This is a genomic window from bacterium, from assembly GCA_017744355.1.
Lineage (GTDB): Bacteria > Cyanobacteriota > Sericytochromatia > S15B-MN24 > UBA4093 > JAGIBK01.
In genome coordinates, this window is record JAGIBK010000002.1 from 214,914 (window position 1) to 330,256 (window position 115,343).

General features: G+C 66.8%; 87 protein-coding genes and 1 tRNA gene (2 of these 88 cut by a window edge). 25 read left to right on the top strand and 63 right to left on the bottom strand.

Annotated features, from left to right (window positions below):
* On the bottom strand, window positions 1-320 hold the start of the coding sequence (locus J7643_06560) for a hypothetical protein (GenBank protein MBO9540236.1). It extends 925 nt beyond the left edge of the window; the window shows 320 of its 1,245 coding nt (coding positions 1-320); its start codon is at window positions 318-320; the stop codon falls past the left edge of the window.
* A 107-nt stretch (window positions 321-427) separates the two neighbouring features.
* On the opposite strand from J7643_06560, the gene J7643_06565 reads away from it, so the two are divergent.
* The 3 genes from J7643_06565 (at window position 428) to J7643_06575 (ending at window position 4,322) form a co-directional block, all read left to right on the top strand.
* Window positions 428-790 carry a hypothetical protein gene (locus tag J7643_06565; protein ID MBO9540237.1) on the top strand — a complete coding sequence of 121 codons (363 nt, stop codon included), beginning with the start codon at window positions 428-430 and terminating at the stop codon, window positions 788-790.
* 74 nt (window positions 791-864) lie between these two features.
* On the top strand, window positions 865-3,114 hold the full coding sequence (locus J7643_06570; GenBank protein MBO9540238.1) for an NADP-dependent malic enzyme: 2,250 nt from the start codon (window positions 865-867) through the stop codon (window positions 3,112-3,114).
* Window positions 3,115-3,170: 56 nt separating this feature from the next.
* A complete protein-coding gene (locus J7643_06575) occupies window positions 3,171-4,322 on the top strand; it encodes an FAD-binding oxidoreductase (protein MBO9540239.1) in 1,152 nt (383 codons plus the stop codon).
* A 293-nt stretch (window positions 4,323-4,615) separates the two neighbouring features.
* Here J7643_06575 and rocD read toward each other — a convergent pair whose 3' ends face one another.
* The 12 genes from rocD to J7643_06635 form a co-directional block, all read right to left on the bottom strand.
* Window positions 4,616-5,830: an ornithine--oxo-acid transaminase gene (gene rocD / locus J7643_06580; protein MBO9540240.1), complete on the bottom strand. Its 1,215-nt coding sequence runs from the start codon at window positions 5,828-5,830 to the stop codon at window positions 4,616-4,618.
* Window positions 5,831-5,912: 82 nt separating this feature from the next.
* Complete coding sequence (locus J7643_06585; GenBank protein MBO9540241.1) at window positions 5,913-6,179, bottom strand: hypothetical protein; 267 nt, start codon at window positions 6,177-6,179, stop codon at window positions 5,913-5,915.
* Between the two features lie 15 nt (window positions 6,180-6,194).
* The gene (locus tag J7643_06590; protein MBO9540242.1) at window positions 6,195-7,886 is read right to left on the bottom strand and encodes a PAS domain S-box protein; all 1,692 of its coding nucleotides are present in this window, start codon (window positions 7,884-7,886) and stop codon (window positions 6,195-6,197) included.
* 138 nt (window positions 7,887-8,024) lie between these two features.
* Window positions 8,025-9,791, bottom strand: coding sequence for an aldehyde dehydrogenase family protein (locus J7643_06595; protein MBO9540243.1), 1,767 nt, complete (start codon window positions 9,789-9,791; stop codon window positions 8,025-8,027).
* Between the two features lie 103 nt (window positions 9,792-9,894).
* Window positions 9,895-10,761 carry a glycosyltransferase family 2 protein gene (locus J7643_06600; GenBank protein MBO9540244.1) on the bottom strand — a complete coding sequence of 289 codons (867 nt, stop codon included), beginning with the start codon at window positions 10,759-10,761 and terminating at the stop codon, window positions 9,895-9,897.
* Window positions 10,758-11,999 carry a glycosyltransferase gene (locus tag J7643_06605; protein MBO9540245.1) on the bottom strand — a complete coding sequence of 414 codons (1,242 nt, stop codon included), beginning with the start codon at window positions 11,997-11,999 and terminating at the stop codon, window positions 10,758-10,760. The genes J7643_06600 and J7643_06605 overlap by 4 nt, the downstream gene beginning before the upstream one ends.
* Window positions 11,993-13,156 (bottom strand): glycosyltransferase, encoded by a 1,164-nt coding sequence (locus J7643_06610; protein MBO9540246.1) that lies wholly within the window; start codon window positions 13,154-13,156, stop codon window positions 11,993-11,995. Before J7643_06610 ends, J7643_06605 begins: the two co-directional genes overlap by 7 nt.
* Window positions 13,153-14,616, bottom strand: coding sequence for an O-antigen ligase family protein (locus tag J7643_06615; protein ID MBO9540247.1), 1,464 nt, complete (start codon window positions 14,614-14,616; stop codon window positions 13,153-13,155). Before J7643_06615 ends, J7643_06610 begins: the two co-directional genes overlap by 4 nt.
* Complete coding sequence (locus tag J7643_06620) at window positions 14,613-16,367, bottom strand: hypothetical protein (protein MBO9540248.1); 1,755 nt, start codon at window positions 16,365-16,367, stop codon at window positions 14,613-14,615. Before J7643_06620 ends, J7643_06615 begins: the two co-directional genes overlap by 4 nt.
* A gap of 27 nt (window positions 16,368-16,394) precedes the next feature.
* Window positions 16,395-17,084, bottom strand: a complete 690-nt coding sequence (locus J7643_06625) for a TolC family protein (GenBank protein ID MBO9540249.1) — start codon at window positions 17,082-17,084, stop codon at window positions 16,395-16,397.
* A 25-nt stretch (window positions 17,085-17,109) separates the two neighbouring features.
* Window positions 17,110-18,741: a sugar transferase gene (locus tag J7643_06630; protein MBO9540250.1), complete on the bottom strand. Its 1,632-nt coding sequence runs from the start codon at window positions 18,739-18,741 to the stop codon at window positions 17,110-17,112.
* 44 nt (window positions 18,742-18,785) lie between these two features.
* Window positions 18,786-19,184, bottom strand: a complete 399-nt coding sequence (locus tag J7643_06635) for an STAS domain-containing protein (protein ID MBO9540251.1) — start codon at window positions 19,182-19,184, stop codon at window positions 18,786-18,788.
* Window positions 19,185-19,485: 301 nt separating this feature from the next.
* Here J7643_06635 and J7643_06640 point away from each other — a divergent pair, with 301 nt between their 5' ends.
* Complete coding sequence (locus J7643_06640) at window positions 19,486-20,709, top strand: tetratricopeptide repeat protein (protein MBO9540252.1); 1,224 nt, start codon at window positions 19,486-19,488, stop codon at window positions 20,707-20,709.
* A gap of 67 nt (window positions 20,710-20,776) precedes the next feature.
* Window positions 20,777-24,271, top strand: a complete 3,495-nt coding sequence (gene mfd / locus J7643_06645; GenBank protein MBO9540253.1) for a transcription-repair coupling factor — start codon at window positions 20,777-20,779, stop codon at window positions 24,269-24,271.
* A 54-nt stretch (window positions 24,272-24,325) separates the two neighbouring features.
* Here mfd and J7643_06650 read toward each other — a convergent pair whose 3' ends face one another.
* On the bottom strand, window positions 24,326-25,678 hold the full coding sequence (locus tag J7643_06650; GenBank protein ID MBO9540254.1) for a BamA/TamA family outer membrane protein: 1,353 nt from the start codon (window positions 25,676-25,678) through the stop codon (window positions 24,326-24,328).
* Between the two features lie 88 nt (window positions 25,679-25,766).
* Between J7643_06650 and J7643_06655 the strand changes: the two genes are divergently transcribed.
* Window positions 25,767-27,899 (top strand): adenylate/guanylate cyclase domain-containing protein, encoded by a 2,133-nt coding sequence (locus tag J7643_06655; protein MBO9540255.1) that lies wholly within the window; start codon window positions 25,767-25,769, stop codon window positions 27,897-27,899.
* Window positions 27,900-27,957: 58 nt separating this feature from the next.
* Here the strand turns inward: J7643_06655 and J7643_06660 are convergent, their stop codons facing one another.
* A complete protein-coding gene (locus J7643_06660; protein MBO9540256.1) occupies window positions 27,958-28,962 on the bottom strand; it encodes a hypothetical protein in 1,005 nt (334 codons plus the stop codon).
* Window positions 28,963-29,154: 192 nt separating this feature from the next.
* On the opposite strand from J7643_06660, the gene J7643_06665 reads away from it, so the two are divergent.
* The 3 genes from J7643_06665 to J7643_06675 are packed head-to-tail and all read left to right on the top strand — an operon-like array spanning window position 29,155 to window position 32,741.
* Window positions 29,155-30,216: a peptidylprolyl isomerase gene (locus J7643_06665; GenBank protein ID MBO9540257.1), complete on the top strand. Its 1,062-nt coding sequence runs from the start codon at window positions 29,155-29,157 to the stop codon at window positions 30,214-30,216.
* A gap of 6 nt (window positions 30,217-30,222) precedes the next feature.
* Window positions 30,223-31,659 carry a nucleoside triphosphate pyrophosphohydrolase gene (mazG, locus tag J7643_06670; GenBank protein ID MBO9540258.1) on the top strand — a complete coding sequence of 479 codons (1,437 nt, stop codon included), beginning with the start codon at window positions 30,223-30,225 and terminating at the stop codon, window positions 31,657-31,659.
* Window positions 31,656-32,741 carry a GIY-YIG nuclease family protein gene (locus J7643_06675; GenBank protein ID MBO9540259.1) on the top strand — a complete coding sequence of 362 codons (1,086 nt, stop codon included), beginning with the start codon at window positions 31,656-31,658 and terminating at the stop codon, window positions 32,739-32,741. The genes mazG and J7643_06675 overlap by 4 nt, the downstream gene beginning before the upstream one ends.
* A 62-nt stretch (window positions 32,742-32,803) precedes the next feature.
* On the opposite strand, the gene J7643_06680 is transcribed toward J7643_06675, so the two are convergent.
* From J7643_06680 to J7643_06700, 5 genes are all read right to left on the bottom strand, one after another.
* Complete coding sequence (locus tag J7643_06680) at window positions 32,804-33,118, bottom strand: hypothetical protein (GenBank protein MBO9540260.1); 315 nt, start codon at window positions 33,116-33,118, stop codon at window positions 32,804-32,806.
* Between the two features lie 83 nt (window positions 33,119-33,201).
* Window positions 33,202-34,392 (bottom strand): phosphopentomutase, encoded by a 1,191-nt coding sequence (locus tag J7643_06685; GenBank protein MBO9540261.1) that lies wholly within the window; start codon window positions 34,390-34,392, stop codon window positions 33,202-33,204.
* A gap of 113 nt (window positions 34,393-34,505) precedes the next feature.
* The gene (gene tadA / locus J7643_06690) at window positions 34,506-36,179 is read right to left on the bottom strand and encodes a Flp pilus assembly complex ATPase component TadA (GenBank protein MBO9540262.1); all 1,674 of its coding nucleotides are present in this window, start codon (window positions 36,177-36,179) and stop codon (window positions 34,506-34,508) included.
* Window positions 36,180-36,195: 16 nt separating this feature from the next.
* A complete protein-coding gene (locus J7643_06695; protein ID MBO9540263.1) occupies window positions 36,196-37,515 on the bottom strand; it encodes a thymidine phosphorylase in 1,320 nt (439 codons plus the stop codon).
* A 4-nt stretch (window positions 37,516-37,519) separates the two neighbouring features.
* On the bottom strand, window positions 37,520-38,389 hold the full coding sequence (locus J7643_06700; protein MBO9540264.1) for a hypothetical protein: 870 nt from the start codon (window positions 38,387-38,389) through the stop codon (window positions 37,520-37,522).
* Between the two features lie 322 nt (window positions 38,390-38,711).
* Here J7643_06700 and J7643_06705 point away from each other — a divergent pair, with 322 nt between their 5' ends.
* Window positions 38,712-39,668: a hypothetical protein gene (locus J7643_06705; GenBank protein MBO9540265.1), complete on the top strand. Its 957-nt coding sequence runs from the start codon at window positions 38,712-38,714 to the stop codon at window positions 39,666-39,668.
* Here J7643_06705 and J7643_06710 read toward each other — a convergent pair.
* Window positions 39,665-39,901 (bottom strand): hypothetical protein, encoded by a 237-nt coding sequence (locus J7643_06710; GenBank protein ID MBO9540266.1) that lies wholly within the window; start codon window positions 39,899-39,901, stop codon window positions 39,665-39,667. The two genes, J7643_06705 and J7643_06710, sit on opposite strands and share 4 nt — an antisense overlap.
* A 177-nt stretch (window positions 39,902-40,078) precedes the next feature.
* Between J7643_06710 and mutS the strand changes: the two genes are divergently transcribed.
* Window positions 40,079-42,643, top strand: coding sequence for a DNA mismatch repair protein MutS (mutS, locus tag J7643_06715; GenBank protein ID MBO9540267.1), 2,565 nt, complete (start codon window positions 40,079-40,081; stop codon window positions 42,641-42,643).
* A 55-nt stretch (window positions 42,644-42,698) separates the two neighbouring features.
* On the opposite strand, the gene J7643_06720 is transcribed toward mutS, so the two are convergent.
* The 4 genes from J7643_06720 to J7643_06735 all read right to left on the bottom strand — a co-directional run bounded on the left by J7643_06720 (window position 42,699) and on the right by J7643_06735 (window position 48,875).
* On the bottom strand, window positions 42,699-44,954 hold the full coding sequence (locus J7643_06720) for a hypothetical protein (GenBank protein MBO9540268.1): 2,256 nt from the start codon (window positions 44,952-44,954) through the stop codon (window positions 42,699-42,701).
* A gap of 9 nt (window positions 44,955-44,963) precedes the next feature.
* Entirely contained in the window at window positions 44,964-46,523 is a 1,560-nt protein-coding gene (locus J7643_06725; protein ID MBO9540269.1) for an Ig-like domain-containing protein, read from the bottom strand.
* A gap of 113 nt (window positions 46,524-46,636) precedes the next feature.
* The gene (locus tag J7643_06730; protein ID MBO9540270.1) at window positions 46,637-47,599 is read right to left on the bottom strand and encodes an HD domain-containing protein; all 963 of its coding nucleotides are present in this window, start codon (window positions 47,597-47,599) and stop codon (window positions 46,637-46,639) included.
* Window positions 47,600-47,660: 61 nt separating this feature from the next.
* A complete protein-coding gene (locus J7643_06735; protein MBO9540271.1) occupies window positions 47,661-48,875 on the bottom strand; it encodes a bifunctional folylpolyglutamate synthase/dihydrofolate synthase in 1,215 nt (404 codons plus the stop codon).
* An 87-nt stretch (window positions 48,876-48,962) separates the two neighbouring features.
* Between J7643_06735 and J7643_06740 the strand changes: the two genes are divergently transcribed.
* The gene (locus J7643_06740) at window positions 48,963-50,405 is read left to right on the top strand and encodes a hypothetical protein (protein ID MBO9540272.1); all 1,443 of its coding nucleotides are present in this window, start codon (window positions 48,963-48,965) and stop codon (window positions 50,403-50,405) included.
* Here the strand turns inward: J7643_06740 and J7643_06745 are convergent.
* The 5 genes from J7643_06745 to J7643_06765 are packed head-to-tail and all read right to left on the bottom strand — an operon-like array spanning window position 50,363 to window position 58,801.
* Window positions 50,363-52,402: an ATP-dependent DNA helicase RecQ gene (locus J7643_06745; protein MBO9540273.1), complete on the bottom strand. Its 2,040-nt coding sequence runs from the start codon at window positions 52,400-52,402 to the stop codon at window positions 50,363-50,365. The two genes, J7643_06740 and J7643_06745, sit on opposite strands and share 43 nt — an antisense overlap.
* A 39-nt stretch (window positions 52,403-52,441) precedes the next feature.
* Entirely contained in the window at window positions 52,442-54,076 is a 1,635-nt protein-coding gene (locus tag J7643_06750; protein MBO9540274.1) for an AMP-binding protein, read from the bottom strand.
* The gene (locus J7643_06755) at window positions 54,077-55,102 is read right to left on the bottom strand and encodes a hypothetical protein (protein MBO9540275.1); all 1,026 of its coding nucleotides are present in this window, start codon (window positions 55,100-55,102) and stop codon (window positions 54,077-54,079) included.
* 57 nt (window positions 55,103-55,159) lie between these two features.
* Window positions 55,160-57,841: a phosphoenolpyruvate synthase gene (locus tag J7643_06760; protein MBO9540276.1), complete on the bottom strand. Its 2,682-nt coding sequence runs from the start codon at window positions 57,839-57,841 to the stop codon at window positions 55,160-55,162.
* 12 nt (window positions 57,842-57,853) lie between these two features.
* Entirely contained in the window at window positions 57,854-58,801 is a 948-nt protein-coding gene (locus tag J7643_06765; protein MBO9540277.1) for a hypothetical protein, read from the bottom strand.
* Window positions 58,802-59,049: 248 nt separating this feature from the next.
* Between J7643_06765 and J7643_06770 the strand changes: the two genes are divergently transcribed.
* On the top strand, window positions 59,050-60,225 hold the full coding sequence (locus J7643_06770) for a BtaA family protein (protein MBO9540278.1): 1,176 nt from the start codon (window positions 59,050-59,052) through the stop codon (window positions 60,223-60,225).
* A gap of 10 nt (window positions 60,226-60,235) precedes the next feature.
* On the opposite strand, the gene J7643_06775 is transcribed toward J7643_06770, so the two are convergent.
* The 7 genes from J7643_06775 to J7643_06805 all read right to left on the bottom strand — a co-directional run bounded on the left by J7643_06775 (window position 60,236) and on the right by J7643_06805 (window position 71,573).
* Window positions 60,236-60,415 (bottom strand): hypothetical protein, encoded by a 180-nt coding sequence (locus J7643_06775; GenBank protein ID MBO9540279.1) that lies wholly within the window; start codon window positions 60,413-60,415, stop codon window positions 60,236-60,238.
* Complete coding sequence (locus tag J7643_06780; GenBank protein ID MBO9540280.1) at window positions 60,412-60,738, bottom strand: hypothetical protein; 327 nt, start codon at window positions 60,736-60,738, stop codon at window positions 60,412-60,414. Before J7643_06780 ends, J7643_06775 begins: the two co-directional genes overlap by 4 nt.
* Window positions 60,738-64,025 (bottom strand): IPT/TIG domain-containing protein, encoded by a 3,288-nt coding sequence (locus J7643_06785; GenBank protein ID MBO9540281.1) that lies wholly within the window; start codon window positions 64,023-64,025, stop codon window positions 60,738-60,740. Before J7643_06785 ends, J7643_06780 begins: the two co-directional genes overlap by 1 nt.
* A gap of 10 nt (window positions 64,026-64,035) precedes the next feature.
* Window positions 64,036-67,452 carry a hypothetical protein gene (locus tag J7643_06790; GenBank protein ID MBO9540282.1) on the bottom strand — a complete coding sequence of 1,139 codons (3,417 nt, stop codon included), beginning with the start codon at window positions 67,450-67,452 and terminating at the stop codon, window positions 64,036-64,038.
* Window positions 67,453-67,624: 172 nt separating this feature from the next.
* Window positions 67,625-69,688, bottom strand: a complete 2,064-nt coding sequence (locus tag J7643_06795; protein MBO9540283.1) for a (Fe-S)-binding protein — start codon at window positions 69,686-69,688, stop codon at window positions 67,625-67,627.
* Window positions 69,689-69,799: 111 nt separating this feature from the next.
* Complete coding sequence (locus tag J7643_06800; protein ID MBO9540284.1) at window positions 69,800-70,777, bottom strand: electron transfer flavoprotein subunit alpha/FixB family protein; 978 nt, start codon at window positions 70,775-70,777, stop codon at window positions 69,800-69,802.
* Between the two features lie 10 nt (window positions 70,778-70,787).
* Window positions 70,788-71,573, bottom strand: a complete 786-nt coding sequence (locus tag J7643_06805; GenBank protein ID MBO9540285.1) for an electron transfer flavoprotein subunit beta/FixA family protein — start codon at window positions 71,571-71,573, stop codon at window positions 70,788-70,790.
* Between the two features lie 333 nt (window positions 71,574-71,906).
* Here J7643_06805 and J7643_06810 point away from each other — a divergent pair, with 333 nt between their 5' ends.
* Window positions 71,907-72,665: a sigma-70 family RNA polymerase sigma factor gene (locus tag J7643_06810; GenBank protein MBO9540286.1), complete on the top strand. Its 759-nt coding sequence runs from the start codon at window positions 71,907-71,909 to the stop codon at window positions 72,663-72,665.
* On the opposite strand, the gene J7643_06815 is transcribed toward J7643_06810, so the two are convergent.
* Entirely contained in the window at window positions 72,642-73,373 is a 732-nt protein-coding gene (locus J7643_06815; protein ID MBO9540287.1) for a TrmJ/YjtD family RNA methyltransferase, read from the bottom strand. The two genes, J7643_06810 and J7643_06815, sit on opposite strands and share 24 nt — an antisense overlap.
* A gap of 9 nt (window positions 73,374-73,382) precedes the next feature.
* Window positions 73,383-74,294, bottom strand: a complete 912-nt coding sequence (locus tag J7643_06820; protein ID MBO9540288.1) for a YegS/Rv2252/BmrU family lipid kinase — start codon at window positions 74,292-74,294, stop codon at window positions 73,383-73,385.
* Window positions 74,295-74,417: 123 nt separating this feature from the next.
* Here J7643_06820 and J7643_06825 point away from each other — a divergent pair, with 123 nt between their 5' ends.
* Complete coding sequence (locus tag J7643_06825; protein MBO9540289.1) at window positions 74,418-75,704, top strand: hydroxymethylglutaryl-CoA reductase; 1,287 nt, start codon at window positions 74,418-74,420, stop codon at window positions 75,702-75,704.
* Between the two features lie 11 nt (window positions 75,705-75,715).
* Entirely contained in the window at window positions 75,716-76,036 is a 321-nt protein-coding gene (locus J7643_06830) for a hypothetical protein (protein MBO9540290.1), read from the top strand.
* A 43-nt stretch (window positions 76,037-76,079) separates the two neighbouring features.
* Here the strand turns inward: J7643_06830 and J7643_06835 are convergent, their stop codons facing one another.
* Complete coding sequence (locus tag J7643_06835; protein ID MBO9540291.1) at window positions 76,080-78,329, bottom strand: MMPL family transporter; 2,250 nt, start codon at window positions 78,327-78,329, stop codon at window positions 76,080-76,082.
* Window positions 78,330-78,592: 263 nt separating this feature from the next.
* Here J7643_06835 and J7643_06840 point away from each other — a divergent pair, with 263 nt between their 5' ends.
* The 3 genes from J7643_06840 (at window position 78,593) to J7643_06850 (ending at window position 83,493) form a co-directional block, all read left to right on the top strand.
* Window positions 78,593-79,846, top strand: a complete 1,254-nt coding sequence (locus J7643_06840) for a hypothetical protein (protein MBO9540292.1) — start codon at window positions 78,593-78,595, stop codon at window positions 79,844-79,846.
* A gap of 82 nt (window positions 79,847-79,928) precedes the next feature.
* The gene (locus J7643_06845; protein ID MBO9540293.1) at window positions 79,929-80,738 is read left to right on the top strand and encodes a zinc ribbon domain-containing protein; all 810 of its coding nucleotides are present in this window, start codon (window positions 79,929-79,931) and stop codon (window positions 80,736-80,738) included.
* Window positions 80,739-80,823: 85 nt separating this feature from the next.
* A complete protein-coding gene (locus J7643_06850; protein ID MBO9540294.1) occupies window positions 80,824-83,493 on the top strand; it encodes an AAA family ATPase in 2,670 nt (889 codons plus the stop codon).
* 44 nt (window positions 83,494-83,537) lie between these two features.
* Here the strand turns inward: J7643_06850 and J7643_06855 are convergent, their stop codons facing one another.
* From J7643_06855 to J7643_06865, 3 genes are all read right to left on the bottom strand, one after another.
* Window positions 83,538-83,957, bottom strand: a complete 420-nt coding sequence (locus tag J7643_06855; GenBank protein MBO9540295.1) for a hypothetical protein — start codon at window positions 83,955-83,957, stop codon at window positions 83,538-83,540.
* A gap of 15 nt (window positions 83,958-83,972) precedes the next feature.
* Entirely contained in the window at window positions 83,973-86,024 is a 2,052-nt protein-coding gene (locus J7643_06860; protein MBO9540296.1) for a hypothetical protein, read from the bottom strand.
* Window positions 86,025-86,117: 93 nt separating this feature from the next.
* Window positions 86,118-87,119, bottom strand: coding sequence for a threonylcarbamoyl-AMP synthase (locus J7643_06865; protein MBO9540297.1), 1,002 nt, complete (start codon window positions 87,117-87,119; stop codon window positions 86,118-86,120).
* 160 nt (window positions 87,120-87,279) lie between these two features.
* Between J7643_06865 and J7643_06870 the strand changes: the two genes are divergently transcribed.
* Window positions 87,280-88,059 carry a hypothetical protein gene (locus J7643_06870; protein MBO9540298.1) on the top strand — a complete coding sequence of 260 codons (780 nt, stop codon included), beginning with the start codon at window positions 87,280-87,282 and terminating at the stop codon, window positions 88,057-88,059.
* 90 nt (window positions 88,060-88,149) lie between these two features.
* Here J7643_06870 and J7643_06875 read toward each other — a convergent pair whose 3' ends face one another.
* The 11 genes from J7643_06875 to rpmG form a co-directional block, all read right to left on the bottom strand.
* On the bottom strand, window positions 88,150-89,322 hold the full coding sequence (locus tag J7643_06875) for an alpha/beta hydrolase (GenBank protein ID MBO9540299.1): 1,173 nt from the start codon (window positions 89,320-89,322) through the stop codon (window positions 88,150-88,152).
* Between the two features lie 84 nt (window positions 89,323-89,406).
* Complete coding sequence (locus J7643_06880; GenBank protein ID MBO9540300.1) at window positions 89,407-89,856, bottom strand: DUF523 domain-containing protein; 450 nt, start codon at window positions 89,854-89,856, stop codon at window positions 89,407-89,409.
* Window positions 89,853-90,878, bottom strand: a complete 1,026-nt coding sequence (gene rlmN / locus J7643_06885) for a 23S rRNA (adenine(2503)-C(2))-methyltransferase RlmN (GenBank protein ID MBO9540301.1) — start codon at window positions 90,876-90,878, stop codon at window positions 89,853-89,855. Before rlmN ends, J7643_06880 begins: the two co-directional genes overlap by 4 nt.
* A gap of 81 nt (window positions 90,879-90,959) precedes the next feature.
* Entirely contained in the window at window positions 90,960-91,346 is a 387-nt protein-coding gene (gene rplL / locus J7643_06890) for a 50S ribosomal protein L7/L12 (protein ID MBO9540302.1), read from the bottom strand.
* A gap of 63 nt (window positions 91,347-91,409) precedes the next feature.
* Window positions 91,410-91,943, bottom strand: coding sequence for a 50S ribosomal protein L10 (gene rplJ, locus J7643_06895; GenBank protein ID MBO9540303.1), 534 nt, complete (start codon window positions 91,941-91,943; stop codon window positions 91,410-91,412).
* Between the two features lie 290 nt (window positions 91,944-92,233).
* Entirely contained in the window at window positions 92,234-92,944 is a 711-nt protein-coding gene (rplA, locus tag J7643_06900; GenBank protein ID MBO9540304.1) for a 50S ribosomal protein L1, read from the bottom strand.
* A 60-nt stretch (window positions 92,945-93,004) separates the two neighbouring features.
* Window positions 93,005-93,430: a 50S ribosomal protein L11 gene (rplK, locus tag J7643_06905; GenBank protein MBO9540305.1), complete on the bottom strand. Its 426-nt coding sequence runs from the start codon at window positions 93,428-93,430 to the stop codon at window positions 93,005-93,007.
* Window positions 93,431-93,481: 51 nt separating this feature from the next.
* A complete protein-coding gene (gene nusG, locus J7643_06910) occupies window positions 93,482-94,003 on the bottom strand; it encodes a transcription termination/antitermination protein NusG (protein ID MBO9540306.1) in 522 nt (173 codons plus the stop codon).
* 123 nt (window positions 94,004-94,126) lie between these two features.
* On the bottom strand, window positions 94,127-94,432 hold the full coding sequence (gene secE / locus J7643_06915; protein ID MBO9540307.1) for a preprotein translocase subunit SecE: 306 nt from the start codon (window positions 94,430-94,432) through the stop codon (window positions 94,127-94,129).
* A gap of 126 nt (window positions 94,433-94,558) precedes the next feature.
* Window positions 94,559-94,631 (bottom strand) — tRNA-Trp (locus J7643_06920).
* Window positions 94,632-94,643: 12 nt separating this feature from the next.
* On the bottom strand, window positions 94,644-94,793 hold the full coding sequence (rpmG, locus tag J7643_06925; protein ID MBO9540308.1) for a 50S ribosomal protein L33: 150 nt from the start codon (window positions 94,791-94,793) through the stop codon (window positions 94,644-94,646).
* A 260-nt stretch (window positions 94,794-95,053) separates the two neighbouring features.
* On the opposite strand from rpmG, the gene J7643_06930 reads away from it, so the two are divergent.
* From J7643_06930 to J7643_06950, 5 genes are all read left to right on the top strand, one after another.
* The gene (locus J7643_06930; protein ID MBO9540309.1) at window positions 95,054-95,980 is read left to right on the top strand and encodes a glycosyltransferase; all 927 of its coding nucleotides are present in this window, start codon (window positions 95,054-95,056) and stop codon (window positions 95,978-95,980) included.
* 495 nt (window positions 95,981-96,475) lie between these two features.
* Window positions 96,476-96,934, top strand: a complete 459-nt coding sequence (locus J7643_06935) for an S-adenosylmethionine decarboxylase (GenBank protein MBO9540310.1) — start codon at window positions 96,476-96,478, stop codon at window positions 96,932-96,934.
* Window positions 96,935-97,129: 195 nt separating this feature from the next.
* Window positions 97,130-97,888, top strand: coding sequence for a hypothetical protein (locus J7643_06940; GenBank protein ID MBO9540311.1), 759 nt, complete (start codon window positions 97,130-97,132; stop codon window positions 97,886-97,888).
* A gap of 10 nt (window positions 97,889-97,898) precedes the next feature.
* Entirely contained in the window at window positions 97,899-98,834 is a 936-nt protein-coding gene (locus J7643_06945; GenBank protein ID MBO9540312.1) for a hypothetical protein, read from the top strand.
* A gap of 115 nt (window positions 98,835-98,949) precedes the next feature.
* Window positions 98,950-99,996, top strand: a complete 1,047-nt coding sequence (locus J7643_06950; GenBank protein ID MBO9540313.1) for a UTP--glucose-1-phosphate uridylyltransferase — start codon at window positions 98,950-98,952, stop codon at window positions 99,994-99,996.
* 52 nt (window positions 99,997-100,048) lie between these two features.
* Here J7643_06950 and miaB read toward each other — a convergent pair whose 3' ends face one another.
* The 9 genes from miaB to J7643_06995 form a co-directional block, all read right to left on the bottom strand.
* Entirely contained in the window at window positions 100,049-101,422 is a 1,374-nt protein-coding gene (miaB, locus tag J7643_06955) for a tRNA (N6-isopentenyl adenosine(37)-C2)-methylthiotransferase MiaB (GenBank protein ID MBO9540314.1), read from the bottom strand.
* Between the two features lie 78 nt (window positions 101,423-101,500).
* Window positions 101,501-102,553: an S-methyl-5-thioribose-1-phosphate isomerase gene (gene mtnA / locus J7643_06960; protein MBO9540315.1), complete on the bottom strand. Its 1,053-nt coding sequence runs from the start codon at window positions 102,551-102,553 to the stop codon at window positions 101,501-101,503.
* Window positions 102,554-102,644: 91 nt separating this feature from the next.
* On the bottom strand, window positions 102,645-103,907 hold the full coding sequence (locus J7643_06965; GenBank protein ID MBO9540316.1) for a Glu/Leu/Phe/Val dehydrogenase: 1,263 nt from the start codon (window positions 103,905-103,907) through the stop codon (window positions 102,645-102,647).
* Between the two features lie 113 nt (window positions 103,908-104,020).
* On the bottom strand, window positions 104,021-104,869 hold the full coding sequence (panB, locus tag J7643_06970) for a 3-methyl-2-oxobutanoate hydroxymethyltransferase (GenBank protein ID MBO9540317.1): 849 nt from the start codon (window positions 104,867-104,869) through the stop codon (window positions 104,021-104,023).
* Between the two features lie 69 nt (window positions 104,870-104,938).
* On the bottom strand, window positions 104,939-105,889 hold the full coding sequence (locus J7643_06975; protein MBO9540318.1) for a hypothetical protein: 951 nt from the start codon (window positions 105,887-105,889) through the stop codon (window positions 104,939-104,941).
* The gene (locus J7643_06980) at window positions 105,886-106,428 is read right to left on the bottom strand and encodes a hypothetical protein (GenBank protein MBO9540319.1); all 543 of its coding nucleotides are present in this window, start codon (window positions 106,426-106,428) and stop codon (window positions 105,886-105,888) included. The genes J7643_06975 and J7643_06980 overlap by 4 nt, the downstream gene beginning before the upstream one ends.
* A complete protein-coding gene (locus tag J7643_06985; protein ID MBO9540320.1) occupies window positions 106,425-110,087 on the bottom strand; it encodes an IPT/TIG domain-containing protein in 3,663 nt (1,220 codons plus the stop codon). The genes J7643_06980 and J7643_06985 overlap by 4 nt, the downstream gene beginning before the upstream one ends.
* A 41-nt stretch (window positions 110,088-110,128) precedes the next feature.
* Window positions 110,129-113,842 carry an IPT/TIG domain-containing protein gene (locus J7643_06990; GenBank protein MBO9540321.1) on the bottom strand — a complete coding sequence of 1,238 codons (3,714 nt, stop codon included), beginning with the start codon at window positions 113,840-113,842 and terminating at the stop codon, window positions 110,129-110,131.
* Window positions 113,843-114,199: 357 nt separating this feature from the next.
* A protein-coding gene (locus tag J7643_06995) for a protein kinase (protein ID MBO9540322.1) crosses the window boundary here: on the bottom strand, window positions 114,200-115,343 show its 3' portion. 935 nt of this gene lie beyond the right edge of the window; 1,144 of the gene's 2,079 nt are visible here — the last part of the coding sequence; the start codon falls outside the window, past its right edge; its stop codon occupies window positions 114,200-114,202.

Here is a 115,343-nt window from a genome sequence, read left to right on the forward strand (position 1 = left end):
TGCTGCTTGGCGAGGGGGGCGTTGCCGGGGCTGTTTGCGTCACGACCGTCGCGCAGGGTGGTCCTGAAGCCATCGGTGGGTTGGACGGGCTTTGCGATGAGCCAGAGCGTCTCCGCGTCGCGGCGCACGTCGGAGGCCGTCCGGCCCCCTGGGGGATTCGAGGCCGATGCGGGGGGCGTGGTGCCGATGAACAGCTCGTCGACGTCCATCCGAACAGGAGCGGGGCTCGGAGCCGCTGCGGCACGCGGCGCAGCCGCAGCTTGAGGCTTGCCGGCCGGGGCGGTTGGGGGGATGGAGGGGCTCGACGGGGTTCGGATCATGGGGGCTCTTTTCTGCGAAGCTTCCTTGCTTGGTATATACCCCGGATCAATCCGGCGCTTGCTGGGTATGGGCCTTGTAGGCCATCCCCACCGCATAGGAGCCGCCAATGCCATCGGAGATTCCCGACACCATCGAAACGTCGCGCTCGCTCTATCAAGCCCTCACCGCTCGCCCTGTGAGGCTCGGCATCTCGTCCGAAGAGGTCTTGAGGGCCCTTGCCCAGGGAGCGAAGGGCATCCTGGTGGAGCTGCCCTGGGGCGAAGGGCGGCATCAGATCGTCGTGACGCAGGTCGATGCGCGCCGGATCCGCTTCTTCAACGCGCAGCGCACGGACGCGCCCGCAGGTACGGTGCTCGGAGCGCCGGGTCCCGAACGCCGCGTCGAGGCGAACGGCGAGGAGAGCATGGACCTGGTACGCTTCGTCGCCCTCTTCGCCCAAGGGGGCAAGGCCATGCTTCAGGGCGCCTAGAGGAATACAGCCCTCTCTTTCGCTGGGATCCGCGCTACAATAGAGATCCCGCCATCTAGAAAGAGAGCCCTTACTTGAAACGCGACGCCCTGGAGTATCACTCGCGCGGTCGCAAGGGCAAGATCGAGGTCGTCCCGACCAAGCCTTGCCTGACCCAGCGCGATCTGTCCCTCGCCTATTCCCCCGGTGTGGCCGAGCCCTGCCGCGCCATCGCCCAGGATCCCGAGGCGGCCTACGAGTACACGGTTCGCGGCAACCTGGTCGGCGTCATCACCAACGGCACGGCGGTGCTGGGCCTGGGAGACATCGGGCCGCTCGCGAGCAAACCCGTGATGGAGGGGAAGGGGATCCTCTTCAAGCGCTTCGCGGACCTGGACGTCTTCGACATCGAGGTGGACGAGAAGGACCCCGAGCGCTTCATCCAGACGGTCAAGTCGCTCGGCCCCACCTTCGGGGGGATCAACCTCGAGGACATCAAGAGCCCCGAGTGCTTCATCATCGAAGAGCGCCTCAAGGCCGAGATGGACATCCCGGTCTTCCACGACGACCAGCACGGCACGGCGATCATCGCCTCGGCGGCGCTCCTCAATGCCCTCGAGATCACCAAGCGTAAGATCGAGGAGGCCAAGGTGGTCTTCTGCGGCGCCGGTGCGGCCGCCATCTCCTGCGCGCGCCTCTTCCTCAAGCTGGGGGTGCGACGCGAGAACCTCGTGATGGCCGACAAGGACGGGGTGGTCTACCAGGGCCGGACGGTGGGGATGAATCCCTACATGGCCGAGCTTGCGGCCGATACGCCGCACCGCACCCTGGCCGAGGCCATGGTGGGGGCGGACGTGTTCGTGGGGCTCTCGACCCGCGGCGTCGTGACTCCCGAGATGGTCAAGACCCTCGCCCCGCACGCCATCCTCTTCGCGCTCGCGAACCCCGAGCCCGAGATCACTTACGAGGAGGCCAAGGCGGTCCGGCCGGACATCCTGATGGGCACCGGTCGCTCCGACTATCCCAACCAGATCAACAACGTCCTGGGCTTCCCCTACATCTTCCGCGGGGCCATGGACGTGCGGGCGCGCTCGATCAACGACGAGATGAAGCTCGCCGCCGCCTATGCCCTGGCCGATCTGGCCAAGCAGGACGTGCCGGACCAGGTGCTCGCGGCCTACTCGTCGAAGCACCTGGAGTTCGGGCCGAACTATATCATCCCCAAGCCCTTCGACCCGCGCGCGCTGCTCTGGGTCGCGCCAGCGGTCGCCAAGGCGGCGATGGAGAGCGGCGTGGCGCGTATGCCCATCGAGGACTTCGACGCCTACCGCGAGAGCCTGGAGAAGCGCTTCGGCCAGCGCCGCGCGCTCATGCGCTTCATCACCAACCGCGCGAAGCGCGACCCCAAGCGCATCGTCTTCCCGGAAGGGGACCAGGAGAAGATCCTGCGCGCCGCCCAGATCCTGCTCGACGACGGCATCGCGCAGCCGGTGCTGCTCGGCGATCCCCTCAAGATCCGGATCATGGCCGAACGCCTGAATCTGCCCCTGCGCGGCGCCGAGCTGGTCGATCTGCACCACGAGCCCTCGCGCCACCGCTACGCGCAGATGCTCTTCGAGCAACGGGGACGCAAAGGCGTGACCTTCCACGACGCCTCGCGCCTCATGCACCAGTCCAACTACTTCGGCACCATGATGCTTAAGTGCGGCGAGGTGGATGGCCTGGTCTCGGGCCTGAGCTACGACTACTCGGAGACCATCCGCCCGGCGTTGCAGATCATCGGGCCGCGCAGCGATCGCACCGTCGTCGCCGGCATCTACGTGCTGGTCTTCAAGGATCGTTTGCTGTTCCTGTCCGACGCGACGGTCAACTACGATCCCACCGCTGAGCAACTCTGCGAGATCGCGGTGGGCAGCGCCGCGACGGCGGGCTTCTTCGGGGTCGAGCCGCGCATCGCCTTCCTGTCGTTCTCGAACTTCGGCAGCTCCAAGCACCCCTCGGCCCTCAAGATGCAGCGTGCCACCGAGCTGACCAAGGACATGCTCCCCACCGTGGTGGTGGACGGCGAGATGCAGGCGGACACCGCCGTGCATCCCCCTTCGGCGGATCCCTTCAGCTTCTCGGCCATCCAGGGGGATGCCAACGTGCTGATCTTCCCCGACCTTCAAAGCTGCAACATCGCCTACAAGCTGTTGCACCGGGTGGGCGGCGCGGAGGCCGCCGTCGGTCCCATCCTGATGGGGATGGCGAAGCCCGTGAACGTCTTGCAGCACGGGGCTGACGTGGATGAGATCGTCAACGTCACGGCCATCACCGTGAGCGAGGCGCAGCGCTTCCCGCTCTAAGCGGCGGGCTGTTACAATCGAGACGCAACGCGGCACGTGAAGGAGCGAAGAGAAGGATGGAACGCGCGCAAGCCGTCATCATCGGCGGTGGGATCATCGGAGCGTCGATTGCCTACCACTTGGCCCGTAAGGGCATGAAGGACGTGGTCTTGCTGGAGAAGGAGCTCTTCTTCGGCAAGGAGTCCACGGCCAAGTGCGCGGGCGGTATCCGGGCCCAGTTCTCCACCGAGGTCAACATCAAGCTCTCGCTTGAGTCCATCAAGCACTTCGAGCGCTTCGCCGAGGAGATGGGCGCCGACGTCGAGTTCCGACAGGTCGGTTACGTCTTCATGTCCACGACCCCCGAGGCCTGGGACCGCTCCCAGAAGGCAGCCGCCTTCCAGCGCTCGCACGGGGTGCCCGTCGAGCTGCTTTCTCCCGATCGCATCAAGGACCTCTGCCCCGAGCTCGAGGTCTCGGACGTGCTGGGGGGCAACTTCTGCGCGCTCGACGGCCTTGCCGATCCCCACGGCTTCCACCAGGCCTACCTCAAGGCGGCTCGCTCGCTGGGCGTCACCATCCACGTGGAGCGGCCGGTCACCGGCTTCGAGACGGCGGGCGATCGCGTCGTCGCGGTCAAGACGAGCAAGGGCGATATCGCCTGCGACACGGTGATCATGGCCTCGGGCGCCTGGACCGGCGAGCTCGGGCGATCGCTCGGCATCGACATCCCTATCGTGCCGGTGCGCCGACAGATCGTGACCACCGCGCCGCTGTCCTGGATCGATTCGCGCTGGCCCATGATGGTGGACAACGGCACCGGGCTCTACATGCACCCCGAGTCGGGCGGCTTGCTCTTGGGCATGGCCAACAAGGCCGAGCCCGCGGCCTTCAACACCAACGTGGACGAGGCCTTCACCATGGAGATCGTGGAAGCGGCCTTCACGCGCTTGCCCCGTCTCGAAGAGGCCTCGATCAACGCGGCCTGGGCCGGCCTCTACGAGGTTACCCCGGACCATCACCCGATCCTCGGCCACTTGCCCAGCTTCCGTAACGCCATCGTGGCGGCGGGCTTCAGCGGCCACGGCTTCATGCATGCGCCGGCCTGCGGCGAGGTCATCGCGGAGCTTGCGCTCGGCGAATCCTTGAGCATCGACATCTCGCCGCTCGGCATCGAGCGCTTTGCCGCCGCCGAGGGGCAGGGCCAAGAAGAGGTCATGGTCATCTAGTTGATGGGTTGACTTCGGTCACTAAAACGCAGACAGCCCGCCGAAGATTCGCCGGGCTGTCTGCGTTTTGTTGTTGATGATGCCGTGTGATTGTGGGTGTTGTGCTAATCCTGCTAAGGCTGTGACGTGTTATGGTTTTTATGATGTCTTGTGCTCAAAGCGGTTTTGTTGAAATGAGGATTTAGGGTGATTGTTGTCATGTTGTTCGTCGGATAACTTATGTTCTGTGTTGAGATAAAAACGTCATGGGCGCCCCGGAGAAGCTCCGAAGCGCCCATGTTAGCGGGAGTTCGTTAGGCCGAGAGGACCTTATTGAGGCGCTCGAAGGCCCAGTCGATCTCTTCCTGGCTCACGATGAGCGGAGGCGCCAGGCGGATGACCGTGTCGTGGGTCTCCTTGCACAGGAGGCCTTCGGCCATCAGCTGCTCGCAGAAGACGCGGGCAGGCTTGTTGAGCTCGATGCCGATCAAAAGGCCGCGGCCGCGGACTTCCTTGATGTGCGGGCTCTTGATCGCGCGCAGCTTGTCCATGAGGTAGTTGCCGAGCTTGGCCGAGTTCTCGACGAGCCCTTCGTCGGTCAGCACCGAGAGGGCGGCGCGGGCCACCGCGCAGGCCAGCGGGTTGCCGCCGAAGGTGCTGCCGTGCTGGCCGGGCTGGAACACGCCCATGACCTCGTCGCTCGCGAGCATGGCCGAGACCGGGTAGAAGCCGCCCGAGAGGGCCTTGCCGAGCACCAGCACGTCGGGGCGGATGCCCTCGTGCTCGAAGGCGAACAGCTTGCCCGTGCGGCCGAGGCCCGTCTGGATCTCGTCGGCCATGAACAGGACGTTGTGCTGCTTGAGAAGCGCCGCGACGCCGGTCATGTAGCCCGCGGGCGGAACGTAGATCCCGGCCTCGGCCTGGATCGGCTCGACGAGGAAGGCGCAGGTGTTGGGGGTGATGGCCGCTTCGAGGGCCGCGAGGTCACCGAAGGGGACGACCTTGAAGCCGGGGGTGAAGGGGCCGAAGCCGTCCTTGTAGCTCTCCTCGGTCGAGAAGCCGACGATGGTGGTGGTGCGGCCGTGGAAGTTGTTGGCGCAGACCACGATCTCGGCCTGGTTTTCGGGGATGCCCTTGACCTTGTAGCCCCACTTGCGGGCGGCCTTGATGGCGGTCTCGATAGCCTCGGCGCCCGTGTTCATGGGCAGCACGCGGTCGAAGCCCGTGAGCTGGACGAGCTGCTCGTAGAGCAGGGGCAGCTGGTCGTTGCGGAAGGCGCGCGAGGTGATGGTGACGCGCTCGGCCTGGCCCTTGAGGGCTTCCAGGATGCGGGGGTGGCAGTGGCCCTGGTTGACCGACGAGTAGGCGCTCAGGAAGTCCATGTAGCGCTGGCCCTCGACGTCGTAGAGCCAGACCCCCTGGCCCGATTCGATGACCAGATCCAGCGGGTGGTAGTTGTGGGCGCCGAAGCGCTCTTCTTTTTCGATGTAGTCGCGCGTATGGAGGGCGCCAGGGACCAACTCGTTCATGCGATTCCTTTCACGGGGGACGTTTCAGGGATGCCTTCCTCCCTACCATAGCGCGATCGCGGCCCCAGCGCCACCCCGCCCCCTATTCCTCGTCATCCGCCTCCTCGAAGACCTGGAGGGTGTCGATGAGGGCCGCCTCCAGCTCCATCATCGCCAGGAAGTCCTCGGCGTCCTCCTCGGTGCCGACGGCGGCGACCAGCTGCTCGAAGGTGACCTCTGAGCCTTCCGGGAAGGGTTGGCCGAAGCGCTCCTTGCGCCGCTCCATCAAGGCGTCCACGATGAGCAGCGCCTCGTGCAGGTCCAGGGTCACCGAGATGGCCGGCTCGTTGTGCGGAATCAGGTAAGCCATGCCCTCTTCTCCCCTCTAGTGCTCGGGTGGCGAGGCGGGCAAGGTGAACCAGAAGCGGCTCCCCTTCCCGGGCGCGCTCGTCACGCCGATTTGCCCCCCGTGCGCTTCGACCAGGTCCTTGCTGATGCTGAGGCCGAGCCCCGAGCCGCCACGCTTGGCACCCGAGGCGAGCTGGCTGAAGCGCTTGAACAGCTTGGGCAGATCCTCCTCGGCGATGCCCTCGCCCGTGTCCACCACCTCGCACCGGATTCCCCCGGCCTCTTGTCGCGCCTCGATCCGGATGAGGCCCCCCGGCGGCGTGAACTTGATGGCGTTGGTCAACAGGTTGATGAGCACCCGCCCGATCCGCTCGGCGTCCATGCGAATCGGCATGGTCTCTGGGGCCAGCGCGAGGGAGAGCTTGAGCTTGCCACGTTCCACCTGGGGGCGGAGGCTGCGGGCGACCTCGCGCACCAAGTCCGCGAAGTCGCTCGTCTCCAGCTTGAGGGCGAATCGCTTCGCCTCGATCCGGGCGAAGTCGAGCAGGTTGTCCACTAGATAGGTCAGGCGCTCGGAACTTTTCAGGATCTCGGTGACGAACTCGCGCTGCTGGGGGCCCAACGGCCCACCCAGCTCGTCTTCGAGGAACTCGGCATAGCCCACGATCGAGGTCAGAGGGATCCGCAGGTCGTGGCTGATGGCGTCGAGGAAGCTGCTCTTGAGCCGGTCCTGCTCTTGTAGCGCGGCGTTCTTGGCCTTGAGCTCCGCTTCGAAGCGCTTGCGCTCGCCGATGTCCCGGTAGATGCCCGAGTAGCCCATCAGCCTGCCGAGGCTGTCTCGAATGGGCGAGAAGGCGATCGCCACGTCGAGGCGCGTGCCGTCCTTGCGTAGGCGCTCGGCCTCAAGGTGGGCGAGGTGTTCGCCCTTCTCGAGCCGCTCCAGGATGGCCTCGCTCGAGTATTGGCCGTCGGGCGGGACGACCAGCGAAATCGCCTGGCCGAGCGCCTCTTCGGCGGTGTACCCAAAGAGGCGTTCGGCGCCTCGGTTCCAGGCGATGAACTTCCCGTTTCGTCCGATCCCTACGATCGCATCCTCGCTGTCCTCGACGATGGCGGCCAGGTTGCGGTACGCCTCCTCGGCGTGCCGACGAAGGATGAAGAGGCCGATCTGGGTGCCGACGCTGGCCATGAGCTTCATGACCTCGGGCTCAGGGGGACGCGCCCGATCGCTGAAGAACTCCATGGTGCCGAGAAATTCGCCGCCGCCGAGGATGGGGAAGCCGAACGCGCCGCGGAAGTGCTGCCCGGCTGAGGCTTGGCGCCTCAAGAAGCGCGGATCGTCGTCCATGTCCTCGAACCAGACGGGGGCCCGCGATTGCCAGATGAGCCCCGGCAGCTCGCGCCCCTCCTCGTATTGCGCCGTCCGGCTAAGCGCGGCGAACGCGCCGTCCTCCAGCGAAGGCTGGTGCCAGCTCACCTGCCATTGCAGGAGATGGGCGCCGGGCTCGACGAGCCACAGGTTTCCCAATTGCCAGTCCAGGTACTCGGCGATGGTTTGGAGGATTCGGGGGGCGACCTCTGCGAGGCTCTTAGCCTCTGCCAGCATGCGGGTGAGGTCGTACTGGAGCGCCAGGTGTTGCTTGCTCAGCGCGGCGCACGCCGCCAGCGAGGCGCTGCGCTGCTGAGGCGCCGCGTCGAGGAAGGTGGTTTTGGCCTGCTTCTTGCCCATCCGCCGCCCGTTTCCTCTCTGCCCGTACCGGGGATCTTCGTGCATGCCGCCCGTCGCGACAAGCCCTGCCAGCGCGCTGTGCCCACAAGAAAGCGGCCCGGGCATCTGCCCGGGCCGCGCGCCTTCAAACGGCGTAATTTAGAAGACGACGTGGCGCCCCTTCTGCCGGCGGCAGAACATGGCGATGGTCGCCGCGGCGTCGCCGACCCCGGTGTTGCCCGAGCCGCCGATGCCCGACGCGCCGAACTCTTCCCACTCGAGGGCCGAGTCGGTGCCGTCGTTCTCCTTGAGCATGCCGGCGATGACCTTGCGGGCCTTCTGGAGCTTGCGATCGTCGCGGCTCCAGATCGAGCAGGCCAGGTCGTGCGAGTTGATGAGCAGCGAGAACTTGAGGAAGGCCTCGAAGCCGTCGAGCTCCATCGCGCACAGGATCGGCATGAAGAACTCGGTGGTCGCGATCTGGAACTCGATCTCGCCCTTGCCGTCCCAGTCGGCCTTGACCATGGAGTCGGGCTTGACCTTGACGATCAACGGCGCGATGACCTCGGCGTTGTCGGCGTAGTCGTTACCGCTGACCTTGCCGCCCTCGCGCAGGATCTCGAGGCCGGCGGCCTTGGCGCCCTCGCGGATGTTGGTGACGGTCTGGGCCTTGTGAACCATGTTGGGGCCGATCACCTTGGTCTTGTCGGTGAAGGCGGGGTTCAGGATCTCCCAGGTGTCCATCTCGGCGTTGACGTAGGCGATCACCTTCTTGAGGGTCTCGGGCGAAGCCGCGATGCCGTGCAGGGTGGTGCACTTGTGCGAGCTGAAGCCGAGTTTGGAGTAGGTGAGGCGGATGGCGATCTTCTGGAGCTCCTCATCCGAGTAGCCGTCGTCGATCCAGCTCCAGTTGCAGCCGCCGCCCTCGAACTTGAGGGTACGGATGCCGCGGCCGGCCTGGATGTTCTTGGCGGTCTGCTCGGAGCCCGTCAGCGACGCGACGGCGATGCGCGGATCGGTCGCGAGGCTCGAGATGCCCGAGCCGAAGCCTTCGAGCTTCTGGACGGCGCGGGGATCGGCGCCGGCGGCGAGCAGCATGCGGATCATGACCGTGCTCGACACCGCCCCGTAGGGGTGGCCCTTGAAGATCAGGGGGGCGTTGGCCATGTAGGCGCCGATCAGCTGGATGACCGGGATGCCGTAGATGAAGTTCATGGGGGTGATGAGGGCCACCACGCCCGCGGGCAGGTACGGGTTCTTCCAGTACGAGTGGCCGTCCACCATCTGGGGGATGACCTCGCCCATCATGGCCTTGTCGGCGTTGCCGCCGATGTGGTCCGCGGCGCGCTTGGCTTCCCAGTAGTCCTTGTCGCCTTCGAGGCGGGTCTTGGGGATCTCGTGGCGGATCTCGCGCATGACCTCTTCGTAGTAGTACTCGAGCAGGCGCGAGAAGTTGTTGACGACGAACTTGCGGTAGGTGACGACCTCATCCGACCACTTGAGCGAGCTCCAGAAGTCGTAGGCGTAGGAGACGGCGAGCTCCACGTCCTCGGGCTGCGAGTCGGGCACCTCGGCGAAGGGGACCCGCTTGTCCCACAGGGTGGGAAGGGTCACCATCTTGCCATTCTTGGGCAGGCGCCACTCGCCCGCGATGAAGTTGCGGGTGGGGATGGGCTTGGCGTCCGGAGTGCTGGGCAGCTCGCTGTAGGGGAAGAGGTACGAACGCAGCGCTTCGAGCTCGGCGTCGCGCAGGCCGCACGAGAAGAGCGACCAGTCGGCGCGGCGCTTCTCGTACATGGCGGCGATGGGATCGACGCCGATCTGGCCGTTCTGGTTGAAAGCCTGGATCGAGGCTGCGAGGGCCTCCAGGTTGAACGTCACGCCGGGGTTGGCGTGCTGGGTGGGTTTGTTCATCGTCTGAGTCAAGGTGACGCTCTCCTCGTCGAGGGGCTCGCTTTGCGAGCCGGTGCGAACAGGTCCGGTTCCTGATTCTACACCGAAAGCCGCCCCCGCGCTCGTCCCCCGACCATCACCCCCACGAAACCTTGCGCCCCCTCAGGGCGTTCACCGCCCGCCAGAAGCCGATGCCCAGCGCGGTCTTGGCGTGGAAGGTCAGGCGAGTGATGCGGCCGTAGTGCTTGTCGATCAAGAGGGCGCGGCTATGGTACTCCTGCCGGCGCATGCGGTCGGGGACCCGCGCGGAGCTGGCGCCGCCCAGGTGGATGATGGCGGCCTCCGAGAGGAAGTAGACCCGGTGCCCGACCTTGGCCATCCGCATCTGCCAGTCGATCTCTTCGCCGTACATGAAGAAGCGCTCGTCCAGGAGCCCCACCGTTTCGACCACGTCCCGGCGCACCAAGAGGCAGGCGCCCGTCACCCAATCGACCTGCCGGGTGCTCTCGTGGTCCCAGTAGCTCAAGAAGCGGGTCCGGGCCGAGCGCTTCTTCCAGAACAGGGCGACCAGCTTGTTTTCGACCAAAGAACCCATGGTGCTGTAGAAGTTGTGGGCCGAGGGCTGCAGGGTGCCGTCGCCGTTCAGCAGCTTGCAGCCGACGGCCCCGGCCTCGGGGTGGTTCTCCATGAACGAGACCATCCGATCGAGGGCATGGTCCAGGACCACCGTGTCCGAGTTGAGCAAGAGCACGTAGCGCCCCCGGGCCTGGGGTAGGGCCTGGTTGTTGGCCGCGGCGAAACCCAGGTTGTGGTCGTTGGCGATGAGGCGGACGTCTGGGAAGTCGGCGGCGACCATCTCGGGGCTGTGATCCGCCGAGCCGTTGTCCACCACCCAGATCTCGGTGGGGGTGAGGGTCTCTCGCTGGATGCTCTCGAGGCAGGCCTTGAGCAGGGCGCGGGTGTTCCAGTTGACCACCACCACCGACAGGATCGGTCGAGTCATCGGGGCGTCCCTCCTGACAGCATGCGGGCGTTCTGGGCAATCAGGCGCGGCACCAGGATCCGGCCCATCGCCAGGGCGCGGGCACTCCAGTCGTTCTCGCGCGCCAGCGCCATCCGGGCCTCGCGGTACTCGCTGGATCGCGCGGCGAGCGCCTGCGCGATCGCCGCGAGGAAGGCGGCCTGGCCTTCGGCGACCCAGCAGGTGCCGGCGAACGGGTCGAGCGGGGCGAAGGGGGTCATGACCACCGGCAGACCCGCGGCCAGGTACTCGTTGAGCTTGAGCGGATAGATGGCCCGGGTCTGAGCCGACGAGACGAAGGGGATGATCCCCACGTCGAAGCCCTTGAGGTAGCCGGGGGCGCTCGACGCGGGGCGCGGACCGAGCAGGTGGATGTTTGGCAGGCGCTTGAGGACTTCGGCGCACGCCGCGTAGGCGGGCTGCACCGGGCCGATCAGCACCCACGACCAGTCGGGCCGCGCCGCAGCGCAGGCGACGATGAGGTCGTAGTCGAAGCGCGCCTCCAGGTTGCCCAAGTAGCCGATCACCGGCGAGGGCAGGCGCGAGAGATCCGGGGGGACGGGCTCACGCGGGTCGCAGGCCCGGGCGTAGTGGGCGTACTCCACCCCGTTCGGCACGTAGTGGCAGTCGGGGTGCGTGGCGCCGCGCGTGGCCTGGAGGGCGGGGCTGCTGGTGAAGACCACCTGGCTCTTGGCCATCAGGCGGGGTTCGAGCCGCTCGCCGTGACGGGCGATGTAGGGCTCGCCCTTGATCTCGTCGAAGCAGTGGTAGACGGTCATGCGCTCGCCGAGCTTGCCTGCGAGCCGCTCGCCGAGGGGCACGTCGAAGGAGACCCAGAGGATCGGGTCGCGCATCCCCAGCTGCCGCATGGCCTTGAGGATGCTGCGTCGTGTGAGCGAGGCGGCTGCCGCGAGGCCCCAGTCGTAGAGGGGGCGCGGCAGGCCGCTCGGGACCATGGGCGGCGGGGTGAGGACCCAGACCTCGCGCTGGGGATCCGGCACCCGGCGCAGGGCGGGGAGCCGTCCCCAGGTGCGCTTGAGGCGATCGCGCCAGGCCGGATCGCGGCGGTAGGTCCAGCCGTCCTTGAGGGTGGCCGGGTGGTCCACCCACAGCACGCGGTTGTGGGAGGCGAACTCGCGCATCAGGTAGTGCCCGCTGGAGGGCAGGGCCGTCTCCCACGGGGTGATCGAGAGGCAGACCAGGTCGTGATCCCTCAGCACGGCGACCTCCCTTTCCGCGCGCGGTGCCGAGCATCCAGCGCGCCGAAGAGGCACCCGAGCGTCGCGGCCCCCGCCTCGTAGCTGTACCGCTCGCGGATGCGGCGTCTTGCCGCCTCGCCCAGGGCCTGGGATCGCTTGGGGTCGTCCAGGAGGCCTGCGATCGCGCGGCTGAGGGCGTCCAGGTCCCGGGGGGGGACCACCACCCCGCAGCCCGCAAGCAGCGAGGGGATGTCCGAGACCGCGGTCGAGACCACCGGGCAGGCCATGGCCATGGCCTCGTACAGCTTCATGGGCATCTGGCCCATGCTCGCGGGCTCCTGGCGCTGCGGCAGGGCCACCACGTCGGCCATGCGCAAGAAGGCGGGCGTCTTCTCGGGGGGCTGGGTGCCGAACAGCAGCACCCGCTCGTCCTCATCGGCCAGGGCCTTGGCGTAGGGGGTGATGGGCCCCACGATGGCCAGGCGCCACGGGTGCCGGTCCCCCATGCGCGAGAGGGCCTCGCGGATCTCGCCGACCCCCTTGTTGGGCTGGGCGATCCCCGCGAACACCGCGACCTTAAAGTCGGTGAGGCCGTGCTCGGCGCGCAGGGCCTCGCGGTCGTAGGCCTCGGGGTCGAAGCGAGCCGTGTCCACGTACTGGGGGGCGAGCACGCCGCCGTAGCGCCGCTGGAAGTGGGTCGAAACGGTGGTGATGGCGTCGGCGGCCCCGACCAGCTTGTCCATGGTCCAGGTCGCCCAGTAGTTGTTTGGCTCGTGCAGCCGCGGCAGGCCGTAGACGGCGTTCTTCAGGGCGTGGCGGGAGTAGGGGGCCACCATGTACGGCTCCCAGTCGTCCACGTCGACCACCACCGGCAGGCCGCGCGCGGCGCGCAGCGCGAGCGCGAGGCCGTAGGAGGTCGGCCGGGGCTTCATGGCGTAGATCAGATCGCCCGTGATCGCTTGGGCGAGCTTGCGAGCGTCCTGCCAGAAGGCCGGCCAGGGCCTGGCGGCGATGCCCCGATACGAGAAGTCGCGCGGGGCCAAGGGGTCGAGTGCGTCTGGCCTGAAGTGGAAGCCCAATACCTCCACGTCGAAGCGGCGCGAGAGCACGCGCGCCAGCAGGCGCACCCGGTAGAGCGGGGCACTGGACTCGTCCGAGGCGATGAGGGTGATCTTCATAAGGGCCTCCTCGGGGGGCTGCGCCGCTGTAGTTCGGCCGACTGGCCGAGCAGCATGGCGAGGCCGATGGCGAGGTAGAACCACTCGCTCAGGGGCTTCTGGACGTAGATGTCGTTGGAGAGGGCCCCCACCGCGTAGCAGACGAAGACCCCGAAGAGCCCGAGCGAGAGGGCCTTGGGGAAGGGGCGCGAAAGGCGGGTGTAGGTCCGGGCCGCCGAGACGGCGGTGGCCACGATGAGCCAGATGAACAGGGTCAGGCCGACCCAGCCCATCTCGAGGCCGTACTTGAAGTAGTTGTTGTCGGTGGGCACCCCGATGGTGGTGCCGGGGATGGGCTCGCCGCCGGTGACGGCGAGGCCCGAGGCGCCGGCGGTCCAGAGGCCGCTGCCGAAGGGTCGCTCGACGATCCTGGGCAGGTAGTCGTTGATGTAGCCCATCCGCACCTGGAAGCTCGCATCCTCGCCCGGCTTGGTCGCGGTCATGACCCGATCCAAGAGGCGGGTCTGGCCGGCGGCGGCGAGCCCGCCGAGGCAGAGGGTCCCGATGAGCATGGCGCCCATGGTCAGCTTCCAGTTCCGGCTCAGGAGCAGCATGGCCCCGAGCCCCGCGGCCACCGCCACGATGGGCCCACGCGAGTAGCTGAGCACCATGGCGTAGAGCATGGGGGCCGCGAGCGCCAGGAGGGCGATGACCCGCCATCCCTTGCTCGATAGCGCCAGGGCGAAGAGCAGCAGCGCGCCCGTGATCTCGATGAAGCCGAAGGTCGCCGCGTCGCCCACGGTGCCGAACACGCGGACGTAGCCGTTGAGGATGTGGGTGCGCCAGCTGCCCGACTCGATGAGCCAGTTGTACTCCTGGTTGAGCAGGCCGTGGTGGTGCTGGAAGATGCCGTACAGCCCCTCGAAGGTGAGCAGCCCCAGCCAGAAGACCATGAAGCGCTTGAGCTTGTGCTCGCTGCGGAAGTAGTAGACCACCAACAGCGCGCCGACCGCTCGCAGGGTGTCGCGCAGCCCGTAGAGGCCGAACTTGATGCTCGGCGCCAGGGGGTTGAGGACCTCGAGCACCTGGTAGGCGCAGAAGACCAAGAGCGGCAGGGTGATGGCGGTACGGAACAGGCGAGGGTTCCCCCCGTTCGCCAGATCGAGCACCAGCCGCAGCCCCATCAGGACGAGCATCCCCTCCAGGGCGAGCCCGATCTGGTTGGCGTCCAGGTTGGGCATCAGGCGCTTGATGAACACCACCACCGTCGAGAAGCCCAACAGCACGTAGACCCCGAGCTCCACGTTGAGGAAGATGGCCGCCATCAAGGGAGCGATGGTGAGCAGCACCATCTTGAGCCGGTCGAAGCCCGAAATCGCCTGGGCCATGACCGCCACGAAGGGCAGGCAGATGAGCAGCACCTTCCACCAGGTCACCTGGCGGGGGGCTTTGCGGGTCGGCAGGGCGGCCTTCACGCTCATGCGCTCCGCTCCTGGTCGAGGCGGGCCTCGACCAGCTCGTGGGCGCTCAGGGCGCTCGCGCGCGCCTCCAGGATGTAGGCGAGCACGAAGCCGAAAATACTGGCCATGAGCGAGCCGAGGGCAAGCTTGAGGAGGGTCTTGGCGTTCTCGGGCTTGATGGGCGGCTCGGCCCAATCGACGATGGTGATGGGCAGGACCGAGGCCCCGTTGGCGGCGAGCCGGGTCTGGCTCGCGCGCTCGCTCAGGCGCTGGTAGTCCGCCTCGCGCAAGGCGACCTCGCGCTGGAGCTCCTTGTAGGTGACGTCGGTGACCGAGGCGGTGCGCGCCTTGGGCTCGAGATCGGCGATCGCCCGGTTGAGGCTCGAGAGCTTGGCTTGCTGCTGGGCGATCTCGACCTTGAGGGCGATCCGGCGCTCGGCGGCACCGGCGCGCGACGGGTCGGCGGCCGCCACCTTGGCGGTGGTGGAGCGAACCGTGCCCGAGGCGCGGGCGATTTGGTTCTTGAGCTCCTTGACCACCGGGCTCTTGTCGCCGTAGAGGCTCCGGGCGTCATCGAGGTTCTGCTTGAGGGTCTTGAGGCGATCGCCCGCCGTCTCCACCTCGGGGGCGTCCTGCACGGTGGCGGCGAACATGGGGTCCTTCTTGAGCTGCTGGATCTCGTGCTCGACCGTCGAGAGTCCGCTCTGGGCGGCCGAGAGGGCGCGCTCCACCTCGCCCTTCTGGGCCCTAAGCTCGGCGAGCTGCACGGCGATGGTGGTCTGGGCCTCGGGGACGTTGGTGGACTTGAAGGCCTTGAGCTTCTCCTCGGCTCCGCGCAGGCGCTTGGCGCTCTCTTGCACCTGCTGGGCGATGAAGGCGTCGGCGTTGCGGGCGTCGCTGCCCTGGCTCTGCTGGTAGAACTGGATGAACTCGCGGGTGTGGGTGTTGGCGAGGTCGGCGGCCTCCTGGGGGGTCTTGGCGGTGGCAGAGATCCGCATCATGTCGGTCTGGCCGACCTTCTCGACGTCGAGGCGCTTGGCGAGCTTCTCGGGGGTGGTGGCCAGGTTGAGCTTGGAGGAGGTGCGCTCGAGCACCGAGCGGCTCTGGAGCATCTCGGTCAGGTTGCCCATCAGGGCCCCCGCCTTGAACCAGTCGATGGCCGTCCCGCTCACCGACTGGCCCGAGGCGATGCCGGTGTTGATGGTGGTGGTCGCCTTGAAGGTCTTGGGCGCGCGCGCCGAGAGCACGCCGACCGCGAGGTCCGTGGCCAGGACGATGGAGAGGATGAGCGGCCAGCGCCGCCTGAGGATGTTGGAGAGTGCAAGCCACAGGCGCCCGTCGTTGGCTCCGGGCGGTGGGCTCGCAAACTCCTCGTAGGGCCGCAAGCCGTAGCCAGACGCGTGCGCCAGCGGCGCGTAGTAGGGCATCAGGCCCGGTTGCATCCCCCGAGCCTCCAGGGTGCGGACCATCTCGTCGAGCCGGTCGCCGAAGGGGGTGAGCTCGGGGGGGAGGGCCACCGGCGGGATCGCCTGGGGCTGGAAGAGGGCCAAGAGCGCCGGCTGGATGGCGTTCTCGGCGGCCTCACCGAACGGGCCCTCGGCCTCTATCCAGCTCAGCGCGGCCTGGTACAGGGCGAGGGCCCCCGCGAGCACCAGGGGGCGCGGCCCGCCCGGATAGCCGGGCAGGACGCGCTCGACCAATAGCCGCAGCAGCGGCAGGTTGTTTTCAAAGCGCGCCAGGGCGGCCTCGATGGGAGGGCGGCGGTCCTTCATGGTTTTCTCCTCACTAGGGCGGGCTTACTACTTGGCGGGTTTCGATGGCTTGTCGAGCCAATCCGTGTCGCCCATCTGCTGGACCAGGATGGCCCAGGCGCGGTTGTAGGCGCCCTCCGAGGCGACCAGGTCCGCCTGGGACTGACTGACGGCAAGCCGCGCCTTCATGACCTCGCTGATGCTGGCGTTGCCCTTCCCGAAGAGGCGCTGGACCACCAGCACGTCCGACTCGGTGCTGCGGATGGCCTCATGCCGAAGGGCCAGGAGCTTCTGCTGGGAGAGCCAGCCGGCGTAGGCCTCGGTGGTGCTCGCCACCACCTGCAGGCTCACCTGCCGGACCCCTTCGCGCGCGGCCTGGACCCGGGCCTCGGAGCCCTTGAGCACCATGGGGGTGCTCAAAAAGTCGCCCAGGTTCATGGTCAGGTAGGCGCCGGCCGCGGGCAGCGGCAGGCCGTTCGCCGGGGGCACGACGGTGTTGAGGCCCACGTTGGCCGAAAGGGTGCGCAGGGGGTAGAGCTTGGCGACCTCGGCCTCGGCCTCGGCGCGGGAGAGCTCGGCCCGGGCCTGGCGAAGCTGGGGATTATTGGCGAGGGCCTTGGTGATGGCCTGGTCGAGGGTCAAGACCGCCGGCGGCTCGGGGAGGCCCTGGGCGTGGGCGGAAAGGGGAGCGAGCGCGAGCATGGCGCCAAGGACGATCGGGGCCAAGGGGGTCTTCATGGTGGTGCTTCCTCCGAACAGGGCGCTAGCGTGCGCCGCGGCGTAGCAAGAGGGCAGGAATGGTCTTGAGCAGGATGAGCCAGTCGCTCCAGAAGGTGCGGGTCACCGAGTAGTAGGAGTCGAGGACCATCCGCTCCTTCTCGCTGAGGTCGGATCGCCCGCTGATCTGCCACAGGCCGGTGATCCCCGCCGGGCACGAGAAGCGCAGGCGCTGCCAGTCCTCGTGGAGGGCCTCGGCCTCGTACACCGGCAGGGGGCGGTTGCCGACCAGCCGCATGTCCCCGCGGGCTACGTTGAGGAGCTGGGGCAGCTCGTCGAGGCTGGTGGCGCGCAGGAAGTGGCCCAGGCGGGTGATGCGCGGATCGCGCGCCAGCTTGAAGAAGGCGCCGTCACCGTACTGGTTCTGGGCCTTGAGGGCGGCAAGGCGCCCCTCGGCGTCGCGGACCATGGTCCGGAACTTGTAAAGCTCGAAGACCCGGCCGCGCAGGCTACCCTCGCGCCAGGCGCGGCGGTCCTGGCCGACCCGCAGCTGGGTGAAGAGGACCGGGCCCGGGTCGTCCAGGTAAATGGCGAGGCAAATGGCGAGCAGCAAGGGCGAGAGGAGCACCAGGGCCACGACGGCGATCGCCGAGTCCAGAAGTTGGCCGAGCCGTTCGCCCCACGGTGCCCGCAGGGTCGGGTGCAGCACCTCCGGGTCGGGGCTCGGCTCGAAATAGGGGTGCGGCCGATCCAGGGGAAAGGAGCCGTGGCGCCAGACGAGGCGATCGCGCCAGCGGGTGGCGCGGCCGAGCCAGGTGTTCGCGAGCACCACCGACGACTCGACCGAAGCACCCCGCGCGAGCTTCACCTCTCGGACCAGCACGGCGTGGGGGCCGACCCGCCCCTCGCGATCCACCCGGCAGCCGGGGCCTATCCAGTAGGGGGCGACGAGCTTGGCCTCCGGGTGGATCCGGGCGCTGGGGTCCACGTGGGCGCAATCCCCGGCAAGGGCTGTGAGCTGCGCCTGGTGATAGCCGAGCGGGCTTCCTACCGTCTGCCACGGGCCCTCGGCCACGAAAGCCGCGACGGGTAGCCCCTGCGCGACGAGCTGCGGCAGCCACTCGCGCCCGATGGCGCACGGGGCTGCCGGCAGGTACGCAAGGGCCGCGGGCTCGACGAAGTAGAGGCCCGTCTGAAAGAGACTGGGGGGCTCGGTCCCCGCCGCGCCCAGCAGGCCGTCGGCCGAGAGACTCGCGCCGAGCGCGCCGGGGGTGGCCTGCGGGCTCAGGACGGCGGTGACGAGGGCCCCGGTCTTCTGGTGGTGGGCGAGGGCCCCCGAAAGATCCAGCCCTTCGACCACGTCGCCGCAGAGCACCAGGGTGGTTTCCGAGAGGAAGGCCGCATGGGCCATCAGGGCCCCGCCGGTCCCCGTGAGCGCGGGCTCCAGGGCGACGGATACGTGCAGCCCCTCGGGGGTCGCCGCCTGGAGGGCGGCCTCGAGGGGGGCGGGGAGGTGGTGCATGGCGACCAGGACCTCTCGGGCGCCGGCGCGCGAGAGGTGGCGCAGCTGGTGCGCGATCAGCGGCTCGCCCAGAAGCGGGAGGGCGCCGAGGGGGGCGGTGGCGGTGATGGGAGCGAGCGCATGGTGCGCGCCCCCCGTGAGGATCAGGCCTTTCACGCTTTCTCCTCGCCAAAAGGGGTGGGGGCGGGGGCCTGGCCCCCTCAGGCCTCGCTCAGGGGAATGATCTTGTGGAGCGAGGCGCGCGCGAGGCGCTTGCGGGCGGACGGGGGCAGGTGGGCCACCACCAGGCGCTGGCCGCAGCGCTTGGCCATCTCGCCGGCTTCGGCGAGGGCCGCGAGCCCCGTGGGATCCAGGCGCTTGAGGGCCGAGAGGTCCAGCACGATCCGCGAAGGGCCCTCGGAAAGCAGCTCGGCGAGCGCATGCTTGAAGGCCGGCGCCGAGCGGGCATCGAGCCCCCCTTGGAGGCGCAAGCGGAGGGTGCCCGGCTCGGGGGAGGCGACCTCGAGGTCGAGCCCGGGCGTGCGAGCGAGGGGCGTCTGAGCGCGGCGGTTGGGGCTCAGGGCCTCCTGGCCCGCCCAGGATCCTGGCGTGCTCTCCATCCGACCTCCTCCTTTCCGAACCGAGAATAGGGGCGGCGAAAGGCTGGCTGCTGGATGCGCAAGACTTTCGCTCTACGGTAGCGGCGGGCTCGGAAGCGGGGGATGGTCGATTTGACGAAATGAGTGAGAGGTTTCGTCGCCACAGGCAAGCGATCTGGGGCGGGGGCTGTGTAGAATAGAGGGGCTTTTTGAGGCGGGAGGGCTTTCTGAAAACGGAGGCCTTTCCGAGCACGAAGGGCTTTCTGGCGCCGAGGAGGGCGACGCGACGCGTCCCCTTCGCCAGGATGATGGAGAGGTCCGAATGGCCGAAGGCCCCGATTACTACGAAATCCTGCAGGTCCACCCCAAAGCGAGCGCCCTGATGATCAAGAAGGCGTATCGCACCCTGCTCTTGGCGGGGGGGCATCCGGATCTTGGGGGCAACCCGATCGAGACCCAGCTCTTGACCGAGGCCTACGAGGTCCTCTCCAACCCGGACCGCCGCATGGCCTACGACCGCCGGCGCAGCGTGGGCCGGCCCGCACCCACCACCATCATCGTTTCCATCTGCCCCCACTGTGGGGTCTTCAACCGGGTGCGCTCCGAGACCAAGCTCCTCGTCGCCCGCTGCGGCAAGTGCGGCCAGGGCCTCGGCAAGGCCAAGGCGCCGACCATGCCCCTCAAGCTGGATCGCAAGTGGCCCTGGAAGTGGATCCTGGGCGGGGTCTCGGTCATGGTCCTGGGCCTCGCGGGGGCCGGGGGCTACGCTCTCTGGACTGCCGAGCGCGATCCGTTGGCCGAGGCCATCGCCCTCGAGGACCGGGGACAGCTTTCGAGCGCCGCCGAGCGCCTTCAGGCCCTGATCGCCACCCAGCCGCGCCACCTGGCGGCCCACCAGCACCTGGGCCAGGTCTACGAAGCCCAGAAGAACCTGGAAGCGGCGATCGCCGAGTACCGGACGGCCGTGGACATCTCGCCGACCACCCCCAAGTCCCACTACCTGCTGGGCCGGGCCCTCCTGCGCCAGGGTCGCTACCAGGAGGCCGAGAAGGCCCTGCGCACGGCCACCGACTACGACGGCCAGGACGTGGGGGCCCTGGTGACGCTCGGCAAGCTCCTGGTCAAGACCGACCGGCTCGACGAGGCCGTCAAGGTCTACCGCCAGGCGGTGCCGCTCGATGCGCGCAACAGCGACCTGCACTACAACCTGGCCATGGTCTACCAGCTGCGCGGGGAGTCAGGCGAGGCCGAGCGCGAGCACCGCGAGGCCTTGGCCATCGACCCGCGCCACCGGGAAGCCTTGGTCAATTTGGGCAAGCTTTACCAGGACCGCGGCGCCTTCCAGGAGGCTCTCTCCCAGTTCCGGGAGGCCGTCACCCTGCGCTACGAGGACCCCGACCTGCATTTCCGGATGGCCGAGCTGTACCGCCAGTCCGGCAACGCGGCGCAGGCCATCCGCGAGTTCCAGGTGGCCCAGGGCCAGGCCAAGACCAATCCGATCCTGCGCGATCGCATCGATCGCGCCCTCAAGGCCCTGGGGGGCTAAGCCCCGGCGGGCCACAGCCCGACGTGATAGACTGGAGCGTCGCGCGCCGCCGATTATCCGGGATTTCATGAGCAATTTGATCGATCTCCAGGCATTCCTCCTCGCCTCCCCCGCTTGGGAGGCCCTCAAGGCAGGGACGGTCGCCGGCCGCACCCTCAAGGTAGGCGGGGTGACCCCCGCGGCGGCGGCGCTGGTCGCCTCGTCCCTCGAGGCCGAGAGCTGGCTTGCGATCGCCCCCAACGCCGACGTGGCCAAGCGCCTGCAGGCGGATCTGGTCGCCTACGGCGTCGAGGCCCTCTACTTTCCCGCGGTCGAGGTGACCCCCTACGAGGGCGTCTCCCCTGAAGAAGAGCTCTTGCACGCGCGCCAAGCGGTGCTCGCCAAACTGTGCGAGCCGGGCCCGCGCCGGGTGATCACCACCCCCCGAGCGCTCGCCATGCGCCTGCCCAGCCCCCAGGCCTGGCGCGAGGCGACCGTCACCCTGAAGCCCGGCGACATGCTCTCGCCCCACCAGCTCACCGAGCAGCTCATCAAGCTGGGGTACCGGCCCTCGACCACCGTCACCGAGAAGGGCGAATTCTCGCGCCGCGGCGGGATCCTCGACGTCTTTGCCCCCCAGGCCGACGCCCCGTGCCGGATCGAGTTCTTCGGCGACGAGATCGATCGCATCCAGGAGTACGAGCTTGCGAGCCAGCGCTCCACCGAGCCCCGTGAGGTGCTGTCCCTGTGGCCGACCCGCGAGCTGATCCTGCCCACCGAGGGCTGGGGAACGGCTGAGCAGCTCCTGTACGGCTACGCCGAGAAGCGCGTCCGCCAGCTGATGGGCGGCAAGCGCCAGGCGGAGGCCGCGAAGCTCACCAAGAAGACCCAGTCGGCCCTGGAGCAGCTTCGGACCTTCCAGTACTTCGAGGGCTGCGAGTACTACGCGCCCTTCTTCGGCGGCCTCGGCACCCTCATCGACTACCTGCCGGGCGGCTCGCCCGTCGTATGGCTCGATCGCAAGGCCCTGGCCTCGGCCTACACCGGCTGGGTGACGACCCTCCAGAAGAAGTACGACGACGGCTATCAGTCAGGTGATCTCGTGCCCCTGCCGACCCCCCTGCACCAGACCTGGGACGAGTTCGCGGCATCCCTCAAGCCTTACGCTCAGCTGGATCTTTCTTCCGGCGAGGATGGGGCGGACGTGCGAATGGGCACCCATGCCCCCCACGGCTTCGGCAACCAGTTCGATCGCCTGACCGCCGCCCTCAAGGAGGCCGCGAATAGCGGCGAGAAGGTGGTCGTCGCCTCCACCCAGCCCCAGCGCGTCTACGCCATCCTCGAAGAGCGGGGCTTCGCGGCCAACTACGGCGGGCGCCTGCCCATTCCGAGCTTCGACTTCGGGGGCGTCTGGATCGTTCGCGAGAGCCTGAACGCGGGCTTCGTCTGGCCCGACAGCAAGCTCATGGTGCTCTCGGACGCCGAGCTGTTCGGCTGGCAGAAGCGCCCGGGAGCGAGGGCTCCCAAACGGGCGCCGCACGCGGGGGCTGCGATCGCGAGCCTCAGCGAGCTGCGCGTGGGCGACTACGTGGTGCATGCCAAGCACGGCATCGGCCAGTACCTGGGTCTCAAGCGCCTGGAGATGAACAACCAGGAGCGCGAGTACCTGCTCATCCAGTACCAGGGCGACGATCGCCTCTACGTGCCGGTCGAGCAGTTCGGCCTTTTGCACCGCTACCGCGGGACCCACGAAGGCAAGCCCAAAGTCAACAAGATGGGCGGCGCCGACTGGGAGAACGTCAAGAAGCGCGTCAAGAAGAGCGTCGCGGTCCTTGCCGAGGATCTGCTCAAGCTCTACGCCCACCGCGCCGCCCAGCCGGGTTACGGCTATCCCGAGGACGGCACGTGGCAGGCCGAGATGGAGGCGGGCTTCCCCTATTCGGAGACCCCCGACCAGCTGCGGGCGATCGCCGAGACCAAGGCCGACATGGAGCGCGAGCGCCCCATGGATCGCCTGATCTGCGGTGACGTGGGCTTCGGCAAGACCGAGGTGGCGCTGAGGGCCATCTTCAAGGCCGCCATGTCGGGCAAGCAGGTTGCTTTGCTCGCGCCGACCACCCTCCTGGCGCACCAGCACTACCAGACCCTGCGCGAGCGCTTCGCGCCCTATCCCATCAAGGTGAGCCTGCTCAGCCGCTTCAAGTCGGCCAAGGAGCAGAAAGAGACCACCCGCGGCCTCGAGACCGGGACGGTGGACGTGGTGGTCGGCACCCACCGCATGCTGAGCAAGGACGTGGCCTTCAAGGACCTAGGCCTCTTGGTCGTCGACGAGGAGCACCGCTTCGGCGTCGCCCACAAGGAGCGCCTCAAGCACCTCAAGGCGACCGTCGACGTGCTGACCATGAGTGCGACGCCCATCCCCCGCACCCTGTACCTGGCCCTGTCGGGCGCGCGCGACATGAGCCTCATCACGACTCCGCCCATGAACCGCCAGCCGGTCAAGACCACGGTGGGCCCCTACGAGCCGGACATGGTCCGCACGGCGATCCTTCACGAGCTGGAGCGCGGCGGCCAAGTCTTCGTGCTGCACAACCGGGTCGATTCCATCTACCGGGTCGCCGCCGAATTGCAGGAGCTGGTGCCCCAGGCCCGGATCGTGGTGGGCCACGGCCAGATGAACGAGAACGCCCTCGAGGACGTGATGCTCTCGTTCCTCAACCACGAGTACGACGTGCTGGTCTCGACGACCATCATCGAGTCGGGCCTCGATATCCCGAACGCCAACACCATGATCATCGACGACGCGGATCGCTTGGGCCTTGCGCAGCTCTACCAGATCCGCGGGCGCGTCGGCCGCTCGGACGTCAAGGCCTACTGCTATTGCTTCTACCGTGCGGGCAAGGAGCTGACTCCCGAGGGGCGCGAGCGCCTCGATGCCCTCCAGCAGTTCACGGCCCTCGGCTCGGGCTACCAGATCGCCCTGCGGGACATGGAAATCCGCGGGGTGGGCAACATCTTGGGCGGCGAGCAGCACGGCCAGATGATCACGGTCGGCTACGACCTCTACATGCAGCTGCTCGAAGAGGCGGTCGCCGAGCTACAGGGTCAGGAAGTGGTCACGGACCATCAGCAGGCGGTCATTGACCTGAGCGTCGCGGCGTACCTGCCGGACGACTGGTTCCTCGAGCCCGGCCAGAAAATGGAGCAGTACAAGCGGCTGGCGAGCGTGGCGAGCATTCGCGAGCTGGAGCTGCTGACGAGCGAGTGGCGCGATCGCTTCGGCGCCCCGCCCCAACCGGTCAAGAACCTCATGCGGGTGGTGGGCCTGCGGCTCACGGCGAGCGAGCTCGGCGTCTCGGCGGTACGCTCGGATGCCAAGACCATCCGGGTGCAGCTCGCCCTCTCGCGCTCGGCTTGGGCGGATCTCACCCTCGGCAAGCCCGCGCTGTCGCGCTGGAATTGGGGCGAGAGCGAGCTGACGTGCAGCCGTGAAGGGATGATGGCCGAGGACCAGATCTCGGCGGTCGAGAAGCTGCTTGCGGCGATCGCCAGCGACGCCGACAAGGTCCTGGTCGAAGCCTAAACCCCTCCCCCTGCCCCCTGGTGGGACGGGGGTGGGGGGATCTAATCAGATTCCTTAGAACTTATGGCCCACCGCGAGCTGTAGCACGCCGCCGGCCGGGTCCCACTCGCGCATGCCATAGTCGATGCGCAGCGCCCCGAGGGCGGGCATGTTGACGCGCACCCCCGCTCCGTAGCCCGAGCGGGTGCGCTCCCAGGCGAAATTACCCTTGGCCTGGTCCCAGTAGAGACCCGTGTCCGCGAACAGGGCGCCTGCCAGGATCCAGACGATTGGGAAGCGATACTCCGCGCTCGCCAGCGCGAAGGAGTCCCCCGAAGAGCTGCCGAGCGTGAAGCGGGAAAGCTCCTCGGGCGATGGGTTCTCTGCCCAGCCCCGGATCGCGTTCTCGACCACCGGGAAGAAGCGCTCGTAGACGGGAATCCGCTCGCCCGAGGCCGAGAAGAGGTGGCCTACACGGGTGCCCAGTGCGAGGGTGTGCCCGCCGCCCAAGGGCAAGTAGCGGTTCACGTCCAGCTTGAGCCGCGTGAGGTTCGAGGCTCCCAGCCCCGGCACGAACTGCTCGGCGCTCGCGCTGTTGAACCAGCCGCTCGTCGGGTTGAGGTTCAGATCCCGCGAGTCGAAAGTGAGCTTGGCGCCTGCGATCGCTTGCAGGTCCGCGTTGCCCCCCGAGGCGAACAGCGCCCCGCCGCTCAGGGGGGCCTGGTTGAAATCCTGCAGCGCCGTGCGCTCGGCCTTGACGACCAGAGCCCCCTGCCATTGGCTCGCGACCGGATCGCCGAAGACCGGACGCCCGACGGTGGCGTTGAAGCCCTGCCGCTCCACGATGAGCCCGGGCAAGGCGGCGTTCGGGCCGACGGCGAGGTTGTTCCAGACTCGCTGGGCGAAGAGGGTCGAGTCGAGGGTCGTCTTGCCCTCGCCGAACCAGGGGTTCGCGTAGTTGAGGTAGTAGTAGTAGTTCCGTGCCAGGTTGATGTTGGCGCCCAGTGACTGGCCCGTGCCGAGCAGGTTGTCCTTGCGGTAGTTGAGGCTCAGGAGCAGGCCGTCCAGGCTGGTGTAGGTCACCGCCGGAAAGAGCATCCAGGTTTGCTTCTCCTTGACCGAGACCACCAGCGTCGAGCGCGCCGGGTCCAGGCCGGGTTCGAGCGCGTAGTCCACCCGATCGAAGAAATTGAGCTTGTAGAGCCTGGCGAGGTCCGCCTCGAGGCGCACTCGGTCCAGCGCTTCGCCGGTCGGCTGCGTGATCTCGCGCAGGATGGTCTCGGATCGGGTCTCCTGGTTGCCTTCGATCCGCACGCCCTGGATGAGCGTGGTGGCGTCCTGCGCCTGCGCCGGTAAGGCCGCTGTCACCCCCACGGCCAGGGCGATCGCGGAGACGGGGCGGGTGGTTTTAGCAATCAAGCGTGGCATGGCTCTCTTATGCCCGCACGGCGCATCGTTATTCGGGGTATGTAGGAAAAGCAAGCAAGTATTTTTGAAGTTTGGCGTTGATTATTTGATGCTCACCTCCTTCAACTCTTGGCGCTCCGTCTGGGGCCGCTTGGTCGCAAGCATCCTCTTGCTCGTCGCCTTGCTGGTGCTCGTCGGCCGCCCCGCGCCAACGCCGGCCAAGCCGCCCGAGGCCACGCAGGGCAGCCTGGATCTGGCCGCCTGGCACCTGGGTGAAGAGCCGCCAATCTCCTTGGCGGGTGAATGGCGCTACTACCCCGGCCGCCTGCTCGGCCCCGAAGCCTTCGGCGGCGCCCTGGCGCCCACCGGTAGCGAGTGGGTGCGGCTTCCCGCCCTTCTCAATCAGCCTGCCACTGGTCTCGAACGAGGGCCGGCGCGCCCATTCGGCACCTACGTCCTGGAACTCAAGGGAGTGCCGGCCCCTGCCCTCTACGCCCTCAAGCGGATCAACCTGCTCGCGGACGTGCGGATCTACGTGGGGGATGAGCTGCTCTACGAGCGTCAGAAAGCGCCGGGTGGAGGATACGGCAACGACCCGAACGCCGCCGCCTTCCGGCTGGCCCAGGCCCCCGAGCGCCTGATCGTCCAGATCCGCGACGTCGATCGCGAGCGCCTGGCGACCTTCGACGCCTTCTTGCTTGGTACCGAGCGCCAGATCCAGGGGGCCCGCGAGCGTCAGCTCGCGATGGACCTGTTCATGTTCGGCAGCATCCTCTTGATGGGCCTCTATCACCTGGGGCTCTACGTCTCACGCCGCAAGGACCCCTCGACCTTCTACTTCGGTCTCTTCTGCGCGATCATCGCGCTGCGGGTGCTGTTCACCAACGAGTACTACATCCTGACCCTGCTGCCCGATCTGAGCTGGCGGGTGGTGAACCGGGTGGAGTACCTGACCTACTACCTGTCGCTGCCTGCCTTCGTGCGCTTCCTGCGTGCGCTCTTCCCCCAGGAGGTGCCCCGGTGGGCGGCCCGCGGCACCCTCGGCGTCTCATTACTCGCCAGCGCGGTGGTGGTTGTCGCCCCCTTTGGCGTTTACTCCCAGACCCTGCACCCCTTCGACTTCTTCACCGTGGCGGCGGCCGTCTTCATCGTGACGGCCATCGTGCGGGCGGCCCTCAAGCGCCGGGAGGGAGCGATCGCCGCCTTGATCGCTTTCTTGATTCTCTTCGCCGCAGCCCTCAACGACATCCTCGTGAGCGCCGGAGTGATTCAATCGCCCTACGTGGTCCACTTCGGCCTGTTGGCCTTCATCTTCGCCCAGTCCTTCCTGCTGGCGAACCGCTTCGCGCGGGCCTTCGCCACGGTCGAGGAACTCTCGGATCGCCTCCTGGTCCTGGACCGCCTCAAGGACGAGTTGCTCGCGGCGACCACGCGCTTCGTACCCGACCAGCTCATGCGCCTCTTGAACAAGGACAGCATCGTGGACGTGCGCCTGGGCGACCAGGTGCAGCGCAGGATGACCGTCCTCTTCTCGGACATCCGCGCCTTTACCACCCTCTCCGAGCAGATGACCCCGCAGGAGAACTTCAACTTCATCAACTCGTATCTGGGCCAGATGGGGCCCATCATCCGCGAGCACGACGGCTTCATCGACAAGTACATCGGCGACGCCATCATGGCGCTCTTCGATGGCACGCCTGATGGAGCGATCGCCGCCGGCGTCGCCATGCTGCGCCGCCTCGAGCACTACAACGAGGGGCGGCACCACGCGGGCTACGCGCGCATCGAGATCGGGATCGGCATCAACACCGGCGAGCTGATGCTCGGCACCATCGGCGAGCGCGATCGCATGGAGGGCACCGTCATCAGCGATGCGGTCAACCTCGCCTCGCGCGTCGAGGGCCTCACCAAGGAGTACGCGGCCCCCTTGCTCATCACCGACGAGACCTTGCGCCATCTGGAGCATCCCGAGCGCGTCGCGGTGCGCTTCCTCGATCGGGTCAAGGTCAAGGGCAAGTCCGAGCCGGTCATGGTGTACGAGGTCATCGACGGCGATCCCTTGCCGCTGAGGCAGGGCAAGCTGCGCCTGCGCGATCGCTTCGAGCGTGCCGCAGCCCTGTACCAGGAGGGGCGCTTCGAGGAGGCCCAGGCCCTCTTCGCCCTTTGCCTCGCCGAGGTCCCCGAGGATAGCGCGGCCAGAGCCTATCAGGAGCGTTGTCGCCTGCGACTCACCCGGGTTTGAACCAACGAAAGCGGGCCCCCTCGTTCGAGGGGGCCCGCTTTCGCGGAAATGGTGCTTGTTAGTCGTTTGACAAGGAGTTGGCGATGCTGGTGCTGAGCGTCGAGAGGGCCCCAGCGACATCGTCGATGATGGTGAAGTCGAAGGTCTCGGCAGCCTTGGCGCTGTTGTTGTACGTGATGGTCGCCTTGATCGGATCGCTGTCGTGCGAGAACTCGAACTTGCCGAGCTCGGCGCCCGCGTCGTCCTTCAGCTTGCCCACGAACGGCGTGGCCGAGGCGGGGTCCATGGTGAAGGCCATGTGGTAGTCCTTGGCCGCCTTGACCGTCATGCTGCCCTTGCCCGCGGCGTCCGCGAGGAAGTCGAGGCCGATGGTCTTGCCCGAGGCCGAGGTGATGTCCCCCTTCACGCTCATCTCGATGGCAGGGGAGGTCTTGCTCACGAGGGTCAGGTCGGTCTTGCTGCCGTCGGGCAGATCCCCCTTGGCCTTGATGCTGACGTTCCCCCCGGCGAGCGTCGCCGACAGGTCGAGCTTGACGGCGGTGCCGCCGCCGGCCGGGGTGAAGGTGGTGTCCTGGGCGTAGGTGAATTCTTCGTTGCTGCCGGGAGTGAGGGTGATCAGGACGACGTAGGTGCCGGGCTTGCGCGAGGCGCTCTTGGTCACGACGTCGGTCTGCTCCATCTGGATGGGGCCGTCGCCCGACGTCATGTACAGCACCGACTGCACGTCCTCGGTGGCCGTCGCCAGGTGGCGGGTCATCTTGACGTCGTAGCCTTCCTTGTCGCTTTCCGACGCGAGCACCCAGCCGTTCTCCATCGTCGTGACGCGGTAGCCGGCCTGAGGGGCGTTCTTTGCGCCGGCGGCTTGCTGCAAGTTCTGGAGGCTCTTGAGGGAGTCCTTGACCTCGGCCATCACGAGCTTGGCGGAGGGCGTCTGCAGGGTTTGACCGGTCTGGTCGGTGGTCTGGCCCTGGCCGCCCTTGGTCGGGGGTTCGGTGCAGCCGAGCATGAGGCTGCCGGCCAGGGTGGCGAGAAGAAGGCGTGCGGCGATGCGGGACTGGAACATGAAAGGCTCCTCTTGTCGAAAATCGTTGGCGGTTAGAACCGATAACTTGCTCCATTCTAAGTGCTATTTCCTAAGATTGCTCGCTTGCTAGTCACGCCTGCCATGTGACGGCTCGCACGAGGAGCGGGGCTGACGCTGCCGAAGGATTTCCGGTAGAATGACGGGACCTTCCACCTACGAGAGGAGATTCCTTTGAAAAATTCGACGAAGGCCGCCTACGGCCTGGCCTTGGCCCTGCTGATCGGCGGCGTGACCGCGAGCTGCTCGGCCCTCACCTTCAACAAGGACGGCTACGTCGCGACCGTCAACGGTCACAAGGTCTCCCTCAAGGATTACAACCAGGCCCTCGAACAGCAGAAGAAGCAATACGCCATGCGCTTCGGGGTGGACTTCAACTCGACTCAGGGCAAGCAGATGCTCGCGGGCATGCAGCAGCAGCTGCTCCAGCAGCTCACCGAGCGCGAATTGCTGCTCATCGAGACCGAGAAGCGCGGCCTGAAGGCCACCGATGCCGAGGTCGAGACCAAGCTCGCCGACGTCAAGAAGCAATTCCCCGACAACGCGGCCTTCGAGAAGGCCATCAAGGAGTACGGCCTGACGCTCGCCGACCTCAAGCAGCAGCTCTTCAAGGCCGTGGCCATCGAGAAGCTTCAAAAGGACGTGGGCAAGGACATCGCGGTCACCGACGCCCAGGTCGCCGACTACTACAACAAGAACAAGGCCCAGTTCGCCCACACCGAGGAGGTCGAGGCGAGCCACATCCTCGTCAAGTTCGACGAGGAGGCCAAGGACAAGGCCAAGGACGAAGCCCGAGCGCTCGGCAAGATCAAGGAGATCCACGCCAAGGTCAAGGCGGGCGGTGACTTCGCCAAGCTTGCCGGCGAGAACTCGGACGACCCCGGCAGCAAGGCCCAGGGCGGCAGCCTCGGCTTCTTCGGCAAGGGCCGTATGGTGCCCGAGTTCGAGAAGACCGCCTTCGCCATGAAGAACGGCGAGGTCTCGGAGCCCTTCAAGACCCAGTTCGGCTACCACATCATCAAGCGTCTGGATTATCGCCCGGCCCGCACCGAGCCGCTCGCCGAGGTCTCCAAGTCCATCCACGAGCAGCTCCAGACCCAGCAGCAGGGTGAGCGCTTCCAGCAGTTCGTCGAGACCCTCAAGAAGGGGGCCACGATCGAGATCCGGCCCGAGTACCAGCCCAAGCACGAATCCCCTGCCCCCTCTGCCGCCCCCGTTACCCCGGAGAAGAAATAGCACCCCATGGGTTCCATCATCGTCGTCGGCCTCGGGCCGGGAGATCCCGGCCAGCTCACCCTCGCAGCCAAGGAGGCGCTGGATAGCGCCAAGCGCCTCTTCCTGCGCACCGAGATCCACCCCACCACGCCAGCCATGCGCAAGTGGGGCCTCAAGTGGGAGTCGTTCGACCCCTACTATCAGCAGGGCGCCTCGTTCCAGGAGGTCTACGGCCGCATCGTGGCGCGCCTCCTCGAAGTCGCGCGCGATGAGGACGTGGTCTACGCCGTCCCCGGCCACCCCTTGGTGGCCGAGGACGCGGTCACCGCGCTGCTGGCGCAGACCGAGGTCAAGGTCGAGGTGGTGGCGGGGCTCAGCGCGCTCGATGCCATCTACGCGCGGATCGGGCTCGATCCCAACGCAGGCATGCAGGTGGTGGACGGCCTCGCCCTCGAAGGGCGCGAGTTGCACCCCGACTGGCACACCCTCGTCATGCAGCTCTACTCGCCCCAGGTCGCGAGCGAGGTCAAGTTGCACCTGATGCGCTTCTGGCCCGACGATCACCCGGTCCAGGTGATCCGGGCGGCCGGCGTCGAAGGGCAGGAGCGGATCGAGTCCGTTCCGCTCTTCGAGATCGATCGCCTGCCCTGGATCGACTATCTTTCGAGCCTCTACCTCGGGCCCGGCCCCAAGCGCGGCTTCTCGCGCCTGGTCGAGATCATCGCCCGCCTGCGTGCGCCCGATGGTTGCCCGTGGGACCGCGAGCAGACCCCCGAGTCCCTGCGCAAGTTCGTCCTCGAGGAGGCCTACGAGACCGTCGAGGCCATCGACTCGGGCGAAGTGGGCGCCATTGAGGAGGAATTGGGCGATCTGCTCTTGCAGGTGGTCCTGCAGGCCCAGATTTTCGCCGAGCAGGACGAGTTCGACGTTCAGGACGTCGCCGAGGTCATCTCGGACAAGCTCGTGCGGCGCCACCCCCACGTCTTCGGCGAGGTGAGCGTTTCGGGCGCCGACGAGGTGGTCAAGAACTGGGCCGACATCAAAGCCGAGGAGAAGGCCCAGGCGGGTGCTCCCGAGTCGGCGCTCGCGGGGGTCGCGACGGCCCTGCCCGCCCTGGTCGTCTCCGAGAAGCTTCAAGCCAAGGCCTCGCGCGTCCGCTTCGACTGGGCCGATCCTTACAAGGTCCTCGACAAGGTCCAAGAGGAGCTCGGCGAGCTCAAGGAGGCCATGGAAGGCCAGCACGGCGAGGCGGCCCTGACCCACGAGCTCGGCGACGTGCTGACGGCCGTGGTCAACCTCTCGCGCCAGCTCAAGATCGACCCCGAAGAGGCCCTGCGTCAGGCCAACGCCCGCTTCAAGCGCCGCTTCCAGAAGATGGAAGATCTGGCCGAGGGCAAGTTCAAGGAGCTCGAGCTCGACCAGATGGAGGCCCTGTGGCAACGGGCCAAGGCCATCGTCGGATGATCGAACGGGGCCCGCGCGGATTTGGCGTGGGCCCCGATGCGATCTCAACCCTCCCTCGCTGTCCCGGCGTCTACGAGTTCTACGCCGCGGACGGCGAGTTGCTGTATCTCGGCAAGTCCGTCAACCTGCGCGATCGCGTCCGGTCCTACTTCCACGCGAGCGGGGGCCACACCCCGCGCACGGCGCGCCTCAAGCACGAGGCCGTGCGCATCGAGGTGCACCCTACGGGCTCCGAGCTGGAGGCCCTGCTGCTCGAGTCGCGCCTGATCAAACGTCATCAGCCTCGCTACAATGTGCGGGGGCGCCGCTACGAGCACTACCCCTTCCTCAAGCTCACGGCTGAGCGTTACCCCCGCCTGATGATGACCCGGACCCTGGTCGAGGACGGAGGCCGCTACTTCGGCCCCTTTTCGAGCGCGAGCTACGTCCAGACGGTGGTCGAGGCGCTGCAGCCCGCCTTCGGCCTGCGGTCGTGCGCGACCTTGCCGCCCCACGCGTGCCTGGAGTTCGACATCGGTCGCTGCCTGGGGCCTTGCACCGGCCGGATGGATGAGGCCTACGCCGAACGGGTCCAGGCGGCGGTGGGCTTCGTGATGGGCGAGACCGGCGGGATCATCGAGACGCTTGAGCAAGAGATGTTGCGCGCAAGCGAAGCGTTCGCCTACGAGCGCGCCGCGCGCCTGCGCGATCGCCTCCACGCCTTGAAGCGCCTGATCGATCACCAGCGCCGACTCGGGAGCTTGGACGAGCTGGACGCCCTGGTCGCCCTGCCGGGCCTGATGCCCGGTTCGACCCACTTCCTGGCGATTCGTCGGGCGCGCTGGGTGGGCGAGCTTAGGCTGGAGCCCGACGCCTTGCACGGGCGCAGTGCATCGGTCCGCCTGCGCTCCTTCTTGAAGGCGGCGTATCTTATCGAGCCGGCGCCGAGCACGCGGATCGATCGGCGCGAGCTGGATGAGGTGCAGATCGTGGCATCGTGGCTGTACCGCAAGCGTGAAACGCCGGGCGTCTTCCAGGTGACGGCCGACGGCATCGCCGAGACGGCCCGCGCGGCGATCGCCCACGCGCGCCGGATGGCCTGAAGCCATTTCAGCGAGAAAGCCCGCCCCAAAACGGGGCGGGCTTTCTGCCGAAGATAGGAGGCTTACTTCGCGCTCTCGTCGGTCTTCTCGGTCTTCTCGGCTTCGGCCTTGGGGGCCTCGGTCTTGATGCCGGCCTGGGAGGCGAGGTTGTTGAAGATCGAGAGCATCTGGTTGGCACCGTCCTCGATCCGGCGCTGGACTTCCTGCATCTGCTTGTCGAAGGCGTTCTCGGCCTCCTCCATGCGGCGGACCATCTCGGGGTCCTTGACCAGGGCGTGGATCTGCTCGCGGGCGACCTGGACGCCGAGCTCGGCGGTCTCGCGGGCCTGCTTGGCCAGCTTGTCGGCGCTATCCTTGAGGTCGTTGAAATCGGGCATGGGGTGTTGAACTCCTCTATTGTGTTTAGGGCGTCTAACGAAATGGTTCCTTCAAGCCGCCCCCGGCGGCCAGAGGCCGTTTGTTAGATGCTCTTGGCGGTGACGGGGTTGGGGGTCAGCTGGTGCCAGAAGCTCTCGCCTTCGAGCTGGGCCTCGAGGCCCCAGCCCTGGGCGATGGTCTGGGCGATGTCGCCGAAGCCGGTGCGGGTGCCCAGGTCCACGCCGGGAACGCCCGGCATGTAGGCGAGCAGCGGCACGTACTCGCGGGTGTGGTCGGTCGAGACGTCGGTGGCCTCGTTGCCGTGGTCGGCCGAGATGATGAGCAGGTCGCCGGGCTTGAGGGCCTCGACGAGCTTGCCCAGCTCGCGGTCGAACTCGGCGAGGCACTCGGCCATCCCCTGCGGGTTGTTGCGGTGGCCGTACTTGGCGTCGGTGTCGACCAGGTTGTTGAAGACCAGGCTGCCATCGGGGGCCTCGTGGGCCATGCGGATGGTGGTTTCGAGGCCTTCGGCGTTGGAGGCGGTGGGCAGGCTCTGGGTGACGCCATGGGCGGCGAAGATGTCCGAGATCTTGCCGATGCCGATCACCTCACGGCCCGCGTCGACCGCGTAGTCGAGCAGGGTCTTGGCGGGCGGCGGCACCGAGTAGTCGTGACGACCGCCCTGGTTGCGCTCGTAGGAGCCCTCTTCGCCGTAGAAGGGGCGGGCGATGATGCGGCCCACGTGGTAGGGGTCCAGGATCTCGCGGGCGATCTTGCAGGCGTTGTAGAGCTCGTCGAGGGGCACCACGTCTTGGTGCGCGGCGATCTGGAAGACGCTGTCGCCGCTGGTGTAGACGATCCACTTGCCGGTCTTGACGTGCTCGGCGCCAAGCTCCTTGAGGATCTCGGTACCCGAGGCGGGCAGGTTACCCAGATAGCCGCGGCCCGTCCGACGCGTGAACTCGTCCATGATCTCGTCCGAGAACTTGGGGAAGACGGGGAAGGCATGGTCGAGGACGATCCCCGCCATCTCCCAGTGACCCGTGGTCGTGTCCTTGCCGGGGGACTTCTCGGCCATCTTGCCGAAGCTCGCCAAGGGCTTGTCGGCCGGGGCGATCCCCTTGATGGGGATGATGTTGCCCATGCCAAGCTTCTGGAGGTTGGGGAGGTTCAGGCCGCCGACGGCCTCGGCGCAGTTGGCAAAGGTATTGGCGCCTTGGTCGCCGAAGAGGTGGGCGTCGGGCAGTTCGCCCACGCCCATGCCGTCCAGGACGACGATGAAGGCACGGTTCAGTTTAGCCATGGGTTCGTTCCTCGCGTGGGGGGTGAGGGTTGGTTTCCCTCATTATAGCTCAGAACGAACAAGCGCCTGCGGCCAACAGCGCCTGCGGCTAAATTTAGAAGAGACTATCCGTGACTCGCTTCGGAGACGCGTTCGAAGAGGTCGGTCTTCGCCAGCTCGTCGAGGGTGGTCAGGCCCTGAGCGGCCACCCAGGTGGCGTAGTCGTACAGCGCCATGTGGCCTCGCTGCTTGGCGTACTGGTCGATCTGGGGCTGCGGGGTGTTGCTCGCGACCATGTGGCGCAGCTGGGCGTCGAAGGGTAGGACCCCGAAGATGCCCACCTGGCCGGCGTAGCCCGTCTCGTGGCACTCAGGACAGCCCACCGAGCGGTACAGCATCCCCGTCTCGTTGATGGCCTTGAAGAAGGCGAAGGTCTGCTCGTCGGGCTTGTAGGGCACCTTGCAGGCGGGGCAGAGCCGACGAACCAGGCGAATGACGACCACCCCCGCCACGGCGTTCGCCACCGGTCGGGGTGCCAGCTCCGAGAGGTCCAAAAGCTGGTGGAGGAAACGCTGGGCCGTCGGGATCCCCACGATGGCCGCGGCGCCCGCGAGCGCCCCGTGGACGAGGCCTCGGGCGAGCTCGGGCTCGGTCAAGGAGGGAACGGCGAGCAGATCGGGCGATTGCTCGAAGACCTGGCTGAGGGAGAGCTCGGGCCGGTGGGTGTCCAGCGGCGCCTGGGCGATCCCTTCGAGCTCGAAGGGCATGGTCCCGAAGCCGATCACGCTGCGGTTGTCCTTGAGGGCTTCCTTGAGCAGGGCGTAGAGCAGGGTGTCCTTGCCCGAGTGCTTGGGGCCGTTGATGAGCAGCAGGCCGCTCTTGAGGCGCAGCAGGCGGCGCAGCACCTCGCGGGTGCCGGGATGGTGGACGATCGAGTCGAGGCTCGTCTGCTCGAGCGTGCTCTGGTCGAACAGGCGCAGGGTGAGCATCTGACCGTGCTTGACCGTCAACGCCCGCAGGGTGAGGTGGATGGAGCGGCCCTCGTGGCGCGTCTTGACCGTACCGGTCTGGGCCATGCCGCCCGAGGTGGGGGCGAGGTTCGCGAGCACCTTGAAGCGACCGATGACGGCCGCCCCCAGGCGCGGGGCGATCGAGGGCTCGCGCACCAGGCTACCGTCGATCCTAAGGCGCACCCAGGTCTCGTGCTCTTGGGGCTCCAGGACGATCTCGGTGGCCTTGCGCTTGAGAGCGGTTGCAAGCAACCCCTGGGCGTACTGGGCCGCGGTCTGGTCCTCGCCGGCGAGGCTTGCGTCGGGGCGATCCTCCTCGGGGCGCGCTTCGGCTTCCGGTGCGGCGGTTACGACCGTCTCGCGGGGGATGACCTTGAGGATCTCGCGGAAGTCGGCGTCGGTGATGACCACCGGCTGGAGGGAGACCCCCTTGAAGCGCAGGCGCAAATCGTCCAGGGCCAGGATGTTGTTGGGATCGACCATGGCCACGGTCATCTGAGAGATGCCGACCGGCAGGATCTGGTGCTGCCGGATCATGGCCTCGGGCAAGAGGCGCACGAGCTCCTGCGGGGGCTTCTGCTTCATGGAGAAGCTCTTGACCCCGTACTGGAGCTCGAGCGCGTGCTTGATTTGAGCGTCGGTGACGTGGCCGAGGGCGATCAGGATCTCGCCCAGCGGCTCCCGGGTTTGCTGCTGCTTGGAGAGACCCTGAGCAAGCTGATCCTCGGTGAGGACGCCCGCGTTGATCAGGATCTCGCCGAGGCGCAGGCGCTTGCCGGGAATCGTCACGAAGCTCTCCTTGGCGTTACTTCAGGGCGCTCTTCTCGGCCGAGTAGACGGCTTTGACCAGCGCCGCGGGGGTCGCGGACTCGCTGCCGATCCGGTAAGCGCCAAGCAAAGCCTGGCTGGCGGCTGGGATCTTGCTCTCGTCGTTGACGAGGAGGTGGGCGAGCGTCTCACCCTTTTCTACCCAGTCGCCTACCTTCTTGTGCAGCATGATCCCGACGGCCAGATCGATGGGAGCGCCCTTCACGAGGCGCCCGGCGCCGATCTCCTTGCCGGCGAGGCCGACCGAGAGGGCGTCGAGATCCTGGACGAAGCCAGCCTGAGGGGCTTCCACGGGGATCCGGAACTGGGGCTGGGCCATGCGCGAGGGGTCGCGGACGACCTCGGGATCGCCGCCCTGGGCCTTGATGACTTCCTCGAACTTGGACAGCGCCGCGCCGCTTTCGATCACTTCGCGCAGCTTCGCTTCGCCTTCTTCGCGGCTCTTGGCGAGGCCGCCGCCGACGAGGATCAGGGCGCCGAGCGCGACCGAGAGGTCGGTGAGGTCCGTGGGGCCTTCGCCGCGCAGGGTGGCGATCGCCTCGGCCACCTCGTTGGCGTGGCCGACGGCCGAGCCGAGGGGCTGGCCCATCTCGCTGACGACGCAGGCCACGTGCTTGCCCAGGCGCTCGCCCACCTGCATCATCGTGGTCGCAAGCTCGCGGGCGCTCTCGTCGTCACGCATGAAGGCGCCGGCACCCGTCTTGACGTCGAGCAGGATCACGTCGGCACCGGCGGCGATCTTCTTGGAGAGGACCGATGCGGCGATGAGCGGGATGCTCTCGACGGTGCCGGTCACGTCGCGCAGGGCGTAGAGGATGGCGTCGGCCGGGGCGAGCTCGGCGGTCTGGCTCGCGAGCACGATGCCGATGTCGCAGAGCTGCTGCTTGAAGCGCTCGACGGTCAGGTCGCAGGTCATGCCGGGGATGGCCTCGATCTTGTCGACGGTGCCGCCCGTGTGTCCCAGTCCGCGGCCGGAGAGCTTGGCGACGGTGACGCCGGCGGCAGCCACCAGAGGACCGAGCACCAGGGTGACCTTGTCGCCCACGCCGCCGGTCGAGTGCTTGTCGGCGCGGGGGCCGGGCACGTCCGAGAGGTCCATGACCTGGCCCGAGTGGGCCATGGCGTGCGTCAGGAAGGTGGTCTCCTCGATGGTCATGCCCCGCAGGACCACCGCCATCAGCCACGCTGAGAGCTGGTAGTCGGGCAGCCGCGAAACGTTATCCACCAGCCAGCGGATCTCGTCCTGGGTGTGGGCGTTGCCGTCCCGCTTGTCCTTGATCATCTTGAGGATGGTCATATCGCTAGCCATGGCTCGTCTGGTCCTCCATTCCGGGGGGGGAATCCTTCTTGCGATCGGTCAACGACCGGATGTTGGGGTTCTTATCGCCCTTGAGAACGGCGATGAAGCGCTCCTGCTTCTCGATTGTATCCTGGTTGGATGCGATCTCGGAGTGGAGGGACTCGGTCTGGCGCTGCAGCGAGACGACCAGCGCGCGGAGGTTGTCCACCTCGCGGCCCATCGAGGACTGCTGGCTCGCGAGCGTCTCGGACAGGGTGCGCTGCGCGATTTCGAGGGCGGCCTCGGTCTCGGCCAGGCGCGCTGCGAGGGTGTCCTTCTGGGCGAGCAGCTCTTGCCACTGCACCTGCTGGATCTCGATTTGTCGCTCGGCGGTCGCGAGGCGCTCGTGGACGTTCTTGTTGCGCGAGCGCTCGGCGTCGAGGGCGGCCTCGAGTTCCTTGATGCGATCGCCAAGCTGCTGCTGGGTCGCTTCCAACTGCTCCTGGGTCTTCCAGATCTGCTGCTGGCGCTGCTGCATGCCGACGCGCCACTGCTTGCGCTCCATCGACAGGTCGTCGATGCGCGAGAGGGCGTACTGGAGCTGGTTCTTGAGCTGGAAGACGGATTTCTGGTGAAGCTGATCCTGGTGCTGGACGTAGGACTTAAGCTTGCGGTTCTCTTCGCGCAGCGCCTTGTAGCGCTCGGCAACCTGGCCGAGCACCGCGCGGGCGGCAGCAATCATCACGCCGGCGAGCCGCTGACGCTCTTCGCGCAGCTTGCCGGCGTAACCTTGCCAGTATTTGAGCTGTTGGCTCCGCTCCTCCACCAGGCCGTGGAGGTTTTTTACGTGAGCGAGCAGCTTCTCGATTTGCTTCTCGTATTTGGTTGCCATTGACCTAGAGGGCTAGCGCCGAGCGGAAATCCTTGCGACAAGCGCGTCGCAGGGGTAGGAGTAGCGCCAGGCCTTAGTCATTCTAACATTTACATAACGAGAATCAGTGTCGGAGATAACAATTCGAAAGCTTCGTTCGAAGCAGGCCCCGCCCAAGGATAGGGGGCGTTAGTTTGGTGTATAATCACTTCAGCGCTCGTTCGCGGCATGCCTGCGCCGTGCGGGATGCGTCGCACCGACGCGGGCAGAATCCTGTCCGGAACAAAATCGGCGGTTGGCCGGTCCATCTATCCGTAATGCAGGACTTATTGTCGAGGTCTCAATGGCGAAGCTGATCTTGTCTGGGGATCTGAGCATTTTCCGTATCGAAATGGTGGTGCGGATCCTCGAGGCGCTCAAATTCGATGGCGAGGTGGCGCTCGAAGCGATCGAGCGTGGCACCTTCTTCATGCTGCAAGGCAAGGTCGTGGGCGCGCGCAACGCCATGAACGAAGGCATGGCCGCGTTGGTCCCCATGGTCTCCCAGCGCGTGGGGACTTTCTCGGTGCGCCAGCTTTCCGCCGACGAGGTGACCCGTCACCCGGACCTTGCGGCCCTGCCCGACAACGCCGCCATCTTCCGCCAGGTCCATGCCCTGCTCGGCCAGGGTCGCTTCGCGACGGTGCCCGCCGCCCAGCCCGCGGCCCCTGCTGCGTCGGCGCAGCCGAGCGCTCCCCCTGCCGCCCCTGCTGCGTCGGCGCAGCCGAGCGCTCCCCCTGCCGCCCCTGCCGCGACCCCGTCGCCGCGCCCCAGACCCGCGGGCGGTCCTCTTGCGCGCGTGCCCGAGGTGACGGACAAGGGCAAGGTCACCCTTCGCTCCATCCAGACCAACTTCGCCCTGCGCGGGGTCCAGGTCGACGCGGACACATGGCGGATCCTCGCCAAGGTGGATGGCCAGCAGAATCTCTTTGCGATCAGCGAGATGGTGAACGTTGCGGGCGATCGCTTCAACCAGGCGGTCGAGCAGCTCCTTTCCGAGGGCTACATCCGCTTCCAGGTTCACGATCCCACTCTCGAGCAGCTTACCAAGCGTACCGAGTCCAAGTTCCGCTTCGGCGAGTACATGGTCGCCAAGGGGGTCATCACCGAGGTCCAGCTGGAGGGCGCCTTGCGCCGCCAGCAGGAGCTGGCCCGGCGCGGTCGCTACATGTGGCTCGGCGAGATCCTGATCGAGATGAACTACGCCCGCCCCAGCCACGTGCAGGAGGCGCTCGCCGTTCAAAAGCGGATGGGCGGCTAGACGCCCTCTTCCCGCTGATTTTCGGATAAGGTGATGTTGTTGCGGGTCGCTAGGCGCGGCCCGCTCCTGAAGCCCGCGCGTGACGACGCGGGCGTTTCTTTGCGCAGCTCGCTGATGATCGCCATCAGCACGACCCCCAGGCCGAACGACCAGTGGCCCCAGAACGGCGAGGTGAGCGCGGCGCAGAAGATCAAGAGCCACAGGGCGTTTCCGACGGATTGTTTCTGGGTCATGGTTTCCTCGTGCGTGCAGTCCCCCTATTATCCACGGATCCGGGAAGAATGACGTAGATTCCCCGGATTATTTCCCGCCTTTTTCGTGATCTCCCGGCGCGGAACGGCCCTGTGGTCCTCGGGACGGCCTGTCGGGAGGTAGAATGGTCTTGAAACCCTGATACTCGGAGGAACCCCGTGCAGCCCCAGTACTCGCCCATGATGACCCATTACCTCTCGCTGAAGGAGCAGCACCCGGACGTGTTGCTCTTCTACCGGATGGGCGACTTCTACGAGATGTTCTTCGACGATGCGGTGCTCGCGAGCCGTGAGCTGGAGCTGACGCTCACCAGCCGTGACGGCGGCGCCAACGGCAACCGCATCCCCATGGCGGGCATCCCGCACCATGCGGCCGAGGGCTACCTCGCCAAGCTGATCGAGCGCGGCTACCGGGTCGCCATCTGCGAGCAGGTCGAGGACCCCAAGCAGGCCAAGGGTCTGGTCAAGCGCGAGATCGTTCGCTTCGTCACGCCCGGGACGGTCCTCGAGGCGAACTACCTCTCCGAGAAGCAGAACAACTACCTCGCCGCCATCGTGAAGGGGCCCGCGGGCTTCGGCCTCGCCTACTGCGACGCGTCGACCGGCGAGTTCCGGACCACCCAGATCGCGGACCCCGGGGCGGTGGCCGGTGAGCTTGCACGCATCGCGCCCGCTGAGCTGTTGGTGCCCGTCAATCCGAGCGTCTGGCAGAACATGGCCTGGGGCCGCACGCCGGGCCGTCTTCAGCCCGCGCAGCTCGATCCGTCGTGGGAGGGCCTCTTCCCCGAAGGCCTCAACCTCACGCCGCGGCCCGACTACGCTTTCAACCTCGAGAAGGCCCGCAGCCAGATCCTTTCCCAGTTCCGGCTCCAGAGCCTGGAGGGCTTCGGCCTGCCCGAGCTGCCGCTTGCGACCATGGCGGCCGGGGCGATGCTCGGCTACCTCGGCGAGACCCAGAAGGCCCAGCTTGCCCTCTTCTCGGGGATTCAGACGTATCGTCTCTCGGAGTACATGCAGCTCGACCCGGCCACCCGCCGCAACCTCGAGCTGACCCAGACCGCGCGCGACGGATCCTGGAAGGGCTCGCTGCTCTCGGTGCTGGACGAGACCCGCACCGCCATGGGCGGCCGCAAGCTGCGTCAGTGGCTGCTGCACCCGCTGCTCGATGCGGCGGCCATCAGCGAGCGTCACCAGGCGGTCGGCGAGCTCGCCGCGAACGCAGGCCTGCGCATGCGCCTGGCCGACCAGCTGGGCTCCATCCGCGATCTGGAGCGCCTCACCAGTCGCGTGGCCGCCGGCACGGCGAACGCCCGGGACCTTATCGCGCTGCGCGACAGCCTGGAGGCCCTGCCTGCGCTGGTCGAGCTGCTTTTTTCCACCCAGAGCCCCGCCCTGCGCGCCCTGCAGGCGATTCCGTCCGAGATCGGCGTGCTGGCCGCACGTATCCGCGAGACCCTGGTCGATCACCCGCCCATCTCCCTGACCGAAGGGGGGCTGGTCCGGGACGGCTTCAGCCCCGAGCTCGACGAGACGCGCTCGCTCTTGGGCGATAGCAAGGATTGGCTTGCGACCTTCGAGGCCCAGGAGAAGGAGCGTACGGGCATCCGGAGCCTCAAGGTCGGCTATTCCAAGACCTTCGGGTACTTCCTCGAAATCACCCACGCCAACAAGGACCTGGTGCCGGACGACTACCAGCGCAAGCAGACGCTGGTCAACGCCGAGCGCTACATCACGCCGGTGCTCAAGGAGCGCGAGAGCGCGATCCTGACGGCCCAAGAGCGCATCGGGCACATGGAGTACGAGGTCTTCTCGGCCTTGCGCGCGGCGCTCGCTCCCTGGACGACCGAGCTCCAGGGCATCGCCTCGCACGTGGCGGCCATCGACGTCTTCGTGGGCTTCGCCGAGGTGGCGGTGCGCCAGGGCTTCTGTTGCCCGGTGGTGGACGACTCGACGGTGCTCGAGATCGAGGCGGGGCGCCATCCAGTCATCGAGCAGCTCCTGCCGCCCGGTACCTTCGTGCCCAACGATACCCGCCTCGACACCGCGTCGAGCCAGCTCATCATCCTGACGGGGCCCAACATGGCGGGTAAGAGCACCTTTATGCGTCAGATCGCGCTGATCGTGCTGATGGCGCAGGTGGGCTCCTTCGTGCCTGCTCGCTCGGCGCGCATCGGTCTGGTGGATCGGATCTTCACCCGCGTTGGCGCGGTGGACGATCTGGCGACGGGGCAGTCGACCTTCATGGTCGAGATGAACGAGACGGCCAACATCCTCAACAACGCGAGCCCCCGGGCGTTGATCCTGCTCGACGAGATCGGGCGCGGCACCTCGACCTTCGACGGGATCTCGATCGCCTGGTCGGTCAGCGAGCACCTGGCGATGCACGTTCGGGCCCGTACCCTGTTCGCGACCCACTACCACGAGCTGACGGCGCTGGCCACGAGCCAGCCCAGTGTCCGCAACTACAAGGTCCTGGTCGAGGAGACGGCCGACGAGGTGATCTTCCTGCGGCGAGTGGTGCCAGGCGGGGCCGATCGCTCCTACGGCATCGAGGTGGCGCGCCTTGCGGGCTTGCCCGCGCCGGTGATCGAGCGGGCGCGCCAGGTGCTCACCGAGATCGAGCGGCGCAACCGCATCTCGCTCTCGCTCAGGCAGGCGGCCCTGGACGAAGGCGCCAACGAGGTCAGCCAGCTGCCTCTCTTCAGCTCGATCCAGTCTCTCTAAGAAGCCAAGCCAAGAGCCCCGGCGCGATTCGCGCCGGGGCTCTTGGCTTGCTGGGTTAGTGGTACTTGAGGCGTCTTGCGACCAGCTTCTTGGTGCTGCTGAGCCAGAAGGCCATCGCGCCTTCGTCGGTGGGGATGAGCATGGGGCTCGTGCCCAGGTTCGCGATCGGATAGGCAGGACCCTTGAAGGTGCCGTCGGCGGCGATGGCTCGGACCATGGGGCGAGGCTTCGCTTCGCCGTTGATGACCACGTTCTTGGTATAGGCCACCAGGAACTCCGTCCCGTTCCAGACGACCGACGTCGGATGGTCCTGGGGGTTGCCTATGACGGCCTGCGTGTCCACCTCGATCGCCGGGGTGTTCGTGCCGTTGAAGGGATCGGCCTTGCCGTAGCGGTAGGCTTTTACCTTGTTTTCGGTCGCATCGACGGCGACCGTCATGTAGTGGGAGGCATTCTCGGCCAAGGAGATGGCACGATGGTTGGACCGTGGGAAACCGGCGCCGTTGCGTTTGAAGCCCTTGTCATCGAACTCGAAGAACTCGTCGAAGAGACTGCCGGAGAGGCCCACGAAGTGAAACGCTACCGTGTAGCTCGACGACGGCGCGGGGGTGCTCACCGAGATGCCCATGTTGTCGACGGTGTTGTCGTTGAGGGCGACCTCGACCTCCTCCTTAGCGGCGTTGTCATACAGAATGATCGGAAGGGGCTGTCTCTTGACTTCGCTGATGGCGCCGTCACCAGCCACTTTCAGGATGGCGTAGTTGAAGCGGAGCTTGCTGTTGACCATTCCATAGTAGGTGACCATGAAGGTTTCGTTGGTGGCTGCCAGGTTCCCCAGGCGGAAGAACTGGTTGGCCGCAGCATTGTCGTAGGTCAAGGTCTGCTTGGGGGCCCCCGTCTGAAGGTCGACGGTGGTGAGCCCGAAGCCGTTCGTGAGGGTGTAGGCGACCATTGCCGTCTCGCCCTGCACCGCGACGCGCACCATGCGGATCGTGTCTCGGTAGAACGCTGGAACCGAGTGACGGGTGCCCGCGATGATGCCGTTACGGTTGAAGAGCTGCCAGTACACGCGGTCGTCGGCCTGGTCGTTCAGGTTGCCTCGGTCGAACCAGGCCCCGATGAAGCGATTCTCGTCGATCTTCGCGACCGAGAGGCCTCCGATGGGGTCGCTCGCAGGGGCCCCCAGGGGCGGCTCCGCGTTCATGTCGATGAAGATGCCGGCGGGAGGGCTCACGACCACCTTCCGGGTGGTCTCGACACTTCCGCTCTTCGCCGTGACCACGTCTTCGCCGAAGCCGCTGAAGCCACTGACGTTTGCCTGGTAAATTCCCGTTTTTCCGTTGATGGCGCCCACGGTGCCATTGGTGTTCGAGAACTTGGAGTTGATGCTCACGAGCACGCTGTCCGAGCTGTCGGTCCCGAAAGTGACGAACGGGAAGCTCTCCCCGAGCCAGCTGCGCACGATGCCATCGCCGCCGAAATCATCCAGGGCGATATCCGCACCGCCTTTGGCCGCGGTGAGGTTCAGGGTCTTTACCTCGTAGAAGGGCTCGGCCACGCTCTGCACACCGTTCACCCGCAGGCGGAGGTTTCCGCTGCCGGCTCCGGTTGGCACGGTGAAGCGAAGCGTGTTACCCGCATTCTCGCTCAACGCCGTGACCACCTTCCCGGAGGGGAAGATCACTTCCGAGAGCCCGCTCGCAGGCCAGGTCAGGTTCTGCCCGGCAAGGTAGAGCTCCGCGCCGGCACCCGCATGGTCCGTGCTGACGCTGAAGTCCGACTCGAGCGAGATGCCCGCGATCGAGGGGGCGTACGTGGCATCCAGAGGCAACGGGACCGAGGTCTTCTTGTTCCACTTGATCTCGATGCCGGTCTTGAAAGCGCTTGCGATGGGCTTGCCCACCAGGACGACCTTGCCGTTTTCGCCGTCGACCCCCTCGTGGGCCTCGACCTGTACCTGGTAGCCGACGCCTTCGTTGAGGAAGAATTCGCGGCGAGCCGCGTCGCTGCCGCCCTGGGCGGGGCGATCGATCTGCTCGCGCAGGATGATCTGGTCGTCGGCGTCTGCGATCGTGACGACCAGGGCTCGGGTCGTCTTGGGGATCACCTGGGCGTTGAAGCCCGGGCGGCTCAGCTCGGGCCACTTGATGGCGATCGCGAGGCTTCCCTTGCGCGCTTGCGGGTCCTGCTGGGCGGTCGCGCCCTGCGAGCCATCGCTCTGGGTGGTGCTCGGAAGCTGCAACAAGCCGGCGGGACGGCACCCGACCAGGAGGGTGAGGCTGATGAAGAATGCGACTTTCTGGATGTTCATCAGCGTCTCCTATTCGATGACCAGTTCGAGGCTGCCCTGGTGGACGACCGGGATGGTGATGCCCTGGGTGAGCGATGGGTTCGCGACGGAGCGTACCGTTACCGTGGCGTTACCTTCCGCGGCGCCGGGCTTGAGGGTGACCAGACCGTCGGGGCTTACCGTGAGGCGGGCGTCGCCCGTGGACCAGGTGACGGGATAGTTCTCCACGGCGCCGCCGCTGACGAGGGTCTTCGCCTGGAGCTGAACGCTGGTGCGCGTCGGATCCAGCGGCTGCTCGCCCACTGGGTAGGCAGCCAGGGTCGGAAGGGGGTTGGGGGTGACGGAGAGCCCTGTGAGCAGGCGCAGCAGCTCCACCGGCAGCATGGCTTCGACCTGACCCGAGGAGGCCTTGACCGTTACGGTCCCGAGGGCGAGGCCCTGGAGCCTGCCGTTCGCATCGACGGTGGCGAGCCAGGGCGCCACCGAGCTCCAGGTGACGCTCGCGTTGGGGATGATGGCGCCAGCTGCGTCGAGGGCGCGGACCACGTAGCGGCGCGTGAGGTTGTAGACCAGGTAGTCCTTGAGCGGGGCCGAGGCCGTCGCGTCCTTGGCGGCGTTTTCCTGGGGCTGGGGGAAGATATCGAGCGTCTTGATGACCTTGAAGGTCTTCGTGTTGCTGTCGAAGCCCGCCGACTTGACCAGCACCTGGGCGGTGGTCGTCGAAAGCTCCGGCACCTTCACCTTGAGCGCGGTGTCTGACTCTTCGATCACCTGGCCCTGGATGCCGTTGAAGAGGACCTGGGGCTTCTTGCCGAGCGAGACCGAGAAGTCCTTGCCGGTGATGGTGATGAGCTGGTCGACCCCGCCGTTATCGGGCGAAAGGGCCGTGACCTGGGGGACCTTGAAGCCGAGGACGATCTCGGGCGCACGGATCACCTGCTTGGAGGTGACCGAAACCCTCGGGGCCTCGCCGCGGCCCATGTCGGAGTGCATGCCGACGACGCGGAACTCGCCGGGGGGCACGTTGGGAATCTCGTAGTTGCCGGCATCGTCCGCCTTGGCCACGTAGCCGGTGCCGGGAATGAAGACGTCCACGCCGAGCATGTTCTTGCCCGGAGTTTCCGTCTTGACCGTGCCCACGATGCGGCCGGTGTAGGCGAGCTTCAGGTCAACCTTGGACGAGCTGCTGGAGACACCCATGGTGATGGCCTTGATGTCGTCCTGTAGGATGGCCTCGATGTTCAGGTCGAGGCCTTGCGGGTTGCTCAGGACGAAGTTGCCCTTGCTGTCCGTCTTGGTTTGGAAGGAGTCGCCGGCGAGCGTGCGGTAGCCCGAGGCGTTGTTGCTGATGATGCCCGCCGCGTTGTTGCTGACCAGGTAGCCCTTGACCTGGACGTTGGCGGCCGGCTTGCCCGCGAGGTCGAGGACGCGGCCGGAGAACTTGGCGCTCGTCGAGCCGGTACCCGGGATCTGGCCGATCCCGTTGCTCCCGCTGTTTCCATCGTCGTTCTTGGCGGTGGTGAGCAGGGCGTCACAGCCGACGGTGGCCAGGGCGGCTGCGACCATCAGCGAGAGCATGGTCTTCTTCACGGTGATTCCCTCACTCCAAAACGCTGGACGCGCGCGGGCCTTAGGCGAATGTTCGCTTGCTGTTATTATGCCCAGCGAGGGATTTTTTATGGCATGGCGGTGCTCGGACGCTCCTAGTGGCGGTAGCCTTCGATGTAGGGGATCGCCGGGTTGCCTAGCACCATGCGGTTGAGACTCTTGGCGTAGCCCAGGCGGGTATCTGGGAATTCCTCGCCCGTGCGCTTCACCTGGAAGAGGTGCGCGTCCACCGTGTCCGCATGATGGACGATGAAGGCCTCGGCCGTGCGCGGCTCGACCGGCGAGCCGTACTCCAGCCGACCCTGATGGCTGAGGATCACGTGCAGGAGGTTGGTGGCCTTGTCGGTGGGGATGTCGCCTTGCTCGGCGATCGCCCGGCGGACCATGGCGTAGCCGAGGGCCACGTGCCCGATCAGGTTGCCGACCTCGGTGAAGCCGATCTCGTCGGCGTCGAAGGCGTACTCCTCGATCTTGCCGACGTCGTGCAGGAGGGCCCCCGCGATGACCACGTCGCGGTCGAGCCCGTCCTCGGCGAGGCACAGCCCCAGCGCACGGCGCACGACCGTGAGGTTGTGCTCGAGCAGACCGTTCAGGAATGGGTGATGGTGGGTCTTGGCGGCGGGCGCTCGCTGGTAGGCCTCGGCGGTGACGGGGTCTTCGAGCAAGAGGCGCTCGAGCATCGCGCGCAGGCCCGGGTCTTCGACCGAGGAGATGACCTCGCGCAACTCGGCGACCATCTCGGCGAGGGGCCGGCGGGAGATGGGCAGGAATTGCTCGGGCGGGAACTGCTCGCGCGGCAGGACCTCGTAGCGCGCGACGACGAACTGCGGCGCGTCCTTGTGCAGCTTCACCTCGCCACTCAGGCGCACGTAGTCGCCGTTCTTGAAGTCGATGCGCCCCGTCCAGATGACGCAGGCGATCGCCCCTTGGGCGTTGGTGGCCCGGAAGATGTGGAAGCCGCTGTCGGAGTCTTTCTTCTTGAACTCGCGCAGCTGCGTCACGCGGGCGACGTAGTCGGTCGGGCGATCGCCGATCTTGGGCAGGGTCGGGGCGGACAAGGCGGGCCTCCTCGGCAGGATGGAGCGGGAAGCCTCGATCCTACCATGGCTTTTGCCTGGTTCAGGCCTCGATGACGCGCCCGAGTCCGGCACAGACGGCGCCGACAAGGTACAGCGATCCCGCCACCAAGATAGGGCGGCCGAGCGCCAGGCGACGCGCGAGCGCGAGCGCTTCTTGCCAGTCGGGTTCGAGGTGCAGGTCCGGATGGGCGGGCAGCGCCGAGAGAGTGGTGGGATCGAGCCCCCGAGGGCTCGGCGGGGTCGTGAGGATGATGGTCTCGGCATGGGGGGCAAGCGCCCGGATCATGGGGCCAGGGTCCTTGTCCGCGAGCACGCCCATGAGGATCACCCGGCCTCCGGGCTCGGGGGAGGCCGCCAGGGCGTGGGCGAGGGCCTCGATGCCGTCCGGGTTGTGGGCGCCGTCGAAGACGAACTGCTCGCCTTCAGCCGAGTGCCAGCTTTCGAGGCGCCCCGGCCATCGCGCGGCCTTGAAGCCTTCGCGCAGGGCGGCATCGCTCACTGCCCAACCCGCTGCTCGAAGCGCCTGAACGGCTTCGAGGACAAGAGCGGCGTTCAGAGTCTGGTGGTCGCCCGCCAGCCCCAGCTCGTAGCCCTGGAGCCCCTCGGTCACCTGGCGAAGCGGCACCGACAAGTCCTGGGCGATCGCGCGGATCGCTTCGAACGCCGAGTCGGTCGCGCCGGTGAGGGCCGGGACGCCGGCCTTGAGGATGCCCGCCTTCTCCCGGGCGATCGCCTCGGGGGTATCGCCCAAGAGCGCCGTGTGGTCGAGGGCGATCCGGGTGATGACGCAGAGTTCCGGTTGCTCGACGACGTTGGTCGCATCGAGCCGACCGCCCAGACCGACCTCCAGGAGGACCAGGTCCGGAGCTTGCTCGGCGAACCAAAGGAAGGCGGCAGCGGTGATCAGCTCGAACTCGGTGACGGGCCCGAGCACGGGATCCAGCGCGGCGGCGGCGCCCTGGACGGCTTCGAGCGCGCGATCGAGCGAGGCGTCGTCGATGAAGGCGCCGTCGAGCCAGATGCGCTCGCAGTACGAGACCAGGTGAGGGCTGTTGTAGCGGCCGACGCGATAGCCGGCATGTTTGAGGATGCTGCTCAAGAAGGCGCAGACCGAGCCTTTACCGTTCGTGCCGGCGACGTGCACCACCTTGAGGCGCGCGTGGGGACGTTCGAGGCGATCGAGAAGGGCGGTGATGCGCTCAAGGCCGGGGCGGATGCCGTGTTGGAGCGCGTCGCTGAGGATGGATGAGGTCATGGGCACCTGCGAGCGAGGGGAAATGATGCCCCCTATTAAACCATGGGGTGTATTGTTTCGATTTTGAACCGGCCGTAAACTGGTCTTATGCGCTTATCATCACGCCCCGAGATTTCCGAAGCAGAGCTGGACGAAGCGCTGGACCGCATCATCCTTGCCGCCCTGGCCCCTGTTTCGGCGGGGCTGGCGCTGCTGATGATCGCGCTGGCCTTCGTCAAGCCCATCGCGTTCGCCGCGGCGGATGCCGAGCGTGTCCACTTGCTCGCCAACCTCCAGCTCGGCCTGGGCCTGCTCTTCTCGCTCATCGCGTTCGCGCTCTCGCGGCTGCGCCTGCCCGCCCGCATGGCCCACCCCGTCGTCTTCGGGCTACTCGCCTCGGTGCTCGCGCTCACCGTGGCCCACATGGTCTTGCTAAGCAGGCCGCTGCAGAGCGTCACCTTCATGATCTGCGCGTTCAGCATGGGCTTTCTGTTGCTCTCGATCCCCTGGTTCGTCCTGTCCCTGCTGGCCATTGCTGCTGCCTGGGTGACGGGGATCAGCTTCTCGACGGTGGCGCCGCCCTTCACGCCGGCCCCCTTGTGGGTGGAGTTCGGCCTTCACCTCGTTCAGGCGTTCGTGCTCGCGTCGATGGGTTTCGGGATCAGACGATGGACCTACCGTCGCCTCGAGGTCCTGAGGCTGCGCGACCAGCGCCACGTGGCGGACCTGGAGGCGGCCATGCGCGAGATCGAGGAGAGCCACGAGAAACTCAAGGAGCTCGATCGCCTCAAGACCGACTTCGTCAACGCCGTGAGCCACGAGCTGCGCACTCCCCTGACCTCGATCATCGGCTTTGCCGAGCTGCTCGAAGACCACGTGGGTGGCGCCCTCTCGAAGGAACAGCTCGACTTCGTGCATCAGATTCAGATGGGAAGCAGCCGACTCGACGGCCTGGTCAACGATCTCCTCGACTGCGCGCGCATCGACGCCGGGACCTTCCGGCTCAAGTTCGATTACGCGGATCTCGGGGCGAAGATTCGCGAGATCGTCGATAGCCTCCTGCCGCAAGGGGAGGCTTCGCGCCTCGCGTTCAGCGTCACGCTGCCCTCAGAGCCCGTCATGCTCTGGATGGATTCTCAGCGGATCGGTCAGGTGCTCCTCAATCTCCTCTCCAATGCGGTCAAGTTCACGCCGGTAGGCGGCCGCGTCACGGTCCAGGTCCGGTGCGAGGAGGGGATGGTGCGCTGCGAGATCACGGACTCGGGCACCGGCATCCCCGAGCAGGATTTGCCAAAGCTGTTCCAGCGCTTCTCTCAGCTGGACGACGGGCGGCGCCTGGGACAGGGCACGGGGCTTGGCTTGAGCATCTCCAAGGCGCTCATCGAAGCGCACGGGGGCACGATCGGCGTTCGTTCCCAATCAGGAGCAGGCAGCACCTTCTACTTCTCGCTGCCCATGGCGCAGCCGGCCGCGCTCTTGCCCGAGGCGGAGGCCGTCGTGCGGGCGGATCAGCCCGCGCCGCTCGTGGCGAGTGATACCGAGGGGGACTGAGCGGCGGCCAGGGCCGCGAGCATGGTGGCGCCCCACTGACGGCACTTGTCCTCGCCGATCCCCTTGATGGCCGCGAGGGCTTCGAGGGTTTCAGGGCCAGCGGCCGCCACCGCATCGAGTACCCGATCGTGCACGATGCAGTAAGGAGGCAGTCCCTTGTCCTTGGCGATGCCGGCGCGGGCCTCGCGCAGGGCCGCAAGCAGGATGGGATCGCCTTGGGGGGCCGCCACCTTGGCGACCGGGGCGATCTTGGCGACGACCCGGACCGGGGCCTTCTTCACCGGCAGGGACTGTGCGCCGGGGGCTTCGAGGCAGCGATCGCAGGCGCCGCAGCGCGAGGGGGCCGTCTCTCCGAAGTAGTCGAGGATGTAGGCGCGCCGGCAGTCGGTGGTGTAGGCGTAGTTGATCATGGCGTCGAGCTTCTTGATCTCGCGCGCCTGCTTGCCGATCAGGTAGTTGACGTCCAGCTTGAGGGAAGCGAAGTCCTCGGCCCGCTTGATGAGCCGGATGGCGCGACCGCGCTGGGGTGGGGTGTAGGCGATGAGGCCGCGCTCGTTGAGCCCGTTGAGAGCGGCGAGCACCGATTCTCGGCTCTCGCCCACGTAGGTGACGAACTGGTTGAGGTCCAAAGCGACCCCCGCGTCCAGCTCGTCGCGCAGGACGGCCTTGAGGGCGCCGTAGACGAGCTTCTGCATCTTGGCACGGCCGTCGATGGGCATCAGGTCGTTGGCGTGGCGGACGTAGGCGTGGTTGGCGCCGCGCGGCGCGCGGGCGATGACCCCGTTGCGTTCGAGCAGGTTGAGGCAGGTGCCGATGGCCATGTCGTTGACCTTGCCCGGCATGGCGCGGCCGATGGCCTCGTGGGTCATGACGAACTCGTCCGGCCCCTGGTCGCAGAGCACCTGGTAGACGTCCGAGAGGGTCGAGACGCTGGGGCAGCTGCCCTCGATGAAGAATTCCTGGAGGTAGCGATCTGCGGGCGAGAAGAGTAGCACGCAGTACGAGGCCTTCTGGTCGCGGCCCGCGCGGCCTGCCTCCTGGTAGTAGGCCTCGACGGTACCGGGCAGGTCGTGGTGGATGACGAAGCGCACGTTGGGCTTGTCCACGCCCATCCCGAAGGCGTTGGTCGCCACCACCACCCGCGCCTTGCCCTGCATCCAGGCGTCCTGCGCCTGGTCGCGCTCCATGTCGTGCAGGCCCGCGTGGTAGGCGACGGCCGAAACCCCGGCGGCCTCCAGGTGCTCGGCGATCGCTTCCACGTTCTTGCGGGTCGAGGCGTAGACGATGCCCGAGCCCTTGGTCTTCTGGGCGATTTCGAGGACCTTGGAGAGCTTGGCGGCCTCGCCGCTGACCGGGCGCACCACGTAGCGTAGGTTCGGACGGTCGAAGCCCGTCACGAACACGGCCGGGTCCTTGATCCCCAGTTGCTTGACGATGTCCTCGCGCACCTCGGGGGTGGCGGTCGCCGTAGCGGCGAGCACCGGGGGGCGGCCGATCTTGTTCAGGGCCTCGCGCAGCCGCAGGAAGTCGGGCCTGAAGTCGTGACCCCACTGAGAAACGCAGTGCGCCTCGTCCACCGCGAGGCGCGCGATGGTGACCCCCTGGATCGCCTCCATGAAGGCGCGGTTCTTGAAGCGCTCGGGAGCGATGTAGACGAGCTTGTACTTGCCGGCGGCGAGCGAGGCGAGGCGGTACTCGGCCTCGTCAGGCTCCAGGCTGCTGTTGATGAAGGTGGCGGGGATGCCCTTTTCGAGGAGGGCGTCCACCTGGTCCTTCATCAGGGCGATGAGGGGCGAAACGACCAGCGTCGTGCCCTCGAGCATCAGGGCGGGCAGCTGGTAGCAGATGGATTTGCCGTTGCCGGTCGGCATGATGGCGACGGTGTCGCGACCCGCAAGCATCGCCTCGACCACGCCTTGCTGGCCGGGGCGGAAGGTCGAGTGACCGAAATGCCGCAGGAGTGCGGCTTCGGCAGGACTTGGCGCGGGGTCGAACATAACCCCAGTCTACTTGCCCGAAGCCTCGCCGAGCAAGCCCTAGCCCAGCATTCGTCGCAGCTTGGCGTGGTCGATCTTGGCGTTGTGGCGCGGGTCGAGGGGCATGCGCCGGATGAAGCGGACCTCGTCCACCGGCGCGCCACGGCCTGTCATGTGCGCGAGCAGGGCCTCTTTCCAGGTGCGGTGCTGCCACCACTGGCCGGGCGCGTGAGGGGCGACGACGAGTATCGCCCGCGCGCCGGGCCGCTCGATGAGCGCCGCATGCCGGACGAAGGGCAGTTGCCGGGCGATCGCCTCGACCTGCAAGGGGTAGAGGGTGCGATCGCCGTGCTGCACGGCGTTGTTCACGCGGCCCACTACCCAGAGGCGCTCCTGCACGTCGAAGTAGGCCAGATCCCCCATCCGATGCCAGAGGGTGCCGTGGGGGTCGCGGATCTTGTTGGCGAGGACCGCTTCGGGGTTGCGGTAGTAGTCCTTGCCCACGTGCTCGCCCGTGACCACCAGCTCCCCGACCTCGCCCGTCCCGAGCTCGATTGCTTCCCACCCCTGAGGGCCGAGCGCGACGGGGCCGTCGATCCGGCGGATGATCTTGGCCGAGATGCCGTGCGCGAGGCGCCCCACGCAGGTCCCGTGCCCCGCCTCGGCGAGCGCGTCGGTCTCGTCGCAGGCCTCGGCGGCCTCAATCAGCGCGACCGGCTCGGCTTCGGTCGAGCCGTAGCCCACGTACGCCGAGCCGTTCGGCAGCACCTTGCGCAGCTTGCCGAGCAGGCCGGGCGGCACCGGCCCGCCGCCGGTGAAGACCGCGCGCACCGTATCGAGCGAGAGGCCGTGCGCCAGGCAGTGGTCCGCGATGGGGGCGAAGTAAGCAGGCGAGCCGACGGCGGTCGTGACGCCCCAGTCTTGGATCTGGCGGATGATGACGCGCGGGTCGATGGCCGAGGGCTTGGACGGCTTCATTCGCGGCACCACGCTCGTGACGCCCGAAGCGAGGTTGTTGAGGATGAAGATGGGCAAGGCCGGCAGGTCCACGTCCTCGGGCGTGAGCCCCAGCTCGCGCGAGAGGGCCTGGTGCTGGGCCACGAGGAAGCCGTGGGTGCGGTTCGCCCCCTTGGGGGTGCCGGTGCTGCCGGTGGTGAAGGTGATGAGGGCGGTGTCGTCGGGCTGGACCGCAGCGGTCTCGACGGCGGGGGCCGTCGCTTCGATGAGCTGCTCGAGTTGCAATTCACCAAAGCGCGCGGGGCCCCGGGCCGTGAGGCGGATGGGGATGTCCTTGAGCGCACCGGTTGCGCGCCCCAAGAGCTGGATGAGCGGTACGCCCGCGAAGGCCTTGGGCGAGGTGAGCGCGATGCAGCGCTTGATCTGGTCGAGTCCCACCCAGGGGTCGATGAAGACGATGGGGGCCGCGAGCTTCAAGAGCGCGAGCAGCAGCGAGTAGAGCTCGAGGCTCATGGGGATCATGACGACCACGGCATCGCCGCGCCCGATGCCGCGCGCGGCGAGGGAGGCGGCAAGGCGGTTCACCCGGTCCTCGAGCTGTTCGAAGCTCAGCTGCTGGTAGTCGATCGTGCCGCTCGGGCTGACGTTGCGAGGGAAGACCAGGGCGGGCTTGGTCGGAGAGACGCTCGCCCAGTGGCTGAGGTAGCGGATGACGTTGTCGTGCGTAGCTAAAGTCATCTAGATGCGCTTGCTCTTGCCCTTTTCGACGTGGTTGAGCAGGGTACGGATCTGGTCCACCAGGTCCTGGCGCTTGAGCTGCTTGAAGGTGCGCTGAGCGGCGAGCAGGTGCTCGGTGGCTTCCTTGCCGCGCTGGTTGGCCACCAGGAAAGTGGCCAAGTCGAGCGAAGCCGCCCCCTGCGCCCACGGGTCGGTGCCGCTGCGGGCGACCTTCAGGGCCTCCTTGAAGCGGGCCTCGCCGACCTTCAGGTCCTTGCGATCGACGGCGAGCATCGCGAGCAGGCGCAAAGCGCCTTGCTCCGAGGCTTTGCTCTTGACGCTGCGGGCCATGGTGAGGGCTTCCTGGGCCGTTTTCTCCGCTTGATCCGCCTGCTTCATGTCCCGTTCGACGTCCGCCACGCGCAGCTTGATCTTGACCGCGGTGTAGGTCTCGCCACGCGAAAGGGTGCGCTCGAGCGCCGTCGCGAGGCGCGCATAGCCCGCTTCGAACTGCTCCAGCTCGCACTCGGCAGAGCCCAGGTCGTAGGTGACGGCATCCAAGAGCTGCGGGTCGTCCACCGTCTCGGCGATGGGGAGCGCCTCACGGTAGTAATTCGCCGCAAGCCGGATTTTGCCCTCCCGCTCGGCCATGATCCCCAGGTCGTTCAAGGCGTTGGCGTAGCTGCGGCGATCGCCGTAGAGCTGGGCGAGGCCCAGGCCGTTGAGGAGGTACTTGCGGGCCTCACGGTCGTTTTCCGAGCCCATCATGGCCTCGCCGCTCATGAGGAGCGCTTCGGGCAAGAGGGCGTGCAGGCCGCTCGCGCGGACGGCCGCCAGGCAAGCCTTGGCGAGCCGCATGGCTTCTTGCTGGTCGTCGCGGTCCATGGCCGCCTGGACTGCGCGGAAGCCGGCCTTGATCTCGGCCTCGCTCTGGCCGATGGCCTGCACCGGCGGCTTGCTCGTCACGGCGGCGGGGGCGGCGAGCGCCCCAGGTGCCGCGAAGGCGAACGCGAGGGCGAGGGCCAGAAGGGCCGGGCGAATTCGCATGAAGGAGCCTTTCTGCGTGAGCGGGGAGGGCATGGATTCTATACCCTTGATTTTCTGTTAAAGACGAACGGTTCCTTGACGGGCGTCCATCTCGACCACCTGGCCGTCCTGGACCCGACGGGTGAGGCCCTTGATGCCCACGATGGTGGGCAGCCCCAGCTCGCGGGCCACGATGGCCGAGTGGCTCAGGATGCTGCCGCGCTCGATGAGCAGGCCGGAGGCCGCCGGGTAGAGGGGGACCCAGCCCGGATCGGTGCGCTCGGCGACGAGGATCTCGCCGTTGAGGCGCATGTCGTCCTCGGGCGAGCGGATGACCCGCACCTTCTCCTTGACCACGCCGGGGCAGCAGCTGATGCCCTTGAGCACGTTGGGATCGCTCTCGCCCTGGTCTTCGGGCTGCTCGCCGACGAAGTGGTTGGCGAAGTGGACCGTCCCGTAGCTCTTGAAGCGGTCGTCGATCTCCTCGGCGCGGTAGCGGGCGAATTCCTCCTTGCGCAGGGCGGCGAGGCCCCTGAGGTTGGTGCTGGTCGCCGTGCCCTGGATGAAGCCCCAGATCTCGTCGAGGTTGAGGTAGAACACGTCCTGGGCGTCGTCGAGCAGGTCCCAGCCGGCGAAGGTGCGCCCGATGGACTGGAACATGTCGCGCAGCAGGCCGAAGATCTTGGTGCGCGCAAAGCGCATGTTCTCGCGGTTCTTCACGTGCCGGCGAGCGTTCATGAGCACCCAGTTGAAGAAGGCGTGCTTGAGCGGATTGCCTCCGAGCTTCTGGCGGACCAGGGTCTCGGCCTCGGTGCGGATCCGCTTCTCGTTGGCCTCCATCGCCGCGATGTCCAGGCTGGGCATCTTGAGGTAGTTCTTCACCATGGCGAAGACGAAGCTCGGGTCTTCTTTGAGGTTCTTCTCTTCGAGCTTCAGCTCGTTCATGCAGCGGTAGCCGTACTTGTCCAGGAAGTCCTGGACCTGAGCCCGCATCGTGGGGAAGCGGTCGTCTTGCTGGAGCAAGCCCCAGATCTCGCGCTCGTGGTTGGACTCGAAGAAGGCGCGCAGGGCCTCGTCGGCACGGGCGGCGAGCGCCATGCGCATGATGGCCTTGGTGGGCTCGGTGGATTCGATCTCGCCCTCGCCACACAAAAGGTCGTTCTGGAGCGAGCCCGTCTCGTCGCCGCACCAGCCCACGCACAGCTTCTTGAGAACCCCGTAGAAGACCATGGCTGAGATGTCGGTCAGGATGGGGGCCTTCCACTGCCAGAGCAGCTTCTGTTCGAGGTCATGGAAGGCCACCTTGATCTCGTCAGGGCGCATGGCCTTCCAGTCGTAGGTCTTGTAGTGCGCGTAGGCACGCTCGAAGTTGCCCTGGAACCACGCGACGCTCTTGTCGATCCGGCGGTAGTTGTCGAGTAGCCGCCAGCAGACGTACAGCAGCTTGGGCAGCTCCGAGTAGTTCTTCTCGCCCTTCTGATAGTCGGCCTTCTCCTTGACCCCCATCATCTGGTCCATGAAGCCCTTGTTGTAGTTGAAGCCGGGCAACAGGGAGGTCATCTGGTACCAGTTGCCGAGGTTGTAGAAGACCCGGCCGCGCACCAGGCCGAGCAGGTTGCGGTAGGTCTGCTCGTTGGCCTTGATGGTCTCCTCGGGGATGCCGAGCACCGCCGAGACCTGGTTGTAGACGATGTTGTAGGCGTGAGAGGCAAAGGAGAAGGTCAAGGGCGAGGTCACCCCCGAGTAGCTCTCGGTGATGTTCGAGTTGTCCCAGATGATCTCCTTGCCGACGGTCGTCTGGGGCACCTTGAGGTTGGTGATGGGCCGGGCCTGGAGGATGTAGATCCGGTCGTTCGCGATCGCCCACTCGATGTCCTGGGGCTTGCCGAAGTGGGCTTCGACCTTCATGCCCCAGTTGGCGAGGGCCTGGGCCTGCTCATCGGTCAGGCACGGGATGTCTTGTTGCTCTGCTGCGACGTTGGCTTCGTAGGTCCCATGGCCGCGCCGCGAGGCGAAAGCGATCTTCTTGGGCTTGTTTACGGTCTCGGTGGTGAGGTGCTTTGTCTTCTTGTTGACAGTGAACGAGTCGGTGTCGAGCGCCCCCGACACGATGCCCTCGCCCAGGCCGTAGGTGCCGTTGATGACCACCGTGTCGCGATCGCCCGTGAGCGGGTCGGCCGTGAACATGACCCCCGAGACGTCGGCAGGCACCATCTCCTGGACGATGACGGCGACTTCGGCCTTCACCGGGTCCAGGCCCTTGAGGTGGCGATAGGCGATCGCCCGCTCCGAGTAGGCGGAGGCCCAGCAGCGCTTGATGCTCTTGAGGACGGCCTCGGTGCCCTTCACGAACAGGAAGGAGTCCATCTGACCAGCGAACGAGTCCTTGGCGCCGTCTTCGCCGACCGCCGACGAACGCACCGCCACGTAGGTCTCGGGCGCGAACTGGTCTTTGTAGGCGCGCTTGAGCTCGCGGGTCATGGCCTCCGGGATCTCGCTGGAGTCGAAGAGGCGCCGGATGGTCTCGCTCGCGGTCCTGGCCGCGTCGGGCTTCTCGAAGTCGAGGCCCGCGACCAGGGTCCGGATGACGGCTTCGAGGCCGGAGGCTGCCATGAAGCGTTTGAACATGCTCGTTGGCACGATGGCCCAGGGGGGCACGGGCAGCCCTTGGGCGCTCAGCGCCCGGAGGTTGAGGGCCTTGCCGCCCAGCTCGTGAGCGTCGAGGGAGTGCAGCGCGTTTGCTTTAGCGTCTTGTGTCATGGTGAGGTCTCTCTAGAAGGCGAAGCCGATGCCGCGGCCCGCAGCGGAGCCGATCGCGATCGCCACGTAGCACAGCAGCATCAGAACCGCGGCCCAGTTGTCGAGGCCCTTGGCCCCCTTGGGAGTCGGCTTGAGCCAGAATTTCACGAAACCGAAGGTCGAAACCAGCATGCCGAGCCCGAGCAGCCCATAGGCGACGGGTCCGAAGCCGACCTTGAGGCCGAGGAAAAGGGCGCATCCCGCACCGAAGGCAAGGCTCGAGAACGCCATCAGGGCAGCCAACGCAGGGCCGAAATGCTTGGAGTAAGAGTCAGCCAGAGGCTGTTCGTCCACCGGCATGCGGATCTTGCGCGACATCTCCCAGCCGAGGCCGGTGCCTGCGCCCATGCCGAGCTGCAACCAGAAGAGCGGGTGCCACGCGGCGCCCACCTGGGTGGCTGACAGCATGAAAACATACACGCAAAGCAAAGGCGTGATGACCTGATGGGTCAACGCGTAGAGGACGATGTGCTTGTTCAACCACTCTCCGACGAAAAATTCCTTGTACATCAGGAGCGCGTAAATGATGACAAGCACGTAAGATGCGATCGTGGGAATGCCCATCGGTAGATTGAGCAACAAGAGCGCACCCGCGACCGTCCAGCCCATGACCTTCAACTCGGACAGGGGCATGATCCCGCGGGAGACGACCCGATCCGGGTGTGCCACCACGTCGCGGGCGTAGTCCTTGAACTCGTCGAAGACGCGCAGCAGGAAAAAGGTGAGCAGCACCGCCGCCATCCCTGCGATCGCGCGCCAGCCGAAGCGGGCCGCCCCTGCATGGGCCAGCCGCTCGGCCAGCAAGTAGTTGCTCAGGAAGAAGGCGCAGACCACGACCAGGTGGGTGCTCAGCGGAAAGCGCTCGTCGAGGTAGAGCTTGAGGCGCGCGGGAAAGGGAAGGGCTGGAGCGTTGGTTGCCATGCGTTCTCCTTGGCGACGGGACGATGAGCGTCCTACCAGGCGATGGATGATCAAAAAAGCCTGGTGTCTTCAGAGGCTCTTGCTCTTCGTACCCAGCAAGCCCCGATCGCTAAGCCTTTCGCTTCATCTCCAGCCCCCTCGCCAGGGGTGCATGGCTTGCTGGCATCAAGCGCTCAACGCTCAAGGTTGAGAAGCCTTGCTCGCGTGGTAAAAGGGGGAAGTCGCCCTCTCTCATTCTGGAGCTGCGCATGACGGCAGGTTTGACCAATCCAACTCTCGTGGCGGGCCAACAAGAGCGGGCGATCGAGGATCACGCCCTGCGCAGCGAGGTGGCAGGGCGCCCTTTCTTCCGGGCCATTGGCTACAGCAACTGCTGGGAGGACCCGGCCATCCTCCAGGAGGCCTTGCAGGTTCAGCCGGGTGACGTCTGCTTCTCGATTACCTCGGGGGGCTGCAACACCCTCAGCCTGCTCTTGCACGATCCGGCCCGGGTGGTCGCCCTGGACTTCAACCCCAGCCAGAACCATCTGCTGCGCTTCAAGATCGCTGCCTTCAAAGGCCTGGAGCACGGTGAGCTTCTCGAACTGATCGGGGTCCGTCCCTCCAGCCGCCGTCCGGAGCTGTACCAGCGGATCCGGCCGCTCTTGAGCGACGAGGCCCGCGCTTACTGGGATGCCAACCAGAAGCAGGTCGCTCGCGGCGTCCTGTACGCCGGTCGCCTCGAGCGCTACCTGCTCGCCTTCGGCGCGCTGATGCGCCTCATCTACGGCCGCAAGAAGCTGCGCGCCCTCTTCGACTGCGCGACTCTCGACGAGCAGCGGGCCTACTACGATCGCCACATCGACGGGCCCATCTGGCGCGGGATCTTCGACGTCTTCTTCAGCCGAGCGGTCATGACTCGGGCCAAGGACAAGGAGCACTTCCGGCTGGTCGACTTCGACGGCTTCGGCAAGATCTTCCGGGGCCGCGCCGCGCACGCTTTCACCGGGATCCCCATCCGGGACAACTACTTCCTGGCGCTCATCCTCCTGGGGAGCTACCTGGACGAGGAGGCGCTGCCCCCTTATCTGGCTGCCGAGAACTTCGCCGCCATGCGCGAGCGGGTGGAGCGAGTGGAGCTTGTCACCGGCGAGATCGAGCGCTACCTCTTGAGCGTGCCGGACGACACCTTCGACAAGTTCAACGTCTCCAACCTTTTCGACTGGATCAGCGAGCCCAACTTCGTGCGCCTGCACCAGGAGATCGTGCGGGTCGGCCGCAAGGGCGGTCGCATGGCCAACTGGAACACCCTCTTGGCCCGCGCCATCCCGGCGGAAAAGGTGCCCGAGATCGAGCGTCAGGCGGATGCCGCCCAAGGGCTTCTGAAGCGCGATCGCGCCTTCCTCTACGCCAACTTCGAGGTCGGCGTCATCCGCAAGGCCTGATCTTCCCCCTTCAATCGTCCACGATCCCGCCCGTGAGGTCCGAGGGCTTCGGGGTGGGGGTGGCGCTCTGTTGTGGGTTCGCCACCGTCCCGAAGTCGTCTTCGGCCGCGCAGCTCGTCGCGAGGATCGCAAGCGAGAGGCTGACGAGCGACAAGGCGATCAGACGGCGCGGGAAGTGGTGGTGGGTCATGGCTCCTCCAGGGGGATCGAGGCGGTGGCGAAGGGCGTCGGATCCGATCCCGGGGTGATCGTCGGTCCCGGGTGGCTCACCGGGATCGTGGGAGTGTAGGTTGGCTCGGGCGACGGGGTTGGCGTCGGAGTAGGGCGGGGCTTCGGACTTGGCGTCGGCGTCGGCGCGGGATCCGGGCTCGGCAGCGAGCCGGTGAGCCGCTCGGTGCCGCTGGGGGCTGCCGTCAGCGAGAGGAGCCCCTCGTCCTCATCCGGAGCGGCGCAGCCGACGAGCATCAGCAGCCCCGTCGCGCACGCCAAGGCAAGCGACCTTGCGCGCCCCATCAGAAGGAGGGCTCCATCAGCCCGTAGCGCAGGGCTTGTGCCGAGCCGCCGATGGGCATCTCGTAGATCACCGAGTTGGCCCCTACTCCCCAGAGCGTCGTGCCGCGGATGTCCAGCCCGTAGAGCGGGGTTCCGAGGCTCCAGAGGGAACTGTGGCTGCCGTCCGCGAGGACCTTGTAGACGTTGCCGTTCGCGCCTCCCACGTAGAGGTCGTGACCGGGGCTCGCGCCGTCGAGCGCCAGCGAGAAGGCGCGGCCGGTGGCGGTGATCAGGGTTTCCCGGTTGGTGCTCAGGTCGATCTTGAGCACGCCGCCGCCGCCGCGGTTATCCGGCGAGGCCACGTAGAGGGTGTTGCCGTCCAGCTCGAGCTCGCGCGTGGTGTTGAGCGAGTTCATGGTGCTCAGGCCGTTGTAGTTGTTCTCGGCGCGGTACAGGGCGAAGCTCGGGTCGAAGGCGATCTGCCTCAGGCGGGCCCAGCCGGTCATGTCGATGTAGTTCGAGCGAACGGGCGGAGTGGCGCTGCTCAGCTTGTAGGCATAGGTAGCGTTGGCGTAGGCGTAGAGGTTCCCGCTCGAATCCGTGTGGATGGTCGTGATAGAGCTCGGAAGGCCGCTGTAATGGTTCTGGTAGGCGCCCGAGAGGGTGTCCCCGGTCAGGCTGAACTTTTCGACCGAGGCGCTGTTCGCGAGGTAGAGGGTGCCCGTGCCCGAGCCGACGGCCCCCGTCCGGCGATAGGTGATCCCCCGGGTCCCGGCGGGGATGGCCCCCGAGAAGCCGGCATCCGGCCCGGTGGCAGTGTCGGGCGCCGAGATGCGTCGCAGCACCCCGTCCGCGTAGTCCGAGACGTAGAGCTTGCCGGTGTCGGAGAAGGCGAGGCCCCAGGGCCGGTTGAAGCCCGAGATCTCTTCCTTGGCATAGTCCGCGCTCTTCTTGAAGCGATAGATCTTGCCGATGCCCGAGACCACGACGTAGACGTTCCCCGCGCCGTCCACGGCCACGTAGCCCGGGTCGCTCGGGAACTGGGACGGGGCGAGAGGGCCCGCAAGCTGCCGGATCTGGCGCGAGGTGTTGCTCCCGTTGCCGGGGGCCGTGTAGGAGATCATGGTCAGGGTGCGGCCGTTCTGGCGCACCGCGTAGATCGTCTTGCTGCTGTCGATGGCCATGAAGTCGATCTGCTGCTCGTAGAGCGTGCGGCGCCGGGTCGGGCTACCGCCCGTGACGACGTCCAGGCCGTTCACGTCGCCGTTGGAGATGGGGCCCCACGAGGACGGGTAGCTCGGCGGGCGCGGCAGGGCCGGATCTTCCTCTTCGCCGAAGCGCCCCACGTAGAGCGGCCCCGTGAGGGTGGCGCCGCTCACAGCCTGATCCACGCCACCCGGATAGGTGAGGCCGCTTGCGACGGTGCTCAGTTGCCCGTCGCGCAGCGCGTACGAGACCGAGTGGGTGAAGGGGTGAGCGATGAACAGGCCGTTGCCCCGGAATTTCAGGGTCTGGGGGTTGGCGATCCCCGTGACGAAGCGCTTGAGGACCCCATTCACCACCTTGAGGACGGCGTTCCCTTGGCTGAGGGCGATGTAGAGGGTGCCGTCCAGCGGATCCACGGCGAGCCCCCGCGGGCTGCTGATCCCGTAGGCGTAGACGAGGGAGTCGCCCAAAGGCGAGACGCGGCGGATCAGGTTGTTGTCCGAGTCCGAGACGTACAGGTTGCCCTTTTCATCGAAGCAGAGGCTACCCGGCTTGTTGGTCATCAGGTGGGAGTACACCCCCCGGTCGGTACCGATCCGGTAGACCGCGTTGTTGACGCTGCTCGCCACGTAGACGTCGCCTGCCGAGTCGACGGCGAGCCCTCCTGGATCGCCGATCACCCCCCAGAGCGTCGCGGATGCCTTGCTGAGGGTGTTCGGCGAAAGCTTGTAGACCCCCCGGGCCTCCGAGACGTAGTAGTCGCCCGTATGGTCGAAGGCGATCGCGCGCGGCTTGTCGAAGCCCGTGACGGTGGCCTCGGGGGCGCCGCCCGTGCCGAGGCGTACGATGGTGCCGTTCTCCCGACTGGTGACGTAGAGCTTGCCGTTCGTGTCGAAGGCCAGAGCGCTCGGCGAGGCCACCGAGGCGAAGAGCGCGTGGGCGCCGGGGTTCGAGGGCGCAAGGCGGCGGATCTCGTTGCTGCCCTGCATGGCGACGTAGAGGAGGTTGTCCGGCCCCACGGCGACCTGGCTCGGGTTGGAGCCCGGCGAGAAGGTTTGCAGGGTCTTGACCTCGCCGCTGGCGTCGATCTCGGCCAGGGTGTCCCAGCTGGGGTTCGCCGCGTAGAGCTTGTCGTTCAGCAGCGCCCGGTGGCCGTCGTTGAAGCGCACGGTGAAGGTGGGGCCCGCCTGGAGGGTGTTGCCGATCTTCACCGTGACCGGCCCTGTACGGCTGCCGGGCAGGACCCTCGCGACGATGCGGGAGTCGGTGACGCTCTCGATAGCGGCGGGGGTGCCGTTGAACGCCACGCTCAGCGAGCCCGAGGCGAAGCCGTTGCCGTCGATGGTGACGAGGGTGTTGATGTTGCCAGCGGTGGGGGCGATCGTGCCGATGCCGAAGCCGATGAAGGCGTTGAGGAAGGTGCCGGTGTTGGTGTCGAAGGCCGTGTACTGGATGGGGTCCCGGTCCTCTTCGATCGCCTTTCCGACCAGATCGTAGGCTTGCGCGAACAGGGCGGGGGTGATCCCCCCGACGGCGGCGAAGGTGGCGGGCTCCAGGGCGCCCATGTAGGTGGAGTACGAGATGGCCTCGCCCGCTTGTGCCTTGAGGGCGATGATGGTGCTCAGGGCGGTGGTGCGGCGGGTGATCGAGGCCGTGAGGCTCGGGGCGGCGTTGAGCAGGCTCGCCCAGCCGTCCGCCTGGTAGATGACGACGTTGCGCAGGCGCGCGAGGTCCGCCCCGACCTGGTTGAACTCGCTGCCGGTGCCCCTCAAGCCTTTGAAGGCTTCGAGGTAATAGATGTGGCCCTCGGCCGGTTTGAAGCCCGTCCCGAAAGCCATGACGAAGCGCCCGTCGGCGTCCGAGACGGTGGTGCCGAGGGTGTTGCCGGTCTGGGCGTCGATGAGAGAGACGGTCGCGCCGCTCGCGATGTCGTCGAAGCTGGCCTGCACCCGACGTGGGGCGGATTCGACGCGGCCCGAGAGCGAGGCCGCGCCCTGGCGGCTGCTCGCGCCGTTCCAGGCGGCCGGGGACGAGGCGATGGGCGGCAGCTTGCAGCTGGCGACCAAGAGGGTCAAGGTGAGGACCAAAAGGCGTCGCAGCATCTCGGCTCCCTTACAGTTCCGGGGCGACGAGCCCCACCCTCAGCTGGGTCCTCGCGCCGCTCGTGGCGTCGATCTCGTCGATGCGGTGCCGGGTCCGGTTCGTCTGATAAAGCTTGCCACTGTAGTAGGCGATGCCGTAGCTGTTGTCGGAGTAGCCGAAGGGCTCGTCGCTCAGGCGTGTGAGGGATCCGTCCTTCATCTTGTAGACCGTCCCGTAGCCCATCCGGGTGAAGTACGCGGTGTCGGTGCCGTTGCTCGTCATTCCCCCGAAGTCGGTCTCGATCCGGGCCGTGCGCAGGAGGCTGCCATCGAGGGCTTGCTCCGTCACGACGGTCCAGGCGCCCGCGCGGCCGTAGGAGAAGAACTTCCCGTTGGTGACGAGGCCCGACCCGCGGGGCTCGCCGAAGTCGCCGCGCCCGTTGCCGGGGTGCAGGCCCGCGGTGAAGCAGGTGTAGGAGCCGTAGGCCATGAGGTGGACCCAGCCGGGATCCGAGACGTAGGCGAGATCGTCGTCCGACTGCTTGAAGGTCTTGATCAGCGTGTTGTAGTGCGATCGCACGGTGTCGTTGACCGTCACCCCGTCGGCCTCGATCCGGCGCAGGCGGGCGCCGTTCGTGGTGAGGAGCGCCCCGTCACTGGTGGTCTCGATGTCATACACATCCCCAGTCCCGAAGAACGAGGTGAAAGGGGCGCTCGCACCCTGGTAGCCCGCGAGGCGCGAAATCCGATCCAGGCCCCACTCGTTGACGTAGAGGGTGGTGCGATCCGCCGAGAAGGCGAAGCCGCGCGGATAGGAGAGACCCCCGATGGTCCTGAGGACCGAGCCATCCGCGACCTTGATCTGGCGCAGGTCCCCGCCCGAAACGTGGCTGTTGACCCAGAGATCGTTGCGGTTGGCGTCCGAGGCGAAGTTGGTCGGCTTGTTGACCGTTTCGTACTCGGCGAGGAAGGTGCCGCTCGCGTTGTAGACGATGAGGCTGCCGTTGCCCGACGGCCCCTGGTAGTCGGCGACCCAGATCCGGCCCGAGCCGTCCACGTGGATGTCCTGGGCGTCTTTCAGGCGGGCGGGATCCTTGAGCACCAGCGTGATCGTCGCCCCGGTGCTGCTGTGGCGCTGGACCCGCCAGATGCACCCCTCGTCGTGCCCGAGCAGATAGTAGTACTGGTGGTAGGGGCCGCCCGACTCGTCGCGGGCGATGGCGTTGGCCCTGCGCAGGATCGTGCGTAGGCGGCTCGGACCGGCGGCCAGGTTGGCGAGGTTGTAGGCCAGCACCTCGCCTTGTCCGGAGTAGGTGGTGTCGGGTGGATCGATGCTGGTGTTCGCGCGCAGGTAGACCGTGTTGTTGCGCAGCTGCAGCTCAGAGGCGTAGGCCGCCCCGAGGTTGTCGAGCACCATGGCAAGCGAGCCGTTCGGCCGAATCTGGGTCAGGGCGCCCAGCGCCGCCTGGTTGGTGTAGAAGATGCCCTGCGAGTCCCGCACGAGCCCCTTGGCGCCCGTGACGCCCTCGGCGTAGACCGAGAGGATGTTGTCCGAGCCGAGCTTGAGGATGCGTCCGGTGTCGGTGAGGATGAACTTGCCGTCGGCGTCCGCCCAGATCGAGGTCGGGTAGCTGATGCCGATGCCGATCTGGCGGCTCTCGGCCAGCGGGTTGACCCGGTAGATGCCGTTGCTGACGTTGTCCGCCACGTACAGGTAGCCCGAGGGGTCCGCGTCCATTCCCGCCGGGCTGGGCAGGCTCGCGAAGGCGGAGATGGGGCCGAAGCTCAGGGGGAGCGCCCCGGGCTGCGAGGTCAGGGGCATCCGGTAGACCGAATTGCCCGCGTGGTTGGTGACGTAGAGGTTGCCGCGGTTGTCGAAGGCGATACCCCAAGGGCCGCTCAGACCGGCCGCGAGCTGGCTTGCGCTGCCGGTCGTCTGGGTGGTCAGGGAGATGCTGAGGATGTTGCCCCCGTCGTGGTTGGCCAGGTAGAGCTTGCCGTCCGGGCCGAAGCAGATGCCGCGGGGCGCGTTCAGGGCGCTGCCCGTCACGCTCACTTGCTGGGCGCTCGCCCCAGCGCCGGCGACGACGAAGACCTTGTGAGCCGTGGCGTCGCTCAGGTAAAGCGCCCCGGAGGGCGAGAAGGCAATGCCGCTCGGGTTGGCGACCCCGCCCGCGGCGCTGTAGGGGGTGACGGTGGGCGGCGTGGCGCCCAGGTCGATCTGGTAGACACGGCGGCTCGCACCGCCGCACGCCACGTAGAGGGTGTTGTAGCCGCCCGTGCCGAAGGTCAAGGCGCTCGGGTTGTCCAGGCCGCTGACCACGGCGCGAACCCCCGTCTTGTCGGTGCCCGGCAGGCGCTCGACGACCGAGACGGTGCCCATGCTCTGGTTGACCACGTAGACGTTGCCGTTCGCATCGACCACGCTGTGCCCGTCGCGCGTCGCCAGGCGGAAGACGGGGCCCGAGAGGGTCTTGCCGTTGACCTGGATCGAGATGGGGCCGTTCACCGCGCCGGCGGGGACGCGAACGCTCAAGCGCGAAAGGTCCGGCGTCAGCTTGGTGACGGTCCCTTCGAGGGTGCCGCCCCCGTCGCCACGGAAGAAGACCCGGTTATCGATCGGGTCGAAGTTGCTGCCGACCAGATCGATGGTCTCGCCGGCGACCTGGCTGTCGGGACTCAGGAACAGGACCGAGAAGGGCAAATCGAGCAGCTTCACGCTGCTGGGCTCGTCCGCCGGCAGGCTCATCCAGCGGATGGGGTCCCGGTTCTTGGCGTAGGAGTCCATGACCAGGTCGTAGGCGCGCTGGACCACTGAGACCGGCAAGCGGGCAGGGTCGGGCGAGACGAAGGCGTCGGGGTAGCCCCCCTCGCTCTGGCCGGGGGCGATGCTGCCCAGGAGCGTCATGGGGTCGATCGCTTGCGGGGTGCCCTTGCGCAACCCGACGAGGGCCGCGAGGGCGGTGGTGGTCCCGTTGATGGACATGGCCGGCCCGACGCTCGTGAGGGTGCGCCAGCCCTCGTTGTAGTAGGCGATCGTCCGAGCCCGGACCACCTCGCCGCCCACCGCGTTGTTGGTGCCCTCGCCGCTCGAAAGCCCCTTGATGGCCTCGATGTAGTACAGGGTGCCGCGCACCGGCTTGAAGCCGTTGGAGAAGCGCATGACGAAGCGCCCCTTGGCGTCGGTGAGCACCGCGCTGACGGTGTTGCCGCTCGACACCTCGATCAAGGAGACGGTCGCGCCGACGGCGATGTCGGTGTTGAGGTCGGCCTGGATGCGGCGATCCCCGAAATCGAGCTGGCCTTCGAGCGCAAGCGGGGCGTGCTCCGCGCTCGGCGCGCCGATGCTCGCCTGCGTCATGGGTTTTGGGCAAGCCGTCAACAGCGAGAGCCCTAGAAGGGCGGCTGCGCAGGCGGCGATGGCCTTGAGCGGAGCGCTGCGAAACATGGCGTCAGTCCTGTAGAGCGGCGACATTGCGGGGCAGCGTCAAGCGGCGTCTAATTTCTCTTACCCGCTTGTTACGATTTGATGCATGTAACAACAGTTAAACAACTGCTTAAAAAAGCTTCGCCCCAGCCGCTAAACGGCTGGGGCGAAGCTTTTTGAGGGGGTCGAGAGCCTAGGCGTTCGTCGTGTCGGCGTCCTTCACGTCGGAGTCCTTGACGATCAGCGCCTGGGCGACCAGCTCGGCGATGTCCATGGTCTTGACCTCGTCGGTCTTGCCCTTGGCGTCCACGCCATCCTTGAGCATGGTCAGGCAGAAGGGGCAGCTCGAGGCGATGACCTTGGGGTTCTCCTTGAGGCCTTCCTCGACGCGGTTCTCGTTGATCCGCTCGCCGATGGTCTCCTCCATCCACATGCGGCCGCCGCCGGCGCCGCAGCAGAAGGAGTTGTCGTGGTTGCGCTCGAATTCCTTGACGCCGTTGGTCGAGAGCAGGTCGATGACCACGCGCGGCTGCTTGTAGACGCCGTTGTAGCGGCCCATGTAGCAGGAATCGTGGAACATGACGTCCTCGAACTCCTTGCTGACCTGGATTTTGCCCGACTCCATCAGCTCGGCGAGGAACTCGCTGTGGTGCAGGACCTTGTAGTTACCGCCGAACTGCGGGTACTCGTTCTTGATCGTGTTGTAGCAGTGCGGGCACGCGGTCAGCACGGTCTTGACGTCGTACTCGGTGAACTTGTCGACGTTGTACTTGGCGAGCTCCTGGAAGAGGTACTCGTTACCGAGGCGGCGGGCCGAGTCGCCCGAGCAGCCCTCTTCCTTGCCGAGGATCGCCACCTTGATGCCCGCCGTGTCCAGCACCTTGATGAGGGACTTGGCGACCTTCTGGCTGCGCTCGTCGAACGAGGCCATGCAGCCCACGAAGTAAAGGACCTCGATGGGCTTCTCCTGGGCCTTGGCTTCCTCGGCGGTCATGACGTCGAGGTCCTTGGCCCAGTCGGCGCGCTTGTCGTAGCCGATGCCCCAGGGGTTGCTCGAACGCTCCATCCCCGAGAAGACCTTGTTCAGCTCGCCGGGGAACTCGCCCTCCATCAGCACCTGGTTCTGGCGCATGGAGATGAGGCGGGGCACCTGCTCGATGAAGACCGGGCAGGCCGTCTCGCAGAAGCCGCAGCTGGTGCAGGCCCAGAGGGTCTCGGGCGAGATGACGTTGTCGATGAGCTTGACGGGCTCCTTGACGGCCGAGCCCGACTCGTCGGCCGGGGGCACCGACGCGGTATCGGCGCTGGCGAAGAGGTGGTGCTTGAGGTCGTCGTTGACGCCCTTGAGCGAGAGGGGCTTGTGGGTGACGTAGGTGGGGCAGCTCGAGAGGCAGCGACCGCACTCGGTGCAGGTGAAGAGGTCCAGCTCCTGCTTCCAGGTCAGGTCGTCGATGGTCGCGATGCCGAAGGACTCGGCATTCTCGTCCTCGAGGTCGAGCTTGGGGATGGCGAGCGCCGGCTGCTCCAGCTTGCGCAGGAACACGTTGGGCAGGCTCGTGATGACGTGCATGTGCTTGGACTTGGTCAGGTACACGCCGAAGGCCATCAGGACGGCCACGTGCAGCCAGTAGGCACCCACGTACAGGGCGTTGATCGCCCCCGCCGAGAGGCCCTTGAAGAGCATGGCCACCGCGCCGCCCGCGATGGAGAAGCGGGCCTCCTCGGCCACGTGGGGCAGGTATTCGGGCGAGGTGGGCAGGGCGAACTTGATGAACTTGGCCCCGTCATAGACGAAGTCCGACACCATCAGGAACCCGATCAGGTACAGGATCAGGTAGGCCTCGAACGAGTTGGTGAGGCGCTCGGGCTTGATGACGTAGCGGCGGTAGAGGGCGTAGCCCACCATCGTCAGCACCGTGACCTCGAAGACATCCTTCAGGAGGTTGTAGGCGTTGCCGATGACCCCGGGGATGTGCAGGTGCTCGTAGTAGCCCGCGCCGATGAGCATCGTGCTGCGCAGCAGCAGGATACAGAAGCCCCAGAAGATGAGCGCGTGCATCCAGCCGGCGGCCTTGTGCTGCTTGACGAGGCGCTTCTGGAGGATGCCGTACTCCCAGAGACTCTTGAGGCGCTCGGGGATGCGGTCGAGGCGATTCTCGGGCTTGGCCTTGAGCAGGAGGCTGTACTTCTGCCAGCCGAAGTAGGCGAAGAAACCGCCTGCCGTCAAGATCATGAGGGTGATGAGTATCGGACTCATAGCGATTCAATCCAATTCTAGGCGCGGGCCTGGAGGGGGCATCGGGTGCGCGGGGGTATCATGCGCGAGAGGGGCGGTCCGAAAACCGCCCCTTTCACAATGCGCTTAGGTCTAGCGGGCGGCCGCAGCCGTGCCCGCCTTGAGCTTCTTGAACTCTTCGATCAGGATGGGCACCGCCTCGAAGAGGTCCGCCACGAGCCCGTAGTCCGCCACGTTGAAGATGGGGGCGTCGGGATCGGTGTTGATGGCGATGATCACCTTGGAGGCGGTCATGCCGGCCAGGTGCTGGATGGCGCCCGAGATGCCGATCGCGAAGTAGACCTGAGGGGCCACGACGCGGCCGGTCTGGCCGACCTGGCACGAGTGGGGCATCAGGCCCGAGTCGCAGACGGCGCGCGAGCCACCGACGGCGGCACCCAGGGTGTCCGCGAGGTCCTCGATGAGCTTGACGCCCTCGGGGCCCTTCATGCCGCGGCCGCCGGCCACGACGATGTTGGCCTCGCCGAGGTCGACCTTGTCCGAGGTCTCCTTGAGGATCTCGCGCAGCACGACGCGCAGGTCGGCGCTCGGGGTCTCGAGCTTCACGACGTTGGCCGAGCCGGCCGCCTTGTCGGCGAGCTCGAAGGTGCCGGGCTGGGCGGTCACGACGGCCACGTCGCTCTTGAAGGCGACCTGGTTCATGACCTTGCCCGCGTAGGCCAGGCTCTTGACCGTGACCTTGCCGCCGTCGACCGAAACGGCCTTGGCGTCGGTCACGGCACCCGCGCCGAGGCGAGCGGCGAGGCGAGGAGCCAGGTCCTTGCCGAGCTCCGAGCCGCTGACCAGCACGAGCTGGGCGCCGCTCTGCTTGGCGGCATCCGCGACGGCCTTGACGTAGGTCAGGGTCTGGTAGCGCTCGAGGCTGGCGTCATCGGCCACGTAGACGGTTGAGGCGCCGTAGCCGGCGAGCTCATCGGCGAGGCCCGCAACGCCCGAGCCGACCACGACGGCCGAGGTCTCGAGACCCCAGCGGCGGCACTGGCTCAGCAGCTCGAGGCTGACCTTCTTGATGCTGTTGCCCTTGGTTTCAACGATGACTAAGGCTTTCATGGATCTCCTCCTAAACCGGCAGCTTGCCGTCGTTGACGAGCCAGTTCACGAGTTCGCGCGTGATCGCGCCGACCTCGCCCGTCACCTTGCGGCCGGTCTTGCGGCCTTCGGGCTGCTCGCGATTGACGATCTCGGTCTTGGAGCCGGTAGCACCCACCGCGTCGGCGGCGACGCCGATGCTCGAAAGCGAGAGCGTCTCGATTTCCTTCTTCTTGGCGCCCATGATCCCCTTCATGGTGGGGATGCGAGCCTCGCCGAAGTCGTTGCTGATGGTCAGGACGGCGGGCGTCTGGACGCTCAGGACTTCCTTGCCCTCGTCACCGACGCGACGGACCATGAGGCCGCCTTCGGGGGCGCGCTGGACGAAGATCAGGTTGGTCGCCTGGGGCCAGTCGAGGAACTCGGCCAGCATGGGGCCACCCTGGGCGGCGTCGGTGTCCTGAGCCTGCTTGCCCATGATGATGAGGTCGTAGCTGCGCTGCTTGGCGAGCTCGCTGACGGCCTTGGCGAAGGCGTAGGAGTCGCTGCCGTTGAACGCGTCGTCCTTGAGATGGATGGCGCGATCGGCGCCCATGCTCAGGCCCTTGCGCAGGGCCTCGAGCACGCGGTCGGGACCGATGCTCAGGACGGTCACGTCGGCTTCGGCGGCGTCCTTGAGCTGGAGCGCGGCTTCGAGAGCGGACTCGTCGTAGGCGTTGATGACGTAGCGCAGACCTTGGTCGGCGATCTGACCGTCCTTGAGCTGGATGTTCAGTTCGACGTCGACGACCTGCTTCAGGCAGACGAGGATCTTCATGGAGAGATGACCTCCGAAATCGATGCGTTGGCCATGCCCGAGGGGCACCGGCCTGGTTGAGGACTGGCGCGATCACGCACGGGCGGGGCCAAGAAGGCTGTCGAGGGGTAATCGCAACGCGCCATGCGGCACGCCCTCAACTTTACCACTGAAGCCGCAGTTTGTCCCGGCGTCGTTTCTTCGGGCGGCGGGCAGGTTGTGGCCCGCTCGTCCTGCCGGTGAGACGAAAATCACATGCCGACTGTGGGGACGGTTCTCGTAGCGAGCGAGCATCTTTGACAAGATCGGCTTCGAACGAGGTGATTCGTCCACTTTGCCCGGAGGTTGCGCGCCGTGATGACCGCTAGAGAGCCCCACTCGATGCCCTACCCGGATCGCCGCCATCTGGCCGAGATGGTTCGCGAGCACTTGCCGCTGGTCAGGCGCCTGGCGCGCAGCCACCACCTGCGCTCGGGGGTCGAGTTCGACGATCTGGTGCAAGTCGGCTGCCTGGGCCTGCTGCGTGCCATCCGGCGCTTCGACCCGACGCTTGGTCGGCTCTTCGAGGCTTACGCCTCTACGATGATCGTGGGCGAGATCATGCACTACCTGCGCGATAGCGCCACCTTGATCCGGGCGCCGCGGGAGCTGACCGAGCTGCGATCCACGGTCAAGGCGGCGACCTCGCGCCTCGAGCAGCAGGTCCAGCGCGAGCCGAGCTGCGAGGAGATCGCCCGCATCACGGGCCTTTGCCCGGCAAAGGTCGAAGAGGTCGTGGCCATGGACCGCTCGGTGCGTCCGCTCTCCCTGGACGCGGCGATGGATGCCGAGGACGAGTCCTCGCCCATGCGCCTGCAACTGGTGGATCAGCGCCAGAAGGCGGCCTCGCTCGCGGCCGAGGATCACATCATGGTGACCCAGGCCATCGCTCGGCTCTGCGCAAGGAGCCGTGAGGTGATCGAGCTCTCGTTCTTCCAGGATCTCTCGCAACAAGAGGTCGGTCGGCGGCTCGGGGTGTCGCAGACCCAGATCTCGCGCCGGGTGCGTCTGGCCCTGCGGGAGCTGTGCGAGCTGATGAGCGACGTGCGCTCAGGCGTCGAGCAGCGACGGTAGCTTTCGCACGACGGCCTGCACCAGGGCTGCCTCGTCGGCATCGAGCCGGGTGCGGCTCAGGATCCGGCGCAGGGTGTGGGCCTTGCTCGCGGCGTCGTGGGTCCGGAAGACCCCGAGGCGCTTCAGAGCCTCGGTGAGCCGTTCGCCCAGGGCATCGAGGGAGGCCTCCGAGGCGGCGGCCGCCAAGAGCGGCGTCTCGTCGGAAGCGGCTTGCAGGCTTGCCTGGTACCACTCGTAGGCGAAGACGTTGACCGCCATGGCGAGGTTGAGGCATGCGTCGGGCTCGCCCGGGATCCGAGCGATCTGGTGGAAGCGCTTCAGGGTTTCTTTGAGTAGGCCGTGCTTCTCGGTGCCGAAGACGAGGGCGACGGGCCCTGCCGGGGCGTGATCGCGAGCCAGGGTGGCCACCTCGCGCGGCTCGCGGGTGCGCAGATCCGCCGCCTCGTAGGGCCGCGCGGTGGTGCCCACGGCGAAGACCACGCCAGCCAGGGCCTCATCGAGGGTTTCGACCGCGCGGGCCTCGTGCAGGATGGCCTCGGCGCCTGCTGCCACGCGAATGGCGGTCGGATGAGTGGGCGAGACCCCGCCCTCGGCGATCACGAGCTCCTGTAGGCCGAAGTGGCGCATGGCGCGCGCGACGGCGCCGACGTTCTCGGGCAGGGTGGGGTGGACGAGGACGATCCGGGTCTTGGCGAGCAGCAGGGACATGGGGACTTTCTAGGCGAGGACGTGGAGGGCGCGGGGCACGACGCGCAGGGCGAAGGCGTCGGCGTGGGCGAGCACCTCGCCGTCGCCGATGAAGGTCTTGGGGACGGGGCTCGTGACGGCGAGGCTCTCGCCCTCGATCAGCCGGATCTCCTTGCGGCGGGTGTGGGCGCCGCCGAGGCTCATGAGGATCACCGTCAGGATGGCCCCCAGGCGGCTGCGGCGGGCCATGACGCAGACGCCGAGCCGGCCGTCGTCGGGCCGGGCCGAGGGGTAGGGGACCACGAGCTTGCCCAGCGAGGGTTGGTTGTTCACGAAGAGGGCGATGGTCGGGATCTGGCCGTGGTCCTCGCCGTCGATCGCCATTTCGAGGTCGCTGACGATGGAGCGGGAGCCTGCGAGCAACCCGAAGCTGTAGAGGACGTAGACCAGGGCGCCCAGGCGGCGCACCGTCTTGCTCAGGAGACCGGGCTTCGCCTTGAGGCGGTTGACGCCCACGGCGGTGTCGCTGACCACCCCGATGCCGCCCGCCGTCACGAAGAGGCGCCCGTTGACGTCGATGAGGTCCAGAACCTGCGGCTTGCCGTCTCGGATGCGGGCGCAGGCTCGTTCGAGCCCGAGCGGGATGCCGAGCTGGCGGGCGAGATCGTTGGCGGTCCCGGCCGGGACGATCGCGAGCCGCACGGGGGTGTGGGCCAGCTCGTTGAGGACGATGTTGACCGTGCCGTCGCCGCCGACCACCACGACGGTTTCGACGCCGTCCTGAGGAGCGCTGCGGGCGGCCGCCACCAGGTCGTCGTAGCTTTCGGGCACGACGATCTCGAAGTCGAGACCCGAGAGCGCCCGCGAAAGGCGCTCGAGCAGGTTTCGCTTGCAGCCGCTGCGGGCCTTGCGGTTGACGATGACACGGATCTTGGCTGGCATGGAGCCTCCCTTGTCTCTTTTATGCCCAGAATCGACGCGGGCGAAAGTGTGGGGGCTATTTGGGCTATATACTGGAAAGCAGTCGGCGGCTCGTTTTGAACCTCAGGAAGGATGTCCGCGCCCATGGATCCGCTACGGCCCGACTCCGCGCGACCGGCTTCGGTCCCCCACAAGAAGAGGTACACCCCTGAGGCCCTGCGCGATCGCAGACGGTGGGTCGAGAAGGCGACTGCTGCCGACCTCTCGCCCTTGAGCGGCGAAGAGGCGCCTTCGGCTGCGCTCTTTTCGGGCAACATCGAGGGGCACGTGGGCTTCGTCCAGGTGCCCATCGGGGTAGCGGGCCCCTTGCTCATCAACGGCGAGCATGCCCAGGGCGCCTTCTACGTGCCGCTCGCCACGACCGAGGGGGCCCTGGTCGCCTCGTGCACGCGCGGCATGCGGGCCGTCTCCGAGTCGGGGGGCGCCACCGTGCGGGTCGTCAGCGACCAGATGATGCGGGCGCCCATGTTCACTTTCGACAGCTTGACGGACGCGGTGGCCTTCGCGACCTGGGTCCGCGCGAGCGTCATGGAGATCCGCCAGGTGGCCGAGGCCCAGTCGCGGGTGGCGCGCCTGCTCTCGCTCGAGCCCATGGTGCTCGGGGACACGGTCTGCGTTCAGCTCTCGTTCCACACGGGGGATGCTTACGGCGCCAACATGGTCATGAAGTGCTGCTGGGCCGTCTGCCAGTGGATCGAGCGGGAATTCCCGGCCGCGACCGGCATCGCCCCGCGCGCCTGGTACGTGGATTCCCAGCTGGGCGGCGAGAAGAAGGTCAACGCCATGACCTACACCAGCAGCCTCAGAGGCAAGCGGGTGGTCGCCGAGACCCATCTCAAGGCCGACGTGATGCGCCGGATCCTGCGGGTGACCCCCGAGGCGCTCTTCGCGGCCCTCAACGCGGGGATGGGCCCGACGCTTGCCGCTCACATGCTCGGTTGCAACGTGAACTTCGCCAACGTGGTGGCGGCCCTCTACACCGCCACGGGCCAGGACATCGCGACGGTGCCCGAGTCCGCCCAGGGTCAGATCTCGTTCCGGTTGACGGACGAGGGGATGTACTTCGGGGTGATGCTGCCGAACGTGGTGGTGGCGACCGTCGGCGGCGGCACGGCGCTGCCCAGTCAGCGCGCGAGCCTGGAGATGCTAGACTGCTTTGGTCAGGGCAAGGCCCGGAAGCTCGCCGAGATCGTGGCGAGCACCGCTCTGGCCCTCGACCTTTCGACCTATGCGGCGATCGCCGCCGACCACTTCGTGCAGGCCCATGAGCGTCTGGGCCGCAACCGCCCGGCAGAAGAACTGCGCCGGGTGATTCCCGCCAAGCCCCAGGAGCGCTTCGTCGAACCTGGGACCGACCCCCTGGTGTCTTGAGAGGAGGCGTCATGCTGAGCCGTGAAGTGAAAGAGCTGCGATTCGCCTTCCTGCAGAAGGTCTACGAGCACACGGCCCATCTGCCGCGGGCCTTGACCTACCTGCGCGAGATCGGGACGACGCTCGGGTGCAACTACAAGCTCCTGGAGATGCTCTCCGAGTCGCTGCGCGACGACGGGCTGCTGGAGTTCAAGGGACCGGGCGGCGCCGTGCGGATCTCGAAGCAGGGGATCCTCGAGGTCGAGCGCCTCTTGAGCGCGGCCCCGAAGCCCACCGACCGCCTGGCGGTACCGGCGGAGCCTCAGGGCGAAGGGGCGGCCACTTCCGTCTAAATGAAAGAGGGGGATGGCCTCAGGCCATCCCCCTCTTTTTTGTTCAGCGCTTGAAGCCTGGGTACCAGTTGGCGCGGCCGGCCAGGCGCATGAAGGCGGGCAAGAGCGCAAGGCGGATGACGGTGGCGTCCACCAGGACGGCCACGGCGAGCCCCAGGCCCAGCATCTTGACGATCACGAAGTCCGCCCAGGCGAAGGCCCCGAAGATGGCCCCCATGATGAGGGCCGCGCTGGTGATGAGCCGCGCGGTGGACGCTACCCCCTCGACGATGGCCCGGGCGTTGTCGCCGGTGCGGTGGTAGGCTTCCTGGATGGCGCTGATGAGGAAGACCTCGTAGTCCATCGAGAGGCCGAAGACGATGCCGAACAGCATCAAGAGGATGAGGATGGGGATGGGCATGCTTTCGTGCACGTGGCCGAGACCGATGAGGCTCTTGCCCCAGCCGAGCTGGAAGACCGCGACCACGGCCCCGTAGCCCGCCGCCACCGAGAGCAGGTTCAGGACCACGGCCTTGAGGGGCACCAGCAGGGACCGGAAGGCGACCGCGAGCACCACGAAGGTCGCGGCGATCACGCAGCCGACGACCCAGGGGAAGCTGTGGCGGATGGCGTTCTCGTGGTCGTTGTAGTAGGCGGGAGTGCCCCCGACCATGAGGGTGAGGCCGCCGGGTAGCGAGGTCGAGCCGAGGCGCTCGGCCAGCTTCCTGAGCGCGGGCAGGTCCTGCGATCGCTTCGGAACGACCTGGAACAGGGCCATGGTGCGGTCCTGGCTCACGAACAGCTGGCTGACGAGCGGGTAGCGCGCAAGGGCCGCCTCGGGGTCCCGGTAGAGCATGAGGTACTGGAGGGGGCTGAAGCCGAGGCCCAGGTCCACGGGGCTTGCGACGGACGCCACGAGCCCTTCGCTTCGAAGGTCGGCCGAGAGCTTGAGGAGGGCGGGCAGGTTCTTGCCCGCGAGCACCGGCCCTGCCGGGTCCTTGACCACCAGCTGGAGGGGGATGAGGGCGCCGCTCAGCTCCATCTGCTTGAGGGTCTCGACCCCCTGGACCGACTCCATGTAGGCGGGGAAGAGCTGGGTGTCGGGATAGCCTATCTCCATGCGCAGGGCAGGGGCCGCGAGGGCGAGGAGCACGGCGATGCTCGCGAGGCTGGTGCGGATGGGGCGATCGCTGACGTAGCGGACCCAGCGCTCCCAGTGGGTGCGGGTCGTGCCCTCTTGCAGCCGATCGGAGAGCCAGCGCGGGGCGTTGATGCGATCGCCGAGTGCTGCGAGGACGGCCGGAGTCAGGGTGAGGGCGAGGACCACCGACACGGCCACCACCAGGATGCCCCCGAGCCCGATGGAGCGGGTGTCCAGCAAGGGGGTGAGCATCAGGCCGCCGAGGCCGATGAGGACGGTGAGCCCCGAGAAGGTGACGGCGCGGCCGGCGGTCTCCATGGTCTCGGCGATCGCGGGCGCCACCGCGCCGTGGTGCCGCAGCGCCCGGCGGAAGCGATGGACCATCAAAAGCGAGTAGTCGATCCCGACGGCCAGGCCGATCATGGTGGCGACGTTCTGGACGTAGATCGAGAGCTCGAAGCGGCCGCTGACCAGGTAGCAGATCCCCAGCGTGACGACGGTGGCTGCCATGCCCGCCAGTAGCGGGACGCCGGCTGCGATGAGGCCGCCGAAGGCGACGAGCAGCACCAAGAGGGTGAGCGGGATGAGGCGCGCTTCGGCTCGCGAGGTGTCGTCGCTGCTGTAGCGGTTCATGTCGTAGGTGATGGCGGGCATCCCGGTGACGGCGAGCGAGAGCTTCGGGAGGTCGACGCGTTCGCGGGCTTCAGCCGCTTGGACGACGGCGTGCACCCGCGGGACCAGGTTCACCGCCTCGCTTGCGTCCTTCGCCTTGAGGCCGACCAAGAGGACTGCCTGCGCGCCCGCCTCGCCCCGCAGCTTCACCGGCGAAACGTCGCCCGGGGCGAGAACCTGCTCGATCACGGCGTCGCGGCGCAGGTCCTCGGCGAGGGCGCCGATGGCGCGCTCGAGGCGCGCAGGATCGCTTGAAGTGCCCCCTTCCGAGACCGTGACGGCGACCAGGTGGGTGTAGGGGTTGCGGAACTTGTGGCGCAGCACCTGCTCAACCGCCTCGGAAGGGCTGCCAGGGACGCCGGCCGAGCCGCCCGAGAGCACCTGGGAGATCCGCGTCGAGCCCAGCGAGGCCACGCCGATCACGATCGCCCAGGCGATGAGGATGGCCCAGCGGAACCGGACGATCCAGTGACCCAGGGCGGCATAGCGGGAGGTGGACAAGGTGATCTCCTTTGAGCGGGCGCGCAATGTGGCTCATGTACCCTTGCTCGGGCTTTTGTATGGGGAAAGAAGGCCCGAGCGAGCAATAACTTCGGCGGCGAGCAAGTGATGGCGGGCCTGTGCCCCATGCCGTGCGCCATCACGCCTCTCGCCAGGCCGCTGAGATTTGGCGGCTAGCTGAAGAGCGTTCGTTGTGAGGGGCGACGAGGAGATATACCATCGCTCTTGCTCAGGAAGAGGAACCCCTTGAAGGAGGTTCTGAAATGAGACGCCCTACTTTACGTGCGTGTGCCATCGCCCTTTCGCTTGGCTTGCTGGGTTGCATGGCTTCGGCCCCGCCCCTTCCGCCCGAGGATCCCGCCCAGAACGCACCGGTCCCGACTTACGGGATGGCGCCCAAGGATGAGGCCGCCCCGATTCCCCGGGCTTACCTGGAGACGCCCGATCCGACGCCGCTGCCCATGGCAAGCGCCGCTCCGCCTCCGACTTCCCAGGCTTCGGGGGCTACGCTCACCATTCCGTCGCAGCCGGCGCTGACTCTGGGCGACTTGCAGACCAACCTGCCGCCCAAGATCTCGCAGCAGATGGCCGGCAGCCTCTTGCGTCCGCTCGATCAGGGCGCATTCGTCAACGCGCCCTTCCCGGCCTCGCCGGGGCCGGTGGGCGACGCCTGGAGCTACGGGGCCATCACGCCCCTGGTGGATTACGGGGTCTACAACCGCTGTCTCTATTACCCTTACCGCTCGACCTGGGTGCCTTACATCCTGGTGGACAACTACTACTACCCGTACATGTACGCGCCCACCTTCCTGCCTTTGTGGACGGGGTGGTGCCTCTACCCGGTGCTGGTCTTCCAGGCGGGCCACTACTACCCCTATTTCTTCCGGAGCTTCTCCTACCACTACGGCTACCCGGACTGGGAGTACAACTGGCGCGACTACCGTCGCCGCTACCAGGAGATCGACTGGGATCGCGTCGGCCGCTGGAAGGGACGCCACTACGACGACGAGGACTTCAAGCGCTGGCGCGACGGCAAGCCCCGCCGCGGCGATCGCGACAAGTGGAAGCCGAGCGAACCGCCCCGGCGCGGAGAGGGTGGCCCTCGCGAGCAGCCTGATCGCCCCAGCAGCCCCCGTCCCGATCGGACGCCCCGCCCCGAGCGGAGCGAACGGCCGGATCGGCCCAACCGTCCGGATCGTCCGGAAACGCCCGCACCGACGGAGCGCCCCGACCGGCCGGAACGCCCCAATCGTCCGGATCGGACCCCTCGCCCCGAGCGGAGCGAACGGCCAGATCGCCCTAACCGGCCGGATCAAGGGGAGCGTCCCGACAGGCCGAATCGGCCCACGCGGGATCGCGGCACCGAGGGGCGGGACGGTCGCATTCAAGATCGGCCTGAGGTCGTGATTCTGCCCGTCGAGGAGGCGACCCCCTCGGCGGGGGACGACGCCTCGAAGCGGCCGGGCCGAGGGCGGGGCGATCGCACCCGTCCAGCTCAGGAGCTTGACGCGGACTAGGCCCTGACGGCTTGCCTTGTCACCGGGGGAGCGGGATCCTATACTGGATCCCGCTCCCCCGGTGCGGACGTTGGAGGCCTTGATGCATCCCCAGACCTGCGCAGAGTGTTCGACCGAGTTCGATCCGACCGACAAGTTCTGCCGTGAATGCGGCGCCCGGCGCGCCCCCGAGACTTGCGAGGCCTGCGATACCGCGCTTCTGCCCGAAGCCCGCTTCTGCATCCAGTGCGGGGCACCGGTGGCCGGGGCAGCTCCGCGCGCGGACGCCGAGGCCCTCGCGCGCCGCGGGACCCACGAGCTGGGCGATCGCCGGATCGTGACGGTCATGTTCACCGAGCTCATCGGCCTCGCCTCCATGACCGAGCGCCTGGACCCCGAAGAGATCAGCGACATCGTCAACCAGTTCTTCGCCGTCCTCACCGAGCCCATCTACCGCCACGGCGGCATCGTGGACAAGTACATCGGCGACAGCGTGGTCATGTCCATTTTTGGCGTCCCTACCGTGCGGGCGGACGACCCGGAGCGCGCGGTCAGCGCCGCCTGGGCCATGCTGCAGGCGGCCCGCGAGTTCGCCGACGCCCTGGAGCCGCGCATCGGCGTTCGTCTCGCCATCCGCTGCGGTCTCAACACGGGCATGGTCGTCGCCGGCGAGGTGGGCGGCGCCCAGAAGCGCGACTTCACGGTCATGGGCGATACGGTCAACCTCGCCCAGCGCATGGAGGCCAACGCCAGCCCCGGCGGGATCCTGGTCGCCTCCGAGACCTACGAGTGCTCGCGCCATGCCTTCGACTACCGCGTGCTCGACCCCATCAAGGTCAAGGGCAAGGAGCTTCCGGTCGCCGTCTTCGAGGTGGCAGGCCCGAAGCTCGCTGAGGCCGAGGTCCACTCCTAGAAGGTCAGGACGGGCGTTTTCACCCCCGTGCCGCTGTGCTAAGATCCCCCCGACGCGAGGAGCTTCTCAACTCGGGAGGTGAACGATGCTGTGCGCGAACTGCGGCGAGAGACCCGCGACTTTCCACTTCACGCAGACGGTCAACGGCCAGCGACAGGAAGTCCACCTGTGCGCCCACTGCGCCTCTCACTTCAAGGCCGAGCGCGGCGCCGGCGAGTTCGGGGGCTTCGGCCTGGACAATATGATCGAGCGGGTCTTCGGCGTGAGGCCTGCAAGCGCGGATAGCTTACTCGACAGGCTCTCCGACGATTCGCGCCGGATCCTGCAGGCCGCCGCGAGCGAAGCGGCCGAGCGCAACATCCCCCGCCTCGAGAGCGAGTTCCTCTTGCAGGCCTTGTTGCAGGACGAGCAAGTGGGGCCCGGCATCGTTCAGCAGTTGGGGCTCGATTCGCAGGCGATCGCCGCGCGGATCGACGAGCTCTATCCTCGGCAGGGGGGCGAGCGTCCGACCCAAGTTCGCATGACCCCGCGCCTCAAGCGCGCCGTTCGCCTTGCGAGCGATGCCGCCTACATGCAGGGCACCTACACCATCCGGCCCGAGCATCTGCTCATGGGCCTGATGGAGGAGGGCGAGAGCCTCGCCTCCCAGATCGTGCAAGAGGCGGCCGAGCGTGGCCTGCCCCAGGGTGAGGCGCCGCGCGCCGGGGTTGCGGGCACTACGCCCCGCGCGCCACGAGGCGGCAAGACGCCGAACCTGGACAAGTACACCCGCGACCTCACCGAGCTCGCCAGGACCAACAAGCTCGACCCCGTGATCGGCCGCAGCGAGGAGATCGAGCGCGTCATCCGCATCCTCAGCCGCCGCACCAAGAACAACCCGGTGCTCATCGGCGAGCCCGGGGTGGGCAAGACGGCGATCGCAGACGGCCTCGCCCAGGAGATCGTCCAGGGCGAAGTACCCGACATGCTCAAGAACAAGCGCGTGCTCGCGCTGGATCTCGGCGCGCTGGTCGCGGGCACCAAGTACCGCGGCGAGTTCGAGGAGCGCCTCAAGGGCATCATGGACGAGATCAAGGCCCAGGAGGGCGAGATCATCCTGTTCATCGACGAGCTCCACACGGTGGTGGGCGCAGGCGCCGCCGAGGGCTCCATGGATGCTTCCAACATGATCAAGCCCGCCCTCTCGCGCGGCGAGATGCGGACCGTGGGCGCGACCACCCTGGATGAGTACCGCAAGCACATCGAGAAGGATGCCGCCCTGGAGCGCCGCTTCCAGCCGGTGCTGGTCGCCGAGCCCTCGGTCGAGCAGACCATCGAGATCCTGCGCGGCCTGCGCGACCTGTACGAGGCGCACCACGGCGTCGAGATCTCCGACGAGGCCCTGGTGGCCGCCGCCGAGCTCTCAGAGCGCTACGTGAGCGATCGCTTCCTGCCCGACAAGGCCATCGACCTGATCGACGAGGCGGCCTCCATGAAGCACCTGGGCAGTCGTCGTGAGCCCCGCGAGGTCAACGAGCTGGAGGACCGCATCGTCCGTATTGAGCGGGACAAGGAAGAAGCCGCGCGACAGGAGAACTTCGAGCGCGCGAGCAAGCTCAAGGCCGAGGGAGACGTGATCCGCGAGCGGCTCGATCACCTGCGCAAGGGCTGGCGCGAAGAGCGCGGCGGCTCCACCCCCTGCGTCAGCGAAGAGGACGTGGCGCGGATCGTCGCCGAATGGACCGGGGTGCCGGTCGAGAAGCTCGTCCAGGAAGAGAAGGAGCGCCTGCTCAAGATGGAAGAGGTGCTCCACCAGCGGGTCGTTGGCCAGGACGAGGCGGTCACCGCGGTCGCCGAGGCGGTGCGCCGCTCGCGCACCGGCATGAAGGATCCCAAGCGCCCCATCGGCTCGTTCATCTTCCTGGGGCCAACCGGGGTGGGCAAGACGGAGCTCGCCAAGGCGCTCGCCGAGTACCTCTTCAACGACGAGGACGCCATGGTCCGGCTCGACATGAGCGAGTTTCAGGAGAAGCACACCGTCAGCCGCCTGGTCGGTGCCCCTCCGGGCTACGTGGGTTACGAAGAGGCAGGCCAGCTGACCGAGGCCGTCCGGCGCAAGCCCTACTCGGTGGTCCTCTTCGACGAGATCGAGAAGGCCCACCCGGACGTCTTCAACGCCCTGCTCCAGATCCTCGATGACGGGCGCCTGACCGATAACAAGGGGCGCACCGTGGACTTCAAGAACACCGTCGTCATCATGACCTCCAACGTCGGCGCCCACCGGATCTTCGATCGTGAGCAGGCCGGAGACTCCTGGGACGCCATCAAGCAGGAGGCCCTGGACGCCTTGAAGGCGAGCTTCAGGCCCGAGTTCCTCAACCGCATCGACGAGATCATCGTCTTCAAGCCGCTCAACAAGGAGCAGATCCAGACGATCGTCGATCTCATGCTGGTGGGGACCCGTCGCAAGCTGCACGCGCAGGGCTTGACCCTCGAGCTGTCGGGGGCGGCCAAAGACGCGCTCGCCGAGCGAGGCTTCGATCCCGCCTACGGCGCGCGGCCCTTGCGCCGCGCCATCCAGCGCGAGATCGAGACGCCCATCAGCCGCCTCTTGCTCGAAGCGGAGTTCCAGCCGGGCGATATCCTGCGGGTCGATTACGCCGACGGCCGGTTCACCTTCTTCCGAGCCCCCCGCGAAGCCGAGCAGCCTGCGACCTCCGAGGCGGCAGCCGCCATGCAGAGCGTCCTGCCGGAACCGCCGAACAGGGAGCCGTGACCCGGCAATAGAAAGAGGGGCCCCCGTCGGGGGCCCCTCTTGGTTTAGCGCGGGGCTGCGAAGTCCCGGATGTTCTCGATGGTGTAGTTGTGGTCGTCCATCAGCTGGGGGTACCACCCCACCGTCACCGTTAGATCCGGGTTGTCCACGTCGAGGGTGTCCAGCTCCTGCACGTACTCGGGCTTGAGGACCATGTCCACCACCAGGCGGTTGGTCTGGGCCGCACGCAGGGCCTCCACCGGCACTTTCCAGCTCGCCTCGCGGGCGATCCGGTCCAGGGCGTTGACCACGAAGCGTTTGGGGGCTTCGAGGCTGACCTCCACCGACTGGGGCACCCCGTCCGGATCCGTCACGACCCGCAGCACCCCGTCGGGGGCCCCCAGGCGCGAGACGAAGGGCAGGGCATCGAGCGAAAGCTCGTGGGTGCGCATGCCCGTCAGCAGATCGATTGTCCAGTTTCCCATGATATCGCTCCCCGCTTAGTGGCCGGTGCCCGAGCTGGTAGCGGCCGGCTGCCGCTGGATGATGGTGTGCTCGGCCATGGCGCTGTTCAGGTTCTTGCCGCCGTAGGCGCCGGGATCCAGCGCGACCTCCTGGCCGTGTCCTATCGTACCCTTGATCTGGTTGCCCTTCACGTCGAAGCCGAGCTCCCCGGTCGTGACGTGGCTGCCCGTCACGCTCGCGACGTTCAGCTTGTTCATGTCGAGGCGGTAGCCCTGGCCGATCATGTCGGCGACGGCGCTCACCGGCTGATCCTTCATCTGCTTCTTGAAGGCCTCGAGGGCCTCGGGCTTCATCTGGTAGGTGATGGTGACGCTGTCCTCTTCTTCGAGGCGCGCGAGGGCCTTGGAGCTGATGCGGCGCCCCTGCAGGTCCTCGGTGCCCAGCCCGCTGAATTGCTCCTTGGTCATGGTCTTCTGGATGCTCGCCCCCACGATGTCGCCGTTCTTGTCGAGGGTGACGGCCATGGTACGGCTGTCCGCGCCGCCGACGCCCGTCGCGAAGTCTCCGATGTTCCCGGAGGCTTGCGCCTGGCCGTTGACGGTCAGGTACAGGGTCGTCGTGTCGCTGCGGAAGTCCTTGTTGGCACCGACCTTGACCTCGCCGCCGATGGCGGCGCTGAGGCTGGCCACGTTGATCTGGGAAGCGGCGATGGCTTCGTCCACGACCATGCCCTTGACACCCGCCGGACCTTCGACGCCTTCAGGCGCGTCGGCGTTGTTGTGGACGCCCAGCGAAACTCCCGCATCGATCGACGCGTTGGCGTACACGCCCCCCTCGCCCCGGATCTCGGTCAGGCGGCTGGCAAAGGCGGAAATGTCGCGGGACAGGTCCGGGGCGTTGGAGGCGGCGAGCGCCATGCCGATCCCCGGGATGGAGGCCTCGAGCGTGCTCTTGGAGGCGGACTTCATGATGCCCGTGAAGGCTTCCATGTCCTTGGTGTCGTTCGGGTCGAATCGGAACTTGAGCTCGACCTGGCCCGAGACCCCCGCCTGCGCCTCGGCGCCCGCGTTCATGTCGACGCCGCCCATGTAGGCGCCTTCCGCCTTGCCCTTTTGCATGGCGAATAGCTCCGCCTGGATGCCGACCCCGACGTTGGCATCGACCGTCAGGGAGACCTCGAGCTCGGTGGGCGGGCGGCCTTTCTCGTCCTTGGGCTCGTTGACGGCCTTGCCCTCGGAGTCGGTCTTTTGGACACGCTTGATTTCGGCCTGGGCGCCTGCGCCGACCTGGTAGCCGCCGATCTGGGCGTCGCCTTCGAGCTTCATGAAGACCGACTCGCCGGGTTCGAGACGATTGGTGACGAGCTTGCCGACCGCGCCGGTCTTCTCGCCCTTGTACTGGTCGTCCTTGCCCAGCACGCTGTTGTCGAGGGCGGGGTCGATCAGCTTGTTGACGACGTAGTCCTTGCCGTCCTCGATCTTCTCGTCAACGTAGTCGACGCCGTCTTTGACGGCCTTGCCGACCGCCTTGGCACCGCTCACCACGGCGCTGCCGGCATCCTGCACGCTGCCCAGGAGCTTGCCGAAGAAGCCCTGCTCCTCTTCGGCCTCCTTCTTCGCGGCTTCCTTCTTCTCGGCTTCCTCTGCGGCCTTCTTTTCGGCCCGGGCTTCAGCCTTTGGGTCGGGATCCTTCGCGGCCAAGGCATCGGCCTTGGCGTCACCGACCTTGGTCTTGGCGTCGGCGGCCTTGACCTCAGTCTTCGCCTCCGGCTTTTCTTCGGGCTTCTTCTCGGCCTTGGGTTCGGGCTTCGGCTCGGGCTTTGCCTTGGGCTCGGGCGGGGCATACGCGGCAAGGCGCGCCTCGCGCTTCTCGGCCATCTTTTCCTTGGCCTGCTCTTCGGCCTTCTTCTTCGCGGCCTCGGCGGCGGCCTTGCGGGCAGCTTCCTCAGCGGCCTTGCGAGCAGCTTCTTCGGCAGCCTTACGAGCGGCTTCCTCCGCGGCCTTGCGGGCGGCTTCCTCGGCGGCCCTGCGGGCAGCTGCTTCCGCAGCCTTGCGCGACGCGGCGTTCTTGTCGTTGCCAATTTTCATGGAAGCCCTCCCAATTGAACCGTTGATCGTTCACTAAGGGAGGGTATACCCAGGCAAGCAGTAAATGTTCAGCCCTGGGGACGTAATTACGGATTAGCGTTCGGCGGCGCGCCCCAGGCGATCGCGGACCGCCGTCCACGCGTCGGTTTCGGGCGGGCGTTCGACCAGGATGCGTGAGACCCCCTGCGCGTCGAGCGCATGCAGGGTGGCGTAGAGCGCCGCGGCGTAGCCCTCGGGGTCACGGGGCAACTCGTGGACCCTGGCCTGCGTCAGCCCTGCCGGCGCTGGGCCGATGGTCAAGACGGCGACCGGCCCGCCGCCCGCTGCCGCGAGCGCGGGAACGAGGGCCTCTCGGCCGTCGATGAGGCTGAGGGGCGCCTTGGGGGCGTAGTGCCGGCGGGCGAGGCCCGGCGAGGCCTGGGGCCCTTCGCCGGGGACGAGGTGCGCCATGCGCGCCTCTGGGGCGATCCGTCGGATCGCGTCGAGGCTCACGCCCCCCGGCCGCAGCACCGTGGGCACCTCGCCCGTGAGATCCAGGACCGTCGACTCGATCCCGACGGCGCACGAGCCGCCGTCCACGATGGCGTCGACGCGATCGCCGAGGCCCGCGAGCACGTGCCGCGCCTCGGTGGGCGAGATGCCCATGTAGGGATTGGCGCTGGGGGCCGCCACCGGGATGCCCGCTTCCTTGAGCAGGGCGAGTGCGACCGGGTGCGCCGGAATGCGCACCCCGACCGCGCCCAGGCCGGCGGTGACCAGATCGGGAATCTCGGGACGCTTTGGCAAGAGCAGGGTGAGGGGGCCGGGCCAGAAGGCAGCGGCCAGCCGATCGGCGATCGGGGGCCAGGTGGCTGCGATCGCGCGAGCCGCGTCCACATCGGCCACGTGCACGATCAAGGGATTGGTGGCAGGGCGCCCCTTGCTCTCGAAGATGCGGGCGACGGCCGCGGGGTTGCGCGCATCCGCGCCCAGGCCGTAGACGGTCTCGGTGGGGAAGGCTACCAGCCCCCCTTTGCGGAGCAGGGCCGCGGCGGGGGCGAGCTGGGCGAGGTCCGGAGCGGCCGGATCGACCTGGATCAAGCGTGGAGCGTGCATTTCACCATTCTGGCACCTCTGGAACCCTCGGGCAAGCTCCCGAAACACCGCGCTTTACTCCTACTTCTTGACGTTTTCTTAAGGCAAGCTTTGCCCCCAGGGGCGGGACAAATGACAGAAGACGACGACTCGTCTTCATCCGAAAAGGAGTGGAAGCACCATGCACCTCAAAGCCCGTAGGGGCCTGCTGGTCTCGCTCAGTGCAGCCTTGCTGATGGCGGGCTGTGGCCAGGGGCCGGCGAAGATCGCCACCACCTCGACCGACACGTTCGACGCTCTGACCACCAAAGGCCTGCGCGAAGGCTTCAAGGCCCTTCACAACCATATCTTCGACCTGGTGGACACCAACCAGGATCGCGGCATCGACGAGGCCGAAGCGAGCCGCTACTTCGACATGACCACGGAGTTTCCGGTCCTCAGCCGGAGCGTCGGCGTCCAGCGTGGCAACGGTCGAATCTCGCGGAGCGAGTTCCTGATGCACGCGACGCGCGGGGCTTTCCTGGGCTCCTTGGACACGCCCAAGGTCTTCGCCCAGCGGACCCGGACCTACCTCACCACCTACTTCGACCGTCTCGATCGGCCGGTTGCCGCCAACGCCCCGAAGGGGGACGAGTGGCTCACCTACGCCGAGCTGGCCGATCCGATGGTCGCCGAGCTCGGGATGAGCTTTGTCTACGAGAAGTTCCGCCTCCGCGTGACACTTTCCGCCTTCGATCCCGCGGACGTGGTCGCGGTGGATCTGAACAAGGACGGCCGCCTCTCGCGCGCCGAGTTCGAAGACCTCTACATGACCACCGTCTTCCGGCAGGTCCGTGCGGCGTATCCCGTCGGCACCCCGGGCGTCGCGCCGACCCCGACCCCCCAGCCGACCTTGCGCCCCGCGCCGCTTCCGACCCCGACCGCCGATCCTTGTCCGGCCTGTCCACCTCCCGAATACTGATCCGCGAAGGGCCCGGCAGCTGCCGGGCCCTTTCTTTTTCCCTGCATGACAAACGAGGGGCAGGTTCAACCTGCCCCTCGTCGTGTGTCTTTAGAGCGCTTGCTGAAAGAAGTCCTGGACGCGGCGCTCGTAGGCTTGGCCTGCGACCTTGTGCGAGGTGCCACTTTCGCCGCCAGGTACCATGTAGAGGCTCTTGCTCCCCGCCTTGGCGTCGTACAGGGCCTGCGCGGTGCCGCCGCTCAGGCTGCGATCCGCGTCGCCCTGAATGAAGAGTGCGGGCGTCTTGTCGAGCGCGGCCACGTTGCGCAGGGCGTCGCCCGCATCGAGCGAGGCCTTGCTGCGATGGGCGAGAAGCCCCCGGCCCGCACGGGCCGCCATGGTCGTCAGGGGATAGCGGTGCGCCTTGGCGCGCAGGGTGAGCTCGTCGAGGATCGAGGCATACGTTCCGTCGGTCGCAACGGCCGCGACGTCCGGGCTCTGGGCAGCGGCCGCGAGGGCGGCAGCACCCCCCATCCCGAGGCCGAGCACGCCGATCCGCTTGATGCCCCTGGCCTTGAGGTAGCTCACCGCCGCGAGCACGTCGTGCGCCTCGTTGGCCCCGCCGGTGGAGCGGGCTGAATCCGAGGCGCCGTGGTTCCGGAAGTCGAAGGCAAGCGTGTGGTAGCGCTGGTTCAGGAAGGCACCGTACTCGTTCATGGCGCTCTTGGTCGAGCCCTGGCCGTGGCAGAGGATGATGGCGCGATCGCTGGGCTCGCAGGCGGGCACGTAGGTGAAGGCCAGCGAGAGCCCGTCCGAAGACGCCAGGCGGTTGTCACCGGGCTGGGAGGGGTGTGCGCTCGCTTGCGACGGGTTGAGGATCTCGTTCGAGAGCTTGTAGCCGACAAAGACGAGGTAGCCTGCGAGCACCCCGCCCGTGAGGCCGATGGCCGCGAGCAGCGCCGGGTCGGACGGCACGAACGAGTATCCGAGACCCGCATCCGGCTGGTCCGAGAAGAAGCCTTCGAGCTCTTGCTTGGAGAGGCGCGCGTCTCGGTTGGTGTCGGCCTTGGCGAACTCGGCCTCGCTGAACAGGGCGGAGGCCCCCTTTCTGAGGGTGCCGTCTCCTGAGAGCCCAAGGCTCGAGTAAAAGTTTTCGGGCGCCTGCTGAGTCTGGGACAGCCTCGAAGAAACAGGCGAGGTACCGCAGCCAACGAGCAACGAAACCGCCACGGCAACGGCGGTGATTCGGCCGGCGCGCGATGGGGTGCCTGGTCGGAAACGCATGAAGGCCTCCTCGATATGACGCGTACTACTCTCGTTTTCGGCGCATCATTCGGAAGGCTTACTTATGGTCTGGCTAAGAGTTGGTTAAGGGATGGTCGTCTCGTCGGTGACGTGGAGGCCCATGGCGCTGAGCAGGGCGGCGGTCACTCCCTGACCCGGGATGACGCATCCGGTGAAGGTGCCGTCGTAGACGGTGCTGCACCCACACGAAGGGCTCCGCGCCTTGAGGATCGCGCGCTCGACGCCGTGTTGCTCGGCGATGCGCGCGGCCGCCCGGGCGCCTTCAAGGAAGGCCTCGGTGACGTCGGTGCCGTCCTCGCGCACGATCCGGGCCTCGCCCCGCAGCACGGCTGCACCGTCGCCGCCCACCAACTCCGCGGGCGGCCGAGGGGTGGGGAGGCCGCCGAGCTCCTCGGGGCAGACGGGGATCGCCTCGCCCTTCTCGACGAGGGTCGTAAGCTCGGGGTACTGCGCGAAGCCGCCCCCGTCATAGCGACACTTGGTGCCGGTCAGGCAAGCACTGATCAGGATCATTTGGCCCTCGGCTGAGTCTCGGCCTGCAACTGGCCGCACGCTGCGGCGATGTCGCGGCCCATGGGCTGGCGGACCGTGGTGGGGATGCCGTGGCCCGAGAGGATGGCCTGGAAGGCGCGGACCCGCTCGTCTGCCGAGCCCTGGAGCGCCGTGTCCGGGGTGGTGTTGTAGGGGATGAGGTTCACGTGATAGTCGCCCAGGCGCATCAAGGCGGCGAGGGCCTCGGCCTCGGCGTCGCCGTCGTTGACCCCTTCGAGCATCAGGTACTCGAAGAAGATGCGGCGCCCGGTCTCGGCGGCATAGTCGGCACATGCGCTCATCAGCTCGTCGAGCGCATAGCGCTCGTTGACGGGCATCAGGGGGGTGCGGATCGCATCGGTCGGGGCGTGCAGCGAAACCGCGAGGTTCACCGAGAGGGGCTCGCGGGCGAACTTGCGGATCTCGGGCACGAGGCCCACGGTCGAGACGGTGACGTGGCGCTTGGCGAGGCTCATTCCACTCTGGTCGCAGAGCATGGCGATCGCATCGCGCACCGCGGCGTAGTTGTGGAAGGGCTCGCCCATTCCCATGAACACGATGTTGGTGACCTTCTCGCCCCGCTGCGCCAGGTGTCGCGCGAAGAACAGGACCTGGTCCAGGATCTCGCTCGGGGTGAGGTGGCGGCTGAAGCCTGCCTGCCCTGTGGCGCAGAAGGCGCAGCGGTAGGCGCAGCCCGCCTGGCTCGACACGCAGACCGTGTTGCGCCGGCCGTGGTGCTGCATGAGCACCGTCTCGATCTCGAAGCCGTCGTGCAGCTTCAAGAGGGCCTTGATCGTCTGGCCGTCTTCCGCCTCTTGGACCGTGACCGGCGTGAGGGGTGAGAACGGGTCCGAGGCGGCCTCGCGGGTCAGCGCGCGGTAGAGCGCGCGGCCCTCGGAAGGGCGCATGCCGTGGGCTTCGAGGAGCGCCTCGAAGCCGTCGAGGCCGGCGCGTCTCGCCTTGTCGTGCAGGTAGCGGTTCCAGGGTGCTTCAGCGCTCATCATTCGCCCATTGTAGCAGGCTCGAATCAAAAGGCGACGCCCCCCGACACAGGTCGGGGGGCGTCGTAACCGGGAAGGTGCGAACTACTTGATCGCGACCTTGGCGCCAGCGGCCTCGAGCTTGGCCTTGAGGCCTTCGGCCTCTTCCTTCTTGGCCTTCTCCTTGATGGCCTTGGGAGCGCCATCGACGAGGTCCTTGGCTTCCTTCAGGCCGAGGCCGGTGGCCTCACGGACGACCTTGAGGACTTCGATCTTCTTGTCGCCAGCCGACTCGAGGATGACGTCGAACTCGGTCTTCTCTTCGGCAGCGGCGCCGGCGCCAGCGCCGGGGGCCATCATCATCATGCCGCCCATCGCGGGGGCAGCCGACACGCCGAAGGTGTCTTCGATCATCTTGACGAGGTCGGCAACTTCGAGGAGCGACTTCTCCTTGATGGCGTCGACGATCTGTTCGTTGGTAAGAGTGGCCATTTACGTGTTCTCCTTTAAATGCAGGCCGGTCTAACCGGCACTAACAACTGAATCGTGGAAGTCTTAAGCGCTTTCCTTCTCGCGACGCACCGCATCGAGGGCGTACACGAGGTTGCGGGCGCCACCCGACAGCGCGGAGGCGAGCTTCTGAGCGGGGCTCTGGAGGCTGCCGAGCAGGCGGCCGAGAAGCACTTCCTTGCTGGGCATGTTGGCCAGATCCTTGACCTCGTTGGCGCTGAGGGCGTTACCCTCCATCACGCCGCCGCGGATCTTGATCTCGACCTTGCGCTTCTCCTTGGCGAAGTCGCTGACGACCTTGGCAGCCGCCACGGCGTCGTCGAAACCGATCGCAAGCGCGGTAGGACCGGCGAGGAAAGGCTCCATGGCCTTCCAGCTGTCCATGTCGCGGGTGACCAGATCGATCAGGGTGTTCTTCGAGACCGTCAGGTCGCCGCCGACCTTCTGGAGGCGACGACGCAGGTCGGTCAGCTCCTTAACGGTCAGGCCGCGGTAATCGGTGACGATGGCCACCTGGGCGCGGTCGAAGATCTCGCGCAGCTCGGCAACGGTCTGCTGCTTCTTCTCTTTCGTAGGCATTTAGTATTCACCTCCTCCGGTGAGAGCTTCAATCATCAATCGAGCCGGACTCCCGCCGCAAGGTGGCAGGAGTCCGGCGATCGGGGTCCCTATTCGGGAAACTTTCGCTCGAAGCTCTTCCGCTACCTCGGCAGGGATACTTTTAAATCGGCGGGGCCGATCCCTGCTGTCTTGGGCGTGGGGAACACGTCTCGATTCAATTGTAGGACCAGTATAACCCATCAATCGGGTTAAGACAAGATGAAGGGGCGAGAAATTTTCTCGCCCCTTCATCTTGTTGGTTTGGCTGACTACGCCTTGGGGGCGAGGTCGTTGAGCTTGGCGGTGTCGATCTTGAGACCGGGGCCCATGGTCGAGGTCACGTAGACGCTCTTGACATAGGTGCCCTTCGCCGCGGCGGGCTTGGCCTTGTTGATCGCATCGACCAGGGCGGCGTAGTTCTTGCCGAGATCCTCGGGGCTGAACGAGGCCTTGCCCACGGGAACGTGGACGACACCCTGCTTGTCGGCGCGGAACTCGACCTTACCGGCCTTGAACTCCTTGACCGCCTTGCCGATCTCGAAGGTGACCGTGCCGGCCTTGGGCGAGGGCATCAGGCCGCGGGGGCCGAGCACCTTACCGACGCGACCGAGCGCACCCATGATGTCAGGGGTGGCGATCAGGAGGTCGAACTCCATCCAGCCTTCCTGGATCTTGGGGATCAGCTCTTCGCCGCCGACCACGTCGGCGCCAGCCGCTTCAGCTTCCTTGATCTTGTCGCCCTTGGCGATGACCGCCACGCGGACGGTCTTGCCGGTGCCGGCGGGCAGGACGACCGTCGAGCGGACCTGCTGATCGGCGTGCTTGACGTTGATGCCGAGGCGCAGGTGCACTTCGACCGTCTCGTCGAACTTCGCGGTCGCGAACTTCTTGGTCAGCTCGATCGCTTCCAAGGGCCCGTAGGTCTTGGCGAGGTCGAGGCCTTCGTAGATCGCCTTCTGGCGCTTGCTAAGCTTAGCCATTTTTTCCTCCTGTGGTGCAGACGGGGGATTCGCTCCCCCTCCCACGTAGATGAGTAGGGGTTACTGCTGGACGGTGACGCCGAGAGAGACGGCGGTACCCTCGACCATCTTCATGGCCGACTCGATGCTGGTGCAGTTGAGGTCGGGCATCTTGATCTGGGCGATCTCGCGGATCTGATCCATCGTGATCGAGCCGACCTTCTCCTTGTTGGGAGTGCCGGAGCCCTTCTCGGCGCCAGCGGCCTTCAGGACCAGCTGCGAGGTCGGGGGGGTCTTGAGGACGAACGTGTAGGAACGATCCTCGTAAACCGTGATTTCAACCGGGATGATCTGCCCGGCCTTGTCCGCGGTCTGCGCGTTGTAGTTCTTACAGAAGTCCATGATGTTGACGCCGTGCTGACCCAGCGCCGGACCCACGGGGGGAGCCGGATTCGCCTTACCAGCGGGCAGGGCCAACTTGATCAGCCCGGTAACCTTCTTCGCCATTGTGTTTTCACCTCCTTGTAAGCAGCCGGGGGGAGGCCCCCGGCCACCGAACTAGACTTTTTGAACCTGCGCGAACTCGAGCTCGACCGGCGTGGGACGGCCGAAGATCGAGACCGACACCTTGACCTTGCCCTTCTCGGCGTTGACTTCGATGATGTCGCCCGAGAAGTCGGCGAAGGGGCCGGCGATGACCTTGACGTGCTCGCCGACGTGCAGGTCGATCTGAATCTTGGCCTTGGTCGCGGCGCGCTTGAAGATCTTGCGCACTTCGCGGTCGGAAAGGGGGGTGGGCTTGGTGGTGGAGCCCACGAACGACGTCACGCCGGGGGTGTTGCGCACCACGTGCCAGGAAGCCTCGTCCATGTCCATCTCGACCAGAACGTAGCCGGGGAAGACCTTGCGGGGCTTCTCCACGCGCTTGCCTTCCTTGATCTCGACCACCGTCTCCTCGGGGACTTCGACGTGGAAGATTCGGTCGGTCATGCCCATCGATTCCGAGCGGCGCAGGATGTTCTCCCGGACCTTGTCCTCGTAACCCGAATAGGTGTTAACGACATACCACTTTCTGCTCATGCGTCCTCGTCTATGTAAGGGGTCTGGTCAGTCGGCGCGAGCTTGGGGCGCTCGAAGAAACTGTTCCATCTAGCCGCCCCCGGCGGCCAATGACCGTAACATGCCTGGTTTCTTCGGGTGCTTCTAGACCAGGAACCGGTTTGAAATGAGCGCGAAGATCCAATCGAACAAGGTGATGAGCGTGGTCAGAACCACCACGAAGATCAGCACGATGATCGTCTCGTTGAAGACCATGCGGCGCGTGGGCCAGCTGATCTTCTGGAACTCGCTGCGAACGTCGCCGAGGTAGCTCTGCGCGCCCTTGGCCCAGCCGAAGGCCGGGACCCCCATCCCACCCTTGAGGGAAAGGGAGGCGTCGCGCTCTTCGGTTTCGTTGGCTGCGTTCTCTTCTTGCCCACCCTCGAGGGAGGTCTTGTTCGTATCGGACAACGGATTACTCTCTTCCTTCGAGAAGCCCTTAGGGCTTCCGAAACCAGACGGCCCACCCCCGAGGTGCCCAGAATCCTGGGTGCCTGCCAGGCGTGGACCGTGCGGTCTTTGGTATCAGAAGCGAGGCGCGACCTGTAGGACTCGAACCCACGACATGCGGTTTTGGAGACCGCCGTTCTACCAACTGAACTAAGGTCGCACGGACCGCGCGCTACTTGGTCTCGCGGTGCGGGTGCACCGTGCGGCAGCGCTTGCAGTACTTCTTGAGCTCGACCCGATCCGGATCGTTCTTCTTGTTCTTCATCGTGGTGTAGTTGCGCTCCTTGCACTCGGTGCAAGCCAGCGTGATGATGACGCGCATAGTTCCAGGTCTCTCCTATGAATGACACCAGTCGGGCGCCATTAAGGTTTCTTAAACTAGTCTTTAACAGTCCGAAACGGATTGCAGATTTGAAACTTACCACAACGAAGGGTTGGTGTCAAACGCCACGTGTTTCGCGCTGTGAGGTGGATGAACCACAGTGTAGCAGGAAATTGCCTAACCAGACAAGCTTTGCCTGCGCGCTTGTCGCAAAATCCGCTCGCACGGTAGACTTGAGAGGATCTTGGAGGGCCCGTTCAATGTCGTTTCCCCAGCTCAGCGTGGTGGTGACCACCTACAATCGCGTCGCGATCCTCGAGAAGGCTCTGCGCGCTCTCCTCGACCAAAGAACCGATTTTTCGTACGAGGTCCTGGTGGTGGACGACGGCTCCACCGACGGCACTCCCGATTTGATCGCCGCCCTGAGCCTCGACCATCCACACCTGCGGTGCGTGGCCCAGCCCAACCAGGGCCGGGCGCGGGCCCGTAATACCGGTATCCGCGAGGCGAAGGGGGAGTACCTCTGCTACGTGGATTCGGACGTGGTGGTGGTGCCGACCTTCGTTCAGGCCCACATGGAGGCGCACCGCGTCGCGCGCGAGAAGCGCCCCGGGCGCGAGGTGTTCGTGCAGGGCCACTCGGTCAACGTGGACGACTTCGAGCGCCTGACCGAGGCCAAGGTGCCGCCCTTCGATCCCTCCCGCGCCTTCTTCGATACCAAGAACATCTCCATCCGCCGCGCGCTCCTGGAAGAGGTGGGCGGCTTCGACACGGGCTTCGTGGAGTACGGCTGGGAGGATCTGGAGATTGGCGTGCGCCTCAAGGCCAAGGGGGTCGGGATCGTCCGCTCGAACGAGGCCCTGGGCTTCCATTATCACCCGGCCTTCACGGTGGCGGACTTGCCCAAGCTTCGCCGGATCGAGGAGGAGCGCGGGCGGATGGCGGCGCGCTTCCTGGCCATGCACCCGACCCTGGATGTTCGCTTGATGACCCAGGACACCTGGTTCCACGAGGGCTTGAACGCCATCCTGACCTGGGGTGGGCTCTTGAACGAGCGATCGCTGCGCCCTCTCTTCGAGGCCCTCGAGCGCGCGGGATATACGGGCGTTGCGGCTCAGCTCGCGCAGATCGTCCTGAACCAGTACAACCTGCGCGAGCTGCGCACGGCCCTGCGCAACAATCCTTAAAGCCGAACGACGCAAGTTGCGCCGGTCCAGCCCGATAGACAGGTGCGGGCGATACCCTCGCTTGCTGTACTTTCTCAACCGAACAGCACAGGAACGAACCGGGTGTCGGTGCGCTCCGACACTGATTTCTGATTGGTACATATTTCTTTAAGCCTTCTTTGGCTCTCGCTTTGCCCAAGGGGGCTGACTTCAAACCAAAGTGTGGTAGTATTTTTCCCCTGATCGGTCCCCTGCCGAAGCCGGCCCTGCCGGGATTGACAGAGGGCCTTTAAACTTGATTTAATAATCCCCTCGCCGCGCTCAACGGCTCGGCGAAACCCTGGCGACGAGGCTATTACAGGCCGTTTTTGACCCCTCGGGGTCGCGACCTAGACCTCATCGCCTTACCGCTGCGACGGACCTCCCCTATGCTGGTCTGTCGTTTTTTTGGCCGCAGGTCGATTCGGACGTAGCGGTAGGCCGGACGACCACCCCGATTTAGGAGGGCTGCTTGAATTGGAACGTACTGCTCGCGGAGTCTATGGCCCGCACCTGACGCTCGACGCCTACGGATGCGACCCGGAAAAGCTCGCTAACTTTAGCCTTGTCTACGCTTGGCTGAAGGAGCTCCCCGCTAAGCTCGGTATGGAAGTGTTGTTTCCCCCTTACTGTCACGACTACGTCAACGAGAATCCGCTTGAGAGCGGCGTGACGGGTCTGGTTGGCCTCACGACCAGCCACTGCAGTATCCACACCTATCCTTACATGCATTGCCAGGACGACCCGAGCTTGGTCGGTATCGCATTTGTGGACGTGTTCAGTTGCTTGCCCTTCGACACGGATCTCGTGGTCGAGGACTTCAAGGCGACGTTCGGCGGGACCGATTTCCGCGTGAACATCGTCGAGCGCGGCGATCGTTTCCCGATCAACCGCGAGCACAAGGCCACCATCGTCCGTCAGACGGCGCTGGTCTAACACAGCCAATTCAAGCAGGGCCCCGCTTCGGCGGGGCCCTGTTTGCTTGTTTCCACGAGGGTAGCTCGCCACCTCCGTCGCCGGAAGCTCGTTCAATCGAGCCGTGGGATCCCCTGACTGCCTCAGCTATCCTGGGCGCAACGATTCCCCACCCACGGCCGTTCACCTTCACGTTCGGCCTCACGGAGGACCTCCATGCTGCGCACGGAACGCCTCGGCTTCCGGCTCGCGGTTCTGCTGGCGTGCACGATGCTGGCCGGCTGCGACGCCCTCGGCAACTTCATCCCCGGCATGAGCGGTTACAAGACGGCACCCTCGGGTGGCAAGACCACCCTCTTGACCTTCGAGACTCCCTCGATGCCCTTCGAGAACGCGGCCAAGGGCGAGGCCACGGGCTTCGCCGCAGGCAACTGGGCCGTGGTGGACGGCAAGCTCCAGCAGACCCAGGGAGCCACCGACAACCTCGCCAACCACCTCAAGTACACCGGCGACGCCTTCGGAGATCAGGGCGGCAAGGCCGGCCTCGCCTACCGCGTCAGCGTGGATTGCACGGTCGCCAAGGAGGCGGATTCACCGGCGGTCCACGGGTACCCGGTGGGCGTGCTCGCCATGATGCCCTACTACAAGGATCCCACCCACTACGTGATGCTCGTAGCGGACAAGCAGAACCTCTCGTGCTGGGTGGTCAACGGCCAGCGCCCCGCGGGCAGCGAGTGGCCCGCTGACGCCAGGATCTGGGACGAGTGGCTCGCCGAGCCTTTGGATGCGAAGGCCTCGGTGCGCTGGGGGGCCGAGGTGGATGTGGACAAGAATGAGCTCGTCATCTACGTGAACGACCAGAAGAAGGCCACTCGGAAAGTGCCCATGATCAACCGCGACCCTCACTGGATCGCGCTGGGCGCCAACGGCAACTACGCTCAGTTCGACAATTTCAAGATTGTCTGGACCAAGTAGGAGGGGCCTCATGAAGACGCGTATCCTCTGGTCGTCGCTGATCCTGGTGGCGATCGCCGCCTGCTCCAAGGGCGGCGACGGGAATGGCCCCATCAGCCCCAATAAGACGGCCCCGGAAGGACCCCCCAAGGAGTTCTTGGGCGAGCCCCAGGAATTTCCCGCGGGTCCCGCGGCCGACGGGGCGACCTTGGTCGAGCGGGTGGACTTCCAGACTGCGGACGTGCCCTTCCGGGACGCGGTCTCCCAGGCGGCCATGGCCTCGGGCAGCTTCGCTCCGGGCAAGTGGACGAGCGGCAACGGGGTCTACGTCCAGGAGGAGCCCGGCAGCAACACCCGCCTTTCGATCAGGCGCTACACGGGCAACATGGGCACCCGCTACCGGGCCGAGGTGACGGGCTGGGTCTACCGGGCCTTCGTCGCCGACCCGAGCAAGGACCAGGGTGTGGTCATCCTGATGCCCTTCTACAAGGACGAGACCCACTATGTCATCTGCTCGGCGAGCCCCAACGTGGCCGAGGCCTGGGTCTGCAACGGGCAGATGCCCGGCGGCTCGTGGCCGACCAGCAACAAGCTGTGGGGCCAGATGATCGCGCCGGCGCGCACGGTGGGCAGCGCCTTCACCTGGACTTGCGACGTGGACACCACCGCGAATTCCATGACCATCTACCTCAATGGGGACAAGAAGGCGACCGTCACCTCGCCCTTGATCGATGGAGCAGGCACGGTCGCGCTCGCCTCCAACGGGGCCCAGGTCAAGTACGCGGGCTTCAAGCTCTACAGCCTCGCGGGCGGGACCGCGGCTGAGCCGCCGGCCCCTGGGACCGCCCGGCCTAATGTCCCGGCGCCGGTTCCGGGCGCGCGGCCCAACGCTCCGGCGCCCCGCGCGCCGCAACCGCCGGCACCGCGAGCGCCTCAGCCGCCTGCCGAGCCTGTGGAGGACCGCTAGCATTTCCTCATGTGGTATCATCACTAGGGGATGGCCCGGATGCCGCGCATGGCGGCGGCCGGGCCATCGTTGACCATCACGGCCTTTCGAGGATGAGGGGCCCAGGAGAGGATCGATGGAGCAGCAATTCGAGCATCTGGTCTCGCGGTATCGCTCGGGCGAGTGGACTGCGCGGAGCAACAGCCTGAAGGCCGTCGTCGAGCCGCCCGCCCCCGGAGACATCCAGCGCCTGCCCGAACGGGGCAGCGCCGAGTACCGGGCCCTAGAGGCGCTCGGTCGCGAGGCCATCGAGGCGGGAGCCGTCGGGGCGCTGATCCTTGCAGGCGGCATGGCGACCCGCTTCAACTGGGAGCGGCCCAAGGGGGTCTACCCCATCCTCGACGGGGCGAGCTTCCTGGAGCTCAAGATCCGCTGGATTCGCGAGCAGTCGCCGACCTTGCCGATCTTCATCATGACGAGCTTCCACACCCACGAGGCGATCGCCGAGCACCTGGAGGCGCATTCCTACTTCGGCTCGGACCCCTCGCGGATCCACCTGTTCCGCCAGTACCGCTTCCCGCGCCTCTGCCCGGATGGGACCTTCTTCAGGTCGGCCGACGGCACCGAGGACCATGCGGCCCCCGGTCACGGGGACTTCGTGGCGGCTCTCAACGAGACAGGGCTGCTCCAGCGCTTCATGGCCGAGGGCGGTCGTTATCTGCTCTTCTCCAACGTGGACAACCTGGGGGCGTCCATCGACCCGGCGATCATCGGCTGCCACATTCAGGCGAACCGCCCCATGACGGTCGAGGTCGCCGCCAAGCTGCCCGGCGACAAGGGCGGGGCCCCGGCGCGGGTGAACGGTCGCATGCAGCTGGTCGAGGGCTTCGCCTTCCCTGCCGATTTCAATCAGGACCTGATCCCGGTCTTCAATACCGCGACCTACGTCTTCACCGCGGAGGCCCTTGCGCAGGCCATCGACTTGCCCTGGTACGTGGTCGAGAAGAAGGTCCACGGGGCGCCGGTGATCCAGTTCGAGCACCTGGCGGGCGATCTGACCTGCTCCCTGGAGGCCCTCTTCCTCGAGATCGAGCGCGACGAGCGCTTCATCCCGGTCAAGAGCCAGGACGAGGTGCCAGCGGCCCAGGAGCTGATCCGGCGCAAGCGCGCAGTGCTCGCCTAGTCTATCGCCAAAAAAGGGGGCGGCCGAAAGGCCGCCCCCTTTTTGAATTTTTCTACGCCATCTGCAGCGGCACGATCGACTTGACGATCTCGCCACGCAAGGTGAAGGGCCGGGCCTCGGTGACTTCGACCTTGACGATCTGGCCTTCGAGCGAGGCATCGCCCGGGAAGTAGCAGATCTTGTTGCCGCGGGTGCGGCCCTGGAAGACCTCGGGGTTCTTGGAGCTGGGGCCTTCGACCAGGACCTCCTGGATGGTGCCCACCAAGCGGCGGTTGCGGCGGTAGGAGACCTCGGCAACCTTGTCGTTGAGGCGCTGGAGGCGATCGGCCTTCACGTCCTCGCTGAGCTGGTCGTCACGCTTGCCCGCGGGGGTCCACTGGCGGATCGAGTAGCTCGCGGTGTTGTTGGAGTCGAACTCGACCGCCTCGACCACCGCCAGGGTCTCCAGGAACTCCTCTTCGGTCTCGCCGGGGAAGCCGACGATGAGGTCGCCCGAGATGACGGCGTCGGGGATGTGCTTGCGGATGAGCTCCACCTTCTCCATGTACTGGGCGACGGTGTAGAGGCGCTTCATCTCGGCGAGGACCTTGTCGGAGCCCGCCTGGATGGGGAAGTGGAAGTACTCCATCACGTTGGGTAGCTCGGCGACGGTCTTGACCAGCTCCTCGGTCATGTCGAGGGGGTGCGAGGTGATGAAGCGGATCCGCTCGACGCCGGGGATGGCCGAGAGGCGGCGCAGCAGGGCGGCAAGCGTCGTCTTCTCGTCGCCGGCAAGCTCCATGCCGTAGCGATCGACCGTCTGGCCGAGCAGGGTGAATTCCTTGAAGCCCTCGGCGATCAGCTCGCGGACTTCCTTCTCGATGGCGTCGGGTTTGCGGCTCTGGTAGGGCCCGCGGGTGTAGGGCACGATGCAGTAGGTGCAGAAGTAGCTGCAGCCGTAGATGATGGGCACCCAGGCGTGGTACTTGCCCTCGCGGACGGTGGGCATGTCGTCGGGGATGGGGGCCTTGAGGTTGCCGATCCGGGTGATGGGGCCCTTGACCCGGGCTTCTTCGAGCAACTCGGGCAACTCGTGGAAGTTGTGGGTGCCGACCACCACGTCCACCGAGGGGACGCGGGCGCGGATCTTGTCCTTCTCCTGCTGGGCGACGCAGCCCATGACGGCGATCTGGACGTCGGGGTTGTCCCGCTTGCGCTCCTTCCAGACCCCGAGCAGGCTGAAGAGCTTGTCCTCGGCCTTTTCGCGGATCGAGCAGGTATTGGCGATGAGCAGGTCCGCCTCGGCCTCGTCGTCGGTCAGCCGGTAACCCTCGGCGGCGAGCATGCCGAGCACCTTCTCGGAGTCAGAGATGTTCATCTGACAGCCGTGCGTCTTGATGTAGACGTGCTTGGTGGCAGTCGATTCCGGGGTTTCGGCGAGGCTCATGGCGGCGCTTTCCTCTCAGTACGGGGTGATCCGACTCATGATTGTAGCATGGTCGCCTGAAGGCTTACCGCCTCGCCTTCAGGCCTCGGCCTCGACGCCCATGAGCTGCGCGATCGCCCGTTCGTAGGGTGCTCTGAGGATGCCGCGCTCGGTGATGATCCCCCGGATCAGGTGCTGAGGCGTGACGTCGAAGCTGGGGTTCGCCACCCGCACCCCCTCGGGGGCGATGCGCCGGCCGTCGATCTCGGTGACCTCGCGCGGGTCCCGGTCCTCGATGGGGATCTCGGCGCCGGTCGGCGTCGCGGGATCGATGGTCGAGGTGGGGGCGGCGATGTAGAAGGGGATACCGTGGGCCTGGGCGAGCACCGCGAGGCCGTAGGTGCCGATCTTGTTGGCGGTGTCGCCGTTGGCGGCGATCCGGTCGGCGCCGGTGACGATCAGATCGACCTGCCCGCGCTGCATGAAGTGGGCGGCCATGTTGTCGGAGATGAGGGTGAAGGGGATCCCGAGCCGGTCGAGCTCCCAGGCGTTGAGGCGGGCGCCCTGCAGGCGCGGGCGGGTCTCGTCGACCCACACGTGGAGCTGCTTGCCCATTTCGTGGGCAGCCCGGATCACCCCGACGGCCGTCCCGTAATCGACGGTGGCGAGCGCGCCGGTCGAGCAGTGAGTGAGCACGTTCATCCCGTCGTGGATGAGGGTCGCGCCGTGCTGGCCGATGGCGCGGTTGATCGCCTCGTCCTCGCGGGCCATCACCTGGGCTTCGAGCACCAAGTAGTTGACGAGCTCGTGGACGCCGATGTGGAGCTTCTCCTCGGCGACGAGGAGCATGCGATCGAGGGCCCAGCCGAGGTTGACCGCGGTGGGGCGGGTGGCGCGCAACTCGCGTGCGGCGTGCCGGATCGCCGTGAGCAGGGAGTTGGTGTCGGTCGCCTGGGCGGCCTGGGCGGCGAGCGCGAGCCCCATGGCCGCGGCCACCCCGATGGCGGGGGCGCCCCGGACCTGCATGGAGGCGATGGCGTGGGCGACGTCCTGATAGGTCTTGCAGGTGACGAGCGCGGTCTCGCCGGGCAGCCGGGTCTGGTCGATCAGGACGACGGCATCCTCGTGCCACTGGACGGTCTTCACGCACAAGCTCCTCTCGAAGGGGACGACCCCCATATTCTACACGCCAAAAGGCCTCCCGGACGGATCCGGGAGGCCAAGGGTTTTTTGCGGCTTCGCCTTAGGGGTAGAGGCCCCGCAGGTCGAGGGCGGCGGCGACGCGGCCGACGCCGATCGAGTAGGCGCCCATGCGGAAGGTGAGGTTACGGGTCTGGACCAGGTTCGCGACCTGGCCGAACGCGCGGACCATGATCTCCTTGAGCTTGGCGTTGACCTCGTCCTCGGTCCAGAAGAGCATGCTCATGCCCTGGACCCACTCGAAGTAGCTCACGACGACGCCGCCGGCGTTGGCGAGGATGTCGGGAACGACCGTGATGCCCTTCTTCTCGAGGATGGCATCCGCGGCGGGGGTGATGGGGCCGTTGGCGGCCTCGACGATGAACTCGGCCTTGACCTTGTCAGCGTTCTTCTCGGTGATGACCGCCTCGAGCGCCGCGGGGATCAGGACGTCCACGTCGAGCAGGAGCAGGTCTTCGTTGCTGATGGGCTGGGCATCGGGGTAGCCGCCGAGGTTGCCGTTGGCCTTGACGTACTTGAGCATCGCAGGGATGTCGAGGCCCGCGGGGTTGTGGTAGCCGCCGGTGACGTCCGAGACCGCGATGACCTTGGCGCCCTGCTGATCGGCGAGCATGGCCGCCGTCGAGCCCACGTTGCCGAAGCCCTGAACGGCCAGGACGCTGCCCTTGAGGGTGCGGCCCTTGTAGCGCAGGAGCTCGTCGGTGATGGTGATGACGCCGCGGCCGGTCGCCTCGAAGCGACCAAGGCTACCGCCGATGGCGATGGGCTTACCCGTGACGACGCCAGGGGCCGCGTAGCCCTTGTTGACGCTCCAGGTGTCCATGATCCAGGCCATCTCGCGGGGGCTGGTGTTGACGTCGGGCGCGGGGATGTCCTTCTGGGGGTCGAAGACCAGCACCATGTCCGCGGCGAAGCGGCGGGTGAGGCGCTCGAGCTCGCCGAGCGAGAGGGACTTGGGATCCACCGTCACGCCGCCCTTGGCGCCGCCGTAAGGCAGGCCGACCAGCGAGCACTTCCAGCTCATGAGCATCGCGAGCGCGGTGACTTCGTCGATGTCCACCGAGGGGTGGAAGCGCAGGCCGCCCTTGTAGGGCCCAAGCGCGTTGTTGTGCTGGACGCGGTAGCCGGCGAACATCTTGGTCGAGCCGTCGTCCATGCGCACGGGGCTGTTGACCTGGACCACGCGGTCCGGGTAGGCCAGCCGTTCGTGCAGCCCCGCATCGAGTCCGAGGATGTCGATGCACTTGGAGAGCTGCATACGCGCCGAGGTGAGCGGCGACGTGTGGGTGGGTTCAGTCACGATCATCGTTGAACGTCCTATCAAAGCGCAGGCAAGCCCTGCGCGGGGGAACGACTCAGGGAAAAAAACAAGCCTGGCGCGCGGCGCAACGCCGTCGTCGCGCCAAAGTTGCCGCCATTCTAAACAATGCCCTCTTGACTGTCAATTGACGTAGTAGCGGCCCTCTCAGCCACGTACGAAGGGCCTTCCGAGAGGAAGCGGCCGGCCTTCACGTCCTGGGCGTAAGCGGCGATCGCCTTGGTGAGGACCTCGTGCACGTTGGCGTAGCGGCGGGCGTGCTTGGGCAGGTGATCCACGTGGAGGCCGACCAGGTCGTGCAGCACCTGGATCTGGCCGTCGCACCCCGCTCCCGCGCCGATCCCGATGGTCGGGATGGAGAGGGCTTCGGTGACGCGGCGCGCCACGGCGTCGGGCACAAGTTCGAGCACGAGCATGGAGGCGCCGGCGGCTTCCACCGCGAGGGCCTGCTCCAGAAGGGCATCGGCGGCTTCGGGGGTCTTGCCCTGGATCTTGAAGCCCCCGAGCTGGTGCAGGTGCTGGGGGGTGAAGCCCAGGTGGGCGACCACCGGGACGCCATGGGCGACCAGGGCTCGGATGGCCTCGAGCTGGGGCGGGTGGCCGCCTTCGAGCTTGATGGCCTGGACCATGGCTTCCTTGAGGAAGCGCCCGCCGTTGCGCACGGCCTCATCGAGGGTGGCGTCTGCCATGAAGGGCATGTCGGCGACGACGAAGGCGCGGTGCGTCCCCCGCGCGACGGCGCGCGCGTGGTGGAGCATCTCATCCATGGTGACCGCGAGGGTGTTGGGGTAGCCGAGCACGACCGGGCCCAGGCTGTCGCCGACCAGGATCAGGTCCACTCCGGACTGGTCCACGGCCATTGCCATGGCGTAGTCGTAGGCGGTCAGGGCGACGATGGGCTCGCGGTTTGCCTTCTTGAGGCGCAGAGAGGCGACCGTGTGGCGCTTGATGAGCAAGGAACCCTCCTTGGAACGGGGCGATCTGGGCTCATTCTACCACGCGGCGCGGCTTTCAGCGGGTCAGTCCACGACCGTGATGGTCGTGTAGGCGGAGATGGCGCCCGAGTACACCCTGATCGCAACCTCTCCCGGCGCCAGGGCCGTGAAGGTCCCCTTGTCGTCAATGCTGCCGACCGTGCTCGGGGCCGGGATTGCCGAGTTGAGCTCGCCAGGGGGGAGCGCCTCCCACCGCGTGAGGGTGGGGTTGGAGACCGCCTGGCCCGAGGTGTCGGTGGCGCTCGGGACCGTGAATTCGTACGTCTCGCCGACGCTGAAAGCCTTGCGCGCGGGGTCGAAGGCGAGGGTCTTCAGGACCCGGAACGTGCCGAGGGCGTTCGAACGGATCCCGTCGGCGAGGGCCATCACCGGCCCAGAGGAGGCGTTCCACGGGACGATTGCTACGATCGCGCCTTCCCTCGCGCGTCCCACCCCCTCGTTTTCCCCGATCGCAAGGCCCACGTAGGGGCTGTCGCCGAAGGCGCCCGCGAGCGTGACCTCGACGCCGGGCCCGCCGTTTGCCGGTTTGAAGGAGGTCAGGACGGGGATGAAATGGGGCGCGAGCGCGAGGGTGACCGAGGTCTTCTGGTTGGCGACGACGTTCACGCCCCGCGCCTCGTTCGAGGCGATGGGGAGGTCGGAAGAGAGGATGGGGTTCGTCCGGAAGGCCTCGGCGACCACCGTGAGGCCCGACGCGGCGTCCAGCGGCAACGTGCCCTGCCCGACGGCCTCTGCGTCGTTTCGTGCGGGGCGCCCGAGGGTCTGCTCGGCGATCTGCCTGCCGTCCTTCAGCACCCGGATTCGGATCGCCTCGGTGCTGAGCGGGATGAGCTGGGTCCGCCGCTCGGGCCAGAGCAGCTTGACGCCGAGGGTTCCCTTGGCAGTTCGAGCGGACGAGGGTGTCTGGACAGGCGAGGCGGCCTGGGGTACCTGGCAGCCCACGAGCACCAGGCAAAGGAGGATCAGGCGCTTCATCGGATGAGGACCTCGAGCTCGGAGAGGGGGGAAACCTTCACCTGGACGTATGCGAAGAGGCTCTCGACGTCGAGGGCCTGGGCCTTGACGTAGTAGATGCCCGGCTGGACGGAGGATGGGACCGAGAGAGTGCCATCACTCGCCATCGAGAGGCCGCTGCCGGCCGGCACGCTCCAGCGGATCGGTCCCTTGCCGCCGTCCGGGAATTGCAGCTCCGCGTGCAGCTTGGCCTGGCTCGGATTCCCCAGGCCCCTCTCGCGATCGACGGGCTCGGGGTATAGCTCGATCCACTTGGGGGTCGTCACGACCTCTCCTTGGGGGGAGACGGTGAGGGCGAGCGAGGGAGAGGGAGTGGGCTCCTTTTCCCCCGTGACGCTGGCGTTGAGGTCGGTGCCGCTGCCGCCGTCGCCTGAGGACGTGGGGATCTTGCCTGCGAGCGGCAGGTCATCGTCCTCCGCAGCACAGCCCGCGAGGGTCGCGAGGCAGAGCCCGACGACGAGGGACCTGAGCACGTTTTGGAAGAGGGGATGCTTCGTCACTGCAGGGTGCTCCGTTCCACGGTGTTCAAGTCGGCTCCGTTCTTGCCGCCGATGGTGTAGCAGTAGTTCCCGATGAAGGCGAAGGCCGGCATGCTCCTTGGCGTCGAGAGCGCGGCGGTGGAGTAGGTCGAAAAGCTGCCGAGCGTCCAGTCCGTGCCGAACGAGATGCGCTCTACGCCCGAAAGCGGTCCGGTTTCGGTGGTGCCGCCGAGGACATAAAGGTAGTTTCCGGCAATGAAACTGGCGTGGCCGCTGCGCGGCGTGATCGGGCTGAGATCGACCATCGAGAAGGCCCCGAGCGTCCCGTCGGCAGCGATCGCGGACTTCTCATTTTGCGTGTCGTCCAGGTCGAGCCGGAGGGTGAAGGCCCCCGTCGCATTATCCGAAAAGCTCGTGGCGCGCGCGACGTAGGTGGTGCCCGCCGCGACGGTGAAACGGATCCGCGAGCTGCTGCCGAGCCCGCCGTCGTCGTCGGAGCTGATGACCGTGCCGGTGCCCCTGTTGATCAACTGGAGGTACGCATCGAAGCTCGCAGCGTGGTTCAGGGTGTGCTGGCTGCCGACGGCAAGGCCCGTGAGCTCGTAGTCTTGGTAGTACTTTCCGGTCCGCGTGGGGTTGATCGGTCCACCCGAGACCAGGTTGCCCGCAACCTTCTGGGTCGAGCGCAGATAGCCGTCGTTCGGGAAGGCACCCGGTACGCCGCTCTCTCCACTCATGACGTACAGGAAACCCCCGAGGACGGTGGCGGTGTGGCCGGATCGTCCCGTGTTCAGGGTGGCGCCCGCGAAGGTGGAGAAGTTGCCGATGGTGCCGTCGGCATTGATGGGGGCGCGCTCCACGGCATCGAGATAGGTACCGTTGTAGCCGCCCACGACGTACAGGTACCCCCCGAGGACGGTGGCGGTATGACCGGCGCGGGCCTGGACGAGGTTGGTCCCCGCGACCGGGGAGAAGCCCGTGAGCGAGCCGTCGGCGTTGATGGTGGCGCGCTCCACGGTGCCGGTGTACGCACTGGCGCCGGTACGGCCGCCGATCACATACAGGTAGTCGCCGATGACGGCGATCGCATGCTGGCTGCGGGCCTGGCTCAGGTTGACGGCCGCGACCCGCGTGAAGGATCCGATGGTCGCATCCGAAGCGACGGTGGCGCGTTCGACGGTGCTCAGGTAGCTCGCCCCGCTCGTGCCCCCCACGAGGTAGAGATAGTTGCGGATGGGGACGGCGGTGTGGCCCGAGCGCGCCGTTTCGAGGGTGATCCCTGGGGACGTCTGTGTCGAAAGGGATCCCGAGCCGATGAGGTGCGCGCGCTCGATCGTGTCGAGATAGCTCGCGCCCTTACTGCCGCCCAGGACGTAGAGGTGGTTGCCGACCACGGCGCACGAGGCCCCGGTGCGGGCGGTGCCGAGGGCGATGCCCGTGACGCTCGCGAAGTTGCCGATGCTGCCGTCAATTGAAATCGTGGCGCGAACCAGGGTATTCATCTCGCCGTCGTTGCTCATGCCGCCGACGACGTAGATGTAGCCCCCGATGACGGCGATCGCGCCGTGGCGGCGCGCCGAGCTGAGCGAGACGCCTGGGACCGTCGCGAAGTCCCCGAGCGCCCCCGAGTCCGGATCGATCGTGGCGCGCTCGACGTTGCTGAGGTAGCTGCCGTTGTAGCCGCCCATGACGTAGAGGTAGTTGCCGACCACCGCGCTGGTGTGGCCCGAGCGGGCGTAGGCAAACCCGTTCACCTGGGCGAAGGGCTTGAGGGTGCCGTCGGGGTTGATCTCGGCGCGCTCGACGTGGTTCAGGTGGTTGCCGTCGTAGCCGCCGAGGATGTAGAGGAAGTTGCCGACCACCGCGCTCGCGTGTTCGCGCCGCCCCTTGGTGAGGGTGACGCTCGCGACCGGTGAGAAGCCGCCGAGGGTGCCGTCGGGGTTGATGGTGGCCCGTTCGACGGTGTTGAGGTAACCGCCGTTGTAGCCCCCGATGACGTAGAGGTGGCTCCCGATGATCGCGGTGGTGTGCCCCCATCGCGCCGTGCCCAGGGTGCCCGCTGCGACGAAGGGGCGAAGCGTCCCGTCGGCGTTGATTTGCGCGCGCTCCAGCGTGTTGAGGGTGCCGCCGGCGTTTTCGCCGCCGATGGCGTAAAGGTAGTCTCCGAGGACGACGCTCGCATGGTGGCGGCGCCCTGTTACGAGCCCGACGCGCCGGCGCGCGTACTCGGCCTGCTCGTCGGTGGAGGTCATCTGCAGGATGCCGAGGGTGCTGCTCACCCGGCGAAAGGGCACGGCGTTGGTCGTCGTCCCTGCCGTCGTGACCGTGAGCGCGCCCGCGGTAGCTCCCGAGGGTACGCTCACCCGCGCCCGGTTCGAGCCGATCTTGGTCGCCGAGGCGGAGCTGCCCCCGGGAAAGTTGACCGTGACGGTCGGGCCGAAGCTGCCCTCGAGGGTGAGGGTGGTGCTCGTGTTGCCGACGCCCGGCGTCAAGGCGTGAAGGGCCGCCTGGTAGCTGTACGAGGTCGCGCTGGTGGCCGATTGCCCGTTGACCGAGACGGCGACGGGACCCGAGTTCGCGCTGGGAGTCCGGATCGTGAGGCTGGTGGCCGTAGCCGCCGTCACGGCGGCCGATACGCCGCCGAGCGTGACCGCGTTGTTGGTGGGGATGCTGCTGAAGCCCGTCCCCGTGATGGTGACGCTGGTCCCCGAGCCGCCCGTGGTGGGCGAGAAGTTCGAGAGCGTCACGGGCACGGTGAAGAGGGGGCCGAGCACGCTCAGGTTGGCGATCTGGACGGTGGTCTGGCCGGAAATGGCCCCCACGGGCACAGTCACGTCGAGCGTGTTGACGTTCAGGGGCGTCACGGTCGTGGTCGCGCCGCCGTTGAAGGTCACGGTGGCGTCGCCGGTAAAGCCGCCGCCCATGAAACGCACGGTCGAGCCCGTCGTGCCGGCGGGCGGGCTGATCTCGGCGACGTTGAGCTTCTGGCCGATTCGCAACCAGGCGTTCTGCCCGGGGCTGAACGCGATGTGGGCGACCGGGTCCTCGTTGTCCGCGAGGATCCCCGAGACGTAGTTGCGCAGCGTAGCGAGCGCGGCGATCGAGATCGTGGCATCCCCCGAAAAGGGGGCGTGGTTTCCGTTCGGGAGGGCGTTGATGTACGGGGTGAAGTCGGCGACCCCCCGGAGGGCTCCGCCGATGGCGAGGGCCGTCGTGGGGACGTTGAGGTAGATCTTGGTGCTGGCGTCGGCGTTCGTTAAGCTGACCCAGCGGTTGTTTGCGTGGTCGAACTTGACGACCGTCCGGATGCGGGCGCCGCTCGTGAAGGGGCTGTTGTCGTTGAGGCCCTTGAAGGCCTCCAGGTAGTAGGTGACCTGAGGGGCTGGTTTGAAGTTCGCCGAGAACTTCAAGGAAAAGGCGCCCGCAGGGTCGGTGACGGTGGTCGAGACCGTTTCGCCGGTGCCGGTATGGATCAAGGAGACGGTCGCCTTCTTGGCCACGTCATCGAGCACCGCCTGGATCCTGGGCATCTCAAGCGACGCCTGGCCCGAAAGGGGCGGGATGGGGCGTGCGACGCTCTCCCCGGCAGGGGCAGAGGCTTCGGTTTCCTGCTGCGGGAAGGAGAGCATGCTCGGCAAGCGGCACCCCGCCACGAGCGAGAGGACCAGCAGAATTGCCATGAGGGCTGCGAGGCGGCGCTGGTGTCTGTTTCGTTCGCCCCTCATAGCTGGCTCCGATCGATCGTGTTCAGGTGCGCGCCGTTGTATCCCCCGATGACGTAGAGGAAGTTCCCGATGACGGTGCTGGTCGGCGCGCGCCGTGTCGTGGTGAGGTTGATGCCGGCAGCCGAGAAGGCCCCGTACGTTCCGTCGCTGTTGATGAGCGCGCGCTCGACGCTGTTCATGAGCGAGCCGTTGGCGTTGTTGTATCCCCCGAGCAGGTAAAGGTACTCCCCCACGACCGCGAGGCGGTGCTCTCGGCGGAGCGTGAGGGGGGAGTTCAGGTAATAGGGCGCGAAGTCGCCGAGCGACCCATTTGTGACGGGGCTGCGCTCGACCCGCAGGTACTGGGTGATCTTGAGGGTGAACGTTCCAGTGGAGCCATTGCTAAGGGTCGTGGCCCGCGCCACGTAGTTGATCCCTGGGTCGACGTAAAAGCCGATACGAGCGGCATTGGAGACATCCCCCGAATCGTCGTCATTGGCCAGGACCGCGCCGGTGGCTTTGTTGACCAGTTGCAGGTAGGCGTCGTAGCCGCTGCCCCAGTGGTCCAGGGTGATGTAGGTGCCGATCGGTACGTTCTTGATGTCGAAATCGACGCAGTAAGTCCCGGATTTGGTGGGGTTCGGATTGGCGCTGGTGATGCTGCCCGTGCGCGTTTCGTCGAGGGTGATGGTGCCCGGTCCTGCCGATGCGGTCGCGGGGTGGACGCCGGTGAAGGTGCCGCCGTCGAAGACGTAGAGGTAATTCCCGAGGATGACGCTGGCGTGGCCGGAGCGGGCAGCGATGAGCTTGGCCTCGCCGGAGAAGCTGTTGAGCAGCCCTGTGCTCGACGCGTACGAGGCGTACTCGTTGCTGATCAGGTCACTGGTGCCGTCGTTGCCGCCGATGACGTGGAGGTAGTTGCCGGTGACGACGCTGGTGTGCCCGAAGCGCTTGGTCTGGAGCGAGGGGCCCGACGCGAAGGAGCCGAGGCTCCCATCGCTGTTGATCGGTGCGTACTCGACGCTGCTCAGCGCGCCGGTGCCGTTCTTGCCGCCGATGGCGTACAGGTAGCTCCCCGAGACGACGCAGCTGTGACTGGCGCGCGCGGTGCCGAGGTTGCCGACGGTCGTGAAGGTGCCGAGGGTGCCGTCGGGATTGATGGACGCGCGCTCGATGCTGCTCAGGTAGCTGCCGTTGTAGCCCCCCACGACGTAGAGAAAGCCGCGAGAAGCCACGGTCGCATGGTCCGAGCGCTGGGTGCCGATGTTGCCGGCCGAGCTGAAGGCTCCGATGGCCCCGCTCGCGAGGATCGAGGCGCGATAGAGGGTGTTGTAACCGCTCCCTGAGGCGCTCTCGCCGCCGATGATGAGAAGGTGGCTCCCGACGAGGAGGGTGTTGAGTCGCTGCATGGCGGTCGGGAGGAGGATGCCTCCGACCGCCGAGAAGGCGCCGAGGACTCCCCCCGCCGAGATGGGGGCGCGCTCGATCGAGCTCAAGACGCTCGCGCCGTTCTTGCCGCCGAAGAGGTAGAGGTAATCGCCGATGATGGTGGCCGAGTGGCCGCTGCGGGGGGTGGAGAGGGTGCTCCCGCCGAACGCGGCGAAGGCCCCGAGGGTGCCGTCGGGGTTGATGGGCGCGCGCTCTACGCTGTTGAGGGAGCCCGCGTTGTTCGCGCCCCCCACCAGGTAGAGGTAGTTCTCGAGGGTGACGGCGCTGTGGAACCCCCGGGGCGTGGCGAGGGAAGCCCCCGGTACCGGGGCGAAGGGCCCGATCGTCCCGTCCGAGTTGAGGGTGGCGCGCTCCATGTCGTACAGGTAGCTCTCGTTGAAGCCGCCGATGAGGTAGAGGTAGCTCCCGACGATGACGCTCGCGTGGTCCGAGCGCGAGGTGAAGAGGCTGGAGCTCGTGAAAGGAGTGAAGCTGCCGAGGGTACCGTCGGCATTGATGAGGGCGCGCTCCACGCTGTTGAGATAGCCGCCGTTGTAGCCGCCGATGACGTAGAGGTAGTTGCCCACCACCGCGCAGGAGTGGCCCGATCGCGCGGTGCTCAGACTGCCCGCCGCGATCAAGTTCCCGGTGGTCCCGTCGGCGTTGATGAGCGCGCGGCTCACGTTGCCGGTGTACGAGGTGGTGCTGCTGCGGCCGCCGAGCACGTAGAGGTAGTTCCCGATGACGATGCTCGCGGGGCCGCCGCGGGAATCCGGGAGGTAGTTGCTGTAGAGGGCGTTCTCGCCCTGGGAGCTGTAGAGCCTGGGGTGGTGCAGGCCGAGCCCATGCCCGATCCGCCTGAACGGCAGGGCGTTGGTGGTCGTGCCGGCCGTCTGGACCGTGAGATCCCCGCCGGTGGCGTTCGCGGGCACCGTCACCTTCGCCCGGTTGGGACCCAGCAGGGTCGCGTCCACGGGGGCACCGACGCCGGGGAAGTTGACCTTGACCGTGGGCCCGAAGAAGCCCTCCAGCGTGAGGACGCTGCCGGTGACGGCGATGCTGGGGTTCAGGTCCGTGAGGACGGGCTTGTAAAAGAAGGTGGTGGCGCTGGTGGCCGATTGCCCCACGACCGAGACGGAGATCGTCCCCGACGTCGAGGCGGGGATCTTGATCTTGAGGCTGGTGGCCGAGGCGAGGGTGACCTCGGCGTCGACCCCGTTCACCTTGACGAGGTTGTACGCCTTGTCGGTGGCGAACCCCGTGCCCGTGACGGTGACGATGTCGCCGGCCCCGCCCACCGTGGGGCTGAAGGAGCCGATAGTGACCGGCACGGTGAAGAGGGGCCCCAGGATGCTGAGGTTCCCCATCTGGATCGCCGTCTGGCCCGAGATGGCGCCCTGGGGGACGGTTGCATTGAACGTGTTCATGGACGCGATGAACGCCGTCGTGGTCGCTCCCCCGTTGAAGCGCACGGTGGCATTCGCGATGAAGTCGCCGCCGCTGAGGGTCACGGCCGTGCCGGCTCCCCCGCTCGAGGGGTTGATGGCGTTGACGACGAGCGCCTGGCTGGGACGGACCCAGGTGCCGTCGAGACTCAGTCCGATCTTGGCCATGGGGTCCTCGTCGTCCGCGAGGCACTGCAGCGCGATGGCCTCGATGGAGGCCGCATCCGTGTGGGAGAGGGTGGCGTCGCCCGCAAAGACCGCGAGATCTCCCTGGGGGATCGTTCCCAGGTAGGGGGTGAAATCCGTGACGCCCTTGAGGGCGCCGCCGATGGCGATCGCGGTCGTCGATGCGGCGACGACGATGCCCGCGTTGGGGGCGGAGTTGCTGAGCGTGACCCAGCCGCCGCGCTGGAATTGCGCAACCGTCCTGACGCGGGCGACGTTGTGGCCCGGCATGTTGTCGCCGAGCCCTTTGACGGCCTCCAGGTAGTAGGTGGCGCTGGGATCGGGCTTGAAACCCGCCGAGAATCTCAAGGAGAAAGCGCCGGCCGTGCCGGTGACGGTGGTGGCGACCGTTTCGTTGGTACCGGTGTGGATCAAGGAGACAGTCGCCTTGATCGCCACTTCCGACAGGGCCGCCAGGGTGTCTCGCTTTGCGGCGAACAGGACCCGACCGTCGAGGTCGGGCACGGTCTCTGGGAGCGCCTCAGGGGTGGGGCCGGGGGCGAGCCCGGTCGCGAAGGACCGCGCGTCATCACCCTTCGTGGGGGCCGAGATCATCGAGGGAAGACGGCAGGCGATCAGGGAGTGCACGAGCACCAGTAGCATCGCGAGGCGTCCGAGAGTTCCGATACGCATGTGGTTTCTCCCGAACGGCATCGCTCATCCCTGGAAGGCAGAGTTCAATTGAAATCCCTCTCAAAGTGGAGCTTTGACGGGGTTCGAGCTCTTAAAATCCAACTGATGATGAACACGATAATGATTATGCCCAAATAGGATCAACTCCTACCTGGGCAATCCCTGACAAATGCTGACAGCTTTGTGGCTTGGCGCTATTCGCAGGAAGGCTTCATATGACCTTCTCGGGCATGGGGATTGGCCTGCAAGGCAGGGCCTGATGCCGAGTTGCAGCCACCTGATTCGTATCGAGAGCAAGCAGTCCCTTGTCGCTTCCCAAGTGAAGCGGCAAGGGACTGCGTGCCACGACGGGCAACCTCAGGCGCGTTGGATGTTGAGCAGCAGGACGCGGCCGTTGCCGCGATCGCTCACGTAGAGCGTGTCGTCGGGGCCGATGGTGAGTCCTTCCGGGCCGTTGAACTCGTCGGGGCCCGCTCCCTTCTTGCCGAAGGCGAGCACGAAGTTCCCCTCGGGATCGAAGACCTGGATCCGGTGGTTGAGGGTGTCGGCGACGAACCAGTTGCCGAAGCGATCGATGGTGATCTCGCGGGGGATGGAGAACTCCCCCGGCCCGTTGCCGCGCCGGCCGACGGTCTTGACCAGCTCGCCGCGCGAGCCGAAGACCTGGATGCAGGAGCTGCCGAAGTCGAGCACCAGGATGTTGCCCTTGTGGTCGAGGGCGAGGCCGCCGGGCGACTGGAGGCCGCGCTCGCGTCCCAACACGCCGATCTGCTTCTCGTTCGAGTCGAAGACGAGCACCCGGTGGTTGTTGGGCTCCGAGAGGAGCAGGTGGCCGTTGGGCGCGATGATCAGGCGGCCGGGCACCGAGGGGTTCTCGCCGTCTTTCTGCTCGCGCTTCCAGACGTGGATCTGTCGGCCGGCGGTGTCCAGCTTGTAGATCCGGTAGTCCATGTCGTCGGTGACGTAGAGGATCCCCTGCGGGCTGATGGCGAGCGCGCGCGGGAAGCGGAAGGTCTCCTGCATCTGCTGCGGGCGGATGACCCGCAAGAAGCGGTGGTTCTCGTCGAAGACCTGGATCCGGCCGTTGTCGGTGTCGGCGACCAGCAGGTGCTTGGACGTGTCGAAGACCACGCCGCGCGGCTGGCGGAACTCGCCCTGGCCCACGCCGGCCTTGCCGAGCGAACCCATGGGGGCGAGGCCCGTCACCTGGCGCAGCACGGCCGCCTGGCGCTCCGGCGTGGGCACCGGGCGAGCGGCGGGCCGAGGCTCCGTGCCGGGCAAGGGGCCAGCGAGCGTGGTCTGGGGCAGGGCCCCCGTGCCGCGCGAGGGCATGACGGGGATCCCCGGGCGCGCCCCGCCCGAGACCGGCGGCATGGCCGGGATCCCGCGCGGGCCGGTCTCGACCGGGGCGGCGGCCTCTTGCGGGCGGTTCGGATTCGGAGCGGTCGGGATGGAGTAGGTGAGCGGCGCGGTGCCCGCACGGCCGCAATTGGCGCACACC

Bases quoted from the DNA above. Each gene is read 5' to 3' on its own strand.
- J7643_06565 (MBO9540237.1), top strand. From the start codon at position 428: ATGCCATCGGAGATTCCCGACACCATCGAAACGTCGCGCTCGCTCTAT.
- J7643_06575 (MBO9540239.1), top strand. From the start codon at position 3,171: ATGGAACGCGCGCAAGCCGTCATCATCGGCGGTGGGATCATCGGAGCG.
- rocD (MBO9540240.1), bottom strand. From the start codon at position 5,830: ATGAACGAGTTGGTCCCTGGCGCCCTCCATACGCGCGACTACATCGAA.
- J7643_06585 (MBO9540241.1), bottom strand. From the start codon at position 6,179: ATGGCTTACCTGATTCCGCACAACGAGCCGGCCATCTCGGTGACCCTG.
- J7643_06590 (MBO9540242.1), bottom strand. From the start codon at position 7,886: ATGGGCAAGAAGCAGGCCAAAACCACCTTCCTCGACGCGGCGCCTCAG.
- J7643_06600 (MBO9540244.1), bottom strand. From the start codon at position 10,761: ATGACTCGACCGATCCTGTCGGTGGTGGTGGTCAACTGGAACACCCGC.
- J7643_06610 (MBO9540246.1), bottom strand. From the start codon at position 13,156: ATGAAGATCACCCTCATCGCCTCGGACGAGTCCAGTGCCCCGCTCTAC.
- J7643_06615 (MBO9540247.1), bottom strand. From the start codon at position 14,616: ATGAGCGTGAAGGCCGCCCTGCCGACCCGCAAAGCCCCCCGCCAGGTG.
- J7643_06620 (MBO9540248.1), bottom strand. From the start codon at position 16,367: ATGAAGGACCGCCGCCCTCCCATCGAGGCCGCCCTGGCGCGCTTTGAA.
- J7643_06625 (MBO9540249.1), bottom strand. From the start codon at position 17,084: ATGAAGACCCCCTTGGCCCCGATCGTCCTTGGCGCCATGCTCGCGCTC.
- J7643_06635 (MBO9540251.1), bottom strand. From the start codon at position 19,184: ATGGAGAGCACGCCAGGATCCTGGGCGGGCCAGGAGGCCCTGAGCCCC.
- J7643_06640 (MBO9540252.1), top strand. From the start codon at position 19,486: ATGGCCGAAGGCCCCGATTACTACGAAATCCTGCAGGTCCACCCCAAA.
- mfd (MBO9540253.1), top strand. From the start codon at position 20,777: ATGAGCAATTTGATCGATCTCCAGGCATTCCTCCTCGCCTCCCCCGCT.
- J7643_06650 (MBO9540254.1), bottom strand. From the start codon at position 25,678: ATGCCACGCTTGATTGCTAAAACCACCCGCCCCGTCTCCGCGATCGCC.
- J7643_06655 (MBO9540255.1), top strand. From the start codon at position 25,767: ATGCTCACCTCCTTCAACTCTTGGCGCTCCGTCTGGGGCCGCTTGGTC.
- J7643_06660 (MBO9540256.1), bottom strand. From the start codon at position 28,962: ATGTTCCAGTCCCGCATCGCCGCACGCCTTCTTCTCGCCACCCTGGCC.
- mazG (MBO9540258.1), top strand. From the start codon at position 30,223: ATGGGTTCCATCATCGTCGTCGGCCTCGGGCCGGGAGATCCCGGCCAG.
- J7643_06675 (MBO9540259.1), top strand. From the start codon at position 31,656: ATGATCGAACGGGGCCCGCGCGGATTTGGCGTGGGCCCCGATGCGATC.
- J7643_06680 (MBO9540260.1), bottom strand. From the start codon at position 33,118: ATGCCCGATTTCAACGACCTCAAGGATAGCGCCGACAAGCTGGCCAAG.
- J7643_06695 (MBO9540263.1), bottom strand. From the start codon at position 37,515: ATGACCATCCTCAAGATGATCAAGGACAAGCGGGACGGCAACGCCCAC.
- J7643_06700 (MBO9540264.1), bottom strand. From the start codon at position 38,389: ATGGCAACCAAATACGAGAAGCAAATCGAGAAGCTGCTCGCTCACGTA.
- J7643_06705 (MBO9540265.1), top strand. From the start codon at position 38,712: ATGGCGAAGCTGATCTTGTCTGGGGATCTGAGCATTTTCCGTATCGAA.
- J7643_06710 (MBO9540266.1), bottom strand. From the start codon at position 39,901: ATGACCCAGAAACAATCCGTCGGAAACGCCCTGTGGCTCTTGATCTTC.
- J7643_06720 (MBO9540268.1), bottom strand. From the start codon at position 44,954: ATGAACATCCAGAAAGTCGCATTCTTCATCAGCCTCACCCTCCTGGTC.
- J7643_06735 (MBO9540271.1), bottom strand. From the start codon at position 48,875: ATGACCTCATCCATCCTCAGCGACGCGCTCCAACACGGCATCCGCCCC.
- J7643_06740 (MBO9540272.1), top strand. From the start codon at position 48,963: ATGCGCTTATCATCACGCCCCGAGATTTCCGAAGCAGAGCTGGACGAA.
- J7643_06745 (MBO9540273.1), bottom strand. From the start codon at position 52,402: ATGTTCGACCCCGCGCCAAGTCCTGCCGAAGCCGCACTCCTGCGGCAT.
- J7643_06750 (MBO9540274.1), bottom strand. From the start codon at position 54,076: ATGACTTTAGCTACGCACGACAACGTCATCCGCTACCTCAGCCACTGG.
- J7643_06755 (MBO9540275.1), bottom strand. From the start codon at position 55,102: ATGCGAATTCGCCCGGCCCTTCTGGCCCTCGCCCTCGCGTTCGCCTTC.
- J7643_06760 (MBO9540276.1), bottom strand. From the start codon at position 57,841: ATGACACAAGACGCTAAAGCAAACGCGCTGCACTCCCTCGACGCTCAC.
- J7643_06765 (MBO9540277.1), bottom strand. From the start codon at position 58,801: ATGGCAACCAACGCTCCAGCCCTTCCCTTTCCCGCGCGCCTCAAGCTC.
- J7643_06770 (MBO9540278.1), top strand. From the start codon at position 59,050: ATGACGGCAGGTTTGACCAATCCAACTCTCGTGGCGGGCCAACAAGAG.
- J7643_06775 (MBO9540279.1), bottom strand. From the start codon at position 60,415: ATGACCCACCACCACTTCCCGCGCCGTCTGATCGCCTTGTCGCTCGTC.
- J7643_06780 (MBO9540280.1), bottom strand. From the start codon at position 60,738: ATGGGGCGCGCAAGGTCGCTTGCCTTGGCGTGCGCGACGGGGCTGCTG.
- J7643_06785 (MBO9540281.1), bottom strand. From the start codon at position 64,025: ATGCTGCGACGCCTTTTGGTCCTCACCTTGACCCTCTTGGTCGCCAGC.
- J7643_06790 (MBO9540282.1), bottom strand. From the start codon at position 67,452: ATGTTTCGCAGCGCTCCGCTCAAGGCCATCGCCGCCTGCGCAGCCGCC.
- J7643_06795 (MBO9540283.1), bottom strand. From the start codon at position 69,688: ATGAGTCCGATACTCATCACCCTCATGATCTTGACGGCAGGCGGTTTC.
- J7643_06800 (MBO9540284.1), bottom strand. From the start codon at position 70,777: ATGAAAGCCTTAGTCATCGTTGAAACCAAGGGCAACAGCATCAAGAAG.
- J7643_06805 (MBO9540285.1), bottom strand. From the start codon at position 71,573: ATGAAGATCCTCGTCTGCCTGAAGCAGGTCGTCGACGTCGAACTGAAC.
- J7643_06815 (MBO9540287.1), bottom strand. From the start codon at position 73,373: ATGTCCCTGCTGCTCGCCAAGACCCGGATCGTCCTCGTCCACCCCACC.
- J7643_06820 (MBO9540288.1), bottom strand. From the start codon at position 74,294: ATGCCAGCCAAGATCCGTGTCATCGTCAACCGCAAGGCCCGCAGCGGC.
- J7643_06825 (MBO9540289.1), top strand. From the start codon at position 74,418: ATGGATCCGCTACGGCCCGACTCCGCGCGACCGGCTTCGGTCCCCCAC.
- J7643_06830 (MBO9540290.1), top strand. From the start codon at position 75,716: ATGCTGAGCCGTGAAGTGAAAGAGCTGCGATTCGCCTTCCTGCAGAAG.
- J7643_06840 (MBO9540292.1), top strand. From the start codon at position 78,593: ATGAGACGCCCTACTTTACGTGCGTGTGCCATCGCCCTTTCGCTTGGC.
- J7643_06845 (MBO9540293.1), top strand. From the start codon at position 79,929: ATGCATCCCCAGACCTGCGCAGAGTGTTCGACCGAGTTCGATCCGACC.
- J7643_06850 (MBO9540294.1), top strand. From the start codon at position 80,824: ATGCTGTGCGCGAACTGCGGCGAGAGACCCGCGACTTTCCACTTCACG.
- J7643_06855 (MBO9540295.1), bottom strand. From the start codon at position 83,957: ATGGGAAACTGGACAATCGATCTGCTGACGGGCATGCGCACCCACGAG.
- J7643_06860 (MBO9540296.1), bottom strand. From the start codon at position 86,024: ATGAAAATTGGCAACGACAAGAACGCCGCGTCGCGCAAGGCTGCGGAA.
- J7643_06865 (MBO9540297.1), bottom strand. From the start codon at position 87,119: ATGCACGCTCCACGCTTGATCCAGGTCGATCCGGCCGCTCCGGACCTC.
- J7643_06870 (MBO9540298.1), top strand. From the start codon at position 87,280: ATGCACCTCAAAGCCCGTAGGGGCCTGCTGGTCTCGCTCAGTGCAGCC.
- J7643_06875 (MBO9540299.1), bottom strand. From the start codon at position 89,322: ATGCGTTTCCGACCAGGCACCCCATCGCGCGCCGGCCGAATCACCGCC.
- J7643_06880 (MBO9540300.1), bottom strand. From the start codon at position 89,856: ATGATCCTGATCAGTGCTTGCCTGACCGGCACCAAGTGTCGCTATGAC.
- rlmN (MBO9540301.1), bottom strand. From the start codon at position 90,878: ATGATGAGCGCTGAAGCACCCTGGAACCGCTACCTGCACGACAAGGCG.
- rplL (MBO9540302.1), bottom strand. From the start codon at position 91,346: ATGGCCACTCTTACCAACGAACAGATCGTCGACGCCATCAAGGAGAAG.
- rplJ (MBO9540303.1), bottom strand. From the start codon at position 91,943: ATGCCTACGAAAGAGAAGAAGCAGCAGACCGTTGCCGAGCTGCGCGAG.
- rplA (MBO9540304.1), bottom strand. From the start codon at position 92,944: ATGGCTAAGCTTAGCAAGCGCCAGAAGGCGATCTACGAAGGCCTCGAC.
- rplK (MBO9540305.1), bottom strand. From the start codon at position 93,430: ATGGCGAAGAAGGTTACCGGGCTGATCAAGTTGGCCCTGCCCGCTGGT.
- nusG (MBO9540306.1), bottom strand. From the start codon at position 94,003: ATGAGCAGAAAGTGGTATGTCGTTAACACCTATTCGGGTTACGAGGAC.
- rpmG (MBO9540308.1), bottom strand. From the start codon at position 94,793: ATGCGCGTCATCATCACGCTGGCTTGCACCGAGTGCAAGGAGCGCAAC.
- J7643_06930 (MBO9540309.1), top strand. From the start codon at position 95,054: ATGTCGTTTCCCCAGCTCAGCGTGGTGGTGACCACCTACAATCGCGTC.
- J7643_06940 (MBO9540311.1), top strand. From the start codon at position 97,130: ATGCTGCGCACGGAACGCCTCGGCTTCCGGCTCGCGGTTCTGCTGGCG.
- J7643_06945 (MBO9540312.1), top strand. From the start codon at position 97,899: ATGAAGACGCGTATCCTCTGGTCGTCGCTGATCCTGGTGGCGATCGCC.
- J7643_06950 (MBO9540313.1), top strand. From the start codon at position 98,950: ATGGAGCAGCAATTCGAGCATCTGGTCTCGCGGTATCGCTCGGGCGAG.
- miaB (MBO9540314.1), bottom strand. From the start codon at position 101,422: ATGAGCCTCGCCGAAACCCCGGAATCGACTGCCACCAAGCACGTCTAC.
- J7643_06965 (MBO9540316.1), bottom strand. From the start codon at position 103,907: ATGATCGTGACTGAACCCACCCACACGTCGCCGCTCACCTCGGCGCGT.
- J7643_06975 (MBO9540318.1), bottom strand. From the start codon at position 105,889: ATGAAGCGCCTGATCCTCCTTTGCCTGGTGCTCGTGGGCTGCCAGGTA.
- J7643_06985 (MBO9540320.1), bottom strand. From the start codon at position 110,087: ATGGCAATTCTGCTGGTCCTCTCGCTCGTGGCGGGGTGCCGCTTGCCG.
- J7643_06990 (MBO9540321.1), bottom strand. From the start codon at position 113,842: ATGCGTATCGGAACTCTCGGACGCCTCGCGATGCTACTGGTGCTCGTG.